Origin of the sequence: Flavobacterium humidisoli (assembly GCF_023272795.1) — a bacterium.
Lineage (GTDB): Bacteria > Bacteroidota > Bacteroidia > Flavobacteriales > Flavobacteriaceae > Flavobacterium > Flavobacterium humidisoli.
Map to the genome: position 1 here is coordinate 4,670,868 of NZ_CP096829.1, position 115,343 is coordinate 4,786,210.

The 115,343-nt window shown below is 34.5% G+C and carries 89 protein-coding genes (2 of these 89 cut by a window edge); 38 read left to right on the plus strand and 51 right to left on the minus strand.

The window, feature by feature from the left end; genetic code table 11:
• The 7 genes from M0M44_RS19785 to M0M44_RS19815 form a co-directional block, all read left to right on the plus strand.
• Window positions 1-1,355, plus strand: the final stretch of a protein-coding gene (locus tag M0M44_RS19785; RefSeq protein WP_248727253.1) for a two-component regulator propeller domain-containing protein. The gene continues 2,740 nt to the left of window position 1, outside the view; only the last 1,355 of its 4,095 coding nucleotides appear in the window; its start codon lies off the left edge, out of view; its stop codon occupies window positions 1,353-1,355.
• Between the two features lie 381 nt (window positions 1,356-1,736).
• Window positions 1,737-4,739 carry a SusC/RagA family TonB-linked outer membrane protein gene (locus M0M44_RS19790; RefSeq protein ID WP_248727254.1) on the plus strand — a complete coding sequence of 1,001 codons (3,003 nt, stop codon included), beginning with the start codon at window positions 1,737-1,739 and terminating at the stop codon, window positions 4,737-4,739.
• A gap of 12 nt (window positions 4,740-4,751) precedes the next feature.
• Entirely contained in the window at window positions 4,752-6,272 is a 1,521-nt protein-coding gene (locus M0M44_RS19795) for a RagB/SusD family nutrient uptake outer membrane protein (protein ID WP_248727255.1), read from the plus strand.
• Window positions 6,273-6,531: 259 nt separating this feature from the next.
• Window positions 6,532-7,725, plus strand: coding sequence for a glycoside hydrolase family 88 protein (locus M0M44_RS19800; RefSeq protein WP_248727256.1), 1,194 nt, complete (start codon window positions 6,532-6,534; stop codon window positions 7,723-7,725).
• A gap of 72 nt (window positions 7,726-7,797) precedes the next feature.
• Window positions 7,798-10,206, plus strand: a complete 2,409-nt coding sequence (locus tag M0M44_RS19805) for a glycoside hydrolase family 2 protein (RefSeq protein WP_248727257.1) — start codon at window positions 7,798-7,800, stop codon at window positions 10,204-10,206.
• 142 nt (window positions 10,207-10,348) lie between these two features.
• Window positions 10,349-12,148 carry a glycoside hydrolase family 2 protein gene (locus M0M44_RS19810; protein ID WP_248727258.1) on the plus strand — a complete coding sequence of 600 codons (1,800 nt, stop codon included), beginning with the start codon at window positions 10,349-10,351 and terminating at the stop codon, window positions 12,146-12,148.
• Between the two features lie 106 nt (window positions 12,149-12,254).
• Window positions 12,255-12,818: a DUF2911 domain-containing protein gene (locus M0M44_RS19815; protein WP_248727259.1), complete on the plus strand. Its 564-nt coding sequence runs from the start codon at window positions 12,255-12,257 to the stop codon at window positions 12,816-12,818.
• 312 nt (window positions 12,819-13,130) lie between these two features.
• On the opposite strand, the gene M0M44_RS19820 is transcribed toward M0M44_RS19815, so the two are convergent.
• From M0M44_RS19820 to M0M44_RS19830, 3 genes are read right to left on the minus strand one after another with little or no spacing between them, the layout of a single operon-like run.
• Complete coding sequence (locus tag M0M44_RS19820; protein WP_248727260.1) at window positions 13,131-15,335, minus strand: xanthine dehydrogenase family protein molybdopterin-binding subunit; 2,205 nt, start codon at window positions 15,333-15,335, stop codon at window positions 13,131-13,133.
• Between the two features lie 7 nt (window positions 15,336-15,342).
• The gene (locus M0M44_RS19825; RefSeq protein WP_248727261.1) at window positions 15,343-16,323 is read right to left on the minus strand and encodes an FAD binding domain-containing protein; all 981 of its coding nucleotides are present in this window, start codon (window positions 16,321-16,323) and stop codon (window positions 15,343-15,345) included.
• Complete coding sequence (locus M0M44_RS19830) at window positions 16,320-16,958, minus strand: 2Fe-2S iron-sulfur cluster-binding protein (protein ID WP_248727262.1); 639 nt, start codon at window positions 16,956-16,958, stop codon at window positions 16,320-16,322. The genes M0M44_RS19825 and M0M44_RS19830 overlap by 4 nt, the downstream gene beginning before the upstream one ends.
• A 341-nt stretch (window positions 16,959-17,299) precedes the next feature.
• Between M0M44_RS19830 and M0M44_RS19835 the strand changes: the two genes are divergently transcribed.
• Window positions 17,300-18,451, plus strand: a complete 1,152-nt coding sequence (locus M0M44_RS19835) for a cysteine desulfurase family protein (RefSeq protein WP_248727263.1) — start codon at window positions 17,300-17,302, stop codon at window positions 18,449-18,451.
• A 345-nt stretch (window positions 18,452-18,796) separates the two neighbouring features.
• Here the strand turns inward: M0M44_RS19835 and M0M44_RS19840 are convergent, their stop codons facing one another.
• The 4 genes from M0M44_RS19840 to M0M44_RS19855 form a co-directional block, all read right to left on the minus strand.
• Window positions 18,797-19,414: a nucleotidyltransferase family protein gene (locus tag M0M44_RS19840; protein WP_248727264.1), complete on the minus strand. Its 618-nt coding sequence runs from the start codon at window positions 19,412-19,414 to the stop codon at window positions 18,797-18,799.
• Window positions 19,389-20,513 carry an XdhC family protein gene (locus M0M44_RS19845; RefSeq protein WP_248727265.1) on the minus strand — a complete coding sequence of 375 codons (1,125 nt, stop codon included), beginning with the start codon at window positions 20,511-20,513 and terminating at the stop codon, window positions 19,389-19,391. The genes M0M44_RS19840 and M0M44_RS19845 overlap by 26 nt, the downstream gene beginning before the upstream one ends.
• 148 nt (window positions 20,514-20,661) lie before the next feature.
• Window positions 20,662-21,132 carry a copper resistance protein NlpE gene (locus M0M44_RS19850; RefSeq protein WP_248727266.1) on the minus strand — a complete coding sequence of 157 codons (471 nt, stop codon included), beginning with the start codon at window positions 21,130-21,132 and terminating at the stop codon, window positions 20,662-20,664.
• 61 nt (window positions 21,133-21,193) lie between these two features.
• Complete coding sequence (locus tag M0M44_RS19855; RefSeq protein ID WP_248727267.1) at window positions 21,194-21,970, minus strand: response regulator transcription factor; 777 nt, start codon at window positions 21,968-21,970, stop codon at window positions 21,194-21,196.
• Between the two features lie 101 nt (window positions 21,971-22,071).
• Here M0M44_RS19855 and M0M44_RS19860 point away from each other — a divergent pair, with 101 nt between their 5' ends.
• Window positions 22,072-22,821, plus strand: a complete 750-nt coding sequence (locus M0M44_RS19860) for a DUF1349 domain-containing protein (protein WP_248727268.1) — start codon at window positions 22,072-22,074, stop codon at window positions 22,819-22,821.
• Window positions 22,822-22,965: 144 nt separating this feature from the next.
• Complete coding sequence (locus M0M44_RS19865; protein ID WP_248727269.1) at window positions 22,966-23,298, plus strand: YegP family protein; 333 nt, start codon at window positions 22,966-22,968, stop codon at window positions 23,296-23,298.
• A 164-nt stretch (window positions 23,299-23,462) separates the two neighbouring features.
• Here the strand turns inward: M0M44_RS19865 and M0M44_RS19870 are convergent, their stop codons facing one another.
• The 8 genes from M0M44_RS19870 to rhaT all read right to left on the minus strand — a co-directional run bounded on the left by M0M44_RS19870 (window position 23,463) and on the right by rhaT (window position 34,140).
• A complete protein-coding gene (locus M0M44_RS19870; protein ID WP_248727270.1) occupies window positions 23,463-24,833 on the minus strand; it encodes a glycoside hydrolase family 27 protein in 1,371 nt (456 codons plus the stop codon).
• Window positions 24,834-24,994: 161 nt separating this feature from the next.
• Entirely contained in the window at window positions 24,995-25,582 is a 588-nt protein-coding gene (locus tag M0M44_RS19875; RefSeq protein ID WP_248727271.1) for a LutC/YkgG family protein, read from the minus strand.
• The gene (locus M0M44_RS19880; protein ID WP_248727272.1) at window positions 25,575-26,975 is read right to left on the minus strand and encodes a lactate utilization protein B; all 1,401 of its coding nucleotides are present in this window, start codon (window positions 26,973-26,975) and stop codon (window positions 25,575-25,577) included. Before M0M44_RS19880 ends, M0M44_RS19875 begins: the two co-directional genes overlap by 8 nt.
• Window positions 26,976-27,176: 201 nt before the next feature.
• Window positions 27,177-27,917, minus strand: coding sequence for a (Fe-S)-binding protein (locus M0M44_RS19885; protein WP_248727273.1), 741 nt, complete (start codon window positions 27,915-27,917; stop codon window positions 27,177-27,179).
• A gap of 96 nt (window positions 27,918-28,013) precedes the next feature.
• Entirely contained in the window at window positions 28,014-29,375 is a 1,362-nt protein-coding gene (locus M0M44_RS19890; RefSeq protein WP_248727274.1) for an FGGY-family carbohydrate kinase, read from the minus strand.
• Between the two features lie 64 nt (window positions 29,376-29,439).
• Entirely contained in the window at window positions 29,440-30,714 is a 1,275-nt protein-coding gene (locus tag M0M44_RS19895; RefSeq protein WP_248727275.1) for a sugar isomerase, read from the minus strand.
• 204 nt (window positions 30,715-30,918) lie between these two features.
• On the minus strand, window positions 30,919-33,063 hold the full coding sequence (locus M0M44_RS19900) for a bifunctional aldolase/short-chain dehydrogenase (RefSeq protein WP_248727276.1): 2,145 nt from the start codon (window positions 33,061-33,063) through the stop codon (window positions 30,919-30,921).
• Window positions 33,064-33,090: 27 nt separating this feature from the next.
• Window positions 33,091-34,140, minus strand: a complete 1,050-nt coding sequence (rhaT, locus tag M0M44_RS19905) for an L-rhamnose/proton symporter RhaT (RefSeq protein WP_248727277.1) — start codon at window positions 34,138-34,140, stop codon at window positions 33,091-33,093.
• A 389-nt stretch (window positions 34,141-34,529) separates the two neighbouring features.
• Between rhaT and M0M44_RS19910 the strand changes: the two genes are divergently transcribed.
• Complete coding sequence (locus tag M0M44_RS19910) at window positions 34,530-35,570, plus strand: GntR family transcriptional regulator (protein WP_248730016.1); 1,041 nt, start codon at window positions 34,530-34,532, stop codon at window positions 35,568-35,570.
• Window positions 35,571-35,635: 65 nt separating this feature from the next.
• Here M0M44_RS19910 and M0M44_RS19915 read toward each other — a convergent pair whose 3' ends face one another.
• On the minus strand, window positions 35,636-36,814 hold the full coding sequence (locus M0M44_RS19915; RefSeq protein WP_248727278.1) for a serine hydrolase domain-containing protein: 1,179 nt from the start codon (window positions 36,812-36,814) through the stop codon (window positions 35,636-35,638).
• A 218-nt stretch (window positions 36,815-37,032) separates the two neighbouring features.
• Between M0M44_RS19915 and M0M44_RS19920 the strand changes: the two genes are divergently transcribed.
• A complete protein-coding gene (locus M0M44_RS19920; protein ID WP_248727279.1) occupies window positions 37,033-37,788 on the plus strand; it encodes a response regulator transcription factor in 756 nt (251 codons plus the stop codon).
• Window positions 37,789-37,992: 204 nt separating this feature from the next.
• Here M0M44_RS19920 and M0M44_RS19925 read toward each other — a convergent pair whose 3' ends face one another.
• The 16 genes from M0M44_RS19925 to M0M44_RS19995 form a co-directional block, all read right to left on the minus strand.
• Window positions 37,993-38,169, minus strand: a complete 177-nt coding sequence (locus tag M0M44_RS19925; protein WP_008467640.1) for a histone H1 — start codon at window positions 38,167-38,169, stop codon at window positions 37,993-37,995.
• Window positions 38,170-38,563: 394 nt separating this feature from the next.
• Window positions 38,564-39,853, minus strand: coding sequence for a DUF4861 domain-containing protein (locus M0M44_RS19930; protein ID WP_248727280.1), 1,290 nt, complete (start codon window positions 39,851-39,853; stop codon window positions 38,564-38,566).
• A gap of 182 nt (window positions 39,854-40,035) precedes the next feature.
• Window positions 40,036-40,476 carry a hypothetical protein gene (locus M0M44_RS19935; protein WP_248727281.1) on the minus strand — a complete coding sequence of 147 codons (441 nt, stop codon included), beginning with the start codon at window positions 40,474-40,476 and terminating at the stop codon, window positions 40,036-40,038.
• Window positions 40,477-40,632: 156 nt separating this feature from the next.
• Window positions 40,633-41,166: a YcxB family protein gene (locus tag M0M44_RS23965; RefSeq protein ID WP_420842744.1), complete on the minus strand. Its 534-nt coding sequence runs from the start codon at window positions 41,164-41,166 to the stop codon at window positions 40,633-40,635.
• A 229-nt stretch (window positions 41,167-41,395) separates the two neighbouring features.
• Window positions 41,396-42,139, minus strand: a complete 744-nt coding sequence (locus M0M44_RS19940; RefSeq protein ID WP_248727282.1) for a rhamnogalacturonan acetylesterase — start codon at window positions 42,137-42,139, stop codon at window positions 41,396-41,398.
• Between the two features lie 56 nt (window positions 42,140-42,195).
• A complete protein-coding gene (locus tag M0M44_RS19945) occupies window positions 42,196-43,551 on the minus strand; it encodes a glycoside hydrolase family 28 protein (RefSeq protein WP_248727283.1) in 1,356 nt (451 codons plus the stop codon).
• Between the two features lie 42 nt (window positions 43,552-43,593).
• On the minus strand, window positions 43,594-45,591 hold the full coding sequence (pelA, locus tag M0M44_RS19950; RefSeq protein ID WP_248727284.1) for a pectate lyase: 1,998 nt from the start codon (window positions 45,589-45,591) through the stop codon (window positions 43,594-43,596).
• A gap of 7 nt (window positions 45,592-45,598) precedes the next feature.
• Complete coding sequence (locus tag M0M44_RS19955) at window positions 45,599-47,188, minus strand: glycoside hydrolase family 43 protein (RefSeq protein ID WP_248727285.1); 1,590 nt, start codon at window positions 47,186-47,188, stop codon at window positions 45,599-45,601.
• Between the two features lie 152 nt (window positions 47,189-47,340).
• Window positions 47,341-48,561 (minus strand): glycoside hydrolase family 88/105 protein, encoded by a 1,221-nt coding sequence (locus M0M44_RS19960; protein WP_248727286.1) that lies wholly within the window; start codon window positions 48,559-48,561, stop codon window positions 47,341-47,343.
• Window positions 48,562-48,583: 22 nt separating this feature from the next.
• A complete protein-coding gene (locus M0M44_RS19965) occupies window positions 48,584-49,789 on the minus strand; it encodes a glycoside hydrolase family 88/105 protein (RefSeq protein WP_248727287.1) in 1,206 nt (401 codons plus the stop codon).
• A gap of 9 nt (window positions 49,790-49,798) precedes the next feature.
• A complete protein-coding gene (locus M0M44_RS19970) occupies window positions 49,799-51,019 on the minus strand; it encodes a glycoside hydrolase family 88/105 protein (RefSeq protein WP_248727288.1) in 1,221 nt (406 codons plus the stop codon).
• Between the two features lie 4 nt (window positions 51,020-51,023).
• The gene (locus M0M44_RS19975; protein WP_248727289.1) at window positions 51,024-51,989 is read right to left on the minus strand and encodes a DUF4861 family protein; all 966 of its coding nucleotides are present in this window, start codon (window positions 51,987-51,989) and stop codon (window positions 51,024-51,026) included.
• A 14-nt stretch (window positions 51,990-52,003) separates the two neighbouring features.
• Window positions 52,004-52,942: an alpha/beta hydrolase gene (locus M0M44_RS19980; protein WP_248727290.1), complete on the minus strand. Its 939-nt coding sequence runs from the start codon at window positions 52,940-52,942 to the stop codon at window positions 52,004-52,006.
• A gap of 100 nt (window positions 52,943-53,042) precedes the next feature.
• On the minus strand, window positions 53,043-54,728 hold the full coding sequence (locus M0M44_RS19985; protein ID WP_248727291.1) for a RagB/SusD family nutrient uptake outer membrane protein: 1,686 nt from the start codon (window positions 54,726-54,728) through the stop codon (window positions 53,043-53,045).
• A 13-nt stretch (window positions 54,729-54,741) separates the two neighbouring features.
• The gene (locus tag M0M44_RS19990) at window positions 54,742-57,870 is read right to left on the minus strand and encodes a SusC/RagA family TonB-linked outer membrane protein (protein WP_248727292.1); all 3,129 of its coding nucleotides are present in this window, start codon (window positions 57,868-57,870) and stop codon (window positions 54,742-54,744) included.
• Between the two features lie 30 nt (window positions 57,871-57,900).
• A complete protein-coding gene (locus M0M44_RS19995; protein WP_248727293.1) occupies window positions 57,901-59,340 on the minus strand; it encodes a glycoside hydrolase family 28 protein in 1,440 nt (479 codons plus the stop codon).
• A gap of 288 nt (window positions 59,341-59,628) precedes the next feature.
• On the opposite strand from M0M44_RS19995, the gene M0M44_RS20000 reads away from it, so the two are divergent.
• Window positions 59,629-60,657 (plus strand): LacI family DNA-binding transcriptional regulator, encoded by a 1,029-nt coding sequence (locus tag M0M44_RS20000; protein ID WP_248727294.1) that lies wholly within the window; start codon window positions 59,629-59,631, stop codon window positions 60,655-60,657.
• Window positions 60,658-61,005: 348 nt separating this feature from the next.
• On the opposite strand, the gene M0M44_RS20005 is transcribed toward M0M44_RS20000, so the two are convergent.
• From M0M44_RS20005 to M0M44_RS20040, 8 genes are all read right to left on the minus strand, one after another.
• A complete protein-coding gene (locus tag M0M44_RS20005; protein WP_248727295.1) occupies window positions 61,006-62,628 on the minus strand; it encodes a UxaA family hydrolase in 1,623 nt (540 codons plus the stop codon).
• Window positions 62,629-62,665: 37 nt separating this feature from the next.
• On the minus strand, window positions 62,666-64,111 hold the full coding sequence (locus M0M44_RS20010; protein ID WP_248727296.1) for a tagaturonate reductase: 1,446 nt from the start codon (window positions 64,109-64,111) through the stop codon (window positions 62,666-62,668).
• 220 nt (window positions 64,112-64,331) lie between these two features.
• Entirely contained in the window at window positions 64,332-65,000 is a 669-nt protein-coding gene (locus tag M0M44_RS20015) for a bifunctional 4-hydroxy-2-oxoglutarate aldolase/2-dehydro-3-deoxy-phosphogluconate aldolase (protein WP_248727297.1), read from the minus strand.
• A gap of 12 nt (window positions 65,001-65,012) precedes the next feature.
• Window positions 65,013-66,032 (minus strand): sugar kinase, encoded by a 1,020-nt coding sequence (locus M0M44_RS20020; RefSeq protein WP_248727298.1) that lies wholly within the window; start codon window positions 66,030-66,032, stop codon window positions 65,013-65,015.
• A gap of 64 nt (window positions 66,033-66,096) precedes the next feature.
• Entirely contained in the window at window positions 66,097-67,497 is a 1,401-nt protein-coding gene (gene uxaC / locus M0M44_RS20025) for a glucuronate isomerase (RefSeq protein ID WP_248727299.1), read from the minus strand.
• 24 nt (window positions 67,498-67,521) lie between these two features.
• Window positions 67,522-68,313 (minus strand): gluconate 5-dehydrogenase, encoded by a 792-nt coding sequence (locus tag M0M44_RS20030; protein ID WP_248727300.1) that lies wholly within the window; start codon window positions 68,311-68,313, stop codon window positions 67,522-67,524.
• Window positions 68,314-68,317: 4 nt separating this feature from the next.
• Window positions 68,318-69,157: a 5-dehydro-4-deoxy-D-glucuronate isomerase gene (gene kduI / locus M0M44_RS20035; protein ID WP_248727301.1), complete on the minus strand. Its 840-nt coding sequence runs from the start codon at window positions 69,155-69,157 to the stop codon at window positions 68,318-68,320.
• A gap of 98 nt (window positions 69,158-69,255) precedes the next feature.
• Window positions 69,256-70,725, minus strand: a complete 1,470-nt coding sequence (locus M0M44_RS20040) for an MFS transporter (protein ID WP_248727302.1) — start codon at window positions 70,723-70,725, stop codon at window positions 69,256-69,258.
• A gap of 407 nt (window positions 70,726-71,132) precedes the next feature.
• On the opposite strand from M0M44_RS20040, the gene M0M44_RS20045 reads away from it, so the two are divergent.
• Window positions 71,133-72,071, plus strand: coding sequence for an alpha/beta hydrolase (locus M0M44_RS20045; protein ID WP_248727303.1), 939 nt, complete (start codon window positions 71,133-71,135; stop codon window positions 72,069-72,071).
• An 84-nt stretch (window positions 72,072-72,155) separates the two neighbouring features.
• On the opposite strand, the gene M0M44_RS20050 is transcribed toward M0M44_RS20045, so the two are convergent.
• From M0M44_RS20050 to M0M44_RS20060, 3 genes are all read right to left on the minus strand, one after another.
• Window positions 72,156-73,577, minus strand: a complete 1,422-nt coding sequence (locus M0M44_RS20050) for a PepSY-associated TM helix domain-containing protein (RefSeq protein WP_248727304.1) — start codon at window positions 73,575-73,577, stop codon at window positions 72,156-72,158.
• Window positions 73,578-73,650: 73 nt separating this feature from the next.
• Window positions 73,651-74,883 carry a DUF4374 domain-containing protein gene (locus M0M44_RS20055; protein ID WP_248727305.1) on the minus strand — a complete coding sequence of 411 codons (1,233 nt, stop codon included), beginning with the start codon at window positions 74,881-74,883 and terminating at the stop codon, window positions 73,651-73,653.
• Between the two features lie 25 nt (window positions 74,884-74,908).
• Window positions 74,909-77,365 (minus strand): TonB-dependent receptor, encoded by a 2,457-nt coding sequence (locus M0M44_RS20060; protein WP_420842790.1) that lies wholly within the window; start codon window positions 77,363-77,365, stop codon window positions 74,909-74,911.
• 41 nt (window positions 77,366-77,406) lie between these two features.
• Here M0M44_RS20060 and M0M44_RS20065 point away from each other — a divergent pair, with 41 nt between their 5' ends.
• The 6 genes from M0M44_RS20065 to M0M44_RS20090 all read left to right on the plus strand — a co-directional run bounded on the left by M0M44_RS20065 (window position 77,407) and on the right by M0M44_RS20090 (window position 82,848).
• Window positions 77,407-78,438, plus strand: coding sequence for an AraC family transcriptional regulator (locus M0M44_RS20065; protein ID WP_248727306.1), 1,032 nt, complete (start codon window positions 77,407-77,409; stop codon window positions 78,436-78,438).
• 561 nt (window positions 78,439-78,999) lie between these two features.
• Entirely contained in the window at window positions 79,000-79,314 is a 315-nt protein-coding gene (locus M0M44_RS20070) for a hypothetical protein (RefSeq protein WP_248727307.1), read from the plus strand.
• Window positions 79,315-79,336: 22 nt separating this feature from the next.
• Window positions 79,337-79,903, plus strand: a complete 567-nt coding sequence (locus M0M44_RS20075) for a 2'-5' RNA ligase family protein (RefSeq protein ID WP_248727308.1) — start codon at window positions 79,337-79,339, stop codon at window positions 79,901-79,903.
• A gap of 183 nt (window positions 79,904-80,086) precedes the next feature.
• On the plus strand, window positions 80,087-81,010 hold the full coding sequence (locus tag M0M44_RS20080) for a helix-turn-helix domain-containing protein (protein WP_248727309.1): 924 nt from the start codon (window positions 80,087-80,089) through the stop codon (window positions 81,008-81,010).
• A 203-nt stretch (window positions 81,011-81,213) separates the two neighbouring features.
• On the plus strand, window positions 81,214-81,939 hold the full coding sequence (locus M0M44_RS20085) for an SDR family oxidoreductase (RefSeq protein WP_248727310.1): 726 nt from the start codon (window positions 81,214-81,216) through the stop codon (window positions 81,937-81,939).
• 144 nt (window positions 81,940-82,083) lie between these two features.
• Entirely contained in the window at window positions 82,084-82,848 is a 765-nt protein-coding gene (locus tag M0M44_RS20090) for an SDR family oxidoreductase (protein WP_248727311.1), read from the plus strand.
• 149 nt (window positions 82,849-82,997) lie between these two features.
• Here M0M44_RS20090 and M0M44_RS20095 read toward each other — a convergent pair whose 3' ends face one another.
• The 4 genes from M0M44_RS20095 to M0M44_RS20110 all read right to left on the minus strand — a co-directional run bounded on the left by M0M44_RS20095 (window position 82,998) and on the right by M0M44_RS20110 (window position 85,846).
• A complete protein-coding gene (locus M0M44_RS20095) occupies window positions 82,998-83,453 on the minus strand; it encodes a hypothetical protein (RefSeq protein WP_248727312.1) in 456 nt (151 codons plus the stop codon).
• 57 nt (window positions 83,454-83,510) lie between these two features.
• A complete protein-coding gene (locus tag M0M44_RS20100) occupies window positions 83,511-83,984 on the minus strand; it encodes a hypothetical protein (protein WP_248727313.1) in 474 nt (157 codons plus the stop codon).
• Window positions 83,985-84,107: 123 nt separating this feature from the next.
• Window positions 84,108-84,812 carry a LytR/AlgR family response regulator transcription factor gene (locus M0M44_RS20105; protein ID WP_248727314.1) on the minus strand — a complete coding sequence of 235 codons (705 nt, stop codon included), beginning with the start codon at window positions 84,810-84,812 and terminating at the stop codon, window positions 84,108-84,110.
• A complete protein-coding gene (locus tag M0M44_RS20110) occupies window positions 84,809-85,846 on the minus strand; it encodes a sensor histidine kinase (RefSeq protein ID WP_248727315.1) in 1,038 nt (345 codons plus the stop codon). The genes M0M44_RS20105 and M0M44_RS20110 overlap by 4 nt, the downstream gene beginning before the upstream one ends.
• A 174-nt stretch (window positions 85,847-86,020) precedes the next feature.
• On the opposite strand from M0M44_RS20110, the gene M0M44_RS20115 reads away from it, so the two are divergent.
• The 6 genes from M0M44_RS20115 to M0M44_RS20140 all read left to right on the plus strand — a co-directional run bounded on the left by M0M44_RS20115 (window position 86,021) and on the right by M0M44_RS20140 (window position 95,409).
• Window positions 86,021-87,406, plus strand: a complete 1,386-nt coding sequence (locus tag M0M44_RS20115) for a TolC family protein (RefSeq protein WP_248727316.1) — start codon at window positions 86,021-86,023, stop codon at window positions 87,404-87,406.
• Between the two features lie 12 nt (window positions 87,407-87,418).
• The gene (locus tag M0M44_RS20120) at window positions 87,419-90,709 is read left to right on the plus strand and encodes an efflux RND transporter permease subunit (protein ID WP_248727317.1); all 3,291 of its coding nucleotides are present in this window, start codon (window positions 87,419-87,421) and stop codon (window positions 90,707-90,709) included.
• Window positions 90,710-90,835: 126 nt separating this feature from the next.
• Window positions 90,836-91,921, plus strand: a complete 1,086-nt coding sequence (locus tag M0M44_RS20125) for an efflux RND transporter periplasmic adaptor subunit (RefSeq protein WP_248727318.1) — start codon at window positions 90,836-90,838, stop codon at window positions 91,919-91,921.
• 285 nt (window positions 91,922-92,206) lie between these two features.
• The gene (locus tag M0M44_RS20130) at window positions 92,207-94,117 is read left to right on the plus strand and encodes a hypothetical protein (protein ID WP_248727319.1); all 1,911 of its coding nucleotides are present in this window, start codon (window positions 92,207-92,209) and stop codon (window positions 94,115-94,117) included.
• 211 nt (window positions 94,118-94,328) lie between these two features.
• Window positions 94,329-95,156, plus strand: coding sequence for a hypothetical protein (locus M0M44_RS20135; protein WP_248727320.1), 828 nt, complete (start codon window positions 94,329-94,331; stop codon window positions 95,154-95,156).
• A 7-nt stretch (window positions 95,157-95,163) separates the two neighbouring features.
• Complete coding sequence (locus M0M44_RS20140; protein ID WP_248727321.1) at window positions 95,164-95,409, plus strand: hypothetical protein; 246 nt, start codon at window positions 95,164-95,166, stop codon at window positions 95,407-95,409.
• Window positions 95,410-95,477: 68 nt separating this feature from the next.
• Here M0M44_RS20140 and M0M44_RS20145 read toward each other — a convergent pair whose 3' ends face one another.
• From M0M44_RS20145 to M0M44_RS20155, 3 genes are all read right to left on the minus strand, one after another.
• Complete coding sequence (locus tag M0M44_RS20145) at window positions 95,478-95,711, minus strand: hypothetical protein (protein ID WP_248727322.1); 234 nt, start codon at window positions 95,709-95,711, stop codon at window positions 95,478-95,480.
• A gap of 178 nt (window positions 95,712-95,889) precedes the next feature.
• Window positions 95,890-96,240 (minus strand): hypothetical protein, encoded by a 351-nt coding sequence (locus M0M44_RS20150; RefSeq protein ID WP_248727323.1) that lies wholly within the window; start codon window positions 96,238-96,240, stop codon window positions 95,890-95,892.
• A 588-nt stretch (window positions 96,241-96,828) separates the two neighbouring features.
• Complete coding sequence (locus tag M0M44_RS20155; protein WP_248727324.1) at window positions 96,829-97,377, minus strand: type 1 glutamine amidotransferase domain-containing protein; 549 nt, start codon at window positions 97,375-97,377, stop codon at window positions 96,829-96,831.
• Between the two features lie 519 nt (window positions 97,378-97,896).
• Here M0M44_RS20155 and M0M44_RS20160 point away from each other — a divergent pair.
• The 7 genes from M0M44_RS20160 (at window position 97,897) to M0M44_RS20190 (ending at window position 106,803) form a co-directional block, all read left to right on the plus strand.
• Window positions 97,897-98,574: a response regulator transcription factor gene (locus M0M44_RS20160; protein ID WP_248727325.1), complete on the plus strand. Its 678-nt coding sequence runs from the start codon at window positions 97,897-97,899 to the stop codon at window positions 98,572-98,574.
• Window positions 98,571-99,929, plus strand: coding sequence for a sensor histidine kinase (locus M0M44_RS20165; protein WP_248727326.1), 1,359 nt, complete (start codon window positions 98,571-98,573; stop codon window positions 99,927-99,929). Before M0M44_RS20160 ends, M0M44_RS20165 begins: the two co-directional genes overlap by 4 nt.
• A 97-nt stretch (window positions 99,930-100,026) precedes the next feature.
• Window positions 100,027-101,313: a TolC family protein gene (locus tag M0M44_RS20170; protein ID WP_248727327.1), complete on the plus strand. Its 1,287-nt coding sequence runs from the start codon at window positions 100,027-100,029 to the stop codon at window positions 101,311-101,313.
• A 26-nt stretch (window positions 101,314-101,339) separates the two neighbouring features.
• On the plus strand, window positions 101,340-102,428 hold the full coding sequence (locus M0M44_RS20175; RefSeq protein WP_248727328.1) for an efflux RND transporter periplasmic adaptor subunit: 1,089 nt from the start codon (window positions 101,340-101,342) through the stop codon (window positions 102,426-102,428).
• A gap of 31 nt (window positions 102,429-102,459) precedes the next feature.
• Entirely contained in the window at window positions 102,460-105,564 is a 3,105-nt protein-coding gene (locus M0M44_RS20180; protein WP_248727329.1) for an efflux RND transporter permease subunit, read from the plus strand.
• A 197-nt stretch (window positions 105,565-105,761) separates the two neighbouring features.
• Entirely contained in the window at window positions 105,762-106,202 is a 441-nt protein-coding gene (locus M0M44_RS20185; protein WP_248727330.1) for a hypothetical protein, read from the plus strand.
• A gap of 265 nt (window positions 106,203-106,467) precedes the next feature.
• Entirely contained in the window at window positions 106,468-106,803 is a 336-nt protein-coding gene (locus tag M0M44_RS20190; RefSeq protein ID WP_248727331.1) for a hypothetical protein, read from the plus strand.
• A gap of 123 nt (window positions 106,804-106,926) precedes the next feature.
• On the opposite strand, the gene M0M44_RS20195 is transcribed toward M0M44_RS20190, so the two are convergent.
• Window positions 106,927-107,361, minus strand: coding sequence for a cupin domain-containing protein (locus M0M44_RS20195; protein WP_248727332.1), 435 nt, complete (start codon window positions 107,359-107,361; stop codon window positions 106,927-106,929).
• Window positions 107,362-107,550: 189 nt separating this feature from the next.
• Between M0M44_RS20195 and M0M44_RS20200 the strand changes: the two genes are divergently transcribed.
• The 5 genes from M0M44_RS20200 to M0M44_RS20220 form a co-directional block, all read left to right on the plus strand.
• Window positions 107,551-108,477: an SMP-30/gluconolactonase/LRE family protein gene (locus tag M0M44_RS20200; protein WP_248727333.1), complete on the plus strand. Its 927-nt coding sequence runs from the start codon at window positions 107,551-107,553 to the stop codon at window positions 108,475-108,477.
• A gap of 323 nt (window positions 108,478-108,800) precedes the next feature.
• The gene (locus M0M44_RS20205; RefSeq protein WP_248727334.1) at window positions 108,801-109,394 is read left to right on the plus strand and encodes a TetR/AcrR family transcriptional regulator; all 594 of its coding nucleotides are present in this window, start codon (window positions 108,801-108,803) and stop codon (window positions 109,392-109,394) included.
• Window positions 109,395-109,641: 247 nt separating this feature from the next.
• Window positions 109,642-110,859 carry an efflux RND transporter periplasmic adaptor subunit gene (locus tag M0M44_RS20210; RefSeq protein WP_248727335.1) on the plus strand — a complete coding sequence of 406 codons (1,218 nt, stop codon included), beginning with the start codon at window positions 109,642-109,644 and terminating at the stop codon, window positions 110,857-110,859.
• Window positions 110,860-110,871: 12 nt separating this feature from the next.
• Window positions 110,872-114,036, plus strand: coding sequence for an efflux RND transporter permease subunit (locus M0M44_RS20215; protein ID WP_248727336.1), 3,165 nt, complete (start codon window positions 110,872-110,874; stop codon window positions 114,034-114,036).
• A gap of 331 nt (window positions 114,037-114,367) precedes the next feature.
• Window positions 114,368-115,343: the 5' portion of a TolC family protein gene (locus tag M0M44_RS20220; protein WP_248727337.1), read on the plus strand. Its footprint extends 443 nt past the window's final position; the window shows 976 of its 1,419 coding nt (coding positions 1-976); the start codon lies at window positions 114,368-114,370; its stop codon lies beyond the right edge, outside the window.

Sequence of the window (115,343 nt, forward strand, 5' to 3'; positions counted from 1 at the left end):
AATTTACCAAAGAAATCTTTTTATCTTTTATAGAATATGCCAAAGACGGCGGTTACAATTATTCTTTTGAAACTGAAAACGAAGAAATCCTAGTCTATTTTGACCGATATAAACTAGAACGTGTATTTTATAATTTGATTTCAAATGCTTTCAGATATACTCCAAAAGGCGGTTCGATCAAAATTAAAATCAATCACGACCAGCAGAATCTGTTTATTGCTGTTGAAGATTCGGGTGTGGGAATTGCAGAAGAACATATCGATAAAATATTCGATCTGTTTTTTGAAGTTCCAACACATAATCAGGTGCAGAAAAATTACAATAAAGGAACAGGAATCGGTCTTTCGATCGTTAAAAATATTGTTGAACTTCATAAAGGAAAAATTGATGTTACCAACAAAAGTACAGGCGGTGTAATTTTTAAAGTCACTTTACCACTCGGGCGTGAACATCTTTTAGACAGCGAAATTATTCCTGATTTTAAAATCAGTGATGATATTGAGCAATACAAAGCGCAATTAGAACCTTCGGAAGTCATCGAAAATGAAGACATCGAAGATTTAATTGTAAATGACGAAAAACAAACGATATTGATTGTTGAAGATCATAAAGTCTTGAGAAAGTTTATGAAAAACCTTCTCAAAAAAGACTACAATATTATCGAAGCCGAAAATGGTAAGATTGCTTTAGAAAAAGCTTTGAAATTTGTTCCAAACCTAATTATCAGTGATGTGATTATGCCAGAAATGGTTGGAACTGAGCTTTGTTCGAAAATTAAAGAAAACATCAAAACCAGTCATATTCCAGTTATTTTACTAACTTCAAGATCTTCATTGGTTTATAAATTTGAAGGACTGGAAAGCGGTGCCGATGATTACATCAGTAAACCATTTAATTTAATGGAATTCAGGCTGCGTGTTAAAAATCTTCTAAACACGACTGAACGTTTAAAAATCAAATTTTCAAGCGAAGACAGTTTTATTCCGTCAGAAATCACGGTTTCTTCTTTGGATGAAGAATTATTGAAAAAAGCATTCAAGATTGTAGAAGAAAACATTTCTAACGAACAATTTGATATTCCGTTTTTCTGTTCAGAATTAGGCGTGAGCCGAACGATGTTATTTTTAAAAATCAAAGCTTGGACCAATTGCACACCAAATGAATTTATTCATGAAATAAGATTAAAACGTGCGGCTCAATTATTAGAACAAAATAAATTAACCGTTTCTGAAATCAGTTATAAAGTCGGTTTCAACAATCCGAAATACTTTAGCAAATGCTTTCAGAAAAAGTACGGAGAAACTCCATCTCAATACGCCGACAAATTTTATAAATCTTCAACTATTGAATTGTGAAATGTGAAATGTGAAATGTGAAATGTGAAATGTGAAATGTGAGATGTGAAAATGTGAATTGCTAGATGTGACAATCTTTTACTTTTTACCTTTTGCTTTTTACATTTTACTTTTCACATTTCTCATTTCTCATTTCTCATTTTCTTATTTTCTTATTTTACTTAAACAATCCTTATTTTTAAAGGCTTTAAAAAGGGTATCTGTATTTTTAGATACCCTTTTTTGTATTTCTATTTCTTTTTTGCCTTATACATTTGCGATATGAAAATCAAAAAAACAAAATTCTTATTGCTGCAAATTCTCTTTGTCATCATCATAATCGGAATGAGTTTATTGCTTTTCTACTTTATCTAACTTATTAACCTTAAAACCAAAAAATGAATGTTTACAAACCACAAAAACAAATCGTTTAAATGGTGTTTTCTAGTATCTTTTTTACTGGTAAATATCGTGATGCATGCACAGGAACGAAAAGTAACTGGAAAAATAACTTCCAGCGAAGATTTACTCGGACTTCCTGGTGCTAATGTCTATATCAAAAATTCCTCTGTAGGCGCTTCTGCCGATATGGACGGAAATTATACTGTAATTGTAGGAGAGAAAAATGCTGTTTTAGTTTTCAATTTCGTCGGATTTCAAAGTGTTGAAATTCCAGTTGGAACTAAAAATGTTATCAATGTAAGTTTAAAACCAGATACGAAAGCACTTGATGAAGTCATCGTAGTGGGTTACGGTACACGTAAAAAGAGTGACATTACGGGCTCTGTATCTTCTGTAACAGCAAAAGAACTGACAGCTTTTCCTGTTTTAAATGCAGAACAAGCTTTACAAGGACGTGCAGCAGGTGTTTCAGTAATGACCAATAACGGTGGTGAACCTGGAGCTCCTACAAAAATCAGGGTTCGTGGAGGAACTTCTATTAACGCTAGCGGAGATGCTTTGATTGTTGTAGACGGCTTCGCAGGTGTTTCCATGCCAGCTCCTCAAGATATTGCTTCAATTGAAGTTTTAAAAGATGCTTCGGCAACTGCTATTTACGGATCTCGTGGATCTAATGGAGTTATCATGGTAACAACCAAAAAAGGAAAACCAGGAAAACCAGTAATTGAGTTTAGCAATTCGACTTCGATTCAATCCGTAAATAATAAATTAGATTTATTAGATGCAGATCAATTTGCGACTTATAGAAAAAGTTTCACAACACATACACAAGGTCCTGCAAATACAGACTGGCAAGACGAAATTTATCGTGAAGGAATGATTTCGAATACGCAGCTGTCTTTTTCTGGCGGCTCTGAAAATATAAGATATTATGTTTCTGGAACGTATTTTAACCAAAATGGAGTTGTAATTAATTCGGGTATTGATAAATACACAATCGTAGGAAATCTTGAGGCCGATTTATCTCCAAAATTTAAAGTGGGTTTGAACACTTTTACAAGCAAACAAAACAAAGAAGGAATTGTGAGCCAAACAAGCGCTGGAGGTACTGGTGCAGCGGGTGTAATTGCTTCTGCATATCGTTTTATGCCTGATAAAGGAATTTATAATGCAGACGGAACTTATACAACAACTGCTCCAATTGGAGACGATATTGACAATCCGTACGCCACAGCAATGGAAAATATTTTGGAAACTGTTTCTATCGTAAACCGAAACAATTTCTTTGCTCAATATCAAATTACTAAAGATCTTGATTTTAAAACTACTTTAGGTTTAACCGATAATAATTCACAAACAGGAAGATTTATTCCTTCAACTTTAATTGCTGGAAAAAACATCAAAGGAGAAGCTTCTGTAAACAACACTAGATTTTCTTCTTTCTTGACAGAGAATTATTTGACTTTCAAGCGTGAAATTATCGACAAAGGAATGTTGACGGTTCTTGGAGGATACTCGTATCAAAAAAACAAAAACGAAAATTCGTACGCTGCTTCAAGAGGTTTTTTAACGAATACGAATTCTTATAGAAATTTAGGTGCTGGAACGGTTTTCTTAAAACCTGATTCTGGTTTATCTGAAACAGAATTAATTTCTGCTTTTGGAAGATTGAACTTTGATTATGCAGATAAATATTTACTAACGTTTACAGCAAGACGAGACGGTTCTTCTAGTTTTAGTAAGAACTACAAATATGGAACTTTTCCTTCTGGAGCAATTGGATGGAATATTAGTAAAGAAAACTTCTTAAAAGACAATAAGACGGTTTCAAACTTAAAATTGAGAGCTAGTTATGGAGCAACAGGAAACCCTTCAATTGGCGCCTACTCTACTCTTTCTAGATTCTCTGAAATATATTATGTAAGCGGTGATGTGATTACCAATGCGGTTCAGCTGACTTCATTAGACAATCCGAACTTAAAATGGGAAACCTCTTATCAGCAGGATTACGGAATTGATTTAGGTTTATTTGATAACAGAATCAGTATCACAGCAGATTATTATAAAACAATTACCAAGGATCTATTGTTTAACAGACCTTTACCAGGAATTTCTGGAATTGCTTCTCAGCTTCAAAACGTGCGTGAATTAGAAAATAAAGGATGGGAATTGGGTATTAATACCAGAAACTTTATTGGAGCCGATTTTACTTGGTCAACAAACTTTAATATTTCTTCAAACAAAAACAAAGTTTTAAAATTGGCTGATAACAAAGATCTTTTAATCAACTCTGCTCCAGGGCATTTCTTAGCTACTGAATCGCAGATTTTAAGAGTTGGACAACCTGTTGGTTCTTTCTTCGGATTCATTTATGACGGCGTAATTCAGCAAGGTGAAGCAATTTTACCAGGAAACTTTGAAACTGTTGCAGGTGGTGAAAAATTTAGAGATGTAAATGGCGACGGAAAACTGGATTCTCAAGATAAAACAATCATCGGAAATCCAAACCCAGATTTCATCTTCGGATTCAACAATGATTTCACTTATAAAAATCTTGATCTGAATATCTTCTTTCAAGGTTCGCAAGGAGGTCAAATCTTAAACTATACTTTGATGGAATTAGCTTCTGGAAATAACAACGCTACAACTGAAGTTTTAGATGCTTGGACTCCAACCCACACTGATACAAATGTTCCTGCAAATGCGGCAAGAACCAAAAGAATCACTTCAAGATTTGTTTATGATGGAAGTTATATCCGTTTAAAAAACATCTCTATAGGATACAGTTTAGATGAAAAAATTGTTTCGAAAATGGGATTAAGCAAAGTTCGTTTTTACATCAGTGCGCAAAACCTTTGGACGATTACAGATTATCCAGGTACCGACCCAGAAACAAACTACTTAAACGATTCGAATTCTAGAAGTAATACTTATTTAGGGTTGGATTACGGAGGATATCCAAACGTAAGAACATTTACAGCAGGATTCAATTTAAAATTTTAATCTAAAACCACTATGAAAAAATATATAGCTCTTCTTTGCTTAGGAACAATGACTTTTTTCAGCTGTTCTGATCTAGAAGAAAAACCAGTAGGAATTATTCGTCCAGACAACTTTTTTAATAATACAGATGATTTGCAGGCCGCAGTAAATGGCGCTTTTGCCAATATTGGCCACAATAATTATTGGGGAAGAGAATTTACAATTGCCCTTATGCTTCGTGACGACATGTCTGATATTGGCGACAGAACAACACAAGCAGCTCGTATCGATGTAAACGACATGTCTATGAACGATACCAACGCTCTTGTGGCAAACTTTTGGCCTCAATCGTATGTAATTATCACTGCAGCAAATCAAGCGATTGAAGGTGCTAAGAAAACACCTGGAGATCCTGCAAAAGTAAATGCTATTGTCGCTCAGGCTTATTTTGCAAGAGCTTTTGCTTATTATCATTTAGTACGCCTTTTTGGCGATATTCCTTACGTTGATTTTGTGGTAAACGATGTTAGTCAGATAAATTCTATTGGTAAAACAAAAGAAGCTGATGTTTATCCAAAAATTATTGCCGATTTAGAATTTGCGAAACAATGGCTGGACGATAAACCAAAAGTAAAGGCCGTTCCAGGAAAAGGTACAGCAGCAGGTTATTTAGCTTCTGTTTATTTGACTTTAGGAAATTTTCAAAAAGCATATGATGAAGCCAAATATGTGATTACAAACGAAGCGAAATTTGGTTTAGGTCTTGATGCTGATTTTCAGGATTTGTTCAATGCTACCAAAACAGCTTCATTAAAAGAGCCACTTTTTACAATCGACTTTAACAACTTAACCTCTGGAAATTACGGTCAGGATTATACGGCGTTTTTTACAGGATCATTAAAAGATGACAGTTATAGCTACGGACAAGGATTCTCTGTTGCCGTGCCGTCTTTAAAAGTTTTTAATACTTGGGATCAGAGGGATTATAGAAGAGCGGTAAGTTTTGATACCATCATTAGAAAGAAAACAGGACCAGGAGGAGCTTTGCAAGTGTATCCTTCAAGCGATAATGAGAAAGCGCCTCGTCCGCACATTGCTAAATATTTCCGCTTTCCAGGAAAAGCAGGTGCTAACGGAAGAACTTCTCAGCACAATTATATCACAATGCGTTTTGCAGAAGTTTTATTAACTGCAGCTGAAGCTTTAAACGAAATTAATCCGGGAACAACAGAAGCTGATGGTTATGTAAACCGTGTTCGTGCCAGAGCAAGAAATAAAGCAGGAAAATTAGTTTCGTTTCCAGCAAACGTAACTCCTGGGCTTTCTCAGTCAGATTTTAGAAAAATGGTTATTGATGAAAGAAGATTAGAACTGGCTTTTGAATATGTAAGATGGTACGACATTAAACGATTAAAAATCGGACCAGAAGTATTCGGACCAAATGGTCTAGAACCGCATGCTAATTTTGATCCAAACAGAGATTATCTATGGCCATTGCCAGGAACAGAATTGGCTATTAATCCGAATCTAAAACCAAATAATCTTGGTTATTAATATTGCACGCGGATAAAACGGATTTGCTATCGCAAAAACGCTGATTTTGCATGGATTTTTTCTCTCGCAGATCTCACAGATTTGGCTGATTTTTACTTCACGCAGATTAAATTGCTTTTTAATTTAATTTGCTCAAACTGTAAAATCTGCGGAAACAATTATTCGTGGCGTAATAAAAAAAATCCGTATAAATCCGCGTTTTCGCGATAGCGAATCTGTCAAATCCGCGTCTAAAAATTACGATCACAAAATATTTAATATGAAGAATGTCAGTTTCATTTCTTTAATTCTTGGGTTTGCATCGCTGTTAACAGCGTGCAAATCCGGAATTAATACTCACACAAAAACTACCTCTGCAGCGACAGAAAAACTGGAAACGCGTTACAAAATGTTGCTCGATTATCCAGTCGATTCGATGTCTATGCCTAGAAGTATGAATATAAAAACTCTTGAAATTCGCAAAGTGCCGTCGAGAGATTGGACAAGCGGTTTTTTTGCTGGAAATCTTTGGCAATTGTACCGACTTACAGGCGATTCAAAATATAAAGAACAAGCTCAAAAATGGACTCCTTTCAGCAAAAAAGAAAGTGTCAACAGTAATTCGCATGATGTAGGTTTTAAAGTGTTTTGCAGTTTTGGAGAAGCTCTAAAAGTGGAAAACAAGAAAGAGTACGAAGCGGTAATTATTAAAGGCGCTGAAACTTTGTGTACAAGGTTCAATCCAAAAGTGGGTTCGATTCGTTCTTGGGATTTCAACAAGGAAATTTGGGATTATCCTGTAATCATCGACAATATGATGAATCTGGAATTGCTTTTTGAAGCTTCAAAGTTATCTGGAAACAATAAATACCGTGATGTCGCTATCAAACACGCCAATACGACTTTAAAAAACCAGTTTAGAGCAGACAATTCATGTTACCACGTTATAGATTATAATCCAAATACAGGTGAAGTCAGAAAGAAAACTACGCTTCAGGGGTATAATGACGATTCGGTTTGGGCGCGCGGTCAAGGTTGGGCCGTTTACGGATTTACGATGTCCTACCGATATACAAAAGATCCTGCTTATTTAAAACAAGCCGAAGCGACAGCAAAGTTTTTTATGACAAATAAAAACCTGCCAGAAGACGGAATTCCGTATTGGGATTTTAAAGATCCGAGTATTCCAAATGCAGCTCGTGATGTTTCTGCAGCAATGGTAATGACATCAGCATTATATGAGCTGTACGGTTATACTAAAAATGATGCTTATCTAGCTTTTGCCGATAAAATGATGGCTTCGGTACAAACCGATAAATACATTTTAGACACCACAATTAAAGCGCCTTTTCTTTTTGACCACAGTACAGGAAACTGGCCTAAACACGATGAAATTGATGAACCAATAATCTACGCCGATTATTATTTTCTAGAAGCATTAATAAAGGTACAAAGGCTAAAAGGTTCAAAGTAACAAAGGTTTTGAATCTTTGAATCTTTGAGCCAGAAAACCTTTGAACCTTTGTAACTATGAACCTTTGTAACTATGAATAAACCGAATAAAACTTTTTCAATTTTTGCGCTTTTTGTTTTGTTTCAAATTTGTCTGAGCAGTTTTGCTCAGACAAAAAGAAACATTAATGACAACTGGCTTTATTTAGAAAATCATACTTCAAACCTCAACGAAGCCGAAAAAGCTTCAAACTGGATTTCTCTTAATTTACCACATACTTGGAACGCCGAAGATGCAACCGACTTATATCCGGGTTACAGACGCGATGCCAGCTGGTATCAGAAGAAATTAGACATTCCGCAAATCGATAAAAACCGTGTTTATTCCTTATATTTTGAAGGTTCAAATGTTACCACAAAAGTATATGTAAATGGAAAAGAAGCTGGTTCGCATATTGGCGGATATATTGGCTTTTCAATAAACATTACCAATTTCATCAAAGAAGGAAATAACGATATTTTTGTACGTGTTGATAATAGCTATGATATTGAAATTATTCCGTCTCAAAAGAGTGATTTCTTTATTTATGGCGGAATCACGCGCGATGTGTGGCTGATTTCAAAGTATAAAAATCATATTGAAAATATAAAAATTACAACTCCTGAAGTTTCTGCCAAAAAAGCTTCGGTGCAAATTGTTTCTACTTTTGTAAATCCAGATAATTCAAAAGATTTATCATTGACTGTAACTTTAAAAAATCCGAAAGGGAAAAAAGTGGCAAGTAAAACAATTCCTGTTACCGATAAAACTTCAACAATTACTTTCGAAAATATCAAAAACCCAGAACTTTGGGATACCGAAAAACCTAATTTATATAAACTAAGTGCTGTTTTATCAGAAAAAAATCAAATTAGGGATAGTGTTTCTGAAAAAGTAGGTTTTAGATGGTTTGAATTTAAGGATCATGGTCCTTTTTACCTTAACGGAAAACGTTTGCTAATTCGCGGTACACATCGTCATGAAGAACAAGCGGGAGTTGGTGCTGCTATGAGCAACGAGCAGCATTGGGCAGATATGAAATCAATCAAAGAAATGGGCGCTAATTTTGTTCGCTTAGCACATTATCCGCAAGATCCTGAAATATATAAAGCTTGTGATGAACTTGGTCTTTTGGTTTGGGATGAACTGCCTTGGTGCCGTGGAGGAATTGGCAACGATGTCTGGAAAACGAATACCAAAAACATGTTGGAAGAAATTATCAATCAAAATTACAATCATCCGAGCATTATTATTTGGTCTTTAGGAAACGAAATCAACTGGCTTCCTGATTTTCCTGATGGAGATAATGCAGATAAAACCAATGTTTTTTTAAATGAACTAAACGAAATTGCTCATAAACTGGATCCAACTAGAAAAACGGCGATTAGAAAATACTACGAAGGATCGCATATTGTGGATGTTTTTTCACCTTCGATTTGGTCGGGCTGGTATTCTGGAAGTTACAAAAGCTACCAAAAAGCAATTGATGTTTACAAAAAAGAATACAAGCATTTTATTCATGCCGAATATGGCGGAGACAGTCATGTTGGCCGTCATAGCGAAAATCCAATTACAGGCGAAAATGTAATAAAAGCTGAAGGATGGGAAGAAGCCATTGTACAGACTAAAATCGCTAACATTGCTCAAATTGGAGATTGGAGCGAAAATTATATAGTTGATTTGTTTGACTGGCATTTGCATATATCCGAGAATGATCCAACGTTTGTGGGAAATATTCAATGGGCATTTAAGGATTTTGCAACGCCATTACGTCCAGAAGATGATATTCCGTATATGAACCAAAAAGGATTAACAGACCGAAACGGAATTCCAAAAGATGCGTATTATGTTTTTAAAAGCTATTGGGCAAAAGAACCTTTCGCTTACATTGAATCACATACTTGGACAGAACGTCAAGGTCCAGAAAATACGCCAAGAACCATCAGCGTTTTCAGTAACTGCGATAAAGTAACTTTATTCCACGACGGCAAATCATTGGGAGAAAAACAGCGAAATCTTTCCCTTTATCCTGCTAATGGTTTAACTTGGGATGTCAATTTTAAAAAAGGAGAAAATACCCTAATTGCTATTGGTAAAAATAAAGATGGCAAAACGGTTTCTGACACCATAAAAGTCAATTACCGTTTCAATAAAAATGACACGGCCTCTTCTTTGCAATTATCTTCAGAAAAATTGAAGAATGGGAATTATCTCGTAACAGCAATTGCAATTGATAACAATAATTTACGCTGTCTGGATTATGAAGCGAGTGTTTATTTTCAATGTATGAAAGGCGGAAAAACGCTAAAAAATCAAGGAACTCCAACGGGAAGTGAATCTATAAGAATGGCAAACGGAAAGGCTTCTATTGAAGTTGTTCCAGACGGTTCAGGCAATCCGATTGAAATGACAGCATTGAATCAGAGTTTTAAAGGGGAATATTTGAAGATTTCTGTTGAGTAAAAAGATTCTGAGATGCTAAGGCACTAAGATTCTAAGTTTTTTTTAGTCTAGTTGTCATGCTGACAAAAAAACTAGTAAAAAAAACTTCGTGCCTTAGCGTCTTCGTGGCAAAAAATACAATTACAAAACAAATTATAATACAATGAAAAGACTATTAACCACATTACTCCTTATCTATTCCTTTCTGGGGTTTGCACAAAATTTAATCTCAAACGTTCCAAACCGAAATATCACTTCATTAAACGGCGTTTGGAATTACATTATAGATCCTTATCAAACAGGATTTTACAGCTTTCACCTTGATCAGTACGACAAACAGGAAAAACCAGCAAAAGGAGCATTTTTCACGAATTACCACGCTCAAAACAAACAGGAGCTGGTAGAATACGATTTTGATAAATCGCCAACCATTACTATTCCAGGCGATTGGAATTCGCAAGTTACGGAACTGAAATATTATGAAGGAAATGTATGGTTTAAAAAGTCTTTCGATTACAATCTGGCAGCTAACAAACGTCTGTTTTTATATTTGGGCGCCATCAATTACAAAGCTGATGTTTATTTAAACGGAAAGAAACTAGGAACTCACGAAGGCGGTTTTACGCCGTTTAATTACGAAGTGACTTCGATTGTTCAGCCAAAAGATAATTATTTGGTTATAAAAGTGGATAATACGCGCCATAAAGAAGATGTTCCAACAGTGAATACCGATTGGTGGAATTATGGTGGAATTACGCGTGATGTAACTTTAATTGAAGAAGAATCTTCATTTGTGGAAGATTATAACATTCAGCTGAAAAAAGGGAATGCAAATGTTATTTCGGGGTTTATCAAGATCAACAATTTAGAGGCGTCAAAAAATCAGGTTTCAATTGCTATACCTGAATTAAAAATCAGCTACAAAGGAAAAGCGGATAACAACGGAATTTTAAACTTTGAAATCCCAGCCAAAAAAATCTCTTACTGGTCGCCAGAAAATCCGAAACTATACGATGTAACCGTTAATTTTAACGGACAGAAATTAAATGATAAAATTGGTTTTAGAACAATTGAAACCCAAGGAGACAAAATCTTATTAAATGGGAAACCAGTCTTTTTAAGAGGAATTTCTATTCATGAAGAAAATGCAAAAGGCGGACGTGCTAATTCTGAAGAAGATGCTTTACGTTTATTGAATTGGGCAAAAGAATTAGGCTGTAATTATGTTCGTCTGGCACATTATCCGCATAACGAAAACATGGTTCGAGAAGCTGATAAAATGGGTTTAATGGTTTGGGAAGAAATCCCAGTTTACTGGACTGTGGAATTTACTAATAAAAATACGTATCAAAATGCCCAAGATCAGTTAACGGCTGCGATTACAAGAGATAAAAACAGAGCAAGTATAGTAATTTGGTCTATGGCAAATGAAACTCCAGTTTCTGACGCGAGAAATGCTTTTATCACAAATTTGGTCAATCATACAAAATCATTGGATAATACAAGGTTAATCAGTGCCGCTTTATTAACGCATAACGGAAAGATTGACGATGAAATTGGCAAATCGCTTGATATTATTGCTTTCAATCAATATTTAGGCTGGTATGGCGGTAACTTAGAAAATGCTGAAAAAACATTCTGGACTACGCCATACAACAAACCAGTTTTCGTTTCTGAGTTTGGAGGTGATGCAAAAGCGGGTTTTCATGGAGAGAAAAACGAACGCTGGACAGAGGAATATCAGGAATATTTATACATCCAGAATCTAAAAATGATTGAGAAAATTCCACATTTAAGTGGAACCAGCCCTTGGATTTTAGTTGATTTCAGATCTCCAAAAAGATTGCTTCCGGGTATTCAGGATGGTTACAATCGTAAAGGTTTAATTTCGAATGATGGTGAAAAGAAAAAAGCGTTTTATATTATGCAGGATTGGTATGCGAAGAAGAAAAAAGAGTATTAAAAATTATTTCGTCATTACCAATTCATTAACAAAAAACAGGCTGTAAATTATATGATTTTTCTTCATTATTAACTTACTTTGTAGTTATTCTAAAAATTGTAATCCTATGAAAAAAATTTATTTACTGGCAGTTACATTGTTTGCTGCCTTTACAGTTCAGGCACAAGAAGTGGTGAAATTTGCTCCATTAGACAACAGTCCTGTTGATATTTCTTATTTCCCAAACAAGGCGGTTAAATTCAAAAAAACAGATAATCCAAATCCGGTTATCAAGGTTACTTACGCAAGACCTTCTGCAAAAGGAAGAACTATTTTTGGCGATGTTGTTAAGTTTGGAGAAATCTGGAGAGTTGGAGCTAATGAAAATACAGAGATTAAATTCTACAAAGACGTAACTATTGGCGGTAAAAAAGTTCCTGCAGGATATTACAGTTTATTTGCTATTCCAGAAAAAGATAAATGGACAATCATTATCAATAAAGAGTTGGATTTATGGGGTGGTTATGCTTATGATGAAAGCAAAGACGTTGTGAGAGTTTCTGTTCCAGTTAAACCCGTAAGCGACACTATCGAGGCTTTATCTATTGCGTTTACAACTCAAGGTAATGTAGCTATTTTAGTTATTGGATGGGATAAAACAACAGTTGAATTGCCTATTACGATTAAATAAGTTTTAATGATATATGCCACGAAGGCACAAAGTCGCAAAGTTTTTTTAAGCTTTGCGACTTTTTTTTGGGCAAAGTAACCCCATTTTTGTCATTTCGACGAAGGAGAAATCTCCACGAGAAACTCTACAAAGATTGGCTTATTATTGCGGAGCTGCTTGCGAAGATTTCTCCTTCGTCGAAATGACAAGATTGTGTGATAATCTGTCGAAAAAAACTTTACTAATCTTCTGCTTTGTAAGACTTTCTCATGACACAAAAAAGTCCCTTTAAGATTGTAATCTCAAAGGGACTTTTGCAATTGTTTTTTATGCTTAAACCTTAGCAGTTTCTATAATCTTATCCAACGTAATTGGTAAATCTCGAACACGTTTTCCGGTTGCGTTAAAAACGGCATTTGCAATTGCAGGTGCCATTCCAACTAAAGCCGTTTCTCCAAGACCTTTTGTTCCCATTGGATTACTGATTGGGTCTTTTTTATTGACGAAAAATACTTCCTGTTTTTCAATATCGGCATTTACAGGAACATGATAATCGGCAAAATTATTATTGATTGGACGGCCAAAACGATGATCGATTTCTAATGCTTCCATCAATCCCATTCCGATTCCTCCTACTGCTCCGCCAAACATTTGTCCAGCCGATGTTTTTTGGTTGATAACTGTTCCGATATCGGCACAAGAAACCACATGAGCCAATCGTATTATCCCCAGATTCGGATTCACTAATACTTTTACAAAGTGAACTGAAAAGGAATAAATCGAGTATTTCTTTGCTTCTTCTGCGGCTTTAGAAAGATTTTCAACTTCAAAATCTTCTAATTTATTACTACTTAAAAGTGCCGTTAATGCAACCGATTTAGATTTGTCCTTTTTAGAAGAAACTGCACCATTTTCAAAAGTTAAATCTGTGAGGGCGATTCCTTTTAAAGCAGGATTTTTACTTCCTAATTCAACTATTTTACTCAATAATAAATTACAAGCATCATGAACCGCAGAACCAACAGACGAAGTCGTTGCCGAACCACCTTGCGTTGGACCTTTTGGCAATCCGCTTTTTCCCATTTCGATAACTACATTTTCGGCTGGCAAGCCAATTACTTCGGCTCCAATAGCTGTCATCATAGTTGCAGTCCCTGGTCCCATATCATTTACACTGCATTGCAATACTAAATCTCCATTAGCCAAAAATTTTGCCTTTACAGAAGTTGGGCTTCTATAACAGCCAAAAGTTCCTGTTCCCATTCCGTAGCCCACAAGCCAGTTTCCTTCTTTAACAGAACCTGGTTCATTTTTACGGTTTTTCCAGCCTATGCGTTCCATTCCAGCCTCGTAGCATTCTAAAAGAAATTTACTGCTCCACGGTTTATTTTGTTCTAGATCTTTTTCAGCATAATTGCGTTTTCTGAATTCAATCGGATCTAAGTTTAATTTATAAGCCAATTCGTCCATTGCACTTTCTAAAGCAAAAGAACCTGTTGCTTCTCCCGGACCACGCATCCAGATAGGTGTGCAGGTATCCAAAGGTACAATTCTATAACGTGTCGAAACGTTTGGACAATCATAAATAAATCGGGACATGTTTACGGTACCTTCCATAAAATCCTCATAGCTTGAAGTCATTGCAACTGCTTCATGCGTTAATCCAGTCAGTTTTCCGTCTTTAGTAGCACCCAATCCCATTTTCTGAATTGTGTATGGTCTGAAACCAACATTGGTAAACATTTGCTCACGATGCAATACTAATTTAACTGGACGATTTAATTTTTTAGCTCCTATCAAAGCTGCAATTTCATATGGCCAAGTGTGCAATCCCATTCCGAAAGCACCACCAAGATACTCCGCATGAACCTCAACATCTTCAACAGGCACTCCAAAAACTCCAGCAACACTTCTACGCGTTCCCTCGACACCTTGACTTTTTGTATATAAAATTGGTTTATTTCCGTCCCATTTGGCTATAATGTTTGCCAGCTCCATTGGGTTATGCACCTCAGTTGGAATCGTATATTCGGTTTCCAGAATAACCTCAGCATTTTTATAACCATCTTGTTCACCGCGATGGTAATCATTTCCTTTATCGGTATCGACTTTCTTTTCTTTTTCAGCAGCCTTTTTAAGTTCTGTCGAATGTTCTTCTTTAAAATAATCGGCTTTAATTAAACTCGCCGCATATCGCATACGCTCAAAAGTATCGGCAATAACCAAAGCAATCGGCTGATCGTAATACAAAACAGAATCGTCCTTGAAAACCTGTAATGGCTGACCAAAATTATGCTTGTCTTTTGCTTTTTCGTAACCAGCAGGCTTATCTACATTTAAATGCGTAATTACAGCCAAAACTCCAGGAGCCCATTCTGCTTTTTTAGTATCAAGGGTTTTAATTCTTCCTTTCGCAATCGTACTTCCTACCAAACAGGCGTAGACAACACCAGCCGTTTTATACTCTGCCGAATAAGTTGCTGATCCCGTTACTTTAGCAAATCCGTCAACTCTATTAATATTACTTGTCTTGCTCATAATTTAATTATTTTGATGCTGCTATCGTAAGTGCTTCTGCTACTGCATTCTCTCCAAGCATTAGTTTAAAATTATTATCCCCAAATCCTTTTGCACCTTTCATAGACAAATGGCCTGCTTGTTTAAACAGATCTTCTGAAATTGTTTTCCCTTTCAGGAATTTTTCTGTTTCAGTCAATCGCCATGGTTTATGTGCCACGCCTCCCATAGCCAATCTGACATCGTTTATGGTATTATTTTTTATATCTAAAGCCACAGCAACAGATACCAATGCAAAAGCATAACTCGTCCTATCACGAACTTTAAGATAATGCACATTTTTACTAAAATTATTATCTGGAATTTCAACAGCAGTAATCAATTCTCTACTGTCAAGCGTATTGTCTTTTTCAGGCGTATTTCCAGGAAGTTTATGAAAATCAGTAAACTTAATTTCTCGTTTTCCTTTTGGACCATCTACCAAAACTGTTGCATCGAGCGCTGCCAAAGCCACACACATATCACTTGGATGAACGGCAATACAACTATCCGAAGTTCCAAAAACAGCAGCCATTCGGTTAGAACCGCCAATCGCACCGCATCCGCTTTTTGGAACACGTTTGTTGCAAGGCATATCGGTATTGTAATAATAAGAACATCTCGTTTTCTGCAGCATATTGCCTCCAACTGTCGCCATGTGACGAATTTGCTGAGAAGCTCCAGCAGCTAATGCTAATGCCAACAAAGGATGTTTTTCTTTAATAGAAGCATCTTCGGCAACCTGACTATTTTTTGCCAATGCGCCAATCGTAACTTTTCCTTTTAAGAACTCTATTTTCTTTAAGTCTAATCCGTTAATGTCTACTAATTTATCTGGAGCGACGATATTCTTCTTCATTAAATCCACCAGATTCGTTCCTCCAGCAATAAACATAGAGGAATCATCTTTTGCTTTTCCTGTAATTGCCGAAGACGACGACAAGGCTTTAATTATCTGAAAGTTTTTCATATTTCCTTCCCTCCTTCCTTCACTTCCGTTATAGCGTCAACGATATTATGATAAGCACCACATCTACAGATGTTACCACTCATATATTCACTGATTTCTTCCCTGCTATTAGCATGACCTTCTTTGATACAAGCAATTCCAGACATAATTTGTCCGGGAGTGCAATATCCGCACTGAAAACCGTCGTGTTTGATAAAAGCTTCCTGCATTGGATGCAGTTTTTTTCCTTTCGAAAGTCCTTCAATAGTAGTTACTTGTGCGTTTTGCTGCATCGTTGCCAAAGAGAGACACGACAAAATTCTAGTTCCATTTACGTGAACAGTACACGCGCCACATTGTCCGTGGTCACATCCCTTTTTGGTTCCTGTAAGCTGTAACTGTTCCCGAAGCAAATCCAATAAAGTAGTTCTCGGTTCAATATTCAGATTGTGTTTTGTGCCATTTACTTCAATAGAAAGCGGTACTGTTTCTAAATACTCCGCTATTTTTTCATCCCATTTCTTTTCTGTAGCCATAACCAATGAAGGCGGCGTCAGGGCAAGAGCGGTAAAAAGTCCTGATTTCTTTATAAAGTCACGACGCGAATTGGAATCTTCGGGCATTACTTTATTCTGGTTTGTTTTTTTAGAAGCCATTCAATCTATTTGTTAAATTAGCAAATTCGCTTTTGTCATTCTAACAAATTTAGCGATCTTATGTAAGAAAAAATTATAAAATTCAAACATTACTCTTATTTAGAATAATTACAATTTTGCGTTTTTTTTAACCGCAAAGAGCGCAAAGGTTTTTGTTCTAGAGTATTTTATAAAAACGCTAAGATTGCAAAGCTGGAATTGATAAAGCTTTGCGAACTTTGCATTCGCTTAAGATAAAGTGATATAAAAAAACTTTGCGCACTTTGCGATAAAAAACACACATTAAACCAGTTTATTCTTTACTTTGAAAATTGTACTTTTACGAGAATTAAGTTTTTACTATGCCAAATCAGCAACTTATTTATCTCGATAATAACGCCACAACTCGTGTTGATGATAGGGTTTTGAATACCATGCTTCCGTATTTCACTGATTTTTATGCGAATTCAACAGGAACACATCTAGCAGGATTAACAGTAAAAGAAGCTGTTGAAAACGCAGCATGGCAAACGGCTGATTTAATAAATGCTCATGCTGATGAAATCATATTTACTTCGGGCGCGACTGAGGCAATTAATCTTGCAATTAAAGGTTTAGCCGATCAAAACCGAAAACATATTGTTACAATTCAAACTGAACATAAAGCGGTTCTGGAAACGTGTCGTTTTATGGAAAGTAATGGCTTTCAGGTAACTTATCTTCCAACTGATTTCGACGGACTTTTAAACCTTCAACTTTTAGAAGAAATAATTACAGATAAAACACTGGTTTTCATTGGAATGTTTTCCAACAATGAAACAGGAGTCATACAAAATATCAGCGAAATTTCTAGAATTCTGAAAAGCAAGAATGTACTTTTTTTATGTGATGCGACTCAGGCTGTTGGAAAAATTCTTATTGATGTAAAAAAACTCGAAATTGATCTTTTGACTTTGTCTGCGCATAAATTTTACGGTCCAAAAGGAATTGGCGCTTTGTATATTTCGGCAAAAGCCAAAGTAAAACTGAAACCTCAAATTCTTGGAGGCGGACAACAAAGAAAATTACGAAGCGGAACGTTAAATGTTCCCGGAATTATAGGTTTAGGAAAAGCATCGGAAATTGCTGTAAATGAATTAGAAAAAGATCAAAATAGAATTTCTCTATTACGAGACAAGCTTGAAAAAGGTTTGCTGCAATTTGAAGGTTCTTTTATAAATGGAAATGTAGAAAATCGAATTTACAATACTTGTAATATTTGTTTCCCATACGTAAATTCAGAACAGCTGATTTTGGCTTTAGGAAATATTTCTGTTTCAAACGGAGCTTCATGTTCGGCTGTAACTTCTGAGCCTTCTCATGTTTTAAAAGCAATGGGCTTGTCTGATGAAGAAGCTTTGAGTTCGGTTCGTTTCAGTTTGGGAAGATTTACTACTTCTGAGGAAATTGATATTGCTGTTGAGCGTGTTTTGAGTTTAGCTAGGCAGTTTGCCACGAAGGCGCTAAGACACTAAGTTTTTTTCTTTTTATCTGTTTTTTAATCTCGCAAAGTTGTAGAGAAGCAAAGATTTTATGAATTGCCTCCAGTTTTAACTGGGGGTATGATATTTAAATAGAGTTGAAGGCTTTAGCCAAACAAGACTTAGTTTGGCTAAAGCCTTTTCTATAAGCTGTCTTTTTTTCATCCAGCTAAAGCTGGACGCAATTCAAATCAAATTTCATGAATAATCTTTCTCGACTCCTCGCGTGCTATCCTTCCTTCGTCAGGATGACGAACTGGATCTAGAAAAGCCATTTGAAACAAAAACCTCTGAATGAACCTTTGCAACTTTGAACCTTTGAACCTTTCTCCCTTTATCTCAAGAAATCAACTTAAAATAATCTTCCTCTGTATCAATATCAATATTTCCTTTTTCGAAAAGAACTGAAACTACATCTTCAGCATATTTCCTAATCAGTTTTTTAGCGCCTTGCTGGCCTTTCAATTCCAGAAGATCTTGAAAGTATTTTTTGTGAAATAAAACCGGTGTTCCTAAAGTTTCAGAATAAGCAGAGGCCACAATTCCCTTTTGTGCCGTATGATGTTCTTTTATAAGATTTTCGAATATTAGACTGGAGACAAAAGGCTGATCGCAAACTGCTAAAACACATTGTTCGCATTTTGGATTTAGAAGCAATAATTGCTTAATTCCATTTGCAATTGAAGAAGACATTCCGTTTTCCCAGTCAGAATTAAAAGAAAATGTGATTTCGGATAAATGAAGCTTTTTTTCAATTAAATCATGGTTTGACCCCGTCACCACTATTACAAACGAATTTTCAACCTTCAAAGCTTCTGAAACGGTATTTTTCAGCAAAGTCGATTCTTTATATTCCAGCAATTGTTTGGGTCTGCCTAATCTCGAAGAATTACCTGCTGCCAAAATGATAATGCCTATTTTATTTTGAAGTCTATTCTCCATAATGAATTTCATCATGTATTTTGCCTTCTTTATATTTCAATGAAGTTCCTATTCTTCCTGAAGCTACAGCTTTTATTTCGGAAACAATCGACAAAGCGATTTCTTCTGATGTTTCTGTGCCAATATCAAGCCCAACTGGAGTATGAATTCTTTTCATCTGCTCTTCGCTTACTGTAATTCCTTCGATCAAAAGATCGTCCAGCATTCGGTTGAATTTTGACTTCGGACCTAGAATTCCTATATAATGAAAATCAGTTTTTAGCAGCTCTTTTAAAACTACTAAATCGTATTTGTAATTGTGCGTCATCAAAGCAAAATAGGTCTGATCGTCAATAACAATATTCTCTAAAAAATGTTCTGGATTTACTACCGAAACTTGATCGGCTTTAGGAAAACGTTTTTTAGTTGCATGCGTTGCGCGTCCTTCACCAATAGTAATTTTCCAGCCTAAAATTGAAGCCATTTTTACTAAAGGCTGAATATCGTTTCCTGCACCAGCAATCACAAGCGAAATAGAAGGTTTTATATATTCGATTAAAGCTTCGTTGTCATTTTCTTCCTGAAGTTTTTTCACTACAGAAGTTTTAGTTTTCAGCACCTCTTTTACATCCGAAATTAAATTTAAAACTTCATTATTATGATTTAAAACAGGACTGTCTTTTCTAAAAAACAAAGTTGTTCCAATCTGAAAAGCATTTCTTTTTAAAGAAAAAATGGTTACAATTACAGCTTCTTTTCTTTCTAATTCCAATTGCTTCAAAAGCTGAATTGGATTATTTGAAACCTCTTCATCAATATACTCAAAAAGAATATGAACGATTCCGTTGCATCCGAGCTGTAAACCAACTTCCGCATCATCTTCGTTATTCGTATTGTAAGTAACTAATTTGTTTTGTTTTTGATGGATCGAAAGAAGTGCTTTTCGTAACGCGTCGCCTTCCAAACAACCACCACTTATCGCTCCAGTCAATTCTCCATCTTCTGTTACCATCATGCGAGCGCCAGGCTGTCGATATGACGAGCCTTCAACTTTAACGACCGTTGCTAGAGCAGTTTTTTTTCCTTCGGATTTTGCTTGCGAATAGGCTTTAAGAATTTCGTTGATTTCTTTCATAGATACTCTTCATCAATAGAAACTTAATATTGATGCTACTTTTTATTAGCCTAAAAGTAAAAAAATATTACAAACTTAAACACTGCAAAGCCATTTAAGTTTGTAATATTCTATTTTGAAAAGTCCTATTTAAACTGCCTAAACTATTTTATTCATTTAATTCTAAAAAATAATTCAGATTAGATTTTATTATTTTTTTGTTTCTGTCTAGCAGATATAGTTTTTCGGGATTGTTACTGTAATAGCCGTAGTAAACTTGATCTTTTTCTGGCTTATCCCAGTTTAAAATATAGATTGTTCCATCAGGATCTTTTTCTAAACCTCTTTCGGTATTGATATTGCCTTTTTCTTTAAAGTTTTTTTCTGGCTGTTTTCCTTTGTATGTGCTAGATAATTGAAATGTATTATCTGCTACATCAATTTTCAGAATCGTTTCTATTCCTTCACAGTCTGCACATGGTAGCGTTCCTTCATAAACAGAAATAGTATCGGCTGGTTCGTATTTTTCATTATTAGCAATAGTATCTGTCAAAACAGCATTATTTTCATCTTTGCTATTTTTAGAATTACACGATGCTATAAGAGCTGACGCAAAAGCAAGAATAATTATTTTTCTCATAATATTTTTTTTTCAAATATAAGGAATATTCTTACTCAATCAACAGGCTAAAATTTTAAACCTACAGCGATATCACCCCCATAATAATAGCAGTCTGTACAGCTTCGGCGGTATTGGTCACTTTTAATTTTTGAATAATATTTTGCCTGTGGCGCCTTACAGTGTAAACTGAAATATGCATTTCTGTTGCAATTTGTTCGCTTTTATTTCCTTTTGCTACACTGGTCAGAACTTCTATTTCTCTTTTTGAAAGTATATTTTCTGTATTGTTTTTATATTTTTCTGGTTCGATTACCTCGCCAGTTTGAATATTAAAAATTTTTGCGTCAATTCCAGCTCGAGACTGTAAATCTGTAGAAGGCAGGTATAAGCATAAGGCAAGAGAAATGCTTCCGTTGTTAAATGTGTTCAAATAAATAGTCCGGTGATTTATATAGGTAATTTTATCGTTATAATCTTTCATTCTCAGACGACTCCAAGTACTGTAATTACTATATTCTTCTTTCGGAATTTCCTTTAAAAACTGATAAAAATTGAGTTCTAAAACATGACGTTCTACCAAATCGTCTGAATTGATTTTAGTAAAAATACATTCTTCAAAGGCAGAATCAATTACAGCATTTTCATCAGGAAGCCCAAAAATAGAGCCGAAGCTTCCCGAGTAAATATAACTTTTGTCGGATTGATAATCGGATAGAACAGCTACGCATTGCTCTATCTTGACATAATTGATAACGAATTGTTTGTACATTTCGATATCATTTGATTCTCCAATCTCAAATTTTTGTTCTAAAAACGTAGTCATTAATTGGTTTTCTACTGAAGAATTTTGAGGCATTACAAAATATAATTGGTTAATTTTAGGTATTGCCTCTTTATTGAAGCCATTCTATTTTTGGAAAACTAAAAATATCACTTTCTATCCCAAAAAAATAATCTATGAAAACATTTTTTTACCACGCCATTATCATCCTTGGTCTTTCTGCTTTAACGAGCTGCAATAATAAAAGCGAAACTGCAAAAACAGCTATGAAAGAAGGAACAAAAACAGATTCTGCATTTGTAAATGGTTCTCCTTGTGACATTAAATTATCTTCTATACATTTTACAAAAGCAGTTAACGGCGCAGATACTTTAATTAAAACCGAAAAAGACGAAAAAATTATATTTAAAGCTGGCGAGAAATCAGATTATTTTTCTGATCCTGATGGAAAATTATCCAATAACACTGCTCCAATGCTTTTGTCTAAAGTCGACAATACCAAACCTTTTACGCTTACCGCGAAAGTTACTCCTGAGTTTACAGAAAAAGGATTATACAATGCAGGTGTTTTATATATTTATGTGAATGACAGTTTCTATCAGAAATTCTGTTTTGAACAAGATGAAAGAGGAAACCATAGAGTTGTAACGGTTCGTACAATGGGTACTTCTGATGATAATAATCATGATGTTATAAAGCAGCCGTCTATTTACATGAAAATTTCTTCGGACACCAAAACGGTTGCCAGCTATTATTCTCTTGATAAGAAAAACTGGCAGATGGTTCGTTTATACAAAAATAATTACCCAAAAGAAATCTGGACGGGAATTAGCACGCAGTGCCCTGTAGATAAAGGAACTCAAAGCATTTTTGAGGAAATTAACCTGGAAGAAAAAAGCGTTTCTGATTTTCGCTTAGGAATCTAATTTTGATCTTTTAAGTTCTTGAACAAAAACAAATTGTTAGTGTTAACATAATCATTTTTTCAAACAGATGTATGATTTATATTACTAAGTTTTGTATTTTTATCAATAGCAAAATATATATTACCTAACTTAAAAATAAACTACATGGGAAAATTTGTAATCACTACTAGAGCCAACGGAGAGTTTCAATTCAATTTAAAAGCTGGTAATGGCCAGACTATTTTAACAAGTGAGGGTTATACAACAAAGGCAGCTTGTAACAATGGTATTGAATCGGTTAAAAAAAATGCATCAGATGATGATCGTTATGATAGATTAGAATCTAAAAGCGGCAAGCCATATTTTAATTTAAAAGCTGGAAATGGCCAAATTATTGGTTCAAGCGAAATGTACGAAAGTACATCGGCTAGAGAAAACGGAATTGAATCTGTTAAAAAGAATGCTCCTGATGCAACAATTGATGATCAAACAGCATAAATAAACATTTTATATAAAGAATAAAAAAACGAGGCATTAAAAGCCTCGTTTTTATTTTATCTATCTCCCATAACTCATTTCGATATCAAAACAAATAATCTAAATTCTATTTACTAATATCTGAAAAATATAGGAAAACTAGATTCTTGAGGAAATAATTCTCTTTATTTTTTAACTCTCAATTGATATAAAACAGAACTATGAGGTTTTAAATCAGCTGTTATTTCTTTTGATGCTGTTTTTGATTTCTCGCCCGTCCACATATTCAAAACTTCAGCTGAAGCAGAAATTCCTAAATCAGAAAGATTTACAGAAACTTTTTGCGAAGCAGTATCTGAGATATTGAACAAAGCCAGATATATACTGCCGTCTTTCGCATTTTTTGATGTCACGGCAATTTTCCCATCTTTCTGAAAAAGCTGTTTTACATCGCTGCTTTCGTTATGCATTTTTACAACCTCTTTATTCGTCAATAATGACAAAGTGTAAGCATCGTTGCTTGGCAAATCTCCTCCAAAAAACAATGGCGACTTGAAAATATTAAAAAATGTAATCAAAGTATATTGCTCGTCTTTCGTTAAACGTGTCATTCTATCTTCCCCTCTTTCTCCCCTTACTGAAATACGCCCTAACGGAATCATATCGCAATCTGGCCATGTTCCTGGTGCGATGTATGGATACCACTTTTGCGCCACATCCATCAAATGGGTAATATGAGGCCATGTATCCCAAACATCATCCACCATGCGCCACATATTGGCATGTGTACTTACGTGAGCTGCAGCCGAAATGGGCGTCTCTCCTGGCGAAGTGCTTAATACAATTTTTCGACCGCATTTGTCAATCGCATTACGAATTAAGTTGATTTCACCTTCATGATAAGGTCTTGACAAATCATCGATTTTAATGAAATCTACTCCCCATTGTGCGTATAATTCAAAAATAGAATCATAATATTCTTGCGCTCCGGCTTTGTCAGCAACAACGGTATAGTTGTCTCTCAGCCATTCGCATTGTAAAGCAGTAGAATAAACCTGATCTGCTGTAATTCCGTTTGCTCCTTTTATTGGCAGTTTATCTTCAACCGCTTTTTTAGGAATGCCACGCATAATATGGATTCCGAATTTCAATCCTTTTTTATGAATGTAATCGGCTAAAGGTTTAAAACCTTGGCCGTCTTTTGCTGAAGGAAATCGGTTAACTGCTGGCAGATATCTTCCGTACTTATCAATTACATAACGCGGATCGGTCTGGTTATAGCCTCCTGCTTTGTCGTTTTCTACAAACCATCGAATATCTACGACGATATATTCCCAGCCAAATTTCTTTAGCTCTTTTGCCATATAATTGGCATTGGCTTTTACTTCGTGTTCTTCGACTGTTGGCCCGTAACAATCCCAGCTGTTCCATCCCATTGGAGGAGTTTGAGCCCATTGTTTGAATTCTTCTTTTTGAAATGCTTTGGTTTGAGCATTTCCTACTGTTGATAGAAAAAATAATCCTATCGACATTGTAAATAAGTTTGTAATTTTCATTGCAAGTGTGGTTAAGTGTAAGTTACACACTTTAAAAGTAATAAAAAAAACGTACCATCCTGATTTTTTATTTTCTCACATGATCAATCTCATTTCAATGAAAACAAAAATGCAGAAAAGTTACCCTTTCTGCATTCCAATATAAATTTTAAAATATGAAATTACTCCAATAAAAATACAATCAATCCTCTGGCGCCATGCGCACCAAGAACCAAAGATTGTTCAATATCAGCTGTTTTCGATGGGCCTGCAATAAAAGTTCCGAAACCGTATTCCATGTTTCCAATTCTCCGATAAGCCTGCTGCATTGTTGGCACAAGATCTTTTTTATGAACGATAATCGCTAAATATTGTGCAATAAAGGGCGCAACTCGCTGTCCTAAAATATCATCTGTTACCCAAAGCCCACTATTTTCTGCTACGCCAAAATGTGCTTTTACCACCGTTAATTCAACATCTTGAAGCGAATGCGGATCAACTGTTTTCCAATCTAACGAGGCTATCTCAGAAAGTTCTGGAAGTGTTGTAATTAGTCTTTTTTCTAAGTTATAATTGGATTTGATGTAATTGATGATTTCATTATAATCAGCAACTTCAACTGGATCGCCACCAATTCCTTTTAAAACTGTTTTATATGTTTCTAATACATCAAATTGTTCAGAGCCTAAAAGATTTAGATCAGGCAGTTCTGCAACCTCCTTAGGCTGATTCAGTTTTATTCTTTTTAAAATTTCGCCTTTACTACTCATTCTTTTTATCTTTAGATTCTCTCGAATTTTTCTTGTACCATTCTCTAAAAGATTCCTCAGGAACATCAGGCATTTCGCGCTGATCGTACCATTTGTTCATCTTATTGTTGACCATTCCTGGAATATTCTTCATTACAAATCGGCCTGATTTTCCAGCAATATTAAATACCATAGGATTAGCTAAAACTGTTGCCATCGTTTTCATCGCTACCGTTTTTGCTGTTGGCGTATGCCCTTCTTTCACCAAAACCTGACGCCATTTGTACAATTGATCGTGAATATCAATTTTAACGGGACAAACGTTGGTGCACGAACCACAAAGCGTACTAGCAAATGGCAAATCTGCATTTTTGCTCATATCTAAATTTGGTGCCAAAATAGAACCAATTGGCCCTGCAACTGCATTGTGATAGCTATGTCCTCCGCTTCGTCTGTAAACTGGACAAGTGTTCATACACGCTCCACAACGAATACATTTTAGTGAATTTCTAAAATCTTCTCTTCCTAATTGTGTGCTTCTTCCGTTGTCAACAATTACGATGTGCATTTCTTTTCCGTCTCTTGGTTTCTTGAAATGACTTGAAAAAGTTGTAATAGGCTGACCCGTTGCGCTTCTTGCCAATAATCTCAAGAAAACACCTAAATGTTCTCTTTTCGGAATCAGTTTTTCGAATCCCATACACGCAATATGAACGTCTGCTAAATGCGCACCCATATCGGCATTTCCTTCGTTCGTACAAACCACAAATTCTCCAGTTTCTGCAACAGCAAAATTAACTCCGGTTAAAGCTACTTTTCTAGTCAAGAAAGTATTCCTTAAACTATGACGCGCCGATTCTGTTAAATACTGCGGATTGAAATTTCCTTTTTCGGTACCTAAATGTTCGTGGAAAGTTTCGCTTACATCTTCTTTCTTTAAGTGAATCGCCGGAAGCACAATGTGGCTTGGCGGTTCTTTTCGAAGCTGGACGATATATTCACCTAAATCAGAATCGATTACTTCAATTCCTTTTTCGGCTAAATAATCGTTTAAATGGCATTCTTCTGTAAGCATCGATTTGGATTTCACCATTTGCTTTACATCATGTTTGGCCATGATCGAATGCACTATTTCGTTATGTTCTTTGGCATCTGCTGCCCAATGCACAATTATTCCGTTTCGTTGAGCATTCGCTTCAAATTCAACTAAATAGTCATGAATATTAGAAAGCACATTAAATTTAATTTGAGAAGCTGTTTCGCGAAGCAGTTCCCAATCTTCAATTTGATGCGCTGATTTATCTCTTTTTGCACGTACAAACCAAAGTGTTTCATCATGCCAATTGACACGCTCTACGTCTTTATTAAACTTCGCTGCGGCTTCGCTGTGCGGTATTATTTTTTCTGAAGACATTTTTTTTAATTTAAAAGTCTATTAATTTGAAATTCCTTATAATCTTTTCAACACATAGAAACATAGTTTTTGTCTGTGCTGAAAGGCGTTTCACTTGTCTAAATACACATAGCTATGTGTACCAATATATTGGCTTAAAAATCTTTGACAATAAAAAAAAAATCTATGTTTCTATGTGTTAAAAACATAAAAGCATAGATTTTAATTTTCAAGTGAATTTAATATTTCAGCAATATGAATGGTTTTGATTCTGCTTTTTTGTCTTTTTAGAATTCCATCCAAATGCATTAAGCAAGACATATCGCCTCCAGTAATATAATCAACATCATGGCTTTCGTGATCTTTAATACGATCTTGTCCCATTTTCACAGAAACAGCTTCTTCGGTAACGCAGAAAGTTCCTCCAAAGCCACAGCATTCATCTTTTCTAGTTAAAGCAACCAAATCAAGACCTTCAATATTGTGCAATAATTGTTCTGGTTTAGAGAAAAATGGCGCATTTAATTCAGACATCTGCGAAAGCTTTAATCCGCGCTGACCGTGACAGCTTACGTGCATCCCCACTTTATAAGGAAATCTTCCGTCGATATGGTCAATTTTTAAAACGTCTGTTATAAACTCGGTAAGTTCATAAACCGTATTTCGAATTGCTGTTGCCTTCTCTTCTTGTTTTTCGTCATGTAAATGGTCTTTTACATGCAAAACACAACTTCCAGAGGGACAGACTATGTAATCAAATCCAGAAAAATTGGCAATAAAATTGGCATCGCATCCTTTCGTTAAATGCGCATAGCCACTATTGGCCATTGGTTGTCCGCAACAGGTTTGTCCCATCGGAAATTCGACTTCACAACCTAATTTTTGAAGTAATTCGTAGGTTGCGATTCCTACTTTTGGATAAAATTGGTCGACATAACAAGGTATAAAAAGTCCAATTTTCATGTTGTAGTATTTAGTGTGTTGTTCATTAGGCCTGTAGGGTAAAAAATGTAGAAATTACGTTTCTCAGCAAATTTACAACATACAGACCGTTTTTACCTAATGTTTATAGAATTTCAAGTCAATTAAATCATTCTGTATCGGTTTTGGATTCCAGTTATCGTGAATGGCCAATGCTGCACCTAACGCACTCGCCTGCGCCATCGAAGCGGCATATACTTCTACATCTGGAAAAGCTTCTGCCAATAAATTCATGTAAATCGAATTTTTACTGAAACCTCCATCTACAAAAATCTTTTTTACAGGACTGTTGTGAATCACCAAATTGGTAGAAAAAACCTGCTGTTCTACCAAATCCAGCATTAATTGATGATAAGCAGTTTCGTAATTTTTATAATAAGAAAGATCTCTTTTTTGAAAAGGACATTCTTTCAGAATATCGAAATTGTACTTTTTAGGATAGATAATCTGATAATTGAGCGCTCGCAAGTTGGCTACGATTTTTTTATCAAAATAAACTTCTTTGTAGGTATGAACTGGAACTTTAAAATGTTCTGCCAAACGTTTGGTTTGCACTTCGTGTTCGTTTCCAGCAAATAAACGTGCTGCTTTTACTGGTTTTTCGGTGTATTGCATGTAGCAAAGGCAATCGTTCTGCAATTCGTCAAAAGTCAGTGGTTTGTTGTTGAACGGATTTAAAGAAATACTCCAAGTTCCCGTAGACAGCAATACAAACGGTTCTGTAAAGTTGATTGTATAAGGTATAATTGCCGATGAACTATCATGAAGACCAACTCCAATGGCTAGATTATCACGAGTCATAATGACATCTTTTCCAAAATGAATTGGTGGTATTTTATCTGAAATACCTTCTTCTTTCAGCCATTTATGGTATTTCATTTTTTTGAAATTCCACAAATTCGTATGGCAGCCAATACTGGTAATATCAGCATAAGCTTCATTCGTTAAAAGAAAACTTAAAAATTGCGGCAAGTGCAGGCAGTATTTTGCTTTTTCGAAAATTTCGGGCTTTTCTTCTTTCAATCGGTAAATCTGCATTCCCGAATTTAAACTGCCCAAAACTGGAGAAGCTGTTTTTACAGCAAATTTTTTCTCTCCTTTATATTTTTCATAGAAATCAGCTTTTAAATCCTCTGGATAATCTTTTAGATAATTATACAGAGGAGTTAAAACTTTTCCGTTTTCGTCTATATAAACAAAACTGGCTCCGTAAGTGCTGAAATTGATCGCTTTCAAAACATACTCCGTAAGCTCTTTTATTTCAGATAATCGGTCTAAAATCCAATTTTTAAGTACTTCGATATCTTCACACGGAAATCCATCTTCATCTGTGGTTTCTTCCAGATTTACCGATTTCTCCCAGACAATTTTATAATTTTCGTTAAATAAAAAAACCTTTTTGTTTGTTTTACCAATATCAAAAATCGCAACTACATTCATTTTTTTAATTGTAAATTGTGAATTATCAATTGTCAATTTATAATTAACAATTAATAATTTATAATTATAATCCCGTTGCCATTGTTTTTAAACCTCTTTCTTCAATAAGATTTTGTCTTACTTGAATCGAACGGTATAATGCTACAGGGTTTAAAGCCGCTCCAGAACGAAGACGAGCTTCGGCAACTAATGCGCGAACATCTGTACGGAATGCATTTTGAAGAATTTCTTGTGCTTTTACGACGTCATTTTCTTCTTGTGCCTGCTCTAATGCTTTTCTATCTACAGAAAGTGCCTGAGCGTAAGCAATCATAATAGCTTCTACAGATTGCAATAAATCTTCTAATGGATCTTTGATGTTATGAGAAGCGTCGATCATCCAACCTAAATCTTTGGCGTGATTCATTCCTCTTGCATCCATTCCTTCTACCAATTCATTGAAAATCAAAAATAATTGATACGGTTTTAAAGCTCCAGCAGTTAAATCGTCATCGCCATATTTTGAATCATTAAAGTGGAATCCGCCTAATTTGTTTTCCATCAATAATAAAGAAACGATTTGCTCGATATTAGCGTTTGGAAGATGATGACCTAAATCGACTAAAGTCTGCGCTTTGTCGCCTAACTTTTTAACATACGAATAAGACTGCCCCCAATCTGCTACAGTCGTAGAATAAAAGTTAGGCTCCGCGCATTTATATTCTAAAAACAATTTCCAGTTTGAAGGCAATGCATCGTAGATTTCCTCTAAACTTTCTAAAGTATTTTGATACGCTTTTCTGAAGTTTAACTGTCCTGGGAAGTTAGAACCGTCAGCTAGCCAAATGGTTAAAGACTCAGAACCTAATTCGATTCCGTGTTTAACAACTTCAATATTATGAGCGATAGCTTGTTTACGAACCGCTTTGTTTACATTTTGTAAAGAACCATATTTGTAAGTGTGCTCAGAGCTTGCTTGATCTTGAAAAGTATTCGAGTTCATAGCATCGAATTTTAATCCGTGCTGATTTGCAAGTGTTCTGATTGCTTTATAATCAGTCGGGATATCCCAAGGAATATGAAGTGAAATGGCTCCCGAAGCATTGTTTAACTTGTGAAGCAAACCAACATCTTCAATTTTTTCTTCTATAGAACGAGGCTCTCCTCCTCCAGCGAAACGCCCGAATCTTGTTCCTCCTGTTCCTAAAGCCCAAGATGGAATTGCAATTTGAAAGTCGATTAATTTCTGTATAATCGCTTCTGTATCATTTATTTCTGACGCTGTAAAAACTAATTTATTCTGATGTTTTTTTAACAAATCTTCGTTATGAGATTCGATGTGGTTTGATGAGATTAACATAGTAATTTGATATTTTAATAGAGTTTACAAGATATAACTTTATACGCTGTGAACTCCCGTTTTACTTCACTTTTTTGTTAAGTTTTAGTTGTTAAAGCGAATTGTTATATGCTAAAAAAATCTAACGTTCGAAAGAATTCGAACGCTAGACCACAAAAAACCACTTTTGCTTAAACAAACTTATATAAAAAACCTAAACAATCTTTATCTATAAAAGCCCATTGCTACACCGCCGTCTACGTTTAATGCGTTTCCTGTAGATTTACCAAGTAAACCTCCAACAAAAGCATAACAAGCATTTGCGATATCATCAGGCAATATGATTTCATTTAATAACGTACGTTTCGCATAGTAAGCCGGAAGCTCTTCAACTGTTACTCCATATGCTTTTGCACGACCTTCTGCCCATCCGCCAGACCAAATATTTGAATCTGAAATTACGGCATCAGGATTTACTGTATTTACACGAATTTTGTCTGCTCCTAATTCCGCAGCCATTAAGCGTGTTAGATGCGCCTGCGCTGCTTTAGCCGAACCATAACCCGGATTATTCGGACCAGCAACTACAGCATTTTTAGAAACGATATTTACAATATCTCCTCCAAAACCTTGCTTACGCATTACTTCGATTCCGGCTTTAGAAACAATAAATTGTCCTTTTACCAAGATATCGTATAATCTATCCCACTCTTCTAAAGTATGTTCGGCAATAGATTTAGAAATACTGATTCCAGCATTATTCACTACAATGTCAACACCTCCAAAAGCTAAACAAGCTTCGTCTAATGCTTTTTCTGTACTCAACTCATCTGTAACATTCAATAAAGTGCTAGAAACGGCATCTTTACCAAAAGATTTAATAAACTCCTCAGATGCGCCTTGCAAACGCTCTTCATTAATATCATTAATTACAACACAAGCACCTTCTTGAGCGAATTTTTTAGCGATAGCTTTACCAATTCCGCCTGCAGAACCAGTAATTAAAGCTACTCTACCAGATAATGCTTTTGGTTTTGGCATACGCTGTAATTTAGCTTCTTCTAGTAACCAATATTCAATATCAAAAGCTTCTTGATGCGGTAAAGAAGTATATTCTGAAACTGCTTCAGCACCTTTCATTACGTTTACTGCATTGATATAATATTCAGATGCCAAACGCGCCATTGTTTTATCTTTAGCAAAAGTGAACATACCAACTCCTGGATATAAAATTACCACTGGATTTGGGTCACGCATTGCTGGCGAATTTGATTTTTTACAGGCATTGTAATAGTCTTTGTACATGGCACGATATGCTTCAAAAGCAGGAGCCAATTTTGCTTTTACAGCTGCAACATCAGATAAATCTTCGTTTGGATCTAATTCTAAAACCAATGGACTGATTTTAGTTCTTAAGAAGTGATCTGGACAAGATGTTCCTAATGGAGCTAATTTTGAAAGATCATTCGAATTAATGAATTCCAAAACTCTTGCATCGTCTGTATAATGACCAATCATTTGACGCTCTGACGAACAGAAACCTCTTAAGATTGGAGCTACTTTTGCAGCTTTCAATTTACGGTCTGCTTCTGGAAGACTGTCGATTTTCTTACCTCCAAAAACTGGACGTTTTTTTCCGTAGTTATCTTCTAAATAAGAAGCACATTTCTCGATTACTTCCAGCGTATTGATATAACTATCAAACGCAGTATCTCCCCAAGTAAATAAACCATGAGAACCTAACATGATTCCGCGTAGTTTTTTACCTTTTTTTTCTGCTTCTTCTAAACAAGCTCTCAACTGAAGACCAAGATCAAATCCTGGACGTTGCCAGCCTACCCAGCCAATTTCTCCGTTAAATAATTCTTCTGTGATTTTCTTTCCATCTTTCGCAGCAGCAATAGCAATTGCAGCATCTGGATGCAAATGATCGATATGTTTGAACGGAAGAAAACCATGTAAAGGCGTATCGATTGAAGGCGCTTTTGACGCTAAATCGAAAATACAGTGGTTGAATAATTCTACCATTTCATCTTCAAACTCAATACCTCTGTATACATTTTCAAGGTTACGAAGTCTGTCCAAATACAAAGCTGCACAACCAGATTTTGTCAACGTTCCAATATCACCGCCAGAACCTTTAATCCACATTACTTCAGAAGATTCTCCTGTAAGAGGATCTTTGTCTGTAATTTTAACAGAAGTATTTCCACCTCCGTAGTTGGTCAATCTTAAATCAGCCCCTAACAAGTTAGAACGATAAATAAAAAGCGCTACTTCATCCCCTGCTAATGCTGCTGCCTTAGCTTCATCCCAAAGGTAGCTTACATGCTTAAAATTCATATTATTAATTGTGTTTGTATTCGACATATAGTATTTTAAATTATTTTCTTGTATTTATAATGAATTACCAATTCCTACCAAAACGATTGCAAGCATAATAAGCCCAATTCCCCAGAAAAAAGTCCTTAAAGTTTTTTTAGAAACACCTTTCCATTCTTTCAAATAAAATCCCCAGAAGTTTGCTGTTAAAATGATGGTTGCCATATGCAGAATCCACGAACTGGCACCATTTCCAAGTTTGCTTTCTCCCATTCCGTAAAAGAAAAACTGTAAAAACCACATGGTTCCAGCAAGAGCAGAAAACAAAACATTTTTAGTTATTGGAGTCGATTTATCTGTGTAATTTTTAATTGATTTGTTTTTAAAATTCAAATAAAGACACCAGATAAAATTGGATGTTAATCCTCCCCAAAGCAAAACAACATAAGTCACATTGTTTTGAAATAACGGATTTGCACCATTTACTACAGCATGTTCTGCCATAGATTTTCCAGCTTCGATTCCGTAATTAAAGAATGAACTTAAAATTCCTGAAATCACGGCTACGATCAAACCTTTTACTAAGTTGAAATCTTTATCCTTATCTTCGTGACCTGTTGCAAAATCCTTCTCTTTCAGCATACCTGCTTTTCCAGAAATGGCAATTCCGATTAGATATACAACCACACCAAATAAAACGATCTGACCACCAGTATTAGTAAGCATGTGAGAAAATGAAATCTTACCCTCTGTTGGAACAATATCATAATAAATTGAAGGCACTAAAGCTCCAAATGCAGAGCAGAATCCTAAAGTAATTGAGTTTCCTAAAGACATTCCTAAATAACGAACGCCTAAACCATAGGTTAAACCGCCAATTCCCCAAATTAACCCCATTGTAAAAGTGAAGGTTTTTATTGATGGAGAAGCTGCCGCAATAATTTCTGTAAAATTTGGAATCGTTAAATAAGCTGCAATTGGCGGAACAATCAGCCAAGAGAAAAACCCTCCTACAAGCCAATAGCTTTCCCAAGCCCAGTCTTTTACTTTTTTAAAAGGCATATAAAAACTACCCGAAGAAAATCCTCCGATAGAATGAAAAATGATTCCTAATAATGATTCCATTTAATAATTTTTGGTTTTTGGTTTGTTAGATAGTGATTTGGTTTTGTAAAATAAGAGAATGTCAAAAACAAAACTGTCCTGTACTATCCTTTACGTATTTTATATTTTTTGTTAAAACTAAAGATTATTACAAATAACGGCTTGTAATTATTGGGTAAATAAATTTAAAATGGCTATTTTAGCAATCGATTTCGTAATTATTGATTCTGCATTAAGGTCAAAATTTAGAAATCATAAAAAAAAGATTACAAGCCTTGACAAATTCTCTTTTTTTATGACAAAAATGATTCTGTGAATTAGATTCTTTTTGAAAGAAGAGATTTTAAAAAAAATATTTAGAATTAAAATGAGTTTCGCCGAAATGCGAAATAAATTTCCTCACAATGAACATGATTAAACTTATTAAAATAGACGAAGACTCTCGAGTTCCCAAATACAAACAAATTGTTGACTCTATTCTTCAGAACATCGCCAACGGAAATTTAAAAATCAATCAAAAAATTCCTTCTATAAATAGTTTCAGCGAAGAATTCTATATGTCTCGTGATACTGTTGAGAAAGCCTATAATATTTTAAAAGAGCGAAAAATCATTTCTTCAATTAGAGGAAAAGGCTATTACATTACTCGAACAAAATTGGAATCTAAGGTCAATATTTTATTTCTGACCAATAAATTGAGTTCGTATAAAATGAAAACCTACAGCTCCTTTATTAATACTTTAGGCGCAAATGCCCATGTTGATCTTCAAATTTATCACTGTGACGAAACTTTATTTCTGAATATTTTAGATAAGTTTGAAGGCGCTTACGATTATTACGTCATTACAACACATTTTAAAACAGAAGAATTAAAGCATTCCAGTTTTACAGATAGTGTTGTTAATGCTATTAAAAATATTCCGCAAGAAAAGCTGGTTATTTTAGACAATATTAAACTTGGAGCTGGAGATGAAGTAATCAAAATTTATCAGGATTTTGAAAATGACATTTACAACGCGCTAATAGAAGGTCTTTCTAAAATATCCAAATACAAACGTTTAATTCTAGTATATCCAGACAAAGCGGTTAATCCGTATCCGAGAAGAATTTTGCACGGATTTAGAAAATTCTGTGTGGAACATGAAATCAATTTTGAAATTCTGAGTGAAGTTTACGATGATATGATTCTTAAAAAAGGAGATTTATTTATCACTATTGAAGAATCTGATCTGGTCAATTTAGTGAAACAGATTCGCGATGAAGAGTTTGTTTTAGGAAAAGATATCGGTGTCATTTCATACAATGATACTCCTTTAAAAGATTTACTTGGCATTACTGTAATGTCTACAGATTTTAATGTAATGGGAGAAACTGCTGCGAGAATGATTTTGAATAAAGAAAAAGGTCAGGTAAAAGTGCCTTTTAATTTTATTGATAGAAATTCTATCTAAGATGCTAAGTTTCTAAGATGCTGAGATTCTGAGTTTTTTTCTCAGCATCTCAGCATCTCAGAAACTTACTTTTTATCATACGGAATATATTGATCCCACTCCCACGGTGTATAAGTGTCTTTGATTCCCGTTTCTAGTAAATATTTTATTATTTGACCTGTCGGATAGCTGTTAGACATGATCAGCATTGCAATTCCTTTGTCCTGAAAAACAATACTGTAATTTTGAAAACCAGAGCCCTGCCCTTCTTTAAAAGCTCCATATCCGTACGGTGATTTTACTATTCCCCAGCCCAGACCATAAGAAAGCTCCGTTTTATCATTCCAGTTACCATCTTCTAATGCTCCAGGTCCGAACTGATTTTTAGAACGAATGCGAATCTGCGGACTAAACATTTCTTTATATGATTTAGCACTTAATATTTTTTTATTCAAAATTGCTGTTATAAACTTGCTATAATCTTCTATTGTAGTTTCAAGCGTTCCTGCTCCTCTCGGTGCATTGTCTTTGTCTTTTTCCTGAATCTTTCCATCATTGTCATATCCGTAAGCATAATCTTTTTCAAATTTTTCTTGCCACTTATAGCTTGAATTTATCATTCCCAGCGGTTTGAATATTCTTTCCTGAGCCATTTCTTCTAAGGTTTTCCCAGTAATTTTTTCCAAAACAACTTGAAGATACGTAAGCCCTTCTCCAGAATAACTGTATCTAGTTCCTGGCTCAAACTTAACTTTGAGCTTTTCATCAGATTCGAACCAACGCCAGTTAGGCAAGCCAGAAGTATGATCGAGGCACATTCTAGCGGTTATTTTTTTATATTCTGGATATGATTTTAATTCTTTAAAATCTTCGTGCCATACTTTAAAATCATATTCATAAATAGGTTTCGGGAGATAATCCTGAAGCGGTTTGTCTAAGGTTATGACTCCTTCTTCTACTAATTTCATAACCAAAACAGCAAAAACCGCTTTACTTAAAGAAGCTCCATAAAGATTGGTCTGAAACTCTAACTTCTTTTTGGTTTCGACATTACTAAAGCCAAAAGTTTTCATATAAACAGGCTTTTTAGCATTAAAAACAGCTATAGCCAATCCTTTTACATCGGCTTTGTACATTAGGTTTTGAATAGTCGCGGTCAAACTATCGGTTGAAATTGTACTTCCGTCAAGCCGTTTTAAGGTGGAATTCTGTGCTTGAACAGAAATTATACTTATAAAAAAAATAATTAAAAGAAGATTTTTCATGATTTTGATTTATTAAGCATTAATCAATTCATTCTACTTTTTCACAAAGCCTTAGGAGCAATATGTTTACCTCAAACAACTTGATAATAAGTCAAGTAAAATGATTAAGAATTTTATAATTATTTTAAACCCCATTTTTTATTATATTTCAGTCCATATAATCATACAAATATATTCGGCGTAAAAGCATAAGACAATACTCATAAATAACCATTTTTATGAAAAACATAAAAGATGATTTGAGCAAACAGCTTTTGGAGCAAAAAAACTCAGGAAACATAAATAATAAAAAGGTTTTAAAAACATGTCAGGAAATTGCGCAGAATTTTGCTGATTTAGAAAATGGCATTGCTGTTTTAAGCGATTTATACAACAATAAAAGCTACATCTATTCGGGTAAAATTGCCCAAGAACTTGAAATTTTTAAAGAAGATCAAGTGCAAGAAATTGAGAGTATTTGGGAAGAAGAGCTTTTTGGCAAATTAAACTCAGATGATGTACTGCAAAAATATCTTTTAGAACTTCATTTTTTTCAGTTTATAAAAACGATTCCGACTGAAGAACGAAGAAACTTTTGTGTAATCAGTAAATTGAGAATGAATGATGAAACCACAGGAAAATCTTTATTGCACAAGATGTTCTATTTTTCAAATCAGTACGAAGATGTAGAATTGGCGCTTTGTTTCTACAATTTTGATTTTTCACTTGCCCTCCACTACGAAGGTGCAATAATAAATACCGCAACTGGAAATATTGTAAAACAAAATGTGAAAGAAAATGAATTCTTTCTTTCTGCACGAGAAAAAGAAATTCTTAAAATGCTTCAGGCAGGAAAACAAAGTAAAGAGATTGCAAACCTCCTATTTATTAGCATCAATACTGTAAGCCGTCATAGGCAAAACATTTTGGAAAAAATGAAAGTTAATAATACTGCTGAAGCATGTTCCATTGCCACGAAACTAAAGTGGATATAATTTTTTTTAAGATACTAAGTTGCTAAGGTTCTAAGATGCTAAGTTTTTTTTTTGCGGTGCGAAGTGACATACGAAGAAAGGCGCTAAGTTTTCTTTGAAAATACGAGATCTTTAAGTTTATAATTCTTTTCTCTTTTCTCTTTTCACTCTTCACTACTTTTAATCCATAAAAAAACCTCGTCGATTGACGAGGTTTTAGTTGTATTATTTTTTTGATTCTTCGATAGAAACTTTTCTGAACTCTTTTAAAAGTTTTTCAATTTCTAAAGTTGATTTACGTGCTCTTGGTCCAGCAGCTTTAATTCCTTTTTCAGTCAAAGATTCAGCTTCAGCTTTGAATGTTTCAATTTCGGCGTTGATTTTTACTAATAAATCTTTCATGCTTATATATTGTTAAATTAAGCCACAAAAATAAAAGTTTGTGTGATAGTTACAACAATTTTGCTGTTAAATTTAATGCAGTTTTTCATTCATTTTCTTTACAATAAATTGACTCTCCTATTTTTCAAAACACTTGTAAACACAAACTATTCACAATCAAACACTTATTTTTATCCTGTTTTCAAAATCGCTCTTTTAATGCTTTGTAGAAGTGAGGTTTTTTAATTTAAAATAAGCCTTTAAAACGCTTCTATTTGTTAATTTTTATATGGAAAAACTGCTCAGACAAGGAAAAAACTCCTCTATTGAGAGAGCTGCGTCGACTAATTTTCATTAAAAATAGAAATATTTACAGATCATAAATAAGAGCGAAAGAGTCCTTCTTCTGTAGCAATTATTTTATTTCGACTTTTATTTTAGCAGAAAGCTGCTTGGCTAAATTGGTCACATAATTAGTAAAAAATGCAGAATCATTAAAACCTTTATCGGCACTCAGTTCCCAAGCTGCAATCGCATAATAACTAATCTCTTTTTTATTATCAACTTTTAATTTTGCCAAATACGAATCGGTCAACTGTCCTGTTTTAGGTGCCTCAATATAACCTTGATAAATATTTGAAGGAACTAAAATTGCTGTTCCCAAAATCCATTGGCGTTCATAAGTCAAATAATCGTGCTGAATTAGACATATCCAATCTCCAGCTTCGATAACCTGTAGCGGATTTTTATTGTTCAAATTAGAAATGGCAGCTAGAAATGTTTCTTTGCCTTTAATGCCATCTATTGAAACCGTATTTTTATAACCATACATTCCTGGCCAAATAGAAGTTGTTTCCTGTACTTGGTAAAGATTTTCAGAGGCTTTCCAGTTTTGATAGTGATAGCTTAAAACAGAATTTACCGGTCCTTCTGCTACAATTTTAAAAGTCGTCTTTTCTACATTATTTATGGTGTCATTGCCCAAAATTCCAAGTCGGTCTATTTTATTATCAATCAACAATGCATAACCGCCTAAACCAACAGAATTCCCAACCGGAAAAATATCTCTTCCCCAATCGTACATCACGTGATAATTATCTTCAACCGCGCCTTTGCTATTTATACCAACGTTTTCGGGAGTTATTCCTGGAAGCTTTTTCCCAAATACATCTTTAGAATTTCTTCCGTCTAGATAATGTCTAAAACCAACTTTGTCATTCTCCCAAGTCGGCCCGTCTGTTTGGTATTTTTGATAACCTAATTTTTTATGAACCTGATTTGCCATTAAAACCTCTTGTGTATCTGGATGAACAGGAAGATCTTTTCCTTCTCGTTTTCCAAAACGTGCACTGGTTTTTATTGTAAACTTCGGATCTATATCTGACCATTTTAACTGAATGACTTTTTCTTCGTTTGGAGAAAAATCAGTTGTAAAGAAAAGTTCATCCCATTTTCCATCGCCATTAAGATCATTTGTCTGTGCTGGAATTGTATCTTTTTTTGAAAGTAAAATAGGGAAAACTCCTTTTACATTGCTTTCTCCTATATTCTCTCTTTTTATAGAAATTGCTTTTTGCGAGAGCGCCAGAGAACTACTATTTTTTAAAACAATTGTTTTTTCTGATACATTTTGAGAAACTTTGCAACTCGCTAATAATACTGTAACTAAAGTAATTGGAAGATAAAATAATACTCTTTTTTTCATTCTTTCTTTATTCTTTATTTTTTCAGAACAATTTAAGATTTTTAATTGTTATAATGACACTTAAAAATCAAAAAAACTTTAAAAATAAATAAAAAGCAGGATAATGAACAACAATTATCCTGCAATTTAAACACATTATTATCAAATAATATGATCGAAAAAAATATAAAAAATAAAATAAATTACATTAAAAAATACATCGCTTTATAATATTCATTAAACTTTGATTGTGACGTATTAGATGGCCTCACTGTCATTTTTTCTCTTTTGAAATCTAATTTCTTTTTCAGAAAGAGCTTTACTTCTTTAAAAATTTCACGACTAGTTTTTGATTCATCAAACAAAATCAAATTATTGATTCCCTCTAGAAAAGATAAGCTCCTGTAAAGTTGCCCATTAAACAAACAAACCAAAGTATTTGCTCTTTTTTCCTCTTGTAAAAAACTAAGCAATTCTTCTCTCTTGTAGACCACATAAATAATTCGATCGTATTGATTTATTGTGCCTTCACATGGTTCTGTAAAAGATTTTTCAAAAAATTCAAACTCATCTTTAAGTTTTCTCTTAAACATTTTCAGAAAAAAACCTTGATTATCAACCACTAAAACTCGCTCCTTTTGCATCTTTTTGTTTTTTGAAAAGTAAACTCCTCCATTGAACTGAAGAATTCACTACTAAAATATGTAGCAAAATTATAGTTGTATCAATAATTCATTAGCTCCAATAAGCCATAAAACAATCAGAATAAGGTATTTTTTGATATTGTTATTAAAAATGCATTAGACTTTTATCACGTGCATGACATGATTTTCAACAAATGAAACCAATTCTTCAATCTGTTGACAATTATGATCTTTCTTTGAAATAGAAATTATATAAGCATTTCTTTCCTTTACATAGAGAAATAAGAAATTTTTAGTCGAAATGACTTTTTCAATTTTTGTCCACTTATGTTTTAATTCTCTTATCGGAGATCGAACGCAAACATCAGAATAGGTAAAAGTGAGTTTATATCTGCTATAAAATTTGTTATACTTTATAAGCCACTTTGTTAAGAAGAATATCATTCTACATATCGCATCAAGACAAAAGAATTGAATGATTACTAACAAAACAAGTGTTACTAGACAACTGATGAACCATTGAAAAAGATCAGCTTCATTAATAAAATCGAGAAAAAGCATAACTAATGCAACGACAAAAAAAACATAGATTAGACGCTCCTTAAACAAGTGTTCAAAGTACATTTTGTTAAGTTTTCTAATTTCAGAAATATTCAACTGAAACTCTAATGAAAAATTAGCCGCTCTCATAATTTTATTTTCTCTGGTATATTATTCAATGCAAAAGTATATCAAGAAAAAAGGACTAAGTAGACTTAGAAGCTTTTATAATATTAAAATAAGGCTAGATTTATTTCTTTATTCTTTATTCTTTATTCTTCCATTATATTAAATGCTAAAAAAACAAAAGAGGAAACAAAAAGAAAAAGGGAAATACAAATTTCCCTCTCTCTTCATTATCTTAAATTTAAAAATGTTTTTACTTAATTCCGTTCTTAAGGTTCTTTAACGACGCATCTTTCGAAATTTTAATTTGGTTAATTACAATTTCAGCAATTTTATTTGCACCTAATAAGGAAAGGTGCGTATCATCGGCTTTGTCTGTATTATAAAAAGCATTTTCTCCTGCTTTGAAATGGAGATGAAGCTGCTTTGATTTTTCTGGCCCGTAAGATTGTTCTAATAATTCGGTGTAGTACTCTAAATCTATAAAAGGTACATTGTATTCTTGTGCAACCAATCGGGTTTCTAAAGGATAATCGCCATGTGTTGGCACCAAAACTCCTTTTTCGTTAAAGTTACGTCTTGAAATGGAAGTTAATAATATTGGAATAGCACCTTTTTCTCTGCTTTCTTTTACAAAACGAATCAGGTTGTATCTGTATGCCGTATGCGGATTGGTGAAACGCGTAGAATCTTCTATTTTCTGATCGTTATGTCCGAATTCTATAAAGACATAATCTCCTTTTTTAAGTTTGTTGTAAACAGAATCCCAGCGTTTTTCATTGATAAAGCTTCTAGTGCTTCGTCCGTTTACCGCTTTATTGATTACTGTTATGTTTTCTTTAAAAAAAGGTTGCAATACCTGAGCCCAACCATGTTCTGGATTTTTATCCGGATCTTTTTTATTTGCCATGGTAGAATCTCCAATGCAATACAATGATGTTTTTTGGGCAAAACTTACTGTGGTGATCAGAAGTGTTAGTATGATATATTTTTTCATTTTCTTTTGTTTTTTACTGCTAAGCTGCGGTTAAAAAAAAACTTTACGGTTAAAATCTAATGTTTTGACACCGCTGTTGGCACTCCAGCTTTTTGTCCTATAAAAACATCCGTCATCAAGACGTTTTCTGCATTTTCATTGGAGAGCGCATTTTTGGCTTCTTTGATTTCTATATTTTTTAAAGAGATGTTCTTGATTTTTTTATCTGCAAATCCCTGAATTACAATACCAGATTCTGACGCTTTGTTGCAGGTGATATTAGAGAAATATACATTTGATATTTCTGACTGATAACCCTTTCCTTCCCCGTGATAATTTGCCGTAATGTAGAGACAATCCTCTACTTGATCCAACTGAATATTTTGAACAAATATATTTTTAATATAGCCCCCACGATCGGCATTGGTTTTTAAATAAATGCCTCTTTTTAAATACCCTACGGTTTTGCAGTTCTCTACAAATACATTCTGAACGCCAGCCGACATTTCGCTGCCGATTACCACACCATGAAGCCCTTTGAAATTACAATTTCGTATCACAATATTTTGGCTAGGTGTTGCTACATTAGCCCTTCCTTCATGATCTCTTCCTGCTTTTATGGCAACATTGTCATCTCCATTGTCAAAAGTGACATTTTCAATTAAAACGTCTTTTGCATATTCTGGATCGATTCCGTCATTATTGTGATTTAAGGATTTGTAGCTAATCCCGCGAATGGTAATACTTTCTGATTTTAAAAGATGCAGACACCAGAATGGAGAATTTTCTATTCTAATATTTTCGACTAAAATGTTTTTGCAATTTAAAAACTGAATCATCTGCGGTCTTAAGAAATAGCCTTCTCCAAATTTTCTTTCGTTTAATGGTATATTGTTGTGATTCATATCACGGCTTCGATTTTTGCCTTCGTTTTCTTTTGCTTTAAAAGTTTTCCAGCTCTTTCCTCCTTCTCCATCAATTGTTCCTTCTCCTGTAATCGCTATATTGCTGCAATTATTAGCGTAAATCAGCGGACTGTAATTATACAGCATTGTACCTTCCCAGCTTGTTAAAACCAATGGTAAATAATCTTTCGAATTATCGCTGAATTTAATTTTGGCTTCTTTTTCTATTTTCAAATTTACATTACTGACAAAATGAATCGGGCCATTAATTTTATAAACTCCTTTTGGAACAATTATGGTACCGCCATTATTCTTTTTACACAAGGCCATTGCTTTATCAAAGGCTTTTTTATTATCGGTAACAGAATCTCCTTTTGCTCCCAGTTTTAAAATATTTATCTGATAAGCAGGTATTGCCGGAAGCTGAATATTCTTTACAATAGCATCTACTTTTGCTGACGGAAAATCTCCGTTTTGTGCAAAACAAGTGCTAGATAAGAGTATTAGGAGTAAATGTTTAAGATTCATGATTATCGTTTTTTAAGTTTTCAGTATAAACCTAGACGGCAACTAAAAATACCAGTTTGCAACCTTATCTTTTAGAATGTTTTCTATAGAATACTGTCCTGCTTCTTTTTTAGAAAGCTGATGCGACCACGTAACTCTTTTAGATGGCTGAAAACCTTCACCGGTGCAATTGTATTCTGCATAAAAAGCTTTTTTTTCAGCTTCTGGTTTAGACCAGTTTTCCCAGCCTTCTGGTTTAATTTGTTTTCCCATTTCGCAGTTTATAAAAACTGTTTTAGCATAAATACGCCACGGTCTTCCTAAATACACCTCTTTTGCATCTGGAGCTGCAGTCAGTTTACAATTTTTGAAAACAAAACCAAACGAAGTTCCTTCTGGGGTTGAAGCCGCTGTGATATACGAGCTTTTAATACTGTGAATCGTACAGTTCTCAAATAAAGCTGTTGCACCTCCAAAAATAAAATCTGTTGTACCTTCTATGTAACAATCCTTAAAATATTGCTTTGCTTCTTTTCCAGACAAATACAACGTATCTTGATTTCCTAAAAGATTACAGTTTATAATTTTAGCGCGGTTTGCTACAACAGACAACGCAATAGCTTGTCCGTGCTCACCAGAAGTATTTTTAATCGTTAGGTTTGATGCCGTAAAATCATCCCCTTCAACCAAAAGGGTGTACGTATAAAAAGTACTATTTCTTCCTAAAGCTATTCTTGAAAAATTATCATCAAAAGTAATAATGGTATTTTCTTTACTTTCACCTTTCAGAAATACATTATTATTCCATTCTGGAATTCGAACCTTTTCGTTATAAATTCCGTTTTTAATAAAAATAGTTACTTTCTCATAAGGAAAAGCGGGTGTTGCATAAATTGCATCTTGAATTTTGGTAAAATCTCCAGAACCATCTTGTGCTACAGTAATATAATCTACAATTTTCTTTTCGGCTGCACCTACTTTCGTACCGTTTTTAACTGCCCAGTCTGGAAATTTTTTTAAAACTTCCTGCGGTGCTTCCGAATACCATGAATAGCCATTTCTTCTTTCTGATCCTATTTGGTCCAATGATTTTTTTCTGATTCCGTCGCGGTCACAAAAGAAAGGTTCATTGGTTTCCAAATCCATAAATCTTGCCCAGATCGGTTTGGCATTTGTAGCAGGAATCATTTTTTTATCTACAATTTTTCCTGCGTCGTTTAAAACTCTTTTTTCTTCTAAATTGGTAATTTTAGTTTTTTCGAACCATTCTACAGCACTTTTAACAGCAGTTACAACCTCTCTTGACGGTTTATTAATAGACATTAAAAGCAATACTATTTTTGTCGATTCATAACCGCTTAACGAAGCCAATTCAAAAGCTCTTGCATTTGCTGGAGCCAAAGTTACTTCGTCATGCTGAGCACACCAAGCGGTTAAAACACCGTTTTGCTTGTATTGTGTTTTTAGAATACAATCGATTCCTTTATCAAATGATTTTCTGCATTTTTCAACAATTTCTTTTGAAGGTTTAATGCTGTAATAATCCGATTCGTCTGCTACGGCTTTTATTACATTCATAATATTAACCATCGAATCATCATTGTAGGTAATGTGCGTATAATATCCTTTCTTTAATGGATAAAACTGAGGCCATCCTCCGTTAGGATATTGAGCTTCCAGAAGATAATTTAGCCCATTTAAGAAAGATTCTCGGTAACGTTCGTCTTTGACCTGCTCATACATTCTTGACATAAAAAGCATTTCCTGACAAGTTGCTCCGTTGTCTGTAGTAGTTTCTACAGCTGTTTTTTTAAGAGCAATCAAATCTTTTTTCTGCTTTTCGGTCAGCTCATCCTGCATTTGAATATTCTTTGGCCAGCCTCCGATATCTCTTTGGTAGAGCAGTACATTTTCTGCCACTCTTTTTGCGTCTGCGGTTGCAAACCAAGCAGCATCACTCTTGCGAATAATTTCTGGCCACCTTTTGTATGTATTCTGAGCATTTACAGCAAAACTGCAAAGGCATAAAAAAAGCATTATTTGTTTTTTAAACTGTATCATTTCCTACTTATTTTGTTACTCTGAACCAATCAACAGCAACATTTCCTGAATCATTTTTAACTATCTCGCCCAGAGCAAAAAGTCCAACTTTAGCTCCAATCCATTTTCCTTCTTTAGCAGTAAAATCTTTTCCTATGGTTTGATAATTTTTATCGTCTAAACTATACGAAAAACTACAGATAGCACCTTTACTAATTTTTACTCTTAAATAAATGGTGTTTTGCTCAATTAATATAGGCTTATTTTCAGTCTCTGAAACCGTTTTATCAAAAGTTCCTGTTTTCTGGTTTAGATATAATTTTCCATTTTCATTTTTAAAATTCAGATAACTATAATCTAACCCCATAACTATCAAACCTGTACTTTCTCCATTTAATCTTGCATTAAAAGTCAGTTTTGTGGTCGCCGTAAATTCTTCTGCCGGAAATTTTTGCAAGAGTAAATTTGGAGCATTAAAAATGTTTTGGGTTGTGGTATTGCAAAACAAATTCAAATAACCCAAACTAGTTGGAAAACCAAAATTGGTCTGTTTATTTGCTTGCCATTGCCATTGTAATCCTAATTTTGGTTCGTTAAATTCATCTGAAGTTGCTGGAACTTCAATCGGATATTTTTTACCCACATTTGGTTTCTTGTAGGTCGTTACAGGTTCGCCTATTCCATTTTTATCAAAATCTTCCCCCATAACCGGCCAGTCATTCACCCATTTCATTGGCTGTAGATGCACAATTCGACCATAAGCGCCTTTGTCTTGAAAATGAAAAAACCAATCTTCACCCGTCTGAGTCGTTACCCAAGCCCCTTGGTGTGGCCCATTTATTGTTGTTGAACCTTGTTCTAGAACCTTCTTTTTTTCATAAGGTCCGAAAACATTTTTCGACCTTAAAACCGTTTCCCACCCTGTTGGAACTCCTCCTGCTGGAGCAAAAATGTAATAATATCCATTTCGTTTGTAAAATTTTGGACCTTCAATTGTGCCTTCGCTTTCATGGCCGTCAATAACCATAACTTCATCATTATTCACTACAGTTCCATCTGGATTCATGCTACAAACGACTAGCAAGCTTTTAATCTGAGCACGACTTCCTGCAAAAGCATGCACCAAATAAGCTTTTCCATCATTATCCCAAAGCGGACTCGGATCTATCAATCCAACTCCTGCTTTAACTAAAAGCGGCTCAGACCAAGGCCCTTCCGCTTTTTTAGCTTTTATCATATAAATTCCGAAATCTGGATCTGGATAATAGATGTAAAATTCTTTGTTATGATAATTGATGCTTGGCGCCCAAACTCCGTTTCCGTGCTGTACGTTATCGTAAGTTTCAAATGGTGGCTGTTTTGTCAAAGCGTAGCTTATAATTTTCCAATTTACCAAGTCTTTTGAATGTAAAATCGGTAACCCTGGAATACAATTAAAAGAAGAAGCTGTCATATAATAATCATCGTCTACGCGAACAACATCTGGATCTGAATAATCGGCATGAATAATCGGATTGGTGTATGTTCCATCTCCGTTATCTGGCACCCAAACTTGTGCAGTATTCTTTTGAAAACAAAAAACGGAAAGAAGAAATAGGATGATTTTTATATTTTTCATTTTTAACTGTTCTTTTTATTTAAACCCGACAGGTTTTTAAAATCTGTCGGGTTCGTAACTCCCTTTTTATTTGAAGTGTTTTCTTTGCCATTCTTCAACTTCGCTCAGGAAGTCAAAGCAATTTTTGCAATTGATAATTGTCAACTAATCCATTATCTGTTTAACTCCAAAGCAGCTAAAATAAATGGCCCAGTTGCTTTGGGATCATTGTCTTTTTTTCTTTCGTTTACGTAATATTCGTAAGATCCATCACGATATGGATTTCCTCCTAAACCTGCCACTTGGCAACAGTTTGTTAATGTGATTCCTCCATCTTGATCCACTTTTTTGATTAATACAGTTGTTAATCCGTCAAAAGCTTTGTTGGCTGCTTTTTTAAATTTCGATGGTAAATATCCTTTGTTTGCTCCTTTTGCAAAAGCATATGAAAACATTGCAGATCCAGAAGCTTCTAAATAATTGTCTTTTTCACCTCCTTTATCTGTAACTTGATACCACAACCCAGATTTATCTTGGAACTTTAGTAAAGCCTCAGAAACATTGTTTAAATACTGAATCAATTCTTTTCTTTTTGGATGATCTTTTGGCATGTAATCTAAAACATCAACCAAAGCCATTACATACCAGCCCAAAGATCTAGACCAGAAGTTTGGAGAGTTTCCTGTTTCTTTATTTGCCCAAGGCATTTGTTTGCTTTCGTCCCATCCGTGGTATAATAATCCTGTCTTTGGATCTGTTGCTTTAAGCTGAATCAATTCGAATTGTTTTGCGATGTCATCAAAGCTTTTTCCGTTTTCGAATTTAGCTGTGTATTCTGCGTAGAATGGCTCTCCCATGTACAAACCATCCAACCACATTTGATTTGGATAAATTTGTTTGTGCCAGAATCCGCCGCTTTGTGTTCTTGGCTGTTCTGCAAGCTGTTTACGAATTAATTGCAATGCTTTTAAATATTTATCTTCTTTTGTATAGGCATAAACATCAAAAAGCAAACGTCCTGGCAATACTAAATCAATATTGTATTTATCAAATTCGTATGTATTAATGCTTCCGTCAGCTTGTACCAAATTATCAACGTATCCTTTTATATAAGCTTTATATCTAGGATCTGGATTTTTTTTATACAATTCTTCAATGGAATGCAATACTAAAGCGTGAACGTAATCCCACTTTGGTTTTTTAGCGTCGTCGATCATGTATGCCTCTGGATGGCGTTTCATCAATGTCAAGGCCATTTTATCAGACCATTTTGCATTCTTTCCAATCACAATCTCTTTTGCTGGTTCCTGCGATGTTACTTTACAACTTGTAATGGTCATAAAACAAGCCATCAAAATCGACATAAAATAACTTTGCTTTCTACTATTTTTCATTTCAAAATATATTTAAATTCTACTATTTTTCTAATTCAACTGCCGCTAAAATAAAAGGACCTAATCCATGCGAATTATCTACTTTTATTTTTTCGCTTATATAATATTCATAAGAACCATCTCGATAAGGATTTCCTCCTAACCCTGCACTAGCACAAACTTGAGTAATATGTATTTCTCCGTCGGGATCTACTGTAACAAGTTGTTTTGTTATTCCGTCAAATCCTTTTTCTGCTAACTTTTTATAGCTTTTTGGCAAATAACCTTTCTTTACTCCTTTTGCGAATGCGTAAACAAACATTTCAGAACCTGATGCTTCAAGATAATTTCCTTTTCTATTTCCAGCATCTGTAACTTGATACCATAGTCCTGATTTATCTTGATATTTTGCAACAGCTATCGAAATTTCATTCAAATACTGGATAAGTTCTTTTCTTTTCGGATGTTCTTTTGGCATAAAGTCTAAAACATCTACTAAAGCCATCATGTACCAGCCTATAGATCTAGACCAAAAATGAGGAGATGTTCCCGTTTCTTTATTTGCCCAATCCATTTTTTTACTTTCATCCCAAGCATGAAAAAGAAGACCCGTGTTTTGGTCCAAAGTATGCTGGTGAATCAGCTCAAATTGCTTAGCAATATCATCGAAACTTTTTCCTTGCTCAAATTCAGCTGTATATTGTGCATAAAAAGGAGTTCCCATATACAATCCATCCAGCCACATTTGATTTGGGTAAATCTTCTTGTGCGAAAACCCACCAGAATTTGTTCTTGGATGCGTTTCTAATTGTTTTCTTAAAAGCTGTAACGCTTTAAGATAACGGTCTTCTTTGGTTTGTTTATAAATTTCAAAAAGTCCTTTGCCAGCATTTATATAATCAATATTGTAATCTTCTAATTTGTAATTTAGAATATCGCCTGAATTACTTATCACTGTTTCGTAATACTCTTTAACATACTTATAATAAATCGGATTATGTGTTTTATTGTACAGAGTCTCAAAAGCAGTCATAATAAGACCGAGCTTATAATCCCATTTTGGTTTTTCGTTATGATCAATCTGCCAAGCTTTTGGGTCACGCTTCATAATAGAAAGAGCCATTCTTTCGGACCACTTCAAGTCTTTAGAGATAACCATTGTCTTTTCTTGAGCTATTGCATTCATAAATGAAAACAGTAGACTTATAATTAGAAACAGTAAACCAAAATATTTTTTCTTCTTATCCATTAAAAACTTTTATTTATCCAATTCGATTGCACTCAATAAAAAAGCTCCCAATCCTATTGCACCGTTTTCTTTTGTTTTAGAAAGTAGATAATAACTGTTTGTTCCATCTCGGAATGGTTTTCCGCCCAAACCTACATTTGATGAAACATTCAAAACATTTACTTCTCCTTTTTTATCTACTTTCACAAATTCGTTTACAAAACTGTCAAATGATTTCTTGGCTGTTGTTTTGTAGCTTGAAGCCAAATAACCTTTGTTGGCTCCTTTTGCAAAAGCATAAATAATCATTCCAGAAGCTGATGGCTCTACGTAATTTCCATACAATTCTGGTTTATCGGCTACTTGATACCAAAGTTCTGTTTCGCTTTTGTATTGATTTACGTTTTTGGCAATCTGATTCAAATAACCCACCAAAACTTTATGTTTTGGATGCGATTTCGGAAAATAATCTAGCGTTTCAACCAAAGCTACCATGTACCATCCAATTCCCCTTCCCCAAATTGTAGGCGAAGTTCCTGTCTGTTTATCTGCCCACGCAATCTCTTTACTTTCATCCCACGCTTGGTAAACCAAACCTGTTTTTTGATCTACAATATGATTCTGAACCAATTCAAATTGTTTAGCAATATCATCTAGACTTTTTCCTTTTTCGTACTTAACAGTAAACTCCGCATAAAAAGGTTCTGCCATATACAAACCGTCAATCCACATTTGATTTGGATAAATCTGTTTGTGCCAAAATCCTCCGCTTGGGGTTCTCGGCTGACTTTCTAACTGATTTCGAAGCTGTCCAATAATCTGCAGATAGCGAGAATCTTTTGTTATATCATATAAATGAAACAGCAGTTTTCCTGGATTTAAACAATCAATATTATATTCTTTAATATTATATTTTTTGATGCTTCCCGTACTGTCAATCATTCCATCAACATATTCTTTGATGTAATTAAGGTATTTTTTATTGTTTGTTTTTTGATATAATTTTTCAAACCCCGACAATACAAAACCCATTTTATAATCCCATTTTGGTTTTTCATTTCCGTCAAGCTGCCAAGCATTCGGATATTTATTTAAAATAGAAAGCGCTGTTCGTTCCGACCATTTTAAGTCGTAAGGAATAATATTGTTTTCTGTAACTACTTGATTTTGTGCATTGACTTTATTTCCAAAAATCAACAGTAAAACCAGAATGTTTCCAAAAATGAGCTTTGTCCAAAGAGATTTACGCATAAAATTACATTTTACCTTTTTTGTTCAGTATTTCTAATTGTTTGTCTAAATATTGTGCAAATTCTTCTTTTGTTTTGATTCCGTTTACCTCTTGTTCCCAAGCACCTAAAAGATAAAAAGTGACTGCTTTTGTAGTGGGTTTAAAAACTAAAAGATAATCTAAATCTGTATCTGCAATATTTTCGATAGTACTAATTTCATAAAAAATTGCCATTCCTAACTTGTCTGGAACCAAAGATTGTTCTCCGTAAGTTGCCAAATATGCCCATTTTTTATTTTTACTTTCTTTTTTAAGCAATTCAGCCGTTTTTGTCTTTACAATTCCTGTACAGATTCCTTGTATTGCTTGCGAAGCTTTAATTGTATGTTGCGTATACAACTGATCTGGTTTGATTGTCAATTCTGAAACAAAGTTTATTTTGTCTGACGCTGTTTTCCATCCATAGTAATTTACTTTTACTGTAGATTCGTTCGACTTATTAGCCACTGTCGCAATTGTTGAATCTACTTCACGGAAATGTAATTTTTCGCTGTTTAAGTAACGGTCGATAGAACCAATTCCGATTCCTTTTCCAGCTTTTAAGATATCAGCTCCCCAATCGCTCATATTATGATAAGAATCAAATCCGTCTTGCCCTACAATTGGAAGAATATTCTCTGAAGTCTTTTTTCCGAAGATATCAATAGCATTTCTCCAGTCTAAGTACAAACGATATCCAATTCTGTTATTTTCCCATCCTGGCCCTTCGTAACGAATGTCGAAAGAGTGATCTGTATGCTCAGGAGCCAATTTTAATCGGTCCACATTTTTAAAAACAGTTCCGCCTTTATACTTTCTTCCTTCCCATTTTCCATCTGTTTTTGCTGATATTTCGGCGTAAGTTTTGTTTGTCTTAATATCGTATTTCTGCGCATTTATGGCAGTTAAACCCGCGAAAAATAAAATTGCTGTGGTGATTTTTGCTTTCATTTCTTTATTCTAAATTATTTAAAAATTTTATCTAAAAATCGTACGCTGTACGTGATTGTTTGTGTAAACCAAGGATCGTAAAACCAAAATGAATGTGGCGAATCTGGAATGGTCTGTACTTCATTGTAGATTTTGTAATTGTTCAAAATCTGAATCATGTCATCTCTTCCGGCATGAAATCTCGGGACACTGCTGCAGATGTATAATACGGGTGGCGTATTTTTGTCTGTATGACTTAGTGCCGAAGCATTTTTCCAGTTTTCTGGTATTTCATCTGATTTTCCTCCTAACCAAAATGCCGCCATATCTCCTTCTGATGATTCTGGATGCTTGAATGCCAAAACTCCGTCAACATCTATTATGGCGTGGACTTTTGAAGAAGAATGACTTTTAAAATTTTGATCCTCAAAAAGCGGATTATTATTTGTTGTACCAATCAAAGCTGCCATTTGCCCTCCCGAAGAACAGCCTAAAACCGCAATTTTGTTTGGATCTACATTAAATTTTGCCGCATTGTCTTTAATAAATTTTATCGCATTCTTGACATCAATAACACCTTTAGGATATTTTGCTTCTAATGATAATCTGTATTCGATTGCAAAACAAGAATAGCCTTTTGCTGCAATTTCTTTCCCTATAAACTGCATCTGGTTTTTGTTTCCTGATCTCCAACCTCCGCCGTGAATCATAATCACTGCCGGATTTTTTTTGTTTTTTGTGTTGATAAAAGCATCAAAATGCAAAACACGATCTTGTTCTTTATTGTAAACTAGATCAAACATTTCTTTGACATTTGGATTTGCTTTTATTTCTGGAATTGTAATAAACGGATGCTTCTTAATTAATTTAGCATAAGTACTTTTTATCGTATACGATGTATCTACTTGGTACTGCTGGCTTTGCATTACAAGGATATTAAAAAACAACACTAAGATTAATTTAAATTTCTGCATTTTTAATCTTTACTTTTTAGTTAAGAAAGGAGTTCGACCTATAGTCAAACTCCTTTTTAACTACTTCAAAAAACATAGTTCTCAAAAAACTAACAAATTACTAATAACCAGGATTTTGAGGAAAATCTTTATTCTGATTCAAATCTAAAGCTGATTGTGGAATTGGTCTTAAAATTTTAAGTTTACCATCTACACCAATAAAATTTGCTTCTTTTATTTTATAATTATGAGCTGAAGCTCTTGCAACCAATGTTCCTGTACGTTTTAAGTCGAACCAGCGTTTGTATTCTCCTAATAGTTCGCGTCCTCGTTCGTCTAAGATATAGTCGATGTTAAATTGAGCTAAAGTTGCATTGGCAACACCTGCTCTTCTTCTTACTTCGTTTAAGCGGTCTAGTCCTGTTCCTGGATTTCCAGCTTTTAGATAGGCTTCGGCAGCAACAAGATAAGTTTCTCCCAATCTTGCTACAATGATATCTCTTGTACTAACTGGTCCTGTACTTGATGGAGTTGTTGGATTTGCATCATCAAATTTCTTAACTGGAATAGTATAACAGTCTAAGTTTTTAATTAATGTATGTGCTGCAGAATATTCTCCCCAAGGATGATAAACAAATGTTGAAGCTAACCTAGAAGCATTTGTTGTCATATAAGCTGCTTTATCTGCAGGTGTAAACCATTTTGGCTCGTAAAAATGTCTAACTTTTAAAGTAGCTGGATTTGAACTTCTGTAGTATGGATAATATAAAATAGTTTTTGTAACTCCGTTTGTTGTTTCAGGTCCTTCTAAAATTTCGGTCATGAAAGTAGCATTCCATCTTGCATCACCTTTTTCGTACAATCCTAAAGCATAATCAGTTGGACACAAATTATAACTTCTTAATGGGGCACCTGTTTCTGCACCTCCTAAATAAGAACTAAAATAGTAGAACTGATTGTTACCCAGTTTTGTTGGATCTGTACTAGTAGAAGCTTTATCGTATTGTACAGAAAAAATAGTTTCTGCATTTAAATCGTTATCACCACTTGCAGTTGTAACAAATAATTGATTAAAAGGAATGTTTAATCCTTGCCCTGCAATTGCTGCATCGGCATAAGCTGCCGCTTTAGAAAAATCATCTGCTTTCGCAAAAGTTTCATACCCTCTCGTTAAATAAACTTTTGCCAATAAATCATTTACTGCTCTTTTATTTACTCTTCCAGTAGTACCATAAGCCGTAGTTCCAACATTAGCTAAAGCAAAATCTAAATCTGCAATGATTTGTGTATATACTTCTTCGGCAGTATTTCTTGTAAAAGATAAAACTGGAGTAGTAATATTATCCAAAACAATTGGCACACCACCATACGTCTGCACTAATAAAAAATAAGCATTTGCTCTTAAATAACGCGCTTCGCCAACAAGTGTGTTTAAATTTGGTGTCTGTTCTGTAATTGTAGAATAATATACAGTCTTATTTACCGCTTGAATCTGCTGGTAACATGAATTGTATAAATCTCCAACATTATCTGACGAAGGAATTAAAAGCGCATATTGGCTTAATCCTGCTGGTTCTGGAGTTCTTCCTTCAGCATACATATCGGTTCCTGCTTCAAAAAGCCACGGATTTCCTCCATAAATTCCTTTTAGCCAAGCATAGTTTGTGTTAACCAATAACTGAAATCCAGATGCTGTTTTATAAGTCGCATCTGCTGGTACGTAAGAACGGCTATCTTCTTCAATATAATCACTGCAAGAACTTACAGCTGCAGCGATTATTCCTATCATTACTAATATTTTTTTCATTTGAATATCTTTATTAAAATTTAACACTTAATCCCAATTGTGTAGTTACTGCCGCTGGACGGTTTACTCCAAAAGGAGAAGCTGCCCATTCTGGATCGTAACCATCAAAATTTGTAAACACAAATGGATCTAGAACGTTTACATAAATTCTGAAATTAGAAATTTTTAGTTTTTTCAATAATTCAGAATCTAAAGTGTAACCTAAAGATATATTTTTAATTTTCACGTAAGAAACATCTCTATAGTACCCAAAAAGAGAAGTCCAATAGGCTCCTGCTCCCGTTGCAACAGGACCTGGTCTTGGGTTTGTAGTATTGGCATTAGCCTCGATTCCTGCACCATTTGTTGGAATGAAATAATCCATTGCTAATTTTTGGCGTCCTCTATCGCTTACATCGGCAAAGTTTTGGTGGAAAGTACTTAAAACAGTTTGCCCTTGACTTGTTAAGACTGAAAAATTAAAATCAAATTGTCCGACAACTAATTTAGAATATAAACTTCCTTGCCATTCTGGATTTGGGTTTCCAATTACCGTTCTATCATCTTGATTAAATTTACCATCTCCGTTTAAATCTTTTGGTCTTGCTTGACCAGGAGCCATTCCGTAAGATGCTGCCTGAGCCGCTTCGCTTTCTTGCCAAACTCCATCGTAAACATAATTGTAATTTGGGTTTAATGGCGCACCAAGTATTAATTTGTTTCCAATATCACTTACTTTGTCCTGATTGTAAATTGACTCTAATTTATTTACGTTTTTAGTAAAAGTAAAAGTCGTTTCCCAAGTTACTTTTCCAGACTTAATGTTTTTTGTAGTCAATAAAGCTTCTATACCTTTATTGCTAACAGATCCAACATTTGCAAACGTATTTTTCCAACCTGTCTCAGCTGGCAATTGCTGTTTGTAAATCAAATTATCTGATAATCTGTCGTATACATCTACACTACCTGTAATTCTATTTTTTAAGAATCCAAAATCAAGACCCAAGTTGTATTCTCTCGTTTTTTCCCAAGTCAAATTTGGATTTGCCAAATTCTCTGACTGCCAACCTGGAACAACGTTTGAACCCATTGCATAAAAAGTCTGCTGATTTAATAATGCTTGCGAAGTATATGGCGCAACATTATCATTTCCTGTATAACCAATACTAGCACGCAATTTTAAATCTGAAACAACAGAACTGTTTGCTAAAAATGATTCTTTACTAAGTTTCCATCCTAAGGCTAATGATGGGAAGCTTTCCCATTTGTTGCCTTCAGATAAAACAGACGAACCATCCCATCTTGTAGAAGCGGTAACCAAATATTTGTCTTTAAATGCATAGTTTAAACGTACTGCGTACGAGTTTAAAGTATTTTTAGCATAAGCAGATTTTATTACATAGCTCGTTTGTGCACCAGACCCCATATTATCTGTTCCAACATCAAAAGGCTGATTATTAGAATACATATAAGAGTTTTCATCTGTATTGGAATACAAACTTTGCAATAATAATACGCTAACATCATGCACTTCATTAAAAGTATGTTTCAAATCAATTTGATTGTCCCAAGTATAATTGAAGTTGTCTGAACTTTCTAAAGTCGCAGAATTTTTTCCGTTTAAAGTTACCCCTGCATTTGTTTGTGCTGTGTAAGAAGAAGAATCTCTACTATTCATAATTCCTGCCGCAAAAGTGGTTTTAAACGAAAGCCATTTTAGAGGCTGATACTGAAAATAGGCATTTCCTACAGTCTGCCATGTTTTTTCTGTTTGAGAAGAATTCGCAATCTCCATTAACGGATTGACTGTAGACGTTTTATTGATTGCCCAAGAGCCATCAGGATAAGTCAATTTTCCAGGCAAGAAAAACAAAGTTCCCACTTGCTCATTTCCTTTTGCGTCAACAGCCCATGGAGACATTAACGGACTTAATCTAAACGCATCTTGCATTGCTAAATCACTTCCTAATTGGTTATCTAATCTAGCAATTGTAACGTTTACTCCTGTAGAAAATTTGTCGTTTATTTTATGATTCAATCCTAATTTAAAAGAGTATTTATCTGTTGCGTCATTTTCAATAAGACCACGATCACTCTGGATTCCAAATCCTAAGTTATAGCTTAAACCTGAATCTGAACGTCCAGAAATATTTAAATAATTATTCTCTGTCATCCCTGATTTAAGTACAGCATCGTACCAATCAAAATTGTAACCGCTGTTTGCACGAGAAACCAATAATGGGCTTTGGTTACCTGCCAAAGCTGCCAACTGTGCCGGAGTTTGTGTTTGAGGTGTTGCACTCATATAAGCAACTTGATGAAATTTCCACCATTCTTCTCCTGTCATCATTTTTGGTAATCTTGTAGCAATTTTATTTCCGTAAGAAGTATCAAAAGTTACACTAATTCCTGCTTTTGCACTAGTTCCACTTTTTGTTGTTACAATGATAACCCCGTTTGATCCTCTAGAACCGTAAATTGCAGCAGAAGAAGCATCTTTTAAAACGTCCATTCTGGCAATATCCTGAGGATTTAAGAAATCAATTCCATCCATTGGCACACCATCTACAACGTATAAAGGTGAAGATCCTACCACACTTGGATTATTTGAATCTGCAATTAGGGAATTATTTCCTCTAATTACTACTTTAAATCCGTCTCCCGCACGTCCTGATGAAGATGAAATCTGAACCCCTGGCGTACTACCTTGAATAGCTTCTAATGGATTGATTGTATTTCTTTCTGTGATAGTAGCAGCACTAATGGTACTAACAGATCCTGTAAGATCTGTCTTTTTTACAGAACCGTATCCAACAACAACAACTTCTGTTAATGCGTTTGATTGTTCTGCTAAACTTACATTGATTTTAGTTTTTCCAGCAACACTTACTTCTTGTGTCTGAAATCCTAAATAGCTAATTATTAAGGTAGCTTTACTATTTGATACGTTAATTTTGAAACTTCCTTCAAAATCTGTCGAAGTTCCGTTTTTAGCTCCCTTTTCATTAATGTTTACCCCTGGCAGCGACATACCTGTAGCGTCGGTAATCTTCCCTTCAATTGTTGTTGACTGTGCATATATAGAACTGCACAGCAAAAAATTCAGGAAAAAGAAAAATACAAAGTACTTATCTTTTTTCTCAGATAATTGTTTAATACTCATGTGGTTTAAAGTTTGGTTAATTGATAGTGTTTAGTTGTTAATAGATTCTACTTTTTTCTCATTGATATAGGTATTTATAAAATTTATGTTTTTTACGTTTTTTAATAAATAGACAGAATCTACCTTTTGGATTTTTACATTTTTCAGCGTAATATTCTCAACTGGAGATTCCTGATAACCTTCTGCCCAAACGCTGTATTTACCACCGTTTTTTACAGTAACATTCTCTAAGCTTACATTTCTAATTACTGGAATAAAGTTTCCTGTCTGAGATCCGTATACATTATAAAACATGTTTAGTTTTAAAACACATTCTTTTACAGTTCCCACTTCTAGATTTCGCACATAAATATTTTCGATAACTCCTCCTCTTTTCGAATTGGTTTTGATACGAATGGCACGGTCCAAATTCGGACTGTCCATGACACAGTTTTCTACAAAAACATTATTTACGCCTGCTGAAATTTCGCTTCCAATTACAACACCGCCATGGCCATCGATCATTTTGCAGTTTTGTACAATGATATTTTTACTTGGTATTGCCACTCTTCTTCCGTCTCCGTCACGTCCCGCTTTAATAGCAATACAATCGTCACCAGTATTAAAAGTGCAGTTTTTGATTAGAATATTTTGCGAATATTCAGGATCGCAGCCATCATTGTTCGGACCATGGCTATTGACCGTTACGCCGTCAATAATCATATTGTTTGTTTTAATTGGATGCAAAATCCAAAATGGAGAATTGATTATGGTAATATCTTTTACCAAAGCCGTATTGCATTCAAAAAACTCAATAAAATTGGGTCTTAAATAACGTCCTTCTCCGAAAACTCTTTCAGAAACTGGAATTCCTTTTTCTGCCATATCAACCAAAACTTCACGATTCGTAGGATCATTTTGAGACGGAATACCTTTCTTCCATCCATAACCTTTTCCACCAGACCAAATCCACCAGTTGGTGCTGTCTGCCTGACCGTTTAAAGTTCCTTTTCCAGTAATTGCAATATTGGTTTTATTCTTTGCATAAATAAGCGGAGAATAATTCATTAATTCTGTTCCTTCCCACGAAGTATGAACAATAGGATAATCTTTTGGATTTAAACTAAAAAGAATCTCGGCGTGATCTTCTAAATGCAGGTTGACATTATTCTCTAAATGAATTGCTCCCGTTAGAAATTTTCCGTTTGGAACTAAAACCTGCCCTCCGCCATTTGCCGTACACTCTTTGATTGCTTTCTGAAAAGCTAAAGTGTTTAATGTTTTTCCATCTGCAACAGCTCCGAAATCTTTTATATTATAAACTTTATCTGCAAAATGAGTCTGAGGGATGCTTTTTATAACTAAATCCATTCTTTGCCACGGATTTTCTGAAGAAAGAGATGAAGAATGTTTCGCACACGACGAAATCAACAGCGTCAAAGCGACTAAAAAAAGAATCTTTTTTATTGTGACTATCTTATTTGTAATCATTTGCACAGATTTTTCTTGTTTTAATACCAAAAACCTCAGAATTGATGTAATCGATTACACGAAAGTAGAAAAATAGTTCTGACACACCAAATTAATTTAGAAAAAAATTATATATTTAATTTTTATTACAAATTTTAATTACATTTAATGCAAAAATTTAGATAATTTATTATCATTGTAAAACCTAAAACGTTTGAGTTTTAAATTATGGTAATCGATAACAATATTTATTGTGTAATGAAAAAAAATGTACTTTTGTTTAAAAATAATTCGATAAACTTTTTTTGAATGAGTGAAAAAGTAACTATTTACGATATTGCTGAAAAATTAAACATCACAGCTGCAACTGTTTCCAGAGCGTTAAACAATAATCCTAAAATAAAGGAAGCGACGCGAGAGTTGGTTATCAAAACTGCTGCTGCGATGAACTATAAGCAAAACAAACTTGCTTTAGCTTTAAAAAGCGGTCGAAGTAATAATATCGGAGTTATTGTTCCGCGTATTGACAGCAATTTTTTCGCGTCGGTAATTCGAGGAATCGAAGAAGAGCTTTATCCTCACGGCTATCAGGTTATTATTTGCCAGACCCATGAAAGCATTAAAAGAGAAAACGAAAACCTTCACACACTGGTAGATGCACAAGTAGACGGAATTATGATGTCGGTTACTGGCATTTCAGATGAAAATGACAGTGCATTCAGAAATGTATTAGAAAAAAATGTGCCGTTGATCTTTTTTGATAGAAGCAAACACATTGATGGCGTAAGTTCTGTAACCATTAATGACTTTAAAGGTGGTTATCTTGCAACTAAACACTTAATTGATGAAGGCTGTAGAAATATTGCTCATTTCTCTGGAGATCAATCATTGGACATCTTTAAAAATCGTTTTTTAGGCTACAAACAAGCTTTAATAGACAATGGAATAGAGTTTAATGAAAAATATGTAATCTATACCAAAAGTGCCGTCGATGCCGGAAAAGAAGCTGTTGATAAACTTTTACAATTAGAAACTCCTCCAGATGCCATATTTTCTTCGAGTGATTTTGCTGCTTTAGGAGCAATACAAGAGTTAAAAGAACGAAATATCAGTATTCCGAGTGAGTTTTGTGTTGCGGGTTTCAGTAACGAACCTTTTACCAAATTCATGGAATTATCGATTACCTCTGTAGATCAGTCACCATTAGAAATGGGAAGAATGTCTGCGCGTGTTTTCTTAGAACAAGTAGACAAAACAGATACTATTAAAATAGAAAAGAAAGTTGTTCTTGCACCAGAATTGCATATTCGTAAATCTTCGACAAGAACTAATTTTTAATTTTTTTTCACTATATAAATTATATAAGCTCATTTTAGAATGGGCTTTTTTTATGCGAGGCTTCGGAGAAACAAAATATTTATAGCAAAGAATAAAGATTCACACGATCAAGCAGAGGGGCGTTATATTTTTTCTACAGCCTAGATTTATGTCGCTCCTCTGGAGCTTCTTTTACCTGTCATATTGTAATTCTATAAATATTTTGCTCCGCTGGAGCTTTCTCTAGAAAAAAAAAGATGTACTGTAAGTCTCTACGGATAAACCTAACAAAAAAAAGACGCACTATATTGTGCGTCTTCTATATAAACCTTTGTCACTTTGCTCCTTAGAACCTTAGTACCTAAAAATTTAAAGCGATACCCCTCTTTTCCAAGGAATAAAATCGTTCTGATTTAATATTGCAGCTTTAGTTTTAATGTTACCGCTGGCAACATCAATAATAAATTCTAACATTTCGTCGGCCATTTCATCAATTGATTTTTCTCCAGTGATAATTCCACCAGTATCAATATCGATAATATCAGACATTTTATTTGCTAACTGCGTGTTTGATGAAATCTTTACAACTGGTGCAATTGGGTTTCCTGTCGGAGTTCCTAAACCTGTTGTAAACAATACCATATTGGCTCCAGAACCAACCATTGCAGTTGTACATTCTACATCGTTTCCAGGAGTACATAACAATGTAAAGCCTGGTTCATTAATATATTCTCCATAATCGTAAACGCCTACAATTGGTGAAGTCCCTCCTTTTTTAGCTGCACCAGCCGATTTCATTGCATCTGTAATTAAACCGTCTTTGATGTTACCTGGAGACGGATTCATATCAAATCCTGAACCTGCATCTACAACTGTTTTTTCGTACCATTGCATTAAATCTAAGAAACGTTTTCCATCTTTATCATCTATACAACGGTTTACTAATTCCTGTTCTACTCCACATAATTCAGGAAATTCAGAAAGAATTGTAGTTCCTCCTAAAGCAACTAAATGATCCGACAATACTCCCAACGTTGGGTTTGCAGAAATTCCAGAAAATCCGTCAGATCCACCGCATTCTAAACCAATTCTTAGTTTAGATAATGGAGCTGGCTCTCTCTTAATTTCGTTTGCCTTTTTAATGGCTTCAAAAGTATCTTTTACTACACTGCTCAACATCGTTTCAATTGTCCCGATAGACTGCTGATCGTAAATCAAAACAGGCTTTTTACTGTTTGGATTAATAGCATCTAAAGCTTCCTTGAAAATTGAAATTTGAAGATTCTGGCATCCTAAACTCAATACCGTTGCTCCAGCCACGTTTGGATTGTTTACATAACCAGCCAAAAGCTTCGCTAAACTGTGAGAATCTTGACGAATTCCACCACATCCACCTTGGTGCGTAATGAATTTCACTTCAATATTATTGAACAAGTTAGCATCGTTTGAAGCTTCTTGATTTCCTGCTCCTCCAGTTTCTGATTTCACCAAAGAACGCAACAACAACTGATAATCGTTCTCTTTAGGTTTCATCAATTCTTTCTCAAAAATATCTTTTAGGATTTCGATGTTTCTGTTTTCACAAAAAACCAATGGAAAAAACAACCACACATTTTCTGTTCCAACCTGTCCATCTTCTCTGTGATAGCCCTGCCACGTTCTATCTTTCCATTTATCAATATTAGGAGCATTCCAGCCAATAGTTTCTGTTTTGCCTGTAACTTTATCACTTTCGTGTTTTACGTTTAAAGTAGAAAGCAATCCTCCTTTTTCGATTCTTGCACTTGCTTTTCCTACTAAAACACCATACATAATGATTCTGTCCCCTACATTAAAAGGAACCATTGCAATCTTATGTTTCATTTTCACATCAGACTCTACTGTAATTGATTGTCCTTCAAAATCAATCACATCGCCTGCAGTAAGATCCACCAAAGCAACCGCAACATTGTCGGTTGGGTGAACTTTTATTAATTTTTTCTGCGTTGCCATAATTAACCTTTGTTCTTTGTTCTTTTTGTGTTTTTCCTTATTTTATTCTTTCTTGAAACTTAGCAAAACCAGCTTCAATTCCGTTTGAATCTATTTCTTCCAAAGCAATTGTAATTGCTCTTGTTAATCCAGGAATTTCAGTTAAATCCTCATCCCAGAAACCTTTGTTTTGTAATGTCAAACGAGCGATTTTCTCGTAATCATCAGACTTCCAAAGTCCGTTAAAGAAAGCGGTAATATCTTCACCATCTTTAACCGGTAAACTTTGACCATTCCACGTTCCTTTGTAGAAACGAATTAAACTCGCTAATGAAAAAGTCAAATTAACAGGCAATTTTTGGTTAGCCTTATAATATCCTAATAAACTAGGCAAAACTCTTACTTTGAATTTCGATACAGAATTTAATGCAATATCAGCAAGCGCATGTTTGATAAATGGATTTTTAAATCGGTCCATTACTTCCTCAGAATAGGCCGTAATTTCATTTTTGTCCATATCAAGAGTTTCACTAATTTCACTAATAACGCTGTTTACAAATTTTCCAGTAAAGTCTCCGTTAACAGTTTCCATTACTAATTTATTACCATGTAAAAGTGAAAAAGGAACCATTGCCGTGTGCGCACCGTTTAAAATACGAACTTTAATCATTTTAAAAGGACGTATATCATCAACGATTTTTACATTCAAGTCTGTTTTATGAAATGGCAATTTTGCTTTTAAATCATCTCCGCCTTCAATAGCCCAAAGGAAAAAAGGTTCAGCAGCAACGATTAAATTGTCCTCATAATCTAATTTATTATTGTACTCTTCAATTTCAGCTCTTGGATATCCAGGAACGATTCTGTCAACCAAAGTACTATGATATGTACAAGCATCTGATACCCAAGTTTTAAATGCATCTTCTAATTTCCATAAATCAACATATTGCAAGATATATTTTTTCAGTGTCTCAGAGTTATAATCAATTAATTCACAAGGAATTATTGTAACTCCTTTAGAAGCATCTCCATTAAAATGTTTAAATCTTTCATATAATAAAACCGTCAATTTTGCAGGAAATGACACTGGCGGCTGCATGTCTGGAGTATCACTTTCAATAAATTCAATTCCAGCTTCTGTAGTATTAGAAACAATAAACTGAAGCTCTTCTTCTTTGGCTAAAGCCAAATAATTTGCAAATTCAGTATAAGGGTTTATCGTTTTTACAATATTGGTAATTAACTCAATATCTTGTATTTTTTCACCTTTTTTAATTCCGTTCATAAATAAGGTATAAAGACCGTCCTGATCATTAATCATATTTACCATACCGTCTTTCAAAGGCTGAACTATTGCAATACCGGCATTAAAATCAACTTCTTTATTTAGTTTGTCAAAAGCATAATCAACAAAGGCTCTTAAAAAGTTACCTTCTCCAAACTGAACCACCTTAATTGGCTGTAACTTTTCTAATCCTGTATTTATTCTATTTAATTTTTTCATTGTAAATTTTCTTTAATGCGTTATAAATAACCATTTATAAACCTTATCTCTTCATTTCTGCCTTTAAAATTGCAAAAGAAGCATCACACTCGATTGAGTAAAATAAAATCTGCTGTGAGGAATGGCGGATTCCATTTTTCAAGCGTAATGCTCTATTACAATCTCTAAAAATCTAAAAAAAACTTATAAAATAAGGAGTTCGGCATGATTACCCCTTAATCTATTTTCTAATATCTTTTATAATGTCAAGAACCTGTTTCACTTTTGCAGTTAATCCGTCGAAGTCTTTGTTGTCTAATATATCTTTTGAGATTAATTGCGAACCTAAACCAACGCAAGTTGCACCAGCATTCAGCCATGAACTTAAACTTTCTACCGTTGGATAAACGCCTCCAGTCGGCATAATGTTTGTCCACGGACATGGGCCTTTTATGGCTTTAATAAATTCTGGTCCGTAGGTATCAGCTGGAAATAATTTTACAATTTCACAGCCCAATTCTTCTGCTCTTGCAATTTCTGTCAAAGTACCACAGCCCGGAGACCAAAGCACTTTTCTACGGTTACAAGCTATAGCTATATCTTCTCTAAAAACCGGTGTTACAATAAAATTTGCTCCTAAACTCATGTATAACGAAGCCGAAGCTGCATCTGTAATAGAACCTACTCCTAAGATCATTCCTGGAAGTTCTGCTAAAGCATATTTGTTTAAGGCTCCGAAAACCTCGTGAGCAAAATCACCTCTGCTGGTAAATTCCATTAATCTGGAACCACCGTCATAACAGGCTTTTAAAACTTTCTTACTCAACTCAATATCAGAATGAAAAAACAACGGAACCATACCATTATCTTTCATTGTCTGAGCTACTTCAATTCTTGAATATTTTGCCATTTTTATTTAAAATTATCTTGATACTAATGCAGAACCATCACCATCAATCATATTTTCAACTTCTTTTAAAGTAACCAAGTTATAATCTCCAGCAATTGTATGTTTCAAACAACAAGCGGCAACTGCAAAATCTAAAGCTCTTTGGTTATTATTATATTCCAACAAACCGTAGATTAATCCGCCCATAAAGGCATCTCCGCTTCCAACACGGTCTACAACTGGAGTAACTTCTTTAACTGCTGCACTGTAAATTGCTTTTCCGTCGTATAAAATTCCGCCGATTCTCTGGTGAGAAGCACTAACAGAGTAACGCAGTGTTGTTGCCGCCACCTTCAGGCTCGGAATCAATTCAAACAATTTATCGTATACTGCTGGAAGTGATTTTTCATCCTGATAATTCGGATTTACTTTTGGGATTCCCAACATAAAATATGCTGTATCGATATCTCCTAAAATCACATTGCTGTATTTTAGCATTTCTGGCATTACCTCGCTTGGCGTTTTACCATATTGCCAAAGTTTTGATCTGTAATTTAAATCACATGAGATTTTAACTCCTAATTTATGAGCGACTTTAATCGCTTCTAAACAAGCTTCTGCTGCACTTTCTGAAATCGCTGGTGTAATACCGCTCCAGTGAAACCATTCAGCTCCTTCCAGCACTTTTTCCCAGTCGACCTGTCCTTTTTGAATAGTTGACATGGCGCTGTGAGCACGATCATAAACGACATTGCTTCCACGAGTTCCTGCTCCAGTTTCTAAGAAATAGATTCCTAAACGCTCTCCTCCATAAACAATGTTTTTAGATTCGACATTCATTTTTCTGATTTCTTTTAATGCAGAGAAACCAATTTCATTTTCAGGCAGTCTGGTAACAAATTCAGCATTTACGCCATAATTAGCCAACGAAACACATACATTAAATTCTCCACCTCCATACGTAGCACCAAATGCTGTAGATTGTGAAAAACGCAAATGTCTTTCTGTCGATAAACGCAGCATGATTTCTCCAAATGCAACTACTCTACTCATAATTATATCTATTTTGCTACTCCCGATAACTCTCGGGATCGTGAACTTTGCGGTTAACTTTTAATTAAAATTTGAAATACTCTTTTGCATTGTTGTATGAAATATCAGCAACTAATTTACCGATCCATTCCATATCGTTTGGAAGTTCACCGCGTTTGATTTCGTCTCCCAAAAGGTTACATAAAATACGTCTGAAATATTCGTGTCTTGGGAATGATAGGAAACTTCTAGAATCTGTTAGCATACCAACAAAACAGCTAATTAAACCCATGTTTGAAAGCGCATTCAATTGTTTTGTCATTCCGTCTTTTTGATCTAAGAACCACCATCCTGAACCAAATTGTACTTTTCCGCGAACGCTTCCGTCGTTAAAGTTTCCAATCATTGTTGCCATAACTTCGTTATCAGCAGGATTCAGGTTATAAATAATCGTTTTAGTCAATTTATCTTTACTGTCTAATGCATTTAAAAAGCCTGACAATTTTTGAGCTTGAGGATAATCTCCAATTGAATCCCATCCGGTATCTGGGCCTAAGATTCTGTGCATACGTGCATTGTTGTTACGCAATGCTCCTAAGTGAAACTGCTGTACCCATCCAAATTCGTGGTACGTTTCGCATAAGAAAATTAAAACAGCACTTTGGAATTTCAATGCTTCTTCTGGAGACAATTCTCCGTTTTCTCTTTTCTTTTTGAAAATAGCATTGATTTCACTTTCTGTAAAGTTTTCGAAGTAAATCTGATCTAAACCATGATCACTCAATTTACATCCGTTTGCATTAAAGAATTCAATTCTTTTTCTTAATGCTGCAAGTAAATCAGCATAAGTGTTAATTGCAACTCCGGACACATCCCCTAATGTGTCCAGATATGCATTATATCCATCATTAGCAATTAAGATGGCTTTATCAGGTCTGAAAGCCGTACTCATTTTAATTCCAGTCGAATTGTTCGCGAATTTTTGGTGAAATTCTAACGAATCAATTGGATCTTCGGTAGTACAAACTAATTCAGCATTTACTTTTTTAAGAAGATTTTGCGTGCTATATGCTTGAGAATTTATTTTTTCAGAAGTTTCGATATAAATTTTCTCTGCAGATTTCTCATTCAACAAATCATATATATCGAAATAACGAGCTAATTCTAAATGCGTCCAATGATACAAAGGATTACGCATGGTGTACGGAACCGTTTTTCCCCAGTTTAAAAATTTATCCTTATCAGATCCATTTCCCGTTACAAACTGCTCGTTGATTCCTAATGTACGCATTGCACGCCATTTGTAATGATCACCGTTAATCCAAACTTGTGTTATATTATCAAAGATTTTATCTTCTGCAATAAATTGCGGATTTAGGTGATTATGGTAATCAATAATAGGCTGATTTTTAGAGTAATTGTGATAAAGCTCTTCAGCATATTTATTTTCTAATAAAAAATTATCGTGTATGAATGTCTGGCTCATGTCTTTTAAAATATAATTTGAAAATTATTCTTCGTTTGAAGGTTTTCCGATTGTTGCAAGGATTCCTCCATCAACATATAAAATGTGACCGTTTACAAAATCACTCGCTTTTGATGATAAAAATATCGCTGCTCCAGCCAAATCGCTTGGATCTCCCCATTTTGCTGCAGGCGTTCTGCTGATAATAAAATCATTAAAAGGATGCCCATCAACTCTAATTGGTTTTGTCTGTTCTGTAGCAAAATATCCAGGTCCGATTCCGTTAATCTGAACATTGTATTTTGCCCATTCTGTTGCCATGTTTTTAGTCAGCATTTTCAAACCTCCTTTTGCAGCAGCGTAAGCAGAAACCGTACTACGTCCTAATTCGCTCATCATAGAGCAAATGTTAATGATTTTCCCTTGTCTTCTTTCAATCATTCCTTTTGCAACATGCTTAGAAACAATAAATGGACTTACAAGATCAATATCAACTACTTCTCTGAAATCTGAAACTTCCATATCCAAAAGTGGAATTCTTTTAATAATTCCAGCATTATTGATTAAGATATCAATTGGTCCAACTTCACTTTCAATTTTCGCAACAGCTGCCTTAACTTCTTGTTCTTCGGTCACATTAAATTTGTAACCCACCGCATTTATGCCTTCACTTTTTAATTCTGCTACAGCATTATCAATTTTCTCTTGAGAAGAATTTCCGTTTACAACAATTGTTGCACCCGCCTGACCTAATCCTTTTGCCATTGCCATTCCCAGTCCGTGAGTACTTCCTGTAATAAGGGCAACTTTTCCTTTTATATCAAATAAGTTTGTCATTTTCTTATCTTAAATCAGTGATTTTACAAACATCCATATCCCCGTAATCTAAGTTTTCTCCCGCCATTCCCCAGATAAAAGTATAATTGCTGGTTCCAGAACCTGAGTGAATCGACCAAGGCGGAGAAATTACTGCTTGGTGATTGTTCATCCAGATATGTCTTGTTTCCTGTGGCTGTCCCATAAAATGGCAAACCGCTTGATCTTGAGGAATATCCAAATAGAAATACACTTCCATTCTACGATCGTGAACGTGCGCTGGCATTGTATTCCAAACACTTCCCGGTTTCAACTCTGTCATTCCCATCTGCAATTGGCAAGTAGTAACCACGCTGCCAATAATCATTTGGTTTACGGTACGGTGGTTTGCCGTTTCCATTGTTCCCAATTGCAATTTATTAGCTTCAGCTAAACTTACTTTCTTAGTAGGATAAGTGGTATGCGCCGGTGCAGAATTTAAATAGAATTTAGCAGGATTGTTTTTGTCGTCACTTTTAAAAACCACATCTTTATTTCCAGCTCCGATATACAAAGCATCTTTAAAACCTAACTCATAAGTTGTTCCTTCTACTACAACAGAACCGCTTCCTCCAACATTGATGATACCTAACTCTCGACGCTCTAAAAAATAAGGCGCTTTTAACGGGTCAATTGTTTCTAGAGTCAAATCGCCTTTTACAGGAACTGCAGAACCTGCAATGTATCTATCGTAATGTGAATAAACCAATACCACTTCATCTTCCTGCATTAAGTCATCAATTAAGAATTCTTCTCTCAATTGCTGTGTATCATACTTTTTTACTGCTTCAGGGCTTGACGCGTATCTTGAACTATATTTTGTCATAATTTTAAATTAATGTAATCGATTGCACAAAATTATATTTTTATATTTAAATAGCATAATTGAAACGAAAAAAATATTTCAATTCTGTTCATTTTTCTTTATAAATCAGTTATTGGGCTATATTTCGGAACCAATGATTTCATTACAATCCAACCCGTTAAGTAGCAAACAGCACAAATTGAGAAAATGATAAAATATCCAGCCTCAATTCCTTTGAATCCCATAAAGACCATATTGGTATCTTTTGCATAATCAAACAATACTCCAGATCCTTTATTAATCAATGTTGAACCCACACCACCTGCTAAACCTCCAATTCCTGTAATGGTTGCAATGGCTTTTTTAGGGAACATATCTCCTACAGTTGTAAAAATATTTGCCGACCAAGATTGGTGAGCCGCACCTGCAATTCCGATAATAATAACCGGAACCCAGTAACTGATATATCCTAAAGGCTGTGCGATTAAAGCTAATAATGGGAAAAATGCAAAAATTAGCATTGCTCTCATTCTTCCTTCGTATGGATTCATTCCTTTTTTCTCTACGAAATAAGTTGGAAGCCATCCTCCAATAATTGATAATAATGTAATCATGTAAAGCACAAACAAAGGAAGAGCAGCCTCTGTAGAATCCATTCCGTAAACAGAGCTTAAATAAGCTGGAGTCCAGAATAAAAAGAACCACCAAACACCATCTGTCATGAATTTACCGAATGCAAAAGCCCAAGTTTGTTTGTATTTAAAACATTCCATTAAAGAAACTTTTGAAGTCGTTTCTGGCACATAACCAACTAATTTGCTGTCGGCAATATCGTCTTGCTGAATATAAGCCAATTCTTCTGGTGTAACTTTGGAATGTTTCTCTGGCTTATCGTACATAAACATCCAAAATCCCATCCAGACAAATCCTAAAGCTCCAATGATGATGAAAGACATTTCCCAACCAAAAGATTTTGCAATAAACGGAATTGTAATTGGCGCCGCTAAAGCTCCAACTGTTGCTCCTGCATTGAAAATACTAGTTGCAAAAGCTCTGTCTTTTTTAGGAAAATATTCTGCTGTTGTTTTAATTGCCGCAGGAAAGTTTCCTGCTTCTCCAACTGCCAAAACGAAACGAGCAAAAATAAACAAAGCCACACTTACATTGATTACCAATGCTGTATCGCTTATTGTACCAATTATTTCTTTTGAACCATGAAAACCAACAAACCATTCTCCTGCAATAATTCCTGAAGTTGCAATACCGCAGAAAGCGTGAAGACAAGCTCCTACAGACCAAATTCCGATTGCCCAAAGAAATCCTTTTTTAGTATCCAACCAATCTACAAATCTTCCCGCAAACAATAATGACACTGCGTAAAAAATAGAAAATAAAGCGGTAATATTTCCGTAGTCGTTATTGGTCCAGTGGAATTCTGGCGCGATAAAATCGCTCCATGTTAACGAAAGTACTTGTCTATCCAAGTAATTGATTGTAGTTGCAAAAAACAGCAATGCACAAATACTCCAACGGTATTTTCCTGTAGTTTTAATGCCTTGATTTACTGCAACAGTTTCGGTTTGATTCATAGTAAGTGGGTATTATAGTTTTGTAATTTTTGGTCATCTTAAAAGACTGTGTTTACTGCTTTCTAAAAATATTAAAATCAATAAATTAACACCTTCAAAGAAAACAAATGTAATCGATTGCACAAATATAGTTTTTAATCTGTACAATCCAAATAATATTGTGTAAAAAATTATTTTAGCTTCTAAAATAAACATAATACATAAAAAAAAGAATACAAAATTACACATTAAACAATATATTTGTTAAAAGGTAGCGGGTGAAATTCATCCTTTTTAAGGGGTAAAATTGTCCTGAAATTTACAATTAAAAAAGTATTTCTTGTCAATTTTAATTAATTTAGGCCATCGGTTGCAATTTTTCGACGGAAAAACCTATACTATTACAAACCAAATAATTACAAACTAAATTGAAAACTACAAAAACACAATTTTCAAGAGGAATTACATTGAGCTTTCTTCTTTTTTCAGGGCTATTTTCTATGAGTGCACAAAATCAAGTGATCCCGTTATGGGATAAAATTCCAGATGAAGTAAAAGCAGGCAATTATAAAGAAAAACCAGAATTAAAAGACGGAAAAGTTCAAAGTACAAGCCAAGTCTCTATTCCTACTTTGAGTATTTTTATTCCAAAAGAAGCAAAACCAAATCAGACTGCAGTTGTAATTTGTCCGGGTGGCGGTTACACACATTTAGCTTTTGACAAAGAAGGGACAAAAGTCGCTGAATGGTTTAATAGTTTAGGGATTGCCGCATTTGTCTTAAAATACAGAATGCCGACTGATTTAACGATGAAAAACAAAAACGTTGGACCATTGCAAGATGCTCAGGAAGCCATTCGCTACGTAAGACAAAATGCAGCAAAATGGAATATTGATCCTAATAAAGTTGGAATTTTAGGTTTTTCTGCTGGAGGGCATTTGGCTTCAACGGCGTCAACTCATTATGATGATAAAATTTATGAATCTGCCTATAAAGTAAGCGCACGTCCTGATTTTTCTCTGCTGATTTATCCTGTAATTTCTATGGAAAATGAAATTACACATAAAGGTTCTCAAACCAATTTACTTGGAGAAAACCCTTCAAAAGAGTTAATAGATTCTTTTTCGAACGAAAAGAAAGTGACTTCTCAAACGCCTCCTACTTTCTTAATTCACGCTACAGATGATACTGTTGTTATACCAGAAAACAGCATTAATTACTATTTGGCGTTAAAGAAAAATGGAGTTTCAGCAGAGTTGCACATCTATGAAAAAGGCGGTCACGGATTTGGATTGGGTGTTGCGGACACTAGCAAATTTTGGACTAGAGATTGTGCGGAATGGCTAAAGTCAAACGGATATAATTAAAAACAGAAAGGCAAAACTTTTACAAGTTTTGCCTTTTATCAAAAAAAAAAAAAAAAAGGAATTATAGAAACCAATTTAATATGTTTAAGCAGTAATTTCTTGTTCTGCTGTATTTTTCAATTTAGGAGCGGGAATTGCTTTACTTGCTACTTTTGGTTTTGGAGCGGGTTTCTTTTTACCAAATTTCTGTTTTCCCCACCAGATAATAAATCCTGTAATTGGTAAACTGGCTGAAATTAAACTGGCCAAAAATGCAATAATTTTACCCGTAAGTCCAAGAACGCTTCCTACGTGAATATCATAATTCATACGTCGAATCTTGTCTGGAATATTGGCTTCGATATACTTTCCTGAAAAAGGAGTTTTAATCGAAATTTCCTTCAAGCTTTGCTGATCAAAACTATATCGGTCCATATTGTAAAAGGTGTTTTTTTGTTTGTAAACAAAGGCACCAATCGGATCCGCCGGTTTTCCTGGAATACTAATCATAATTCCGGCTGCCTGAGGATTTTCTTTTCTTAAATTCAATAAAACCTTATCGGCTGTTGTGATATTAAATGCTGCCACATTGGTTGTGTCAGATTTTGGAGACTCGCGGTTTTCAACCAAAGGTTTTCCGCCAGATGTCACCCAATATAAAGATTTACTCCACCATCCAAAACTCCATACTAAGCCCGTTACAGCAATAAAAAACAGGAAAATACAGCTGTAAAAACCGAATACATTATGCATGTCATAATTAACACGTTTAAAGCTGGCGTCCCATTTAATTTTAAAACTTTTATCTATAATGGATTTAATCCATTTTGTTGGCCACCATAAAACGATGCCTGAAATTAATAATACAACGAAAATTAAAACTGCAACCCCAACGATTGGTCTTCCAATATCATAAGGAAGCCATAATGCACGGTGTCCGTTTAAAATCCATCTGAAAAAATCTGGTGAATCTCCTCTAGAAAAAGTCTTCACATTTAATATTTCACCCGTATACGGATTCATATAAACACTTATAAAAGTACCGTTTCTTCTTCCTCCTTTGCCTTTCTTTTCCTTACCTTTTCCTTTTTCGCCAGGTTTTCCTTGAGGTTTCAGTTCAGATTTTGCCTTTTCTTTATTTTGGGCTAGCTCTTTTTTTCTTTCACCTCTTTTTTGTTCTCCTTTTTCACCTTCTTCTTTTTTCTCTACAAAATAACCTACAATCGCAGCTTCATCTTTTGCACCAAAAGTGACACTGGTAGCTTTTTTATCTTTCATTTTTTTATCTGCAATCGAAACCAATTGGGATGGCAGTAAAAATGCTTCTTTCTGAGGTTTTACAAAACGCCAGTCTTCTATAAAATCTTTTATTTCATTTTCGAAAACATAAATACAGCCTGTAAGACTGACAATAACTACAATAATTCCAGATGCCAAACCGAGCCACAAATGCAGCCAAGCCATGATGCGCTTAAAAAGCGACTTTTTACTTTTTTTCTTATTATTTGGTTTTGAAGAAGAAAACATAATTGGATAGATAAATAGGATAAATAAAAAAACCGCAAGTCCTCATCAAATAAGGACTTACGGCAAAAAAATATTAGTATTTTAATTTTTGGATTGCAGTAATTTGTCCGCCTTCAACTTTCATACCTTTTGTTGCAACAGCAGTTGTACCGTTGATTGAGTAAATCCAGTTTCCGTCAGGAGTATTAATACCTACAATTGCAGAGCTTCCATCTTCTGAAGTAATATTGTAACGGCTAGTCACAGAAGTTAATGTTTCTGGAGCACCTGTTACCCAAGTAAACGTTTGGTTGTAAACATCTGCAATTGCCATTTTAACTGCACCATTGTTTTTTCCAACATTTCCATACATTAACAATAAGAATTTACCTTTTGAAATGTAGCTTGTAGAAGAAATTTTATATCCGCCAGATTTTTCTTGAACATTAAAGAAGTACGTTTTATCAAACTCTGTAGTTCCTTTTTTGATTCTCACAACCGCAGAAGGTTTTGTAGAAGTCATTACAGCATTGCTTGTAGCAATCGCTCCAGAGAAACCGTAAGCATCTCCATTTTCATCTTGAAATAATCCATTTGTAAAATAAGCTCCTAAATAACTGGTACGGTTATCTTTGATTACTTTTTCTAACTTCAATTCTGGGTAGTTGTAAACAGCAACCCAAGTACTATCTGGATTCGCAGTTCCGAAGTTGTCTACACCATCTCCTTTAATACTCATATAAGGCATGTACACTTTATCTCCAACTTGAGTTGCCCAAGTAAAGAAAGCTCTTTCTCCATTTTTAGCCAGTACTTTAGTATCTTGTTGAGCCTCACCTGTAATAAGTGATTTTGTAGCATCAATTTTGTACATAGAAGCAATAGAAGCACCACTTCTTGGAACTTTAATCGTTAAAATATCTTGGTTTACAGCAGCAAATACGTGTACCGTTTCTGCTTGAAAGTCAGATTTCTTAACTAGTTTCCCTTCAGAGTTTAAGTTATAAGTTGTAACAGCTCCTGGGTTTCCTTGTCCGTAAAGTAAACTAAAGAAATTGTTTTGTGCTGTAATGTAATAACGATATGTTCCGTCTTGCTCCAATCCGTTTCCTGTAGTTGTGATAACTCCAGTAGAGACATCATCTGCAGTTAATAAATAATCTGCAATTCCTGCTGCTCCCGTTGTTGCAGTAATAATATATTTAGTTTTTCCTGTATCGTTTCCTCCGCCAGTTTCACCTCCTGATTTATCAGAATCACTACTGCAAGAAAATGCTGTAAAAGCTAAAACAGCTGATAATAAAGCTAATGTTGTACTTTTTTTCATTGTATTATGGTGTTTGTATTAAAATTTAATTATTTGATTTACTGAAGTAATATCTCAACTTGATGTAAAAAGCTCTACTTGGTTTTTGTAATGAGAAATTGTCGTAAAGCTTATTATCTAAAAGGTTTTTACATTCTAAAGCAATATTGTATTTTCCGTTTGCCATAGTATAAACTGCATTCAAATCATGGCTAAACTGCTGCGGAATTTCCAATTTGCTGTCTTTGCTTCCCATACTTGGCCAAGACAAATAGTATGTATGCACATAAAGCAAGTTGTAACCAACAGAAAGATTGTTACCTTTTTTCCAAACATTATTAAAGAACATGGTCGCATCTGCATTACCAAATAAATAAGGCATATTCGGAATTCTGTCATTATAAAAAGGAGATACGTAGTTCTGATTAGGCTCGTACATTGTTTTATTTCTAATGTTCTGGTATGTAGCATTGAAACCGGCAGTAAAACGATTTCCGTATGAATATCTTACCTCACCATCAATACCATAATTCGTCACTTTTCCCTGATTGACATTTGTCGTCATGGTTTGGTTATTATTCAATGTCGGACGAATAAAATCTACAGCATTTCTATGCAAAAGATTTACATCAAATGATAAAGCATTCTTTTCGCTGAAACTCGTCTGATAGCTTGCTCCTAAATTATAGTTGTTACTAGATTCTGGTTTCAAAGAAAGATTTCCTTCTAAATTATCATTAACATTACCAAAGATTTCCTCTGGAGTTGGCAACCTATAAGTCTTTTCATAAGAGGCTTTAATCTGCAGATTACGTTTTACATAATAACTCGTAGCCGCTCCATAACCAGTTGTAGAAGTATGGTCTACATATTTCTGATAAGCAATGTCTCCTGTAGCTCCTGAAGGATTGTAACTTCTTGAATAAGTAGTTTTTAATGAATAGTCTTTTAGAAACACAGAAGTACTCCACTTGTCATTATAATCTAATTTATACCCCAATCCTAAAACATTTTTTTGCGTTTTTTTAGGCTGTTTATAAACCAAGGATTCAGGGACCAACTCGTCACTTTCTTTACGGTCGAAGGTATTAAACGTATTATTGACCATAAACGAGTGTCGCTCATTAAGCGTATACGTTGCATTTGCAGTTGCTATACCATTGTTGTTGTAGAACTTACGAAGCGTACGGCTTCTCTCTCCTCCCGCTCCTTCATATTGTTTGTAGTCGCCAAACCAATTGTATCTTCTAAAAACGGTATCAATATTCTGCTCGTAACCAAAATTGTAATTCCCTGTAACATTCACGTTCAGTCCTTTGGTAAACAAGTCTTTTACCTGATATTTTAACGTTGGCATTACGATGCTTCCTTTTCTGTAAATCTCACCAAACACACTTACCATCCTAGCGCCTGTCTGAATATCAGCTTTATTCTCTCCTCCAGTGAAACCAATCATTAATTTATCTGCATATTTTTTTCCGGTTATCCCGACATTTACAATCACTGTCTCGTTACGGTATTTATCATGGAAACGTCTTACTCTCTGATTTGGGAAATAAGCGCCCGTATTTAAATCGGCTACATCTACATTTACCCAATAATTGTTATCTGAATAGTTCTGAAAAGCATTAATTTCTGTTGTAAAACCGCTTTTTGCCGTATAACCTGCGTTTATGCTTGAACGATGTGTATTAAAAGATCCAAATGAATAAGAAGCATCTACAAAAGTTCTTGGTTTACTATTCGTTACAATATTTATTGCTCCACCCAAAGCATCTCCTCCTAACCAAATTGGCACAACCCCTTTGTACACTTCTACACGATCTGCCAAATTGATCGGAATATTATTCATCTGAAAAGAAGAACCAAAATTATCCATCGGAACTCCGTCAATAAAAACTTTAATCTGATTTCCTGAGAATCCGTTTATAGAAAGCTCCGATCTAGAACCTACTCCACCTGCTTCACGGTTACGAACACCAGAAACACGGTCCAAAGCATGTGATAAATCTAAAGTTGAGTTGTGTAGCTTTTTAGCATCAATTGCAGTTACACTATAAGATTGTTTATTTACTTTGTCCGTTTGAGATCTTCCCAAAACGGTTACACTTTCTAACTCCTGCAATTCGCCTTCCATTTTAATTGAAAGATCCAAATTGCCTGAAATTTCAATCTGTTTTTTCTGAACTGCAAATCCCATTGCTGAGATTTTTAATGTATGTTTTCCTGATGGTACATTTTTAAAAATATAGGTTCCGTTTTCATCTGAAATAACACTTAAACCTGTTTTTTCGATGACAACTGTTGCAAACGGAATTGTTTCTCCAGAATTTCCAACAACTTTTCCAGATACTGTGAAACCTTGATTTTGCTGGGAAAATGATAAGAACGTGGTTAGAAAAAATAAACTGGCAAATAAAAATTTTTGAGTTGATATATCTTTAATTAGACTAATTATAAATAACTTTGCTGCAAAAGTACCATCAACGTCTCTAAAAAAGATAGGGAAAAACGGATTATTATTTTGTAAAAACGGATTATATTTTGAAAATCAAAGCCACTCTTCTAACTTCTCAAACGCCCATCATTAAAATTCAAATTGGAGATAAATATTATCCAAAAAGTATTTTAACCGAAGAAAATGTCAATATTGAAAATGAACATTCGGAAAAAATAATTAGTCGCCATTTCATAACCGAAGGATTGGTTCTACTTGATACTCAATTGTACTTCTCCAATTCTAAAACCATTCTTTTTGAAATTGACGAAGAATCTATTGTTATGAATTTTATTTATAGCAGTAACATAGAAACTCATATTGAGCAATTGGAAAGCGAAAAGTATTCTAAAGAAAATACACACAATATATTTTATACCAATAATTTTAAGGGATCATTTAAGATTCCAGCTCACAAAAATGTAAACTATCTTTCCATTATTCTTTCCAAAGAGTTCTATTATAACATCATCAACGAAGATTGGCAGCTGCATGAAAAATTTTCAAAAAAAATCCTTCAGAAACAATCGGGTTATTTAACCTCAAAATATCTTGCTTTTACACCAGCAATTCAATGGGTGACATCTGAAATAAAAAATTGCACTCGAGAAGGGGTTCTAAAGAGAATTTACATCGAAAGTAAAATCAAGGAATTGCTTATTCATCAGCTCGAAACATTAATTGTCAAACCTTTACCAGAAGAAAAAATCAACGAAGAAGAGTACAATAAACTTTTAGAAGCAAAAAAAATACTAGAAAACGATTATCGCAACACTCCTACTCTTCCTGAACTTTCCAGACTTATTTCGTTAAACGAATTCAAATTAAAAAAGGGTTTTAAAGCATGTTTTGGAACAACTGTAAAAAGCTATATCATCAAACTTAGAATGGAGCATGCCAAAGAATTATTTCAAAGCAAAGCCTCTACAGTAAGCGAAACGGCGTATAAATGCGGCTATAAAGACGTTTCTCATTTCTCTGCTGCCTTTAAAAGCTACTACGGATTTTCTCCTCAGAAATTTAAACTCAATACCGATATCATTCAGTTTTGGCTACTTGCTTTTTCCTTTATATGCTAAAAAAAAGGGTTTTAAAATTCAGTCCGTCGACTTCCTCTTAAAACCCTTAAAATAAGACATTAATGTATAATCTAAACTTTTTATACAAGTACCCACGATCAAATGAATATGTCAAAATTTAATTCAAAAAAAATGTTTCTCCAAAAAACATGATTGTTAAAACCTAAAAAATGATATTCTAAAAAAGGTAAAAAACAGCATTTGTTTTTAAATTTCAACATGCCAAAAGTAAAGCCCTAAAAAGAGAATACCTTACGGTTTTCCTCATTGTATGAAAAAATTAACAACATTATTTTCAATTAAAATCCTTAAGTGTTTGTACTGCAAAATATTGCTAAAATATACTTTAACGAAATTTTAGCATAATAAAATATCGAATTCATACATAAAAAGGGCGAAAAAGCCTAAAAAAAACATTTCTTGTCCTAGATTAAGTCTATTTTTCCAAAACCCTGCCTACATTTGTTAGCGATTCAATTACGGAATTAGTCAATTAGTAATTGGACATCTAAAACTTGGTACCTTAATACCTCCTTATAAGAACTTTAGAAGCTATAAAAAATGAAAAAGTTGCAATTTTTATTACTCGGAAAAAATGAAGCTATTTTGGCTATTTTACTTCGTCTCGTTAATGCAGATGAAAACTGGAACGCCGTAGCTTTTAATAATGAAAAAGAAGCTCAAGAATACTTTCAGAATAATACAATTGATATTGTTCTTTTGAGCTCTGCAATTGAAGATCATGTCGAAAAAGAATTTACTTCTTTCTGCTTAAAAAATCAGCCGAATGTTGAAGTCATTGAGCATTTTGGAGGTGGAAGCGGTTTATTGAAATCTGAAATCCTACATCGATTACATTTGAAAGGAAAGCTTTAAATTTGTTTTTAAAAGCTTAAAAATGGAAAAAACGTATTCTGTAGTATTCTACTCAAAACCAGTTGTCGATACTGTCAAAGAATTGAAAGATCTTCTGAAAAGTAAAGTTCATAAGAATTGGTACAACAGCTGTAATTCTGAAGCACATATTACGATTTGTGAATTCCAAATTGATGAATCTCAACTCGATTCCATTAAGAAAAAGCTAATTAAAATCTGCGATACTTTTACGCCTTTTCAAGTATATTTAGATCATTTTGGTTCTTATGAGAATGCTGGAGCCTTTTTTATTGCTCCAAACGAAGAATCTAAAAAGAATCTAAAACCCATAATGAAAAAGATTCACGATACGTTGAAATCTTTAAAACTCAAAAAAAGTGATGATCCGCACATGTCAATCGGACGACGACTAACTCCAGAAAATCTGAAAATAGCTTCTCAGCTTTTTACTACTATTAATATTGATTTTCTATGCAATGAAATTGTTGTAAGAGAATTTGATCCAATAAAAAAACAGTTTTTTGTAATTGATTCAATTGAGTTTGGAAGCAATCCAGAACCTGAATTTGTTCAAGGGATTCTTTTTTAATCGCAAATTGGTAAGATTTACACAATGTAAACTAAGTTTAAATTCTTTGCGAACCTTCCGAAAAAACCTTGTGTCCTTTGCGGTTAAAGAAGAAAGCAAAACTAACTGCAACCTTAAACTTGAAACAAACAAAAACTAATCTTTATATTTTTCGTATATTTGAATTTCGCAATTCATTACCATATGAAATCTCTAGATTCCTTTTACCAAGATATTACCGAAGGTTCAACTGTTGATCCTACTTCTTTATTGCCAAATGACATTCAGAAAGAAATTGGGCATTTTAATGTTTTCGATATTAAAGAACTTCTGGAACGTATGAAAGGAAAGCCTGGAATGCCTTATGACCGCAGAGCGTATTATAAAATAAGTTTGATTAGAGGACACAATAAAGCCGAATATGCCGATAAAGTAATCGAAATCGAAAAACAAGGATTGTTATTTGCAACACCAAAAATTCCGTACAACTATTTGCCGCAAGACACCAATCAAGGGGGGCAGTTTTGTGTTTTTACAAGTGAATTTTTATCTAAAAACAAAAGCGGAATTGATTTGGACGAGCTCCCAATTTTTGCTTCAGACGGATATCCTATTTTTCAGCTTTCGGATGAAGAAGTTTCAGATGTAGAATTGATTTTCAATAAAATACAAAAAGAAATCAACTCGGATTATATTTACAAATATGATTTAATTCGAAATTATGTGGCGGAGTTAATTCACTTCGGACAAAAATTACAGCCTATTACAGCATTATATTCTAAACACAATTCGGCAGCGAGAGTTTCTTCTTTATTTGCGGAATTATTAGAAAGGCAATTCCCTATTGAGTCTCCAAATCAGCGATTAGAATTGCGAACAGCGAAAGATTTTGCGGAAAGATTATCTGTTCACGTAAATCATTTAAATAAAGTTCTAAAAGAAAACACCGGAAAAACAACAACCGAATTAATCAGTAACCGCTTGACAAACGAAGCTAAAATACTTTTAAAACAAACCGATTGGAATATTTCTGAAATCGCTTATTCACTTGGTTTTGAGGAATTGGCGCATTTTTCTAATTTCTTTAAAAAACAAACTTCTTTTACGCCGATTGCTTTCAGGAGTTAGTTGTTTTGTTTCAGGTTTCAGGTTTCAGGTTTCAGGTTTTCTAGAACTTTTTAAAAGTTTTACCAATCAGTTTGGAGTTTGGAATTTAATTTTTGTGATTTAACCCTCATGATTTGAATTTCGCAAACATCCATTTGATATTTACAACTCCCCAAGTCTACTTCGCTCCTACCTTTGTCTCATCAAATTAAAAGAACGAAAAGATGGATTTATCAAATAACAAAATTTTAATTACAGGCGGTGCAAGCGGTATCGGACTTGGACTTGCGGAACGATTTATTCAGGAAAACAATACGGTGATTATTTGCGGGAGAAGGGCTTCTCTTTTAGAAGAAGTTAAAGCTAAATTTCCATCGATTATTACTAAAGTATGCGATTTGTCTTCAGAAGAAGAACGCATAGCGCTATTTGAGTGGATTAAAGAAAATCATCCTGATTTAACTGTTTTGGTCAATAATGCAGGAATTCAAAATTGGATGACTATAACGGATGCTGATTTTTATGAAAACATGAAAAATGAGCTTACTACCAATATTGAAGCTCCACTTCATTTAACTTCATTATTTATTCAGTTACCATCTCTTAAAACCGTAATGAATACTACTTCTGGATTGGCGTTTTCTCCTTTTGCAAAAGTTCCCGTTTATTCGGCTACAAAAGCATTTTTCAGATCGTTTACGCTTTCGCTTCGTCATTTATTAAAAGAAAAAAATATTGAAGTAGTAGAAATTATTCCACCAGCATTAAATACAGATTTGGGCGGAATCGGTCTTCACGATGCGCATCCAAGCGTAAGCAGTTTTATCGAATCTATTTTTGAACAATTAAAAGAAGGCAAACAAGAACTTACTTTCGGAACCAGCGAAACCAGACTAAACGCAAGCGCAGAAGAATTGAGAAATCATTTTAATGCAATGCATTCTAATTAAGTAAAATGTTGAATGTGAGATGTGAGATGCAAAAAAGGAATCCTACCTTAGAAAAAAACATGACAAAAATTTCACATCCACATTTCACATTTTACAACTAACATTTTACATTTCACAAATTCACAAATTATCAATTAAAAAAATATGGCAGTAAATACAAAAATAGCTCTAGTTACAGGTGGTAGCAGAGGTTTAGGAAAAAACATGGCAATTGCAATTGCAAAAAAAGGAATCGACGTAATTATCACTTATAACAGCAAAAAAGAAGAGGCTGATTTAGTGGTAAAAGAAATTGAAAATCTTGGTCAAAAAGCAGCTTCATTACAATTAAACGTAGCAGAATCTGGCACTTTTGATTCTTTCTTCAAAGAAGTAGAAGCAACTTTAAAAAACACTTTTGGAACCGATAAATTTGACTTCTTAGTAAACAATGCCGGAATCGGAATTCACAATTCTTTCATTGGAACAACAGAAGCCGAATTTGATCAATTAACTAATATTCAGTTTAAAGGGCCGTTTTTCTTAACTCAAAAAGGATTAAACGTAATGAATGATGGTGGTGGAATTGTAAATATTTCTACAGGTTTAGCTAGATTTTCTTTCCCTGGTTACGCCGCTTATGCTTCTATGAAAGGCGCGATTGAAACTTTAACCAAATATCAAGCGAAAGAATTGGGTGCAAGAAAAATTAGAGCTAATGTAGTGGCTCCTGGCGCTATCGAAACCGATTTTGGAGGAGGTATAGTTCGTGACAATGAACAAATTAATCAGCAAATTGCTTCTGTGACGGCTTTGGGAAGAGTTGGTTTGCCTGATGATATTGGCAGTGTTGTAGCCTTTTTATGTACCGAAGAGGCACGCTGGATAAATGCACAACGAATCGAAGTTTCTGGTGGAATGATGCTGTAAGAGTGAATTTCAAGTTTCAAGTTTCAAGTTTCAGGCTGAACGTGAAACCTGAAACTAAAAAAAACAAACTACAAAAAAACAAAACCCGATAAGCAACCAAAAACTTATCGGGTTTGTCATTTCAAATAATATTTGAATTAGTAAGAAGTTTACCTAATTTGGATTCTTTTATAAAATTCGCCTTCCTCATCAAAAATTATATTATAAAATTTTGAATCTTTAATCAGGCCTGCTTCGTAACTTTTTACATTTAAATCACTTACGACAGAAAAAAACTGTCTTAACGACTTAACAGGATAATTCTCTTTGAGATAAACTTGTGCTTTTTTTGGCAGTTTGGTTAGTATTGTTTGTGTTTTATAAGCTTTAAAATTTCCGTTTTTATCATATCTTGCAAAAGCTAGTATTTTTGGTGTTTCATTAAATTTTGCTTCAAAAATAACATCTTCATTTTTACTACTGTATTCTATCTCCCAAATTGGTTTCTTTTTTGGATATTGATTTTCAAAAGCTGTTCTAATATTTTCCGGCGGCAGTAAAATTCCATTCTGAGCTATTAGAAAATTGCTGCAAACCACAAAGGCAAACAAAATAATATTTCTCATATTTAGGTTTAAATTAAAATATAAAATTAAACAAAAATATATATTTTTCCTACAAAATTAATTTTTCTCTATGATTACATCAAAACCGCCATCTCTATCAAATTGAATATCATAAAAATTAGAATCTTTTTCTACACCGACTTCGTACGTTGTTTTTTTCTTATCGTCTACCACCATTGCAATTTCTTGAATGGCTTTCGCTTTGTAATTCTTTTTTAAATAAGACTGTGCTTTTATCGGAAGCTGTTTAAACGGAATTTGCAATTCATACGCTTTCATGTTTCCGAGATTATCGTAAATCGCTACCGCTTTGGTTTTATCATCTACATTGTATCGCGCTTCATATCGAATCTCATCTGCATCATCTCCCACATATTCTTCAGACCAGACCGGCACCTTTCCTACATATTCTCTCTCAAAAGCAAATCGAACCTTTTCTGGAGGCGTGATTACTTTTTTCATATTGGTTCCTTCCTGCGCAATTAAAAAACTACTGCATAAAAAAGTAAAAGACAAAAGCACGTTTTTCATAGTTTCATTTTTTAAATTAAACTTTAATAACGTATTAAATTTACTACTTTTTTTATTAAGATAACATGAAGAAATTAACATTTTTTGTAAGTAGAAAAAACTCCTTTAAAATCAAGCACTCAATTATAATTCGAGCTTTTTTAAACGGTCTGTCAATTCTCTTTTATAAGTAATTCCGATTGGGATTCTTTCGTTTTTAATGACTACAAAATCTTTTTCTGTTGCGTCAATTTTATCCAATGCCACGATATACGATTTATGAATACGCATAAAACTCTTTTCGGGCAGGCATTTTTCAAACTCTGTAGTAGTAATCGAAGCGAGATATGTTCTTTTGGTAGTGTGAAGTTTTACGTAATTGCCAAAACTCTGCGCGTATAAAAGCTGATCCAATTCAACATCCATGAGATAACCGTCTACTTTTACGCTAACCGAATTTACGGTTTCCTCCGCTTTTTGTTTTACGCTTTCTGTTGCAAAAAAACGATCTATTGCTTTTAAAAATCTTGGAAAATAAATTGGTTTCAGCAAATAATCAATTACACCATAGTCGTAACTTTCTAGCGCAAATTCAGAATAAGCTGTGGTCAATATAGTTTTGGGATGCGATGGAAGAATTTTAAGCAATTCCATTCCTGAAATTTCAGGCATATTGATGTCCAGAAACATTAAATCGACTGAATTTTCTCTGAGATAATTCATCGCTTCAATGCCGTTATAGCCTTGAAAAACCAATTCTAACTGCGGATTCTGTTTAATGTAATTAGCCAGAACGTAATGCGCAGCGGGTTCATCATCAATTATAATGCATCTTTTTGTTTCTCTCATCCTACAAACTTTTTAAGCTGTATTTGTAAATCTACAATATAAGTCTGTTTATCGTCTTTTACATCCAATTTATAGTCTTTTCCATAAATTAAATTCAGACGTTCAATTGTATTTTTTAAACCGATTTTGGTCGAAATCACATCATTTTTCTTCGGAATTGAATTGGCAACATGAAGATGAAGCAATCCACTTTCAACAGTAATATTAATTTTCACGAAACAATTTTCGATAGCACAAGTCCCATGTTTAAAAGCGTTTTCGATAAATGCAATTAGGAGCATCGGAGAAATTTTATACGTGTATTCGATATCTACTTTACTTTCAAAATTAATCTCACAACGATAACCAACACGCTCTTTTTCTAGCTGAACATAACTGTTTATAAATTCCAATTCGTCTTCTAGAGAAACACATTGTTTGCTGTTACTTTCTAATTGATAACGCATTAACTGCGAAACCTTCATAATTAAATCTGGCGTTCTGTCTGGAAACTGAAGACTAATTCCGTACAAAGTATTAAAAGTATTGAATAAAAAATGCGGATTTAATTGTCCTTTCAATGAATTCAATTGCATTTGATTGAACAATAAAGCCGCATCGGTTTGTTTTCTGTGAATACGATAAAACTTAAAGACAATTATCGGACTCAGAATACAGACCAAAGTTCCTAAAACACTTGCCAATTGGTACACATAACTTCTTTGATGCGAATTTTGATACAAATGGCAATTGGCAAACATATCCATTCTTGTAATTTCATACAATATGACCGAAAATACAAAAACTCCAAAAAGTGTTAAAACAATATACGTAAAAGGCTTGTTTGCTTTGAATAAGATGGGAAGGAGAAAAAAGCGGTTAAACTGGGCATGCATATATAAAATGCAATAGAAAAACACACCCATAGCAATAGAAATGAAGGAACTAAACAACATCCAATCATTTTTCAGGGTATATATTGTAAATGAAAAAAGGACAACGGCAACCTCCTGCCACCATTTGTTATCCAGTATGTTATCAATTTTTTTATTCATTCTTAATTTTGAAATAGTTTACAAAGTACGAACAAATATTTAATTATTTTTTTCAAAAAATGACCAATTCAATTCGTCATTTACTAGTGCAGTACATCACTTAACATGACTTTTATCAGCGTAAGAGAAATAAATTTGTGCATCAAAAATATTTCTATATCACACTTTGAGTTTATGTATTTCAAAAAAATTACCTTATTATTTTTATTGATTTTTGCCTCAATCGGTTACGCTCAAACCCTGTCTTTAAAAGAAGCTGTTAAGACAGGACTTGAAAACTACGGTTCTATCCGGGCAAAAAACAATTACACCAATGCATCAAAAGAGACTCTAAAACAATCCCGTCGTGATTACTTGCCAAACCTTAACTTATCGGCACAGCAGGATTACGGAACTGTAAACGGACAAAACGGACCGCTTTACGGATTTGGAGGTTTAGGAGTTGCTTCATCAGGTTTACCTCTTCCTGAACAAAACTGGAATTCGGCGTTTGGTGCGCTTTATCTGGTCAACATGAACTGGGATTTTTTCACTTTCGGAAAAACACAGGAAAAAATCAATTTATCTAAAATTGATGTTCAGGCCAAAGAAAAAGATTTAGAGCAGGAAAAATTCCAGCAGGAAATCAAAATTTCGGCAGCTTATTTAAATCTATTGGCGAGTCAGAGATTATTGATTTCACAGCAAAAAAATCTGGATCGTGCAGAAGTTTTCAAAAAGACAGCGGTTGCAAGAGTTAAAAATGGATTATTGGCCGGAGTAGATTCTACATTGGCAACTGCCGAGGTTTCAAAAGCCAAAATTGCTTTAAACCTAGCGAGAAATTTCGTTAAAGAACAAAACAACAAATTGGTCGATTTAATGGGCGTTGCGCCACAGGATTTCGTTACCGATACGCTTTTTGTAACGCAGATTCCAAAAGAATTGATTCAAGGAAATGCGGCAAATGACAGTCTTCATCCGTTATTGCAACTTTACAAAACCAAAATCGATTACAGCAATCAGCAGGTTAAATTATACAAACGCTTTTATTATCCAACCATGAGTGCTTTTGGAGTTTTGCAAACCAGAGCTTCTGGATTTGAAAATTCTTATGCTACAGATCAAAATGCCTTTAGCAGAAATTATTGGGATGGCGTAAATCCGGATCGTACCAATTATTTGGTTGGTGTTGGAATCACATGGAATTTAACCACTCCTTTTAGATCAAGCAAACAAGTAAGCGCTCAGAAATTTGTTTCTCAAGCTTTGCAAGAAGAATACAATCAGGCAGATAGAGAATTGAAATCGCAATTGAATTTTGCCGAGGATAAGATCAAAATTACTTTAGAAAATTATGCTGAAGCGCCGATTCAGGTGGATGCGGCAAAAAGAGCTTATGTACAGAAATCGACTTTATACAAAAACGGTCTAACCGATCTGACCGATTTGACACAAACAATGTATGTTTTAAACCGTGCCGAAATCGATCGTGATATTGTCAACAATAATGTATGGCAGTCGTTCTTACTGAAAGTAGCCGCAACGGGCAATTTTGACTTATTTATAAATGAATTTTAACTATAGATCCAAATGAATTTAATACGTTTTGCACTCCGCAAACCCATTTCCATATTAGTATTGGTTGCGGGTCTATTTTTCTTCGGAATTGGTGCCATCAAAGACATTAAGGTAGATATTCTGCCAAAAATGAATTTGCCGGTTATCTATATTGCGCATCCGTTTGGAGGTTACACGCCAGACCAAATGGAGGCTTATTTTGCCAAAAACTACGTAAACGTTTTACCTTTCTCGAACGGTATCAAATCGGTAGAAACCAAAAATATTCAGGGGTTAATGATTATGAAATTAACCTATTATGAGGGAACCAACATGGCTCAGGCTGCTGCCGAGCTGAGTGCTCTTTCCAACAGAATCCAAGCGGCTTTCCCTCCAGGAACGCAGCCTCCTTTTATCATTCGTTTTGACGCTTCTTCACTTCCAATTGGCCAATTGGTTTTGAGCAGTAAAATACGTTCAAACAACGAATTGCAGGATTTAGCCAACGTTTATGTTCGTGCTTCGTTTACTGCGATTCCTGGTTTATTATCTCCAGCTCCTTTCGGCGGAAGCCCAAGAACTATTGAGGTAAACGTTGATCCAGATTTATTGCGTTCTCATAATATGACGCCAGACCAAATCGTAGATGCGATTCGTCTGAACAATCAAACGGCTCCGTCTGGAAACGTTCGTATGGGCGACAAAAACTATATTACTCCAACTAACAATACGATTAAAGAAGTAAAAGATTTTGAACAGATTCCGTTATTCAAAGGCGGTGTTCAGAACTTAAAATTAGGCGATGTTGCTTCTGTAAAAGACGGTGCCGATATCACTGCGGGTTATGCTTTGGTAAACGGAAAACGTTCGGTTTACATTAGTATCGCAAAAGCAGGAGACGCTTCGACTTGGGATGTGGTGCAGAAATTAAAATCAGAATTGCCTAAAATTCAAAGTACGCTTCCTGAAGATGTAAATATTACGTACGAATTTGACCAGTCAGTTTATGTAATTAACTCGGTTAAAAGTTTGATTACTGAGGGAATTATCGGTGCGGTTCTAACAGGTTTAATGGTTTTATTATTCTTAGGCGACCGTCGTGCAGCATTAATCGTAATTATGACGATTCCGATTTCGATTATTTCTGGGGTTTTATTCCTGAAATTATTCGGGCAGACGATCAACTTAATGTCGCTGTCGGGATTAGCGCTAGCCATTGGTATTCTGGTGGATGAAAGTACGGTAACCATCGAAAATATTCACCAGCATCTCGACATGGGAAAACCAAAAGCACTCGCCATTTGGGATGCCTGTCAGGAAATTGCTTTACCTAAATTATTGATCCTACTTTGTATTCTAGCCGTATTTGCACCAGCATTTACCATGGTCGGAATTCCGGGAGCATTGTTCTTGCCATTGGCTTTAGCGATTGGTTTCTCAATGGTTATTTCATTCTTGCTTTCGCAGACTTTTGTTCCTGTAATGGCCAACTGGATGATGAAAGGTCATGAAAAACACGTACACGAACCAAACATTACAGACGATGAGGCAGAGTTTAACGCCTGCGGATTAACGCCTGAATCTGAACAAAATTTAATTGGTCAGAAAAAAGATTTAGTCGAAAGAGAAGATTTCAACAACGACGGAAAAGTAAGCGGTTTTGAAAAATTCAGAAATCGTTTCATGCGAACTTTAGATCGTTTGTTTGTTCATAAAAAAGCAACGACTATTATTTATCTAACGGGATCCATTATTCTGGCGATTGTTTTTATTAATTTTATCGGAAAAGACGTTTTCCCGAGAACCAATTCAAGTCAGTTTCAATTGAGAATGCGCGCTGTTGATGGAACTCGTCTGGAAAGAACAGAAGAACAAGCCAGAGTTGTTTTAAAAGAATTGGAAAAAATGGTGGGTAAAGATCATATCGGAATCACATCTGTATATGTCGGCCAGCACCCTTCTCTATTCTCGATCAACCCGATTTATCTATTCATGGCAGGTTCTCACGAAGCGGTTTTCCAAGTGAGCTTGAAAGACTATCATGAAGATATGGACGATTTTAAAGATGAATTTAGGGCAAGACTTAAAAAAGTATTGCCAGACACTAAACTTTCTTTTGAACCCATCGAATTGACGGATAAAGTTCTAAGCCAAGGTTCTCCTACTCCAATTGAGATTCGAGTGGCCGGAAAAGACAAAAAACGAAACGAATTGTACGCAACTCAAATTGTAGACAAACTAAAAGCGATTTCGTATTTCAGAGACGTGCAAATCGGTCAGCCAATTCATTATCCAGCAATGAATATTGATATTGACAGAACCCGTGCGGCTGAATTAGGAGTTGATATGAATGATATTTCGCGTTCGTTGGTGGCTTCTACCTCATCTTCACGTTATACCGAAAAAAATAACTGGGTAGATGAAAAAGCAGGACTATCGTATTCTGTTCAGGTTCAGGTACCTTTAAACAAAATGAAGAGTAAAACCGATATTGGAGAAATTCCGGTATTGAAAAACTCGCTTCGTCCTGTTTTAAGTGACGTTGCAAAAATTACACCGGGCTTTGTAAGAGGTGAAAATGACAATTTAGGGGCCATGCCATACATTACCGTTACAGCCAACATCTACCAAACCGATTTAGGTACGGCATCAAAAGATGTGAGCAAAACAATTAGTGCCTTGGGCGAATTACCTCGTGGTTTGTTTATCACGCCAATTGGACTAAGTACTGTATTGACTGAAACATTAAGCAGTTTGCAAACGGGGTTATTGGTTGCCGTTTTCGTAATCTTCTTAATGTTGGCCGCTAATTTCCAATCGTTCAAAGTTTCGCTGGTTATTTTAACCACAGTTCCTGCCGTAGTTTTAGGATCTCTATTAATGCTTACGCTTACAGGTTCTACGTTAAATTTACAATCGTATATGGGAATCATTATGTCGGTTGGGGTTTCTATTGCCAATGCCGTACTTTTGGTTACAAATGCCGAACAGCTTAGAAAAATAAACGGAAATGCCTTAGAATCTGCGCGTGAAGCAGCTGCATTGCGTCTTCGTCCGATTATCATGACTTCAGTTGCGATGATTGCGGGAATGCTGCCAATGGCAATTGGTCACGGCGAAGGAGGCGATCAAGTTTCTCCGTTAGGAAGAGCGGTTATCGGTGGATTATTATTTTCTACTTTTGCCGTATTATTGATCCTTCCGCAGATATTTGCGTGGGCACAAGAAAAAACATCGACACAATCTGTTTCTTTAGATCCTGAAGACGAAGAAAGCATCCATTATATCTCATCAATAGGTAAGTCGAAAGTTGGAAAGTCATAAAGTCATAAAGTTGGAAAGTCGAAAGTCATAAAGTCGAAAGTCGAAAGCACAATCGTCGCGAAAATACTTTGATAAACTTTTATACTTTCAGCATACTTGTAAAACATATTTATATAAAACCAAAAAATGAAAAATAATATAAAATCAATCGCAATACTGCTCACCGCTCTAGTGGCATTAAGCAGCTGTGAAAAGAAAAAAGAAGAAACTGCGAAAGCAGAAATAGAACCTAAAGTTGAAACTTTCCTTTTATCGAAAGAAAAACTAACTACAGAATTGCGCTTGCCAGCCGAATTAACGGGTTTCCAACAAGTTGATTTGTATGCTAAAGTGAGCAGTTTCGTAAAACTGTTAAAAGTTGATATTGGTACGAAAGTAAAAAAAGGACAGCTTTTAATTGTTTTGGAAGCGCCAGAAATCAGTTCGCAATTGGCTGCTGCCGAATCGAGATTGAAATCGATGGAAGCGATTTATGCTACGAGCAAAAGCACTTACAACCGTTTGTACGAAACAAGCAAAGTGGAAGGAACGATTTCTAAAAATGACTTAGAAATGGCAAGCGGTAAAAAGAACTCTGATTACGCGCAATACCAAGCCGCAATTGCAGCACACAAAGAAATCTCGATTATGAGAGGTTATCTAGAAATTCGTGCTCCTTTTGATGGCGTTGTAGCGGCTAGAAATGTAAATTTAGGTACATTTGTTGGCCCAGCAGGAAAAGGCTCAGATTTGCCTTTATTAACGATTCAGGAGCAAAGCAAATTACGTTTGGCGGTTTCGGTTCCAGAATTGTACACTGGATATTTACACCCAGGCGACGAAATGAGTTTTAATGTAAAATCGTTGCCAGAAACTTTTACAGCCAAAATTACCAGAATGTCTGGCGCATTAGATTTGAAACTGCGTTCGGAAAGAGTGGAAATGGATGTTCACAACACCAAAGGAAATTTATTGCCTGGAATGGTTGCCGAAGTTTTATTACCGCTTAACGCGAAAGATAGCACCTTTGTAGTACCAAAATCGGCAGTAGTAAGTTCTGCAGAAGGAATATATGTGGTAAAAGTAGTAAATCACAAAGCCACAAGAGTTGACGTTAAAAAAGGAAGAGAAATCGAAGATAAAATTGAAATCTTCGGCGATTTGACTCCAAACGATAAACTGGTAAAAATTGCCAGCGAAGAAACTAAGGAAGGCGATACAATAAACGAATAACCTGCGTTTAAGTCTTCATTTTAGTAGATTACCAAAAACTGTACGCATTTTTCGGAATGCAAATTTAAAAATTTGCCTAAGGACAGCTCTCTATTCTAGAGGGCTGTTTTTTTGTTTTTATATTAGATGCATTCAATTATTATGAGCCTATATTAAAGTTCACCAACAATCATTTTTCAAATAGCTAATAACTTTGTTGAAAAAATATCACTTTTATTGTTAAAATAATATTAGTAAAACATAAATTACACCACATTACAAGTTGTTTAATAAAATTATAATTTTATGAATATTGAGAAAATTTATGAATTAAGAAAATCATTTACAATAATTGCTTTAACAGGAAGAAAAGGTTCTGGTTGTAGTGAAATTGCCAAGCAATTGGAAAGTGGATTTAGTAATGATTCAACAATTTTCAGACATCCTGAAACCAGCTCAATAACTCATAATTCGTACAGGAAGTATAGAATAGTTTATGAATATAGTAAAGAAAATTTTAAAAAACACATCCTAATTCCATATAAAGATATTTTAGTCATTTTTATTCTAATGAATAATTGGGACTGTTTTCTTTCATTTTTAAATTGTCAGAATTTGAAAGATGAATTTGAAAAAAGTAATCTTGGCCATTTAGCTAATTTTAAAAATGAAATTAATGAATTAAATTCTCTTAAAGAAGAATTTAATTCATTAAGTAAAGAGGTAATCGAATACAATAATTGCAGAAGGGCAAATGAAAAGTTAAAGAGATTAAGAGAATTACATTCTTCAGATTCATTTAAGTCATTTTGTATAAAATTACATTTAACGTTAGAAGCAAACTCTAAAGTTAAACGCAATAAGGTTTTACAAATTATTGCAAACAATATAAGAAAATCAGGGAAATATGATGACGAAAAAAATATTGATCTTAATAATATTTTTACAATTGCAGAACTTATAAATAAGCTTATTAAAGCCTATTCTAAAGAAAATAAAAACAAATCTACAGAAATTGTTATAGACTCTCTTAGAAATCCTTTAGAGATTATGTTTTTTCGACAAAGACTTTCTGCCTTCTATTGTATGGCCATTAATAGAGTAGAAGAAAATAGAAAACAGGAAATTAAGGAAAGGTATAAAAATGACAATTATGAAGATGTAGAAAAATTAATAACTGAAGAATATAATGGAGCAAAATCTAAAGATTTTTATAAAGTAAATGTTTCACAATGCATTCAAAATGCTGATATACATATTTCTTTTAAAAGTTATGAAGATGTAGATTTTTTAAATACAGAAATTAAGGATAATGCTTCGCCTTATTTTTCTTGGCAAATGCAACTTTTAAAATTTCTTAGTTTAATTGATCAGCCAGGTATTGTAACACCTTCTCCAGAAGAAAGATGTATGCAGTTGGCTTTTACTGCAAAATATAATTCTGGATGTATCTCACGACAAGTTGGAGCTGCAATAACAGATGTCAATTATGCAATTAAGGCGATAGGATGGAATAACACACCTGAAGGACAAGTTCCTTGTAGCTTAAGGAATGCAGATGACTTGCTAAAAAATGAAAAAGACATTGAAGCATTTACATCATATGAAAGAAATAATATTGATTTTCAAAGAGTATTCAAACAAAACTTTGATAATGAACAAATTAAACATAATCGTAAGGATTTAAAAGGAAGAAATGTTTGTTTTTGCTTTAAAAGTTTAATTAATTCTTATTCAGATGGTAAAAACCAAGTACATACACGATCATTACATGCAGAAGAAAGTGCTTTTCTTCAAATAACAAAATATGGAGGACAAGGAATTGAAAATGGCAAACTTTTTACAACAGCTAGTCCATGCGAATTATGTTCAAAGAAAGCTTATCAATTAGGAATAAAAGTTATTTATTATATTGATCCATATCCAGGCATATCACTAGAACATATTTTAACAGCAGGATCTAAAGAGAGAAATCCAACAATGCGCTTATTCCATGGTGCAATTGGCAATGCGTATCATTGGTTATATGAACCATTTATGGCATATAAGGAAGAACTGGGACTTGTGTTAGAAAATAAAATAATAGATTTAGCTTCTATTAAAGAGCATCAATTATCAAAAAAAACTATAGAATTATTATCAAAGGAAAATGAAATTCAGAGATTAAAAAAAGAAAATGATGAATTAAGAGCTTTGTTAAAAACAAAAACTGATTAATGATTCTTTTACCAAAAATTTATTTGATATCTATAAATCTAGAAAAGACTTAACAAAAGTAAAAATTCTTAAAAAATTCAATCAATTAAATAAACAGGTAAAAATACTTGATTAACTACGGAAGTAAAACTATACTTTTGAGAAGAATTGTATGTAAAATTTAAAATAGATAAGCGAAAATTAATCAAAAAATATTCTTAATACATTAAAAATGTTAGAATCAAAAAATACCAAAAGTTTAGATGATCTACTTTCAAAAGTCGGAATTGAAAATGAAATAGATGAAAAAATAAAAACTGAAGTACTTAAAGAAATTCAAGAATTTAATTCTTGGTTAAACTTTGAAAATTATTGTACAGAGACTTTTAAGGTGGAAGATATAAAAATTGCACCATTTTCTAAGGACGATTGGATAATGAAAGTTAGCTGGTCTGATGGACACAAACAAGTATCTTTTAATCCTAATCTACTAAGAAACAGCAGTAAAGATTTTTTCAAAATAGTAGTTCTACATGAATATTTTCATTTACTTGTTCAAAAGGTTCCTAATAAAGAAGATGCAACTAAAATAAAGGATAATTTTGGCAACGACTTTATGAGTTTAATTGATATAGAAGCTGACTTCTATGTGGCTCTTTATTTAAAAACTATAAAGGGATATAACAAAAGTAAATATTGGCAGACCTATTACGAGGGAGTCCGTGTTTTTAAGGATGATTGGATTAGAAATAAAAAATTTGAAAGATTCTTAGGTGCAATTTTGACAATCAATAGATTATTTGCAAATGATAGTGTTTTTGATTTATTTTTGCCATCTATAACCCCTTTATTTACGGAAGACCATATAAAAGTGTTGGTATTGAAGAGAGAACATATTTATTTTGATACTTTACCAGTAAGTTTAGAAGATTTAAAGCAAATGCGCGATATATATTTAAATCCTCAAGATTTTAATTTTGAGGGCTATTATAAAAAAATCAATGATTTTACAAAAAAATCAAAAGTGGAAGATTTAGGTAATACAGTACAATTAAATTAGAAGCCTTATGAATGATATAGAAAAAAAAGAAGTAGTTAAAAAATGGTTAGAAAAAAATCAATTTTTTAATGTAGAAACAAACGATTCTAATTTTATGGTTGCAGATGGAATTTCTCATAGATTAGTTGTAATGATAGGATCAGAAAATATAGATTTTCAAATAGAAGAAATAAAAATAAAAACATTAAAAAGTGGTAGGCAATTATGGAAAGCAGATGTAGAAGAATCTGAAATTAACTGGGAAATGCTTTAAACTAAATAAACTCACTATAAAAAACCTCGATTCAAAAAAAAAATCGAGGTTTTTCCATTTAATAACTCTTACTCCTCACTCAAATAAGGATTTAAAATCTCCGCCAATTCATTGAGCCAATAATAATTGTCTTCAAAATTTAAAAGTCCAATTTGGAGGGTTTCGTGTTGTCGCGTTACACCGAGAGCTAAAATGCAGTTTACTTGTCTTAATATTTTAGCCATATCTTGGGGATCGATAATATGGTTAAAAAAATCAATCAGCCTTGTTTCGGCTTCTTTGGAAAGGGTGTTTTTGTTCATGTCTTCCATTTAGTGAATTAAAGCCTATTTTAGTAAGACATATTACTTGTCAAACCATAAAAGGCAAATTTTACTTTATTTTAAATGTGAAGATTTAAGAACTTCAAATGTAAGAAAACTTTTTAAAAAAGTAAGAAAAATATTATTTTAAAATAGTTTTAAAAAATAATTAAAATCTCTAACCATATATAAGAGAATAATCACGCCATGCTTCAAAAATCGCTGTAAAATGAAGAGTTGGTATAATAAGATCAGGTTCGATAGTATTATCATTTTGCCAAGCTCTTGCATCTTTGTATATTTTTGTTTCCAAAATATTAATATCAGCAAAATATTGGCTTTCGGTAATTTCCCCGCCTCTTTCTATTTCTCCATTTATAACGGTATAGATATGTTCGTCTAAAAATTTCTGAACTTGCTCTAATTCCTTATAGTCATTTATGTAAGCTGTTAACCATGTGTATTTAGTATTAATCATTTTACCCCACATGATATAGAATTGTACTTCATAGTCGCTGAGTATGTCCATAGTTTTAGATTAAAATATACTACAAATATAAATTAAATATAAAATCTTATTTTTTACAAAAGAGAGAAAGTAGAAAAATGAAATATTGTAGTGATGTCTATTGTGTTTGTTAGTTGCTACCCGTGAGCGAGACGTTCGCGCTAGCAAGGGGAAATCTTCGCGAGAAACTCCACAAAAGCGAGCTGACAATCTATTTCGATATACCCGTGCGATTTACTTCGTCAATTCGCTATCGCTCGTGTCTCCCTTCGGCCGAAATGACAAACTATATGCGAACGCTAACACTAAGTAAAAGGCAAAAAAATCACAAGAAAATCCACAATTATTTTAAAACATAGCCTCTGGTTTCAACCAGAGGAACGCAAAGATTGATTCTCAATTAATTAAAAAGAATCAATTGCCTCCAGCTTTAGCTGGAGGTATAAAATAAAGTTAGAAAAGGCTTTAGCCAAAATACGCATTTGGCTAAAGCCTTATTACTATCAAATCTTTTAATCCCCTAGTTAAAACTAGGGGCTATTCAATAAAAAAAAACAAGACCAAAATTGATCTTGCATTTTTTGTAACTTGATAAATAGAAAACATCTCTTACGCTCTCTGACGCTCATGTATTCCTTCTTTAATTTCTTCCACCATTTTTTTATTAAAAGCGGGCAAATCATTCGGGTTTCGGCTGGTTACTAATCCGTTGTCTACGACAACTTCTGAATCTTCCCATTGTGCGCCAGCATTTTTCAAATCGTTTTTAACAGAGAAAAACGAAGTTACTTTTCGACCTTGTAAAACATCGGCATCTACCAGAATTTGAGGTCCATGGCAAATAGCGGCTACTGGTTTTTTACTTTCAAAGAAGGAACGTACAAAATTTACAGCAGCTTCTTCTCTTCTTAATAAATCAGGGTTTATAACTCCACCCGGAAGAACCAAAGCATCGTAATCGGCTTCATTTGCCTGATCTAATACGACATCGACATCATATTCTGTGCTCCAATTTCCGTCTTTCCAAGATTTAATAGTTCCAGATTTCAAACTTACAATATCTGCATTCCAACCTTGCTCTTCCAGATAGGCTTTTGGAGATGCTAATTCTGATTCTTCAAATCCGTTTGTGGCTAATATGGCTATATTCTTTTTCATAATTTTAAATTTTTAAAATGTTATTAATTTTGATTTACCTAAAATTAGGTATTTCAAACAGCCAGCGGAAACAGAGCATGTTAAAGCTTTCTTTAATAAAAGTTAATTAATTGAATTACAAGTTTTTATTAAAAATTAAACTGAAATTATATAAGATGTAGGTCAATTTGGTTTGCTATTTTATACCGTGAAAGCTAGAGAAGTGATTATATAAATGATGTCGCTCCGCTGGAACGTTTGGTACGGTATTTTTTTTGAATCTATAAAATATTTCATTCCTACGGAATTTTTATCACATCTATTCATTGCCAATCTTTGTGGAGCTACTTGCGAAGATTTCTCCTTACGTCGAAATGACAAATAAAACGTTTATTATAAAAAAACTTCTATAACTTATATGACCTTATATGGTTCAAAAAATAATTGCTATTTTTGATCATCCTATTTTTTTGAAAACAACTTATCAGATGGTTAAAACATTTCCGTTTTAATCACAGCAACCATTATAATCTACCATTTATGAATGTTTTACTCATTGAAGATGATAAACGCATCAGCGAATTTATAGTAAAAGGTTTGGAGGAAAACAACTTTACTGTGCATCTGGCCGAAACGGGCGAGATTGCCAGAGACCTCATTCAGCAAGATATTTGGGATATTATTTTGATGGATATTATGCTTCCGGGAATCGACGGCATTCAGCTTGTCAAATTAATGCGTTTCAAAAAAAATCATACTCCCGTTTTAATGTTAAGCGCTTTGAGCGATACCGATGATAAAGTAACCGCTTTAGATTCTGGCGCCGATGATTATTTGGTGAAACCGTTTCATTTTAAGGAATTAATTTCGAGAGTCAACGCGCTTACGCGAAGAACCAAATTCAATTATGACAAAGTAGAAACCTTATACAAATTAGGAACTTTAACCATAAATCCTGAAGAACATAAGGTTACCGAAAACGATACGTTAATCGATTTATCGCCAAGAGAATATAAACTGCTCTTGTATTTATTAGAAAACCGAAACAAAGTAATTCCGAGAACGCAGATTTTAAATGCTGTTTGGGGAATTAATTACGATAACAATACGAATGTTGTCGATGTTTACATTTCTTATTTAAGAAACAAAATTGAGCAGAACCATAAATTTATCCATACCATAAAAGGAACGGGATATATGATTAAAGAAGAATCATGAAAATACGCAATAGGTTTACCTTAATATCATCTCTTACGTTTAGCGTTGTCTTTGTCATTGCTTCCTTTATCACGTATTATTCTTTCTACAGTTATTCGGAAAAGATTGTATATAACGAACTTCAAAAAACGTGTCTGCTTACGGGGATTTTCTATCTCGAAAAAGATGAACTGCCCGAAAATCAGCATTTGTTAATTGGACAGCAATTCAGGGAGAATTCGCTGGAAATCATCACGCGCGTGTACAACAATAAAAATCAGATTGTATACGGCGACAAAACGATCGACAACAATATCAATGCCGAAAGATTAGATTATATTCGAAAAAACAGAAAGCTCAGTTTCAAATCTAAACATCATTTCTATTTTGGAAGTTATTATCATGACAATCAAGGAGATTTTGTGGTTTTCGTTAAAAAAAATGACGTCGAATTTAAAACCATGACCGACAGATTGCAAATCATTATGATTATGGTTTTAATCATCGGATTAATAACGATTTATATTGTGAGCCGTGTGCTTTCTAATCTAGCGTACAGTCCGATAAAAAACATTATTGATCAAGTAAACGAAATTCAGGCTTCGTCGCTCGATCGCCAGATTGTTTCTCCAAATTCCAAAGATGATATTCAGGAACTGGTAGAAACGTACAACAATTTATTTACCCGTTTGTCGGATACTTTTATCATTCAAAAAAACTTCATCAATTATGTTTCGCATGAATTTAAAACGCCTTTAACGGCTATTTCAGGCAACTTAGAAGTATTTGCACAAAAAGACAGATCAAGTGCCGAATACAAAGAAATGTCTGAAAAAGTATTAGAGAATGTCTATCAAATCGAAGACACCATGAATACTTTGATGATGCTTTCTGGTCTTAGAAATAATACAGAACTTAATGAAATTTTTAGGGTCGATGAATTGGTTTGGGATATTAACGACCAATTGCCTGAGATTTACGATTTAAAAAATGCTCCGATACAAATCGTTCTAGAAGTGGCAAATGATAAACTGCTTTCGATAAAAGGAAACAGCAACGAAATCAAAATCGCTTTATACAACATTATAGAAAATGCCGTAAAATATTCGAACGGAAATCCTATCAAAATAAGTCTGCTGGAACAAGACAATCAGCTCAAAATTGTCATTGAAGACCGCGGAAGTGGCATTAGCGAAGATGACTTAACTTTCATTAAACAAACCTTTTACAGAGGCAAAAATGTAAAAGATATAAAAGGCAGCGGAGTTGGACTTTCACTAGCCAATATTATCTTCAAACAAAACAAAATCGATTTTAATATTGCATCCAAAAAAGACGAAGGAACAACGGTAACACTACTCTTTCCGCCACTCTAATCGTTTTCTAATGTTGCTCTAACCGTCTTATAACACACATCAAATTAAGGGCTAATATGTCGCCAATAACTTTGCGATATCATTAAAACTACTTAATTTGAAACGTTTACTTTTAACCTTACTCGTTATTGTATCGCACAAAAGTGTGGCGCAGATTGCTGCCATAAACGATACCATTGTGCTGTCCAGAACACAGGCCGAGGCTTTGTTTTTGGATAAGAACATTTCTCTTATTTCTGAAAAACTCAACATCGACATGGCTGATGCACAGGTTATTCAGGCAAAACTATGGCCTAATCCTACGCTGACTATCGGCGAAATCAATCTTTGGAACAATGCTACTGCACAGCAATTGCCTCCGTTATGGGGGAATTTCGGAAAAACTTCGCAAGTCACTGCAGAACTGGAACAGCTGATTCAGACTGCTGGAAAACGCAAAAAAATGATTGCTATGGAAAAAGTGAGCGTTGATATCGCCAAAGAATATTTCAAAACTTTTTTACGCAATCTGAAAATCGAATTCAGAAACAATCTTACCGAACTGCAATACAATCAGGCACAAGAAGCGATTTATAAAAAACAGCTTTCGTCTATGCAGACTTTACTAAAAGCTTACGGAAATCAGGTAAAACAAGGCAATGTGGGTAAAGGCGAATACATCAGATTGAAAGCAACTGAACTTCAATTTTTAAAAGAAATAGCCGATCTGCAAAAAGAAAACAATTCTTTGCAGAAAGAGCTTAAAGTGTTAATGAATCTTCCTGCTACAAACTACATCAAACTTACCGACGAAGGTTTTGTTCCCGATAATAAGAATATCGATAACATCAATTTAGGCAATTTGATCGCTTCTGCTGTAGAAAACCGACCAGATATGAAAGTGCTTAAACTCGGTAATGACTACAACGACAACAAGTACAAATACGAAAAAGCGATGCGAACTCCAGACGTTACACTTGGGGTAAGTTATGACCGTGGAGCGAGTTTAATGAATGACTTTGTGGGCGTTGGTTTCTCTCTTGATCTTCCGTTTTTTAATAGAAATCAGGGAAATATCAAAGCCGCTAAACTAGCCATCGATCAGGGGAAATTATTGGCAGAAGAAAAAACGATCAGCATACAATCTGAAGTATTGCAGTCTTATGAAGATTTATTAGTTACCAAAAAATTGTACGACAGTGTTGAGGCTGATTATGAAGGAGATTTGGATAAACTTCTGGAAGCGTATCGCAAGAACTTCCTTCAAAAAAATACCAGCATGCTTGAATATCTTGATTTTGTTGATGCTTATTTAGACAACAAATCGATACTGCTGAATTCTAAAATGGACCTGAATAAAAATCTGGAAGAACTGCGCTATATCTCAGGTCAGGAAATCAACTAAATCTAATTCTCAAATACAACAAACAAATGAAGAAATATATTGTACTCCCAATATTGGGGTTAATGCTCGTTTATGGATGTGGCAAAAAAGAAGAAGTAAAAGAAACGAAAGAAGAAAAGTTTTGTATCGATAAAGATTTAAAAGAAAAAATCACAATCGAACCAATTCAAAAACGGTCTGTGAGCGAATCTATAAACCTTACGGGAAACATTACGTACAACGGCGATCACGTAGTTCAGTTTAACAGTCTTGTGGAAGGAATTATTACTAAAACTACTTTTTCGTTGGGCGATTATGTTCGAAAAGGACAGATTTTGGCCGAGATAAAAAGTACAGAATTAAACAGCATGCAGTCTGAAAGTAAATCGCTTCAATCGCAAATAAACGTGGCACAGCGTAATTTGCAAGCAGCAAAATCAATGTTTGATGATGGAATTTCATCACAAAAAGATTTAATGCAGGCACAAAGCGAACTGGATGTCTTAAAAGCTAATCTTGAAAATGTAAGAGCCAATCTAGCCATGTTTAGCGCCAGCAGCGAAAGATCTGTTTTTCTAATTAAAGCGCCAACAGAAGGTTATATCGTAGACAAAAATATAAGTCCGGGAATGCAGATTACAAACAGCAGTGAACCGCTTTTTACTATATCTGACTTAAAAGAAATCTGGGTTTTGGTGAATGTATATACGAGTAACTTGAAAAATGTATCTGAAAATATGCCTGTTGATGTTACAACTCCAGCGTATCCGGGAGAAATCTTTAAAGGAAAAATCAATATGATGTCGAAAATTTTTGATGCCGACGAACATGTTTTGAAAGCCCGAATTGTAATGGACAACCGAAACCTGAAATTAAAACCGGGAATGACAGCCGACATTACAATCGATAAAAGCATAGGTGGCGAAGAATTGGTTTCTGTTCCCGCAAAAGCAGCCATTTTTGACAATAACCGCGATTATATCTTAATCTACAAAGACGATTGTACAATTGAAACCCGAGAAATAAGTCCGAAACTGAAAAACAACAGCTGGCTTTATTTTGACAAAGGCGTTAACGAAGGCGAAAAGGTCATTACCAAAAACCAATTGCTGATTCACGAAAGATTAAAAAACTAAGATCCTTAAAAACGGATAAAAAATACAAGACATGAAAAAATTTGTACAAGGTCTGGTGGCTTTCTCCTTGAAAAACTCACTCATTGTGTTTTTCCTGACTGCCGTTTTATTGGTAGCGGGAATCGTGAGTTACATTCATACACCTATAGAAGCATTTCCTGATGTAACCAATACCAGAGCCAGAATTATTACGCAATGGCCTGGACGAAGTGCCGAAGAAGTAGAGAAATTCATCACGCTTCCTATTTCGAAACAAATGAATACCATCCCTAAAAAGGCAGAAGTTCGTTCTATTTCCCTTTTCGGATTATCGGTAGTAACGGTTTTATTTGATGACGGAGTCGAAGATTTTTACGCACAGCAATACGCTTCAAACCGATTAAACGGACTGGATCTTCCTGAAGGTGCCGATGTCGAAATTGATCCGCCGTCTGGTGCAACAGGCGAAATCTTTAGATATGTAATTAAAAGTGACTTGCCTATTAAAGAAGTTCAAGCCATTCAGGACTGGGTTATCGAAAGAGAATTGGTTGCTGTTCCCGGAGTTGCCGATGTGGTAAGTTTTGGTGGGGAAGAAAAAATGTTTGAAATCAAAATTAACCCAACAGAACTTGAAAATTACAATTTATCGGCATTGGATGTTTACGAAGCGGTTTCCAAAAGTAACATCAATGTGGGCGGAGACGTCATTCAGCGTGGCGATCAAGCTTATGTGGTGCGTGGAGTTGGATTGGTAAATAAAGTCGAAGATATTGGCAATATTTTAATTGAAACCAAAGGCGGCGCGCCAGTTCTAGTAAAACACGTAGCTGAAGTTTCGATTTCAGCAAAACCAAGATTAGGACAAGTGGGTTTAGATGGCGACGATGATGTTGTAGAAGGAATCGTAATTATGCTTCGTGGCGAAAATCCAGGTGAAGTGATCAAAAGACTTAAAGAACGTTTGACCGAACTGAACGAAAGAGTTCTGCCAGACAATGTAAAAATAGTTCCGTTTATTGATCGTACCGAATTGGTAAATACAACTGTAAAAACCGTAACTAAAAACCTTGTTGAAGGTATATTACTTGTATCGCTAATCGTGTTTGTTTTCCTTTACAACTGGAGAACTTCACTAATTGTCGCATCGGTAATTCCGCTTTCGTTTTTGTTTGCGATTATCATGCTGAGAATTCAGGGACTGCCCGCAAATTTGATTTCTATGGGAGCACTCGATTTCGGATTACTGCTCGAAGGAACATTGGTTATCGTAGAAAATGTGTTCGTTTCTCTTGAAAAGAAAGCCCATAAAGTGGGAATGGAACGTTTTAACAGTATGAGCAAAATGGGGTTAATCAAGAAAAGCGTGGGAAGCGTAGCAACTTATATTTTCTTCGCATTAATTATTTTGATTGTCGCTTTAATGCCAATTTTCTCTTTCACGAAAGTAGAAGGAAAAATGTTCTCTCCCCTAGCCTTTACTCTAGGTTATGCTTTATTAGGTTCGCTGATTTTATCGCTTACTTACGTGCCTGCGATGTGTAAAATGATGCTGACGAAAAATATTGTCGAGAAAGAGAATAGGATCTCACGTTTCTTTAGAACTAATTTATACAGACTGTTTCAATGGAGTACTAAACATAGAAAAACTACCATTTATGTTTTCTTAGCTTTATTGGCTATTTGTTGTGTGCGATTTGCATTTTACGGATCAGAGTTTATTCCAAAACTTAATGAAGGGGCGATTTATGTGAGAGCAACGCTTCCGAATAGCATCAATTTGGATGAATCGGTTCGTTTGACTAAAGAAATGAAAGCCAAAATCAGGAAGTTTGAAGAAGTAAAATTTGTGCTATCGCAAACGGGAAGACCAAACGACGGAACCGACCCAACAGGATTTTTTAATATCGAATTCCATATCGAATTAAAGCATAAAGACGAATGGAAACATGATATCAGCAAAGAGGAACTGATTGCCGAAATCAAAAAAGTGCTCGATGTATATCCAGGAGTTGCATTTGGTTTCAGTCAGCCAATTCAAGATAATGTTGAAGAATATGTAGCAGGAGTTAAAAGTCCGCTGGCGATTAAGATTTTCGGAAGTGATCTTTTCCAAATGGAAGAAATGGCGGCAAAAGTCGCTAATTCCATCAAAGATGTAAAAGGAATTGAAGACATCAACGTCTATAAAAACATTGGATTGCCAGAATTGAGAATTCAGCTGAACGACGAAAAAATGGCACGTTATGCCGTAACTACTGCCGATGCGCAAGCTGTGATTAGAATGACAATTGGCGGACAAGCAGCAACCAAATTTTATGATGACGAAAAGATATTTGATATTACCCTGCGTTTTGAAAAAGAATATCGTGATTCTAAAGAGAAAATCGAAGGCATTCTGATTCCAACCCTAAATGGTAAAAAAGTGCCGCTAAAAGAAATTGCAACGGTAGATTATAAAACGGGACCGACTTTTATTTATCGTGAAGGAAACAGCCGTTATATTGCCGTAGGATTTAGCATTGAAGGTCGAGATTTAGGAAGTACTATTGATGAAGCTCAGAAAAAAGTAGCAGCCGAAGTAAAACTTCCTAAAGAAAATGTCATGAAATGGGCAGGAGAATTTGAAAGTAAAGAAAGAGCCATCAAACAATTGGCAATGATTATACCTGTGGTTTTGGTCTTAATTTTATGTCTATTGTATTTCAACTTTGGTAATTTCAAAGACACTATGATTGCGGTAACGGCAATGCCTTATGCTTTTATCGGCGGATTCTTGTCACTTTGGGTAACGGGAACCGTTTTCGGAATCTCGGCGGGAATTGGATTTATTATTCTCTTTGGAGTGAGCGCGATCGATAGTATTGTCCTCATCGGAATGATTAGGGAAAATATGCGAAACGGAATGCATTTAAGGGACGCCATTTCGCACGGAATTCACAGCAGAATTCGTCCTATTGTAATGATTGCCCTTATGGGATCATTAGGATTACTGCCAGCTGCGTTATCTACCGGAATGGGTTCTGAAGTGCAAAAGCCACTAGCCATAATGATTGTGGGCGGATTAATAACCTGTATGATTTTATCCCTCACCGTTTTACCGCAAGTATTCTACTGGTTTTACCGTAAAAAAGATCCAAGCAACACAGAATTTTAATCTTACTTCTATATAAAGTGAAAAAGCATCTTTAGACATTTGGTTTAAAGATGCTTTTATTGAAATAGAGCGAATCGTAAAAATACCTTATAATGACACAATTAAAACTTTTACAGACAGATTATTTCAAAAACACATTCTACCAAACATCAATTAAGTGATTTAAAACAATACTATTCTATTTTAAATTTTCTTTTATGAAACAGAAAGCTGACCATCAAAAAGCTGACGAAATATCAGAAACGGAATTACTGCATCATGTCAGACTTAGCATCAACACGAAATTTCAGAATTGGGTCTTGTTTAAAAACGGAACGTATATCATTTTTGAACAGGCAGATGAAATTTCCAATTTAGAGCGTAAAGCCTTAAAATTAATAAAGCAGTTTGGTCCCGTTTACACAGAACGATCAGAAGATTTTGATGTCACCGATTTAAAAAATACAGAAGGCTGGATTGTTTCTGGACACGGATACGGAATATACACGTATGTAAGTCCGCAAGAAATAAAATCTAAAAAGCCAGATACAACAATAATTGGTTTATATGGTCGCGGAAAAAGAGATTTAGACGGCAGAAATCCTATTATTATTCATATTAATAGACAAAACTATCCGCAAAGAGACCATGAAAAATGATGCTGTAAACGCATGACTTTTTATTTTGTTTTCTTTCTGGCAGATTACAAATTATTTGACACATTCTTAGAAATATCATATTCTATTTTTTGCAATTTACTAAAGGACAGCACCCCATTGGCAGCTGTCCTTTTTTATTTGCTTTTTCTTGAAAACTAATCTTTTATTCAAAATTTCTAACTTTTAAAAAAACTTTTTAGAATAATATTGGTAAAATGTGTAATTTTAATTTTACTGTTTCAAAGACAAATCAAATTCCAATCTTATGCCACTAACAAAAAAAATCACAGAACTAACGTCCAAAAAATACAACACCAATATTACTATTATGGGTGACTATGAGGGCAGCAACAATACTTCGATTCTAGACAATGACAACGGGACAATCTTAGTTGTTTCAGATAGAGATCAGTTCTATTTTAGAGACCAGCAGCGCAATCTCTGGCTGTCAGTCCTAGATTCATTTCATATAGATGGAAAACAACATCATCCAGAGCTTGGAGATTCCTATACACTAAATCACGGAGTACAATACAGTTTTACAACAAAAGAGACAATTGTAGCAATGGCTTCTCATTATTTTGAAAAGCATGCAGATTAATATTATCCTGAATACCTATTAATTCAGTTAAAAATACAACCAAAAAATTAAGACAAAGAGCATCTATTTGAAATATAGAAGCAGGGTAAATTATATGGATAATTCAAACTAAAAGAAACCAAACTATCTCAAATCCTTTTTAATTACTAAATATTTCAAATCTGTTTTCCCTGCATTACTAATTCCATGCTCAGCATTTGGCGGACAATAGAAACTGGTATTTGGACCCGCTGTTACGGTTTTTCCGTCCAAAAAGAATTCGGCAGTTCCTTCTAAGATATAAAAAAATTCTTCTTCAGGATGATGATGCGGCGCATGCGTCGATTTTCCAGGTTCGACAATGCTCATTTTCAAAGTATTTTCCTGAGTAAAATCTTTATTGGCAAACCAATATTGATAACCAACCTTCGTTTTGGTGGCTTTGTTTATATCAAAATGATTGACACAGTTTTCTATTGTGTATTTTGGTGCTGTGTTTTCTTTTTTTGTTTCTTGTGAAAAAGTCTGCTGGAAAAACAAAACAGCAATTGTGGTTTTTAGAATCGTTAGCGTTTTCATTTTTTTTTGTAATGTTACGAAAAAATGCTTTTGATCAATTGAGATTAAAATAAAATTCTAATTTTTGTCTTTAAAATCATATTCTCCAAAAAATCTTCAACTACGAGCAAATTTGAACCTGACTTTGCAGAATATCAAAAATAAAAATTACTTTTAAAAACGCTTCAAAAGCAACTTTTAAACCTATTTATGATGAATCCACTTCAACTTAAAATAAAATCAAACCTTTTATTTGTCATTGCTTTAACTTTTACAAATTTTATATACGCTCAGACATCAAAAGAAAAAAGCCATTCCATAATAGCAAAAGGCGCAATACTCACAAAACTATCAAATCAATTCAGTTTTACAGAAGGACCTGCTTCGGATAAAAAAGGAAATATTTATTTTACGGATCAGCCTAATAACAGAATTATGAAATGGTCGGTTAATGGTAAACTTTCTGTTTTTATGGAAAATGCAGGAAGAGCTAACGGTTTATATTTTGATCACAAAGGCAATCTTTTGGCTTGCGCCGATGAAAAAAATGAACTTTGGAAAATAGACAAAAACAAAAATTATACTGTATTGCTAAACAACTTCGAAGGAAAAAGGCTGAATGGTCCTAATGATCTTTGGGTTGACCCAAAAGGTGGGATCTATTTTACAGACCCTTTTTACCAAAGGGATTACTGGAAACATACCTCCAAAGAAATAGAGAAAGAATGCGTTTACTATTTATCTCCGGATAAATCCAAAATTATCAATGTTGAGAATGATCTTGTGAAACCAAATGGCATTATTGGAACTTCGGATGGAAAAACCTTATACGTTGCGGATATAGCAGGAAATAAAACGTACTCTTATAAGATCGAAAGTAATGGTTCTTTAGATGAAAAAAAGCTTTTTACTGAATCAGGTTCAGATGGAATGACAATAGACGAGTCGGGAAATATTTACTTATGCGGAAAAGGAGTTACCATATTCAATCCACAAGGAGAAAAAATATCTCATATTGATGTTCCCCAACCTTGGACAGCTAATGTTTGTTTTGGAGGAAAAAAATTTAAAACATTATTTATTACTGCCGGTAAAAGTATTTATACAATAGAAATGAATGTTCGAGGAATGAAATAATCGATACATGATCGCTCTTATTTCTCTTGTTTATTTTAGTACTTGCCAAAATTTTGGTTTAAATTTTATTCTTCAGAGAGAAATTAGACTTTTTTCAAAATCAAAAAACTTTAAAATCATGTCAATTTGATTCGAATTTAGTTTAAATTTTGTTTAAAATGAAAATTTGCAAAACCAAAAAACCTTTCGAAATACCTTATTTCGCTAGTATTTTAGCACTCTCTATGATGCAATAAGAAAATATTATGATAAAAATATTTTGAAATCCGAAAATCTGCCATACATTTGCCTAACAGTGTTAAACGATTTAATACTTGAATACAATGGCTAGCAAAGATCGAATTTTAAGACAAAAAGAAGAGACAAGGAACAACATCCTTGGCGCTGCTTATGATATCGTAAAAGAAGAAGGCTGGAATGGTTTGAGTATGCGTAAAATTGCCGACAGAATCGAATATACTGCTCCTATTATTTATGAATATTTTTCGAATAAAGAAGCAATATTAGAAGAACTGACTGGCAAAGGTTTTGTCAAACTGACTAAAGAATTGCAAATTGCAATAGACAAGTTTGAAAAACCCGAAGATCAATTGGAAGCCATGTGGATGACTTACTGGGACTTTGCTTTTACTAATACTGAATTGTATCAACTTATGTTTGGTGTTCAAATGACTTGCTGTGCACAGCGATGTTCGGCTCAGGAGGGACCTTACAAATTATTCACTCAAGTAATTGCTGAAGTTATGAAAGAAAGCAATCCTAGTGAAGATATCATTAAACAAAAATATTTTACTTTCTTTTCTATTATTCATGGCTTAATCGCCATCAACATCATTAACAAAAGCGATATTTTAGAAACAATAAATGCCCAGATTTTGAAAGACGCCATTACTGGTATCATCAAATCTATACAATAAAAAAATTTTCAATTTTACTTAACAGTGTAAAATGATTTAAACGGGATAATATAAAATCCTTTTTTTTATAACTTTCGCTTAACACTGTTAGAAAATTTAATAAAGGTAATAAAAGCTCTTTTTTTAGACTTTTACTTAACATCGTTAGATAATTTAGTACTGATTTAAAATAGAATTGGAGAGGCTTACTGTATGGAAATTTGTGCACTTTTACTTAACAACGTTAGATAATTTAATTCAATTAAATATGAATCCCGAGAATGCCAGAATACCAAAGAATTTTATCCGAGAAAATGTTCAACCAATTAAAACCACTATGAAAATGAAAAATGTAATTATAACCAGTTTTATTCTGGCCTTAGTATTAAGCAGCTGTGGCGACAAAAATCAAGCGCCTACTGCTCCACCTCCACCGGTTTTACCAGTTTTAGCTATCACAAGTGCCAATACAACTACTGACGCTGAATATCCTGCTTCTATACAAGGAACTGTTGATGTTGAAATTCGTCCTCAAGTAAGCGGAAACCTAGACAGAATTTTTGTCGACGAAGGTGCTTATGTAAGCAAAGGACAAACTTTATTCAAAATCAATGAGCGTCCGTTTCGTGAGCAGTTAAACAATGCTTTGGCAAGTCTTCACGCTGCAGAAGCGGCTTTAATCAACGCTAATTTAGAAGTAGATAAACTAACTCCGCTTGTTCAAAACAAAGTAGTTTCAGACTATCAATTGAAAACGGCTAAAGCTTCTCAAAAAATTGCCGCTGCGAATATTGAACAGGCAAAAGCAATGGTTGGTTCTGCTAAAATTAATTTAGGCTATACAAATGTGACAGCTCCAGTAAGTGGTTACATCGGAAGACTGCCTAAAAAACAAGGAAGTTTAGTTTCTGCTGCTGATGTTGAGCCTTTAACGACTTTATCTGATGTTCACGAAGTATTTGCTTACTTCTCTTTGGGTGAAACTGATTTCATCAACTTTAAAGAGCAATATAAAGGAAGTTCTCTTGGAGATAAAATCAAAAAATTACCTCCAGTTACTTTGATCTTGGCAGATAACAATGCTTATCCTCAAACAGGAAAAATCGATATGGTTGATGGTCAGTTTGATAAAACTACAGGAGCCATCACCATTAGAGCAACTTTCCCAAATGCAAACGGAATTTTACGCTCTGGAAATACAGGAAGAATCCGTTTAGGATTACAGCACGACGATGCGATTTTAGTTCCACAAGCTGCTACAGTTGAAATGCAGGATAAAGTATTTGTTTTCACCGTAGGTAAAGACAACAAAGTGACTAAAATGCCTATCGTAGTAGTAGGTAAAAGCGGAACCAATTATTTAATTAAAGAAGGCGTAAAAACGGGTGACCAAATCGTGTTAAGCGGTATTGACAAACTTCAGGACGGTCAAGCGATTCAGCCTGAAAAAGCTACAAAAGTTGCCCAAGTAACTAATCAAAAATAATTTTAAAAGACAATGTTCAAAATATTTATACAAAGACCTGTACTGGCAACCGTAATTTCCATTTTATTGGTAATTCTGGGGGTATTGGGTTTAACTAAACTGCCTTTACAACAGTTTCCTGATATTGCGCCTCCATCGGTTTTGGTAACGGCTGTATATCCGGGAGCCAATGCAGAAACGGTTTTACGTTCTGTGGCACCTTCTATCGAAGAATCTATAAATGGTGTAGAAAACATGACTTACATGAGTTCTACAGCCAGTAACGACGGTACTTTAGCGATTACGGTTTTCTTTAAACTAGGTACAGATGCCGATCAGGCTGCGGTAAACGTACAAAACCGTGTTGCACAGGCAACGAGCCAGCTTCCTGCCGAGGTTGTACAGCAAGGTATTGTTACGGCGAAACAGCAAAACAGTTTCATCATGGCAATTGGTATGTACACCGAAGATGAATCGAAATACGACCAGACTTTTGTGGCCAACTATGCGCAGATTAATATTATTCCAGAGCTAAAACGTATTCCGGGTGTGGGTTCTGCCAGTATTTTTGGTGGTGTAAAAGATTACTCTATGCGTGTTTGGTTGAATCCAACGCAAATGTCGACTTACAAAGTGACTCCAAGCGAAGTTATGGGAGCGATTCAGGACAAAAGTTTGGAAGCGGCTCCGGGCAAATTTGGAGAGCGAAGCAAAGAAGTTTTTGAATACGTTATTAAATACAAAGGAAAATTAACCAAACCAGAAGATTATGAAAATATTGCTATACGTTCTAATGCAGATGGCTCAGTACTTCGCTTAAAAGATGTAGCGAGAGTTGAACTTGGAGCTTACTCTTACAACAGTTTAACTCGTTTAAATGGTAAAAAAGGAATTGTAATTGGAGTTATTCAGTTAGCTGGATCAAACTCGAATGATATTCAGATTGCCATCAACAAAATGATGGAAAAGGCTTCTAAAGATTTTCCAAAAGGCATCAAACACAATATTTTCTATAGTACAAAAGTATCTCTTGACCAATCTATCGAACAGGTTGAGCATACATTAATAGAAGCTTTTATACTAGTATTTATTGTGGTATTTATCTTCTTGCAAGATTTTAGATCAACATTAATCCCGGCTATTGCTGTACCTGTAGCAATTTTAGGAACGTTCTTCTTCATGCAGTTATTCGGATTTTCGATCAACCTTTTAACGCTTTTCGCATTAATTCTGGCGATTGGTATTGTGGTCGATGATGCCATTGTGGTAGTCGAAGCGGTGCATGCGAAAATGGAGCATAAACGTCTGTCTCCGAAAATCGCAACCCATGAAGCAATGCACGAAATAACGGGTGCTATTATCTCGATTACGCTGGTAATGGCTGCTGTATTCCTGCCGGTTGGTTTTATGGAAGGCTCAACAGGAGTTTTCTATCGTCAGTTTGCCTTTACGATGGCAATTGCAATTGTAATTTCGGCTGTTAATGCCTTAACATTGAGTCCGGCGCTTGCTGCATTATTCTTAAAAGATAATCATGGAGCACATGATCATGATGCGCCTTATGTAAAAAAAGGATTTAAAGAAAAATTCTTCAGCGCTTTCAACAGCAGTTTTGAATCGTTGACAAACCGTTACACAGGCGGACTTAAATTCTTAATCAGAAGAAAATGGTTGAGTTTAGGCGGATTGGCTTTAATTACTGTTGCGACTGTTATCATGGTAAAAACAACTCCTCAAGGGTTTATTCCAACAGAGGATCAAGGATTTATTGCAATTGCAGTAAATACGCCATCTGGAACATCATTGGACGGAACTCAAAAAGTAATGACTGAAGCTGAGAATACATTAAAAGCATTAGACGCTTCACGATTTGTAACCGCTATTTCAGGTTTCAACTTATTGACCAACTCTACAAGTCCATCTTCTGCAGTAGTTTTTGTATTGCTTAAACCAAACGAAGAACGCGGAGAAGTAAAAAACATTGACGAAATCATGAATCAGGTTCGTGGTAAACTAGGCGCTATTTCTGGCGGAAGTTTCTTCGTATTCAGTTTCCCAACTGTTCCCGGATTTAGTAACGTTGAAGCTTTAGATTTAGTTTTACAAGATAAAACGGGAGGAAAACTGGATAAATTCTCTGGAATTTCTCAAAACTTTATCGGCGAATTAATGAAACGTCCTGAAATTGCCGTTGCCTTTACTTCTTTCAAAGCAGATTATCCGCAATTGCAATTGGAAGTTAACGACGAAAAAGCAAATCAGTTAGGCGTAAATGTAAAAGACATTTTACAAACGATGCAGGCTTACTTTGGTAGCGCACAGGCATCTGATTTCAACCGATTTGGTAAATATTACCGTGTGGTTGTTCAGGCCGATATTGAAGACAGAGCTGATCCAACAGCAATTGACAGAGTTTTTGTCAAAAACAAAACAGGCGAAATGGTGCCAATAAATACTTTAGTAAAACTAACCCGTATTTATGGTTCTGAAACCGCTTCTAGATACAATTTATTTAATTCAATTTCTATTAATGCGATTCCGAAACCAGGATTTAGCTCCGGAGATGCCATTAAAGCCATTGAAGAAGTAGCAGCACAACAATTACCTGCAGGTTACGGGTTTGAATTCTCGGGCCAGACTCGTGAGGAGATTTCGTCAGGAGGGCAATCGGCAACTATATTCTTACTGTGTTTGATATTCATTTATTTCTTACTTGCTGCACAGTATGAAAGTTATATTTTGCCTTTGGCAGTAATCTTGTCAATCCCTGCAGGTATTTTTGGAGTATTCGTTGCTATTGGTTTAACTGGAATTGAAAACAACATTTACGTACAAGTTGCTCTTGTCATGCTTATTGGACTGCTCGCCAAAAATGCCATCTTGATTGTGGAATTTGCGGCGCAAAGACGAAGATCAGGACAAGGTTTAGTAGCAGCTTCAATCATGGCAGCAAAATTACGTTTGCGACCAATTATCATGACGTCTCTTGCTTTTGTGGTAGGTTTAGTGCCAATGATGAGCGCCAAAGGCCCATCTGCACAAGGTAACCACTCCATCAGTATTGGGGCAGCTGGAGGGATGCTTTCGGGAGTAATTCTAGGTTTGTTTATCATCCCTGTTTTATTCATCATCTTCCAGCATTTACAAGAAAAAGTGAGCGGAAAACCGATCGCTGTAATTCATAACGAAGAAAAATAATAATGGAAAACTATATCACAACCATTCTTGTCGCCATCATATTTGGCATCGGATATATATCGTACAGAATCTCAAGAGATCTAGAAACTAGAAAAGATACTTGTACAGAAATTTAACCCTTTGGGTGAAAAATAGAAAAAAAAAATTAAACACATAGAGACATAGTTATTTGTGTCTTAAAAAAGAGAATAAAAAAGAAACTAGTTTCAACACATAGCTAAACTATGTGCATTTAAACTAGTGAAACGCCTTTCTAAAGTCTCCTGAAAACTATGTTCCTATGTGTTAAAAAAATCACACCCAACGGATAAAAAAATTTAATAAAAAAACAATGAAAAATCATATAACCAAAATCGTGACCTTCGCCATTCTGATCACGACTTTAATATCCTGTAAAGTCTCAAAGGATATTGAAACTCCAAAAGATGCATTTCCTGAGAATTTCAGGAATGCATCGGTTTCGAGTGATACAACCAGTATTGCCGATGTGGAGTGGAAAAACTTCTTTACAGAAAAAGATATTATAAAATTAATTGACAGCGCCGTTGCAAGAAACAACGACCTTCAGATTGCCGAAAAGAACATCGAAATTGCGCAATACCGTTTTACACAGTCAAAATGGGGAAATGTACCTCAGGTAAACTTATTTGTAAACGCAAGTACAAGTAATCCGTCAGACAATAGTTTTACAGGATTAAACTTAAATCAGGCAATTGGAGCTAAACATATTGACGACTATTCTGCTGGAGCTTCTCTTTCTTGGGAAGCTGATATTTGGGGAAAGATCAGAAACCAAAAGAAAGGGGCTTACGCAGGATATCTTCAATCTGAAGAAGTAAAAAAAGCATTGCAGACCAATATTGTCGCTAATGTTTCAAGAGGTTATTATAATCTATTGATGCTGGATGCACAATTGGATATTGCCAGACAAAATCTTCGTTTGAATGATAGTACAACGAATATTATAAAATTAAAATACGATGCGGGTCAGGTAACCACTTTGGCGATTCAACAATCGGAAGCACAGAAATTAAATTCCGCACAATTGATTCCGTTATTGGAACAAAATATTGCGATTCAGGAAAATGCTTTGAGTGTTTTGACTGGTTCTTTCCCAAACTCAAAAGAAAGATCTATTCAATTGAGTGCAATTGAGGTAAAACACAATACGGCAATCGGAATTCCATCTGCCTTAGTAAGCAGAAGACCTGATGTAAAAAGTGCCGAATTGGCTCTTAAAGCGGCTAATGCAAATGTCGGTATCACGAAAGCGGATTTATACCCAGCTCTCAGAATTACGGCTCAAG

What these genes read in the sequence shown, in the direction of transcription:
- M0M44_RS19790 (WP_248727254.1), top strand. Translation starts at nt 1,737, where the DNA reads ATGTTTACAAACCACAAAAACAAATCGTTTAAATGGTGTTTTCTAGTA.
- M0M44_RS19795 (WP_248727255.1), top strand. Translation starts at nt 4,752, where the DNA reads ATGAAAAAATATATAGCTCTTCTTTGCTTAGGAACAATGACTTTTTTC.
- M0M44_RS19800 (WP_248727256.1), top strand. Translation starts at nt 6,532, where the DNA reads ATGAAGAATGTCAGTTTCATTTCTTTAATTCTTGGGTTTGCATCGCTG.
- M0M44_RS19805 (WP_248727257.1), top strand. Translation starts at nt 7,798, where the DNA reads ATGAATAAACCGAATAAAACTTTTTCAATTTTTGCGCTTTTTGTTTTG.
- M0M44_RS19810 (WP_248727258.1), top strand. Translation starts at nt 10,349, where the DNA reads ATGAAAAGACTATTAACCACATTACTCCTTATCTATTCCTTTCTGGGG.
- M0M44_RS19815 (WP_248727259.1), top strand. Translation starts at nt 12,255, where the DNA reads ATGAAAAAAATTTATTTACTGGCAGTTACATTGTTTGCTGCCTTTACA.
- M0M44_RS19820 (WP_248727260.1), bottom strand. Translation starts at nt 15,335, where the DNA reads ATGAGCAAGACAAGTAATATTAATAGAGTTGACGGATTTGCTAAAGTA.
- M0M44_RS19825 (WP_248727261.1), bottom strand. Translation starts at nt 16,323, where the DNA reads ATGAAAAACTTTCAGATAATTAAAGCCTTGTCGTCGTCTTCGGCAATT.
- M0M44_RS19830 (WP_248727262.1), bottom strand. Translation starts at nt 16,958, where the DNA reads ATGGCTTCTAAAAAAACAAACCAGAATAAAGTAATGCCCGAAGATTCC.
- M0M44_RS19835 (WP_248727263.1), top strand. Translation starts at nt 17,300, where the DNA reads ATGCCAAATCAGCAACTTATTTATCTCGATAATAACGCCACAACTCGT.
- M0M44_RS19840 (WP_248727264.1), bottom strand. Translation starts at nt 19,414, where the DNA reads ATGATGAAATTCATTATGGAGAATAGACTTCAAAATAAAATAGGCATT.
- M0M44_RS19845 (WP_248727265.1), bottom strand. Translation starts at nt 20,513, where the DNA reads ATGAAAGAAATCAACGAAATTCTTAAAGCCTATTCGCAAGCAAAATCC.
- M0M44_RS19850 (WP_248727266.1), bottom strand. Translation starts at nt 21,132, where the DNA reads ATGAGAAAAATAATTATTCTTGCTTTTGCGTCAGCTCTTATAGCATCG.
- M0M44_RS19855 (WP_248727267.1), bottom strand. Translation starts at nt 21,970, where the DNA reads ATGCCTCAAAATTCTTCAGTAGAAAACCAATTAATGACTACGTTTTTA.
- M0M44_RS19860 (WP_248727268.1), top strand. Translation starts at nt 22,072, where the DNA reads ATGAAAACATTTTTTTACCACGCCATTATCATCCTTGGTCTTTCTGCT.
- M0M44_RS19865 (WP_248727269.1), top strand. Translation starts at nt 22,966, where the DNA reads ATGGGAAAATTTGTAATCACTACTAGAGCCAACGGAGAGTTTCAATTC.
- M0M44_RS19870 (WP_248727270.1), bottom strand. Translation starts at nt 24,833, where the DNA reads ATGAAAATTACAAACTTATTTACAATGTCGATAGGATTATTTTTTCTA.
- M0M44_RS19875 (WP_248727271.1), bottom strand. Translation starts at nt 25,582, where the DNA reads ATGAGTAGTAAAGGCGAAATTTTAAAAAGAATAAAACTGAATCAGCCT.
- M0M44_RS19880 (WP_248727272.1), bottom strand. Translation starts at nt 26,975, where the DNA reads ATGTCTTCAGAAAAAATAATACCGCACAGCGAAGCCGCAGCGAAGTTT.
- M0M44_RS19885 (WP_248727273.1), bottom strand. Translation starts at nt 27,917, where the DNA reads ATGAAAATTGGACTTTTTATACCTTGTTATGTCGACCAATTTTATCCA.
- M0M44_RS19890 (WP_248727274.1), bottom strand. Translation starts at nt 29,375, where the DNA reads ATGAATGTAGTTGCGATTTTTGATATTGGTAAAACAAACAAAAAGGTT.
- M0M44_RS19895 (WP_248727275.1), bottom strand. Translation starts at nt 30,714, where the DNA reads ATGTTAATCTCATCAAACCACATCGAATCTCATAACGAAGATTTGTTA.
- M0M44_RS19900 (WP_248727276.1), bottom strand. Translation starts at nt 33,063, where the DNA reads ATGTCGAATACAAACACAATTAATAATATGAATTTTAAGCATGTAAGC.
- rhaT (WP_248727277.1), bottom strand. Translation starts at nt 34,140, where the DNA reads ATGGAATCATTATTAGGAATCATTTTTCATTCTATCGGAGGATTTTCT.
- M0M44_RS19910 (WP_248730016.1), top strand. Translation starts at nt 34,530, where the DNA reads ATGATTAAACTTATTAAAATAGACGAAGACTCTCGAGTTCCCAAATAC.
- M0M44_RS19915 (WP_248727278.1), bottom strand. Translation starts at nt 36,814, where the DNA reads ATGAAAAATCTTCTTTTAATTATTTTTTTTATAAGTATAATTTCTGTT.
- M0M44_RS19920 (WP_248727279.1), top strand. Translation starts at nt 37,033, where the DNA reads ATGAAAAACATAAAAGATGATTTGAGCAAACAGCTTTTGGAGCAAAAA.
- M0M44_RS19925 (WP_008467640.1), bottom strand. Translation starts at nt 38,169, where the DNA reads ATGAAAGATTTATTAGTAAAAATCAACGCCGAAATTGAAACATTCAAA.
- M0M44_RS19930 (WP_248727280.1), bottom strand. Translation starts at nt 39,853, where the DNA reads ATGAAAAAAAGAGTATTATTTTATCTTCCAATTACTTTAGTTACAGTA.
- M0M44_RS19935 (WP_248727281.1), bottom strand. Translation starts at nt 40,476, where the DNA reads ATGCAAAAGGAGCGAGTTTTAGTGGTTGATAATCAAGGTTTTTTTCTG.
- M0M44_RS23965 (WP_420842744.1), bottom strand. Translation starts at nt 41,166, where the DNA reads ATGAGAGCGGCTAATTTTTCATTAGAGTTTCAGTTGAATATTTCTGAA.
- M0M44_RS19940 (WP_248727282.1), bottom strand. Translation starts at nt 42,139, where the DNA reads ATGAAAAAATATATCATACTAACACTTCTGATCACCACAGTAAGTTTT.
- M0M44_RS19945 (WP_248727283.1), bottom strand. Translation starts at nt 43,551, where the DNA reads ATGAATCTTAAACATTTACTCCTAATACTCTTATCTAGCACTTGTTTT.
- pelA (WP_248727284.1), bottom strand. Translation starts at nt 45,591, where the DNA reads ATGATACAGTTTAAAAAACAAATAATGCTTTTTTTATGCCTTTGCAGT.
- M0M44_RS19955 (WP_248727285.1), bottom strand. Translation starts at nt 47,188, where the DNA reads ATGAAAAATATAAAAATCATCCTATTTCTTCTTTCCGTTTTTTGTTTT.
- M0M44_RS19960 (WP_248727286.1), bottom strand. Translation starts at nt 48,561, where the DNA reads ATGAAAAATAGTAGAAAGCAAAGTTATTTTATGTCGATTTTGATGGCT.
- M0M44_RS19965 (WP_248727287.1), bottom strand. Translation starts at nt 49,789, where the DNA reads ATGGATAAGAAGAAAAAATATTTTGGTTTACTGTTTCTAATTATAAGT.
- M0M44_RS19970 (WP_248727288.1), bottom strand. Translation starts at nt 51,019, where the DNA reads ATGCGTAAATCTCTTTGGACAAAGCTCATTTTTGGAAACATTCTGGTT.
- M0M44_RS19975 (WP_248727289.1), bottom strand. Translation starts at nt 51,989, where the DNA reads ATGAAAGCAAAAATCACCACAGCAATTTTATTTTTCGCGGGTTTAACT.
- M0M44_RS19980 (WP_248727290.1), bottom strand. Translation starts at nt 52,942, where the DNA reads ATGCAGAAATTTAAATTAATCTTAGTGTTGTTTTTTAATATCCTTGTA.
- M0M44_RS19985 (WP_248727291.1), bottom strand. Translation starts at nt 54,728, where the DNA reads ATGAAAAAAATATTAGTAATGATAGGAATAATCGCTGCAGCTGTAAGT.
- M0M44_RS19990 (WP_248727292.1), bottom strand. Translation starts at nt 57,870, where the DNA reads ATGAGTATTAAACAATTATCTGAGAAAAAAGATAAGTACTTTGTATTT.
- M0M44_RS19995 (WP_248727293.1), bottom strand. Translation starts at nt 59,340, where the DNA reads ATGATTACAAATAAGATAGTCACAATAAAAAAGATTCTTTTTTTAGTC.
- M0M44_RS20000 (WP_248727294.1), top strand. Translation starts at nt 59,629, where the DNA reads ATGAGTGAAAAAGTAACTATTTACGATATTGCTGAAAAATTAAACATC.
- M0M44_RS20005 (WP_248727295.1), bottom strand. Translation starts at nt 62,628, where the DNA reads ATGGCAACGCAGAAAAAATTAATAAAAGTTCACCCAACCGACAATGTT.
- M0M44_RS20010 (WP_248727296.1), bottom strand. Translation starts at nt 64,111, where the DNA reads ATGAAAAAATTAAATAGAATAAATACAGGATTAGAAAAGTTACAGCCA.
- M0M44_RS20015 (WP_248727297.1), bottom strand. Translation starts at nt 65,000, where the DNA reads ATGGCAAAATATTCAAGAATTGAAGTAGCTCAGACAATGAAAGATAAT.
- M0M44_RS20020 (WP_248727298.1), bottom strand. Translation starts at nt 66,032, where the DNA reads ATGAGTAGAGTAGTTGCATTTGGAGAAATCATGCTGCGTTTATCGACA.
- uxaC (WP_248727299.1), bottom strand. Translation starts at nt 67,497, where the DNA reads ATGAGCCAGACATTCATACACGATAATTTTTTATTAGAAAATAAATAT.
- M0M44_RS20030 (WP_248727300.1), bottom strand. Translation starts at nt 68,313, where the DNA reads ATGACAAACTTATTTGATATAAAAGGAAAAGTTGCCCTTATTACAGGA.
- kduI (WP_248727301.1), bottom strand. Translation starts at nt 69,157, where the DNA reads ATGACAAAATATAGTTCAAGATACGCGTCAAGCCCTGAAGCAGTAAAA.
- M0M44_RS20040 (WP_248727302.1), bottom strand. Translation starts at nt 70,725, where the DNA reads ATGAATCAAACCGAAACTGTTGCAGTAAATCAAGGCATTAAAACTACA.
- M0M44_RS20050 (WP_248727304.1), bottom strand. Translation starts at nt 73,577, where the DNA reads ATGTTTTCTTCTTCAAAACCAAATAATAAGAAAAAAAGTAAAAAGTCG.
- M0M44_RS20055 (WP_248727305.1), bottom strand. Translation starts at nt 74,883, where the DNA reads ATGAAAAAAAGTACAACATTAGCTTTATTATCAGCTGTTTTAGCTTTT.
- M0M44_RS20070 (WP_248727307.1), top strand. Translation starts at nt 79,000, where the DNA reads ATGAAAAAGTTGCAATTTTTATTACTCGGAAAAAATGAAGCTATTTTG.
- M0M44_RS20075 (WP_248727308.1), top strand. Translation starts at nt 79,337, where the DNA reads ATGGAAAAAACGTATTCTGTAGTATTCTACTCAAAACCAGTTGTCGAT.
- M0M44_RS20080 (WP_248727309.1), top strand. Translation starts at nt 80,087, where the DNA reads ATGAAATCTCTAGATTCCTTTTACCAAGATATTACCGAAGGTTCAACT.
- M0M44_RS20085 (WP_248727310.1), top strand. Translation starts at nt 81,214, where the DNA reads ATGGATTTATCAAATAACAAAATTTTAATTACAGGCGGTGCAAGCGGT.
- M0M44_RS20090 (WP_248727311.1), top strand. Translation starts at nt 82,084, where the DNA reads ATGGCAGTAAATACAAAAATAGCTCTAGTTACAGGTGGTAGCAGAGGT.
- M0M44_RS20095 (WP_248727312.1), bottom strand. Translation starts at nt 83,453, where the DNA reads ATGAGAAATATTATTTTGTTTGCCTTTGTGGTTTGCAGCAATTTTCTA.
- M0M44_RS20100 (WP_248727313.1), bottom strand. Translation starts at nt 83,984, where the DNA reads ATGAAAAACGTGCTTTTGTCTTTTACTTTTTTATGCAGTAGTTTTTTA.
- M0M44_RS20105 (WP_248727314.1), bottom strand. Translation starts at nt 84,812, where the DNA reads ATGAGAGAAACAAAAAGATGCATTATAATTGATGATGAACCCGCTGCG.
- M0M44_RS20110 (WP_248727315.1), bottom strand. Translation starts at nt 85,846, where the DNA reads ATGAATAAAAAAATTGATAACATACTGGATAACAAATGGTGGCAGGAG.
- M0M44_RS20115 (WP_248727316.1), top strand. Translation starts at nt 86,021, where the DNA reads ATGTATTTCAAAAAAATTACCTTATTATTTTTATTGATTTTTGCCTCA.
- M0M44_RS20120 (WP_248727317.1), top strand. Translation starts at nt 87,419, where the DNA reads ATGAATTTAATACGTTTTGCACTCCGCAAACCCATTTCCATATTAGTA.
- M0M44_RS20125 (WP_248727318.1), top strand. Translation starts at nt 90,836, where the DNA reads ATGAAAAATAATATAAAATCAATCGCAATACTGCTCACCGCTCTAGTG.
- M0M44_RS20130 (WP_248727319.1), top strand. Translation starts at nt 92,207, where the DNA reads ATGAATATTGAGAAAATTTATGAATTAAGAAAATCATTTACAATAATT.
- M0M44_RS20135 (WP_248727320.1), top strand. Translation starts at nt 94,329, where the DNA reads ATGTTAGAATCAAAAAATACCAAAAGTTTAGATGATCTACTTTCAAAA.
- M0M44_RS20140 (WP_248727321.1), top strand. Translation starts at nt 95,164, where the DNA reads ATGAATGATATAGAAAAAAAAGAAGTAGTTAAAAAATGGTTAGAAAAA.
- M0M44_RS20145 (WP_248727322.1), bottom strand. Translation starts at nt 95,711, where the DNA reads ATGAACAAAAACACCCTTTCCAAAGAAGCCGAAACAAGGCTGATTGAT.
- M0M44_RS20150 (WP_248727323.1), bottom strand. Translation starts at nt 96,240, where the DNA reads ATGGACATACTCAGCGACTATGAAGTACAATTCTATATCATGTGGGGT.
- M0M44_RS20155 (WP_248727324.1), bottom strand. Translation starts at nt 97,377, where the DNA reads ATGAAAAAGAATATAGCCATATTAGCCACAAACGGATTTGAAGAATCA.
- M0M44_RS20160 (WP_248727325.1), top strand. Translation starts at nt 97,897, where the DNA reads ATGAATGTTTTACTCATTGAAGATGATAAACGCATCAGCGAATTTATA.
- M0M44_RS20165 (WP_248727326.1), top strand. Translation starts at nt 98,571, where the DNA reads ATGAAAATACGCAATAGGTTTACCTTAATATCATCTCTTACGTTTAGC.
- M0M44_RS20175 (WP_248727328.1), top strand. Translation starts at nt 101,340, where the DNA reads ATGAAGAAATATATTGTACTCCCAATATTGGGGTTAATGCTCGTTTAT.
- M0M44_RS20180 (WP_248727329.1), top strand. Translation starts at nt 102,460, where the DNA reads ATGAAAAAATTTGTACAAGGTCTGGTGGCTTTCTCCTTGAAAAACTCA.
- M0M44_RS20185 (WP_248727330.1), top strand. Translation starts at nt 105,762, where the DNA reads ATGAAACAGAAAGCTGACCATCAAAAAGCTGACGAAATATCAGAAACG.
- M0M44_RS20190 (WP_248727331.1), top strand. Translation starts at nt 106,468, where the DNA reads ATGCCACTAACAAAAAAAATCACAGAACTAACGTCCAAAAAATACAAC.
- M0M44_RS20195 (WP_248727332.1), bottom strand. Translation starts at nt 107,361, where the DNA reads ATGAAAACGCTAACGATTCTAAAAACCACAATTGCTGTTTTGTTTTTC.
- M0M44_RS20200 (WP_248727333.1), top strand. Translation starts at nt 107,551, where the DNA reads ATGATGAATCCACTTCAACTTAAAATAAAATCAAACCTTTTATTTGTC.
- M0M44_RS20205 (WP_248727334.1), top strand. Translation starts at nt 108,801, where the DNA reads ATGGCTAGCAAAGATCGAATTTTAAGACAAAAAGAAGAGACAAGGAAC.
- M0M44_RS20210 (WP_248727335.1), top strand. Translation starts at nt 109,642, where the DNA reads ATGAATCCCGAGAATGCCAGAATACCAAAGAATTTTATCCGAGAAAAT.
- M0M44_RS20215 (WP_248727336.1), top strand. Translation starts at nt 110,872, where the DNA reads ATGTTCAAAATATTTATACAAAGACCTGTACTGGCAACCGTAATTTCC.